Genomic DNA, 115,343 nt, shown 5'->3' on the forward strand with positions numbered 1-115,343 from the left:
CAATGATCTGCGGTTGAAGAATATATTGGCTGTCGGTAATTTCACTGAGCCAGCTTGGGAGTCGATAACCGCGAATATCCACTAGGTCTTGTTCAATATCGAGTCGCTCGTTAGCATGGATGTGACTAAAGCCAGTTGAAGAGTAATCTTCTATAGTGTTCCCTAACGCCTCTGAAATGACCTCTTCAAAGCCTGAAAGTTGTCCATATCTAAGCTGAGAACGATCTTTTATTTGTGTTTGAGGTATTAAAATAGCGGCCTTTAATTGGCCATTAGGACACTGTTGTGTTGGATCATCATTTAGATCGAGGCGTAGGGATACATATATTTTATTTCCCTGAATTTGTTCACTTACGAGTTGGATGTTTATGGCTTGGGCGTTGCGATTTATCGCAAAGTTATTTTGTGTGAGGTTACCATTAGAGGTTTGTTGCTCGCTGGATATTTGAATACCTGTGCTTAATGTCGCATAGCTAACAGCTTGATTAATTGCTTCTTCCCTTGCTTGAGCTGTATTACCATTGATAATAGTTGCTTCTCCGCTGGCTTCTATCCATTCGGCTCTGGTGGGCAAAGAAAGTAGAAAAAGGCTCAAAATGATGAGCGAAGCTGAACCTGGTATGTGCATCAATTCAATCCTTATCGCTAAGCTAATGGCGATATTACCAATCGAGCCAGTTTTCTGACTCTTAATCTAATACGACAATAAAGCAAATTTCGTGCCTGAGTATGAGAACTTTTGATAAAGTTTCCATTGTTACAGTCGATATACTGTGTAATAGAAGAATATTGTCGGACTGAGGTTAATATTGGTCCGAAGATTGCTGTTTTTGTTACTCATTAAAAATTTGAAGCTTAGAAAGTGAGTCACTTGACTGCCAATGCACCCATAGATGAGGTAAATCCAATGCTAAAGCGTGTGATTATTCCCTTAACATTGATAATGTTAGGTGGATGTGTAGCTAAACCGGTTACGCCGCCCAAACCGAGTTTAGTGGATGGCAATGGGTTGCCGCCAACGGCAGTGATTAACCATTTAGCACAGCGAATAGTGACTGAGCTCGTTAAGCAAAATGATGCTTTGCGTTCTGATCAACCTATCGTAGTTGCAACACCAGTATTAGTGGGCGATTTGAATGGCACTAATGCGTTAGCGCAACAGTTACAGCAAGGGTTAATGACGTCGCTCCATAGCTTTCAGTTTAATGTGGTGGATTTAAACTTAGCTGATGGCTTGAGAGTCACATCTGACGGGGATTTTATTTTGACGAGAGATTGGCAAAAATTGTCGAAAGATCTTCCTGTTGAACATCTTGTCGTTTCGACTATGAGCGTAGTAACCAATGGTATGGCGATCAATACTCGGATTGTGAACATTAGTAACAATCGCGTGGTATCGGCATCTCAAACTTTTGTGACTCAAAAAGAGTTGGCAAACTACATGCAGCCTTCGGAGCAAATTGTGTCACAAAATGGCATCTTATATCGTCAGGCGAGTCCGGGCATGAATGAAGTACGTGTCTTAGGAGATGGAAAATGAAACACTACCTTTTATTACTTATCACGGGGCTAATGCTAACTGGCTGCGCTGCTAAAGATAGATATGTGCAATGGGAAGATGTGCCGCCGCCGAGTTTTCCTAAGTTAACGGCTATAGGATATGCGCCCTTAGCGACTCAACCGGCTAAAGAGCAATCACAAAGAGTGTTGATGGCTATGCAGGCATCAAAAATTGTAGCTTATCGTGAATTAGCGGAACAAGTTTATGGGCAGAAAATAACGGCAAACAGCAGTGTTAGTGATTGGATGTTGACGGACGATAATGTCAAAGCGTCAGTTTCTGGCGTGATCCGCGGCGCACGAGTCGTTAAGAGTTATCCAGCAGGCGAGCATTATGTGACTGAGTTAGAACTTGATTTTTCACAGGTTTGGGCGCTTTATCAACAACAGAACCGTCCACAACGAGTGAAGGAAGTGACGTATTTCTAGCGTTTTTGAGAGTATGTTCAACAGCATGTATTGAGCCGCGTATTTACGCGGCTTTTCTTTTTGTACAAGACATTAATATCTCATCAGAGCTTAGAAAATAGAATGCTAAGTGGGAGTGATGTGCTTGTTAGGCCTTTAAATCATTGCCTAAACTTGAGATAGTCGAGGTCTTGCCTTTATCGTTATAGGTGAGGCTGGAGGCGTTTCTGCTGGCTTGTAAAGCTTGAGCAAAGCGATTTAAACTCGCTAAATTCATCTCAATTAAACTGGCATTTTGTTCGTTTAATTCTTTGCATTCAGTCAATGCGTCTTTGATCTCGGCCATTTTATGCACGAGTTCGACTTGCTGAGTGAGTAGCGATTTATCACTGTGTTTTGCCAGAATATCATCATTAGTCTTTAGTTCTTTCAGACATTGCGATTTTTCGTTAGCAAGGGAAAGCAGTAAATCGGCGTTTTGGTCAACCAAAGCGCCTTTTTCCTTGAGTATGATTTGCTTAAGAACAGCCAAATGGGCGTGTTGTAGATCTACCAGTTTAGCTATTTCAGTCATAGTTACTCTTTATTTAAGTCATTAAGTTCGGCTTCAAAACTTGCAATATTGGCAGCCAACTTTTCAGGGTCAATTTTATAGCGACCTTCGGCAATAGCTTGTTTGATTTCGGCTACTTTCTTTTGATCAACTTCAGGAAGGCTAGCCATTTTAGTCTGAGCTCCTTGAAGTTGTTGTGCCTGGGCCGTAATGACCACTGAGTCGCTTCTTTGTGGTGTTGTCGATTTTGTAGCAACTTGAGCAGATTGATCGCTGCTCGTTTTCGTTGCGCCTGAACGAACTTGCGCAGTCGTTGCAGTGTTGAGTTTGCTAATATCAATTGCCATTTTAGGCTCCAGCGTCGTGTGTACGGGATTTCTTAACTGGGGTATCGGCAGCTTACAAAAAAGCTTTAGATTATTTTACATTCTTACTTCAACTTCGCCAATGCCTGTGACTATAGCATCTAGTTCTTTGTTTGAACTGCTATTTTTGACTCTGATCCGATCACCTTTATTGCCATCTTGTAGGGCTTCGCCCACTGTTTTGAGCTCGAATGAGCCAGAACGAACGTAGATAGATACCGAATCATTTTTACAAACGAAGCATAAGTTGTTGCTTAATATGGGATTATCTTTTGCTACTCGTCGTTTTACTCGCACGCCAGCCAATTTACTCGGGTCATCGAATTCGGCACCTCTCAAGCTATTTTGTTCAATGTAACGGACTTCTACTTGACTAGGAGAGATGAGTTCGCCTGGTGCTAAGATTTCGGTTGAGACAACAACGGGGAATAAGATATCCACCCGAACCGAGATATAGATTTGCCAAGGGTAAGCTAAGTCTTGTGTATCGCAGCTGACTTTTAAGGTGTTATTACGGCTAATTTCCCTATCGCTAGCCAGTTCTACTTTCATTGGAGATGAACATTGTGACGGCAGCATTCTTGCGTCAACCATCTGTGGCGAAATATTTACTTTGGCATTTTCTGGAACGGATATTTTTTCTGAAATAAGCGCTTTAGCTAATTCTGAGATTGCCGATACGGTGGGGACAATAGGCTCTGCACTCGCTAAAGCGGGCATGAAGAGGGGGAAAAGACTAAAAAAACAGACTAAATTTACTTTCATAATGAAGAGACTAGCTTGTAACGCCAGAATGCACCTATACTTTTATTAAGTTCGAAGCTGACCACTGTAATAATAATTTGCATCACTGTCAGAAGATTGACTCAGTTTCGACTATGTTTATCGATAGATAAGACGTAAGCAATTAATATGCCTATACTCAACTGAGTTATAGGGCCGAACATAAACAGAACAACAAGGCAGAGTTATGTCGAGTATTCTTGATTCAGTCAACAAACGAACCCAGCTCGTTGGACAAAACCGTTTAGAATTGCTGCTTTTTAAATTAAACGGTCGTCAACGGTTTGGGATTAACGTGTTTAAGGTGAAAGAAGTACTGCAGTGTCCACCACTGACCACTTTGCCTAAACTTAATCCTTATGTGAAGGGTGTTGCTCATATTCGTGGAACAACCATTTCAGTGATTGATTTGAGTGCGGCAACAGGGGGAAAACCTTTAGCGAGCACTGAAAACTGTTTCATCATTATTTCTGAATATAACCGTAGTGTTCAAGGCTTCTTGGTCAGTTCTGTTGAGCGGATCATCAACATGAATTGGGAAGCGATTATGCCTCCGCCGCAAGGTGCTGGCCGTTATTCCTATCTGACAGCGGTGACTGAAATTGAAGGTGAATTAGTTGAAATTCTCGATGTGGAAAAAATCTTAGATGAGATTTCACCGGTTAAAACGGCTATCAGTGAAGAAGCCAATGAAAAACTGACCCTCGACAGAACTCAGCATTATCATATTATGGTTATTGATGATTCTGCCGTGGCGCGTAAACAAATTATTCGTTCACTCGAGTCATTGAATTTACAAATTGATACCGCAAAAGATGGTCGCGAAGCATTAGACAAGCTTAAAGAGATCGCCAAAGAGATGGATAATGTGGCCGATGAGATCCCCCTCATCATCTCTGATATTGAGATGCCTGAAATGGATGGCTACACCCTGACCGCTGAAATCCGAGATGATCCTAAGCTTAAGCATATTAAAGTGGTACTGCATACTTCGTTAAGTGGTGTATTCAATCAGGCAATGGTTCAAAAAGTGGGGGCTAATGACTTTATCGCTAAGTTTAATCCCGACGAACTGGCTGCTGCTGTGAATAAGCATTTAAGTTTGTAATTGCTGTAGGTTAGTACCTAGATACGCTTTACGCTATAATCTCGACTTTATAACATGATGGTTTCGCACTGATTTTGGTGCTTGCTATAGGATTTAGGATGTGAATGTGCCAAATAAATCACTCGCTGAGGCTGAATATAATCAATTTAGGTTGTTCTTAGAGCAACACAGCGGCATCGTACTGGGTGAAAATAAGCAATATCTTGTGCGCAGTCGTCTTGCTCCTTTGATGGGCAAATATAACCTGCCATCCTTATCTGATGTGGTTAAGCATTCGATGAAGCCTACTGAGCGTGCGCTCAGAGCTGAAGTGATCGATGCTATGACGACCAATGAAACCCTTTGGTTCCGTGATCGTTATCCATTTGAGTTGTTGAATAATGTCCTACTACCTGAATACAGTCGTCTGGGGCGTCCGCTCAAAATTTGGTCTGCGGCTTGCTCGTCTGGCCAAGAACCATACTCATTGGCTATGACTATTCTTGAGTATCAACAGAAGAAGCCTGGTGCCTTGGCTGGTAGTGCTTCGATTCAAGCAACGGATCTATCTCCTTCGATGTTGGAACGCTGCAAAAATGCCGAGTACGATAGTTTGGCATTAGCGCGTGGTTTATCTGAAGAACGTAAGCGTCAGTTTTTTGATGCATTACCTTCAGGTAATATGAAGTTAAAGGATAATGTGAAGCGGTTGGTGAACTTTAGAGCGCATAATTTGCTTGAGAGTTATAGTCTGCTTGGCAAGTTCGACATTATCTTTTGCCGCAATGTGCTGATTTATTTTGCACCAGAGGCAAAGGCAAAAATTTTGCGGCAATTCGCTGCCGCTCTCAATCCCAAAGGGATTTTATTTCTCGGTGCATCAGAATCTATCGCTGGTTTAACGGACGAGTTTGATATGGTTCGTTGTAACCCTGGCATTTATTACCAGAAAAAGACTTAACTCAGCCGCTCTAAAGAAAATTACCGACAATTGTCGGTAATTTTTTACCCATCACTTGCTCATCCTTATTGTTATTCTCAAAATTTTCCTGATGTTGGCACATGAATTGCTTTATTTTCGTGAGAACACGAGGAGGCAATTTTATGGCGATCAATTTTGATAATGCACTGGGTGTGCATCAATACACTCTCGGTATTAGAGCGCAGCGGGCTGAAGTCATTTCAAGCAATATCGCTAACGCAGATACGCCACATTACAAAGCCCGCGATGTTGATTTTTCTGCGGCAATGCAGGCCGCTCGAGGCCAACAGCAGCGAAATAGTCTTGAAATGCAAGAGCCAGATAAGCATTTTGGGCTTGCGGAGTTGACTGGGCAATTTGTTAAGTTCCGTGTGCCAAATCAACCCGATACCGGTGATGGTAATACTGTTGATATCCAACAGGAACAATCGGCATTCATGCAAAATGCACTTGAATATCAAATGTCGCTAGGTTTTTTAGACAGTAAGTTTAGTGGCATGAAGAAAGCGTTGAGAGGGGATTAATCATGAGTTTATTTAGCATATTTGATGTTGCTGGCTCGGGAATGTCTGCTCAATCGGTCAGGCTAAATACCACCGCGAGCAACATAGCCAACGCGGATTCCGTTTCAAGTAGTGTAGATAAGACCTATCGTTCCCGTCATCCCATTTTTGAAGCCGAAATGGCTAAAGCCCAAAGTCAGCAACAAGCTTCTCAAGGCGTTGCGGTAAAAGGCATTGTAGAAAGTGATAAACCACTACTGAAAGAATATTCGCCCGATCATCCAATGGCGGATGCGGACGGCTTTATTTATAAACCGAATGTTAATGTCATGGAAGAAATGGCAGATATGATTTCTGCTTCGCGCTCATATCAAATGAATGTTCAAGTCGCTGAAGCAGCTAAGTCTATGCTGCAACAAACACTTGGGATGGGTAAATAACATGTGTTACTTAGGAGGTAAGCTGTGAGCCTCATTAATCAAATTAACCAAGCGTCGGCGCAGACGGCTCAAAATAAGAGTCAGCCAAATGCCGTTACGACGAATTCATCAACCAGCTCAACGGGTAATCCGTTTCTTGATGGCATACGTTTGCCAAAAGAGTCAATAGTACCGGAAGCAAAAAGCCAGCAGTTAACTCAAGATGACTTTTTCTCGTTATTAAGCCAACAGTTATCGATGCAAGATCCCTTTAAGCCCGTCGACAACGACCAAATGATTGCGCAGATGGCATCATTCTCGACGGTTGATGGTATTAGTAAGTTGAATAAAGAAATCGTTAATTTAAACGGTGTTATGACATCAAGCCAAGCATTACAGGCATCAGGACTTGTTGGTCGCAAGGTGTTGATCCCAACTGATACAGGTAACATTTCAGCTGAAAGCCCAACAATAAAAGGTGTGATTAGCACGCCAGCTAAAATTCCTGAAGTTACTGTACGTGTTGAGGATGAGAAAGGCCAAGTTGTGACCACCTTTAAAGTTGATGGCAGTAAGGGGGGCAATGTCGATGTTAACTGGGATGGCCTCGATAAAGATGGAAACCCTGTAACCGCAGGTAACTATACGATCAAGGCGAGTGGTTTAGTGGATGGAAAATCCCAAGAATTGCCAGTCTCGACCTATGCTCATGTGACCAGCGTTTCTCTCGGTACGGCCAGTACTGGCGCGATTCTTAACTTGAGAGGCGGTATGGGCATCAAGTTAACCGATGTGTTAGCTGTGTCTGAAACCTAAGTTTGCATAAAAGAATTTTTGCAGCATCCGAATTGGGCGCAAGTCGCTCATAAATGAATTGAGTCAAGTGTAGAGGTGAATTATGTCGTTTAACATTGCATTGAGTGGCATTTCTGCTGCGCAGAAAGATTTAAACACTACGGCGAATAACATTGCTAATGCGAACACCATTGGCTTTAAAGAATCCCGTGCTGAATTTGCGGATGTTTACGCTAATTCTATTTTTTCAAATGCTAAAACTGCTGTCGGTGGTGGTGTTGCTACGAGTCAAGTGGCACAGCAATTCCATCAAGGTAGTTTACAGTTGACGAATAACTCCCTTGATATGGCGATTAAAGGTGGTGGCTTTTTCGTTACTGCCTCTGAACTGGGTACATTAGACCACTCGTTTACCCGTGCAGGAGCATTTAAGGTCGATAAAAATAATTACATGGTTGATTCTGCTGGTAATTATTTGCAAACTTTCCCAGTGGATAAAGATGGGAACTCAACATCAGTGAGTTTAACGACGGCTAAGCCGGTACAAATACCAGACACTGCGGGTAGCCCTGTAAAGACTGAGAATGTTACTTTACAAATGAACTTAAATGCTAAGGAAAGTGCACTCGACCCTGCGGCATTCGATCCTCTAGATGCAAAAACCTACAATAACGTTACATCAATGACAATTTATGACTCACTCGGTGAGCCACATATTATGACCACTTATTTTGTTAAGCCCAAAGATGGTTCGTACAATGGTGAGAACAATTGGGTGGCTTACTATGCTGTTGATGGAAAACAAGTCGATCTAGCCGGTCCTGCTGGTACTTATCAAACAGATACCACCGGCGATGGTACACCTGATGCAACGGGCACGGCTCAAACTGCTGGTGGTTGGAAAGGCTCTGTACTCAAGTTCAATTCTGTTGGTGTCTACACTGGTAGTGATCCTGCTATAGTCAAGACTGAGGCTTTGGGCGTCAGTGGTGCGGGTGTTTTAGGGCCTGGTGCCGATGGTACTCAAGAGTTGACTGTGAAGTTTAATGCCCCAACGCAATATGCTGCTCCTTTTGGTGCAACTGAGTTGACGCAAGATGGTACGACTGTAGGTCGCTTAACTAACGTTGAAATCGGCGAAGATGGTTTAGTGACCGCGAGTTATTCTAATGGTTCAACCGTGCCTTTAGCACGGGTTGCTTTAGTTCGTTTTGCTAACGAACAAGGTTTAACGCAAGTGGGTAATACGTCGTGGAAAGCCAGTTTAGCTTCAGGTCCAGCGTTAGCGGGTGAGGCAAATAGTGGAACTTTTGGTAGCATCAGTTCATCGGCGTTAGAGCAATCGAACATCGATTTAACGACTGAACTGGTCGATTTAATTTCGGCGCAGCGTAACTTCCAAGCGAACTCTCGTACGCTTGAAGTGAATAACACGCTGCAACAAACCGTATTACAAATCCGCTAATCATTACTTTATTTAACTAAGTGTTGCCGCCAGTGGCAACACTTAGCCTTTATCCTGCCGTCAAATCACTTCATTTTCATATTTTTCAATTCTATCAGTAAATTAAACGTTATTTTTTGTTGGCATGATGCTTGCTTGGATATTGTCATGTAGAAAATTTGACGGAGCAGTCTGTGGACAAATTCCTTTATGTCGCCATGAGTGGCGCTAAGCAAAATATGAATGAGCTGGCACTCCGTGCGAACAACTTAGCCAATGCTAATACCGATGGTTTTAAATCAGATATGGCGCAGGCCAGATCGATGCAAGCCTTCGGTGAAGGGTTGCCTTCAAGGGTGTTTGCGATGACAGAATCTCCGTCAGCTAATTTTCGCTCTGGTCCGATAAAAACCACTGGACGGGATCTCGATGTTGCCATTAAAGGCGATGGCTGGTTTGCCGTTCAGGCGAAAGATGGCAGTGAAGCTTATACCCGTTCAGGTAGTCTCAGTTTCGATGCGACGGGCATGTTGTATAACGACAGAGGCAATCCCGTGATGGGGGACGCTGGCCCGATAGTGCTGCCATTACCTATTGATAAAGTGTCAATTTCACAGGATGGCATAGTGTCTGTTCGCCCTCAGGGGGCGACTGCTGAAGTGATAGAAGAAGTGGCTAGATTGAAGTTAGTTAATCCCGGCAATACGCAGATGATGCGTGGTGAAGATGGATTATTTCGACAAATGTCAGGCGAACCAGCACCAGCTGACCCTTTCGTCGCAGTTGAAAGTGGTGCCGTAGAGGGCAGTAACGTTAACCCTGTTGATGAAATGGTGTCTTTGATTGATCTTCAGCGCCAGTTTGAATTGCAAGTCAAGATGATGAAAACCGCGGAAGAGAATGATCGCGCTTCATCTTCATTAATGCGTATTAGTTAGGAGATAGATTATGCATCCGGCGTTATGGATTAGTAAAACTGGCTTAGACGCACAGCAAACTGATATTTCAGTGATTTCAAACAACGTAGCGAACGCTAGCACTGTGGGCTACAAAAAAAGCCGCGCAGTATTTGAAGATTTACTCTATCAAACAGTTAACCAAGCAGGTGGTGTTAGTGCATCTAACACTAAGCTACCCAACGGATTAAACATAGGTGCGGGTACGAAAGTCGTCGCCACTCAAAAAATGTTTACTCAGGGTAACATGCTGACGACGGATAACTCGCTGGATCTTATGATTGAAGGTCCTGGATTTTTTGAAATCCAGCTCCCTGATGGAACCACTGCTTATACTCGAAATGGTCAGTTTACCCTAGACGATACGGGTCAGATTGTGACGCCAGGTTCTGGCTATTTGCTACAACCCGCGATCACTATTCCTGATAATGCGACCAGTATTACCGTTTCAGCAGAGGGTGAAGTTTCAGTAAAAACGCCGGGTACCGCTGAGAACCAAGTCGTGGGTCAGTTGACTATGACGGATTTTATTAATCCATCGGGTCTAGATCCTATGGGACAAAACTTATATACGGAAACCGGTGCGAGCGGCACACCAATTCAAGGTACCGCTTCGTTAGATGGTATGGGTGCTATTCGTCAAGGCGCCTTAGAAACCTCTAACGTGAACGTGACCGAGGAACTGGTGAACCTTATCGAAAGTCAGCGCATTTACGAGATGAACTCAAAAGTGATTTCAGCGGTAGATCAGATGCTGTCTTATGTGACTCAGAATTTATAGAGGCAAACATCATGGCTAGATATCTTGTGTTGGCCGTCGCGTTATTGCTTGCAGCTTGTAGCTCGACGCAAAAGAAACCCCTTGCGGATGATCCCTTTTACGCGCCGGTATACCCAGAGGCACCGCCGACAAAAATTGCCGCAACTGGCTCTATTTATCAAGACAGCCAAGCATCTAGCTTGTATTCGGATATACGCGCCCACAAAGTCGGTGACATTATCACTATCGTATTGAAGGAATCGACTCAAGCTAAGAAGAGTGCAGGCAATCAGATCAAAAAAGGTTCAGACATGAGCTTAGATCCCATCTTTGCAGGTGGTAGTAATGTGTCCATTGGCGGAGTGCCAATTGATTTGCGTTACAAAGATAGCATGAACACTAAGCGTGAATCGGATGCGGATCAGAGCAATAGTCTAGATGGCAGCATCTCGGCAAACGTGATGCAAGTGCTAAACAACGGCAGCTTAGTGATCCGTGGCGAAAAATGGATTTCAATTAATAATGGTGATGAGTTTATTCGTGTCACTGGTCTCGTTCGCTCGCAGGACATTAAACCCGATAACACTGTCGATTCAACGCGAATGGCTAATGCCCGTATCCAATACAGTGGCACAGGCACTTTCGCAGATGCTCAAAAAGTGGGCTGGTTAAGCCAGTTCTTTATGAGCGACTGGTGGCCCTTCTAAGGAGTCGTATCATGAAATATAAACTGGTGTTAGCCGTTGCCATGCTAGTGTTTTCTCTACCTAGTCAGGCTGAACGAATTAAAGATATTGCCAATGTGCAAGGTGTGCGTAGTAACCAGTTGATTGGTTATGGCTTAGTGGTCGGTTTGCCGGGAACGGGGGAAAAAACCAGTTATACCGAGCAGACCTTTATGACTATGCTCAAAAACTTTGGGATTAATCTTCCTGACAACGTCAAACCAAAAATTAAAAACGTTGCAGTGGTAGCCGTACACGCGGATATGCCCGCCTTTATCAAACCTGGTCAAGATCTTGACGTGACGGTATCTAGCTTAGGTGAAGCCAAAAGCTTACGCGGTGGCACCTTATTACAGACCTTTTTGAAAGGGGTAGACGGTAATGTGTATGCGATTGCCCAAGGTAGTTTAGTGGTGAGTGGTTTTAGTGCCGATGGTTTAGATGGTTCAAAGGTGATTCAAAATACGCCAACTGTTGGTCGTATACCGAATGGCGCGATTGTTGAGCGTAGTGTAGCAACCCCATTTTCAACTGGCGATTATTTGACGTTTAACCTACGTCGTTCGGATTTCTCTACTGCGCAGCGCATGGCTGATGCGATCAATGATCTATTAGGTCCAGATATGGCGCGTCCTTTAGATGCGACGTCTGTTCAGGTAACGGCTCCACGTGATGTATCACAACGGGTCTCCTTTTTAGCAACGCTTGAAAACCTTGATGTTGTTCCCGCAGAGGAATCTGCCAAAGTGATCGTTAATTCACGTACTGGAACCATAGTGGTTGGGCAAAACGTACGCTTACTCCCTGCGGCGATTACCCATGGCGGCATGACTGTCACGATTGCGGAGGCGACACAGGTTTCGCAGCCTAACGCGTTGGCAAATGGTCAAACAACCGTCACGAGTAATAGTACGATCACAGCGACAGAAAGTGACCGCCGTATGTTTATGTTTAATCCAGGCACTACGCTGGATGAGCTGGTTAGAGCGGTTAACTTAGTCGGTGCAGCCCCTTCAGATGTGTTAGCAATACTTGAAGCATTAAAAGTGGCAGGAGCTTTGCATGGTGAACTTATCATCATCTAATTTCTGTCGGGAAAATCATGGAAAAGCTTTCAAGTTCATCACATTTTCTTGACCTGGGCGGGCTAGATTCACTCCGCGCCCAGGCTCAGAAAGATGAGAAGGGCGCCTTGAAAAAGGTTGCCCAACAATTTGAAGGTATTTTCGTGCAAATGCTGATGAAAAGTATGCGCGATGCCAATGCGGTTTTTCAGTCTGATAGTCCACTCAATAGCCAATACACTCAGTTTTACGAGCAGATGCGCGATCAGCAGCTATCGGTCGATTTATCTGACAAAGGTGTATTGGGCCTTGCCGATATGATGGTGCAGCAACTCTCTCCCGAAACAAGTCATTTCACGCCTGCATCGGTATTGCGTGACGATGGTGGCATGAAAATGCTCCACGACGATAAAGCGCTTAATGTGCCTATGCAGAGTTCAGCCGCTCCTGTGGTTGAACCCACAGTTGTAAATCATGGTGTGCCGGCTGCTATCGCTCGGCCTGTATTTGAACCGGATAGAGCTGAAGATGCCAATTCATCAATGGACATTGATGCGCCTAATCGTTCACTGGCTATCGATACGCCTAAGCCGAGCTGGAGTGAACAATCACTTTCAGTGGTAGAACCTGTGATTAGCGGCCAAGTTTTGCCGACGGCAGCATTTAGGGAAACCCAAAAGATTGTCAGGTTTGGTAGTCGAGAAGAATTTTTAGCGACCTTATATCCACATGCTGAAAAAGCCGCAAAAACATTAGGTACCCAACCAGAAGTATTATTGGCGCAATCAGCACTGGAAACTGGCTGGGGACAAAAAATCGTCCGCGGCAATAACGGTGCGCCGAGTCATAATCTATTCAACATTAAAGCTGATCGTCGTTGGTTAGGCGATAAGGCTAACGTCAGTACCCTAGAATTTGAGCACGGTGTTGCTGTTCAGCAAAAAGCTGACTTCCGAGTTTATAGTGATTTCGAGCATAGCTTTAACGATTTTGTGTCCTTCATTGCCGAAGGTGAACGTTATCAAGATGCGAAAAAAGTGGCCGCTTCCCCTACCCAATTCATCCGAGCTTTGCAGGATGCGGGTTATGCCACTGATCCTCGATACGCTGAAAAAGTGATTAAAGTGATGCAGTCGATCAGTGAAGAACTGAAATCAATTCTGCCAGGAGAAGACAAATGATGAATCTTACAACCCTGTTTGTTCATAGGAGTGTCAACTAATGGCCGTTGATCTACTGAATATAGCGCGAACTGGGGTGCTTGCCTCCCAGTCGCAACTGGGTGTTACCAGTAATAACATAGCTAACGCCAATACCGCTGGTTACCACAGACAAGTGGCAACCCAGTCGACTCTTGAATCGCAGCGTTTTGGTAGTAGTTTTTATGGCACAGGAACTTACGTTAATGACGTTAAGCGTATCTACAATGACTATGCCGCAAGAGAGTTACGCATTGGCCAAACAACGTTAAGTGCCGCCGAAGCCAGCTACGGTAAATTGAGTGAGCTAGATCAGCTGTTTTCACAGGTAGGTAAAGTTGTGCCACAAAGCTTGAATGACCTGTTTTCGGGGCTGAATAGTGTGGCTGATTTGCCTGCAGATTTGGGTATTCGGAGTTCGACCCTAACAAACGCACAGCAAGTTGCCAGCAGTCTTAATCAGATGCAGTCGTATTTGAATGGCCAGCTTAATCAGACCAATGACCAGATCACTGGTATGACTAAGCGTATCAATGAGATCAGTACAGAACTGGCAAATTTAAACCTAGAGTTAATGAAGTCGCCGAATCAGGATGCGCAGTTGCTTGATAAGCAAGATGCACTTGTTCAAGAGTTAAGCCAGTACGCTCAAGTGAATGTTATTCCATTAGAAAATGGTGCTAAGAGCGTAATGCTCGGTGGCTCAGTGATGTTGGTTTCTGGTGAAATTGCTATGACGATGGGAATCCAAGCGGGTGATCCATTTCCGAATGAGCTCCAATTGACTTCAAGTATTGGTTCGCAAAGTGTCACTGTTGATCCGAGTAAACTTGGCGGTCAGTTAGGGGCCATTTTTGATTATCGTGATCAAACGTTAATTCCCGCGGGTCATGAGCTCGATCAATTAGCCTTGGGCGTGGCTGATAACTTCAATAAAATGCAAGCACAAGGTATTGACCTCAATGGGCAAGTTGGTGCCAATATCTTCAAAGATATCAACGATCCTATGATGTCTTTGGGCCGTGCAGCAGGTTTTTCTGGTAATACAGGTAATGCAACGTTAGGCGTCACCATAGATGACACCAGTTTATTAACTGGTGGTGCCTACGAACTGTCATTTACCGCGCCTGCAACTTATGAGCTGAGAGATTCGAAAACGGGGGCAATTACGCCACTGACGTTAACTGGCTCGACTTTATCGGGTGGATCTGGATTTTCAATTGATATAAAAGCGGGCGCTATGGCGTCTGGCGATCGTTTTGCCATTCGCCCGACAGCAGGTGCTTCAAATGGCATTGAAGTGGTCATGAAAGACCCTAAAGGCATTGCCACCGCATCACCAAAGATTACTGCAGATGCCGCTAACTCGGGCAATACCCAAGTGAAGTTGACTCAAATTAGCAATCGTAATGCCGCAAATTTCCCTGTAACGGGCAGTGAGTTGACGATAAAGCTCGATACCACAGTTGTGCCTCCAACCTATGAAGCATTCGACGCCGCGGGAACATCCCTTGGGGCTGCAGCCCCTTATACGCCTCCGAGTATTAGCGCTTTTGGTTTTACCTTTGAAGTTGACAGCAAAGCGGCTGCAGGCAATGACAGATTTACCTTCGATTTATCCTTCGCAGAGGGGGATAACTCTAATGCTGTCGCTATGGCTAAGTTGAGCGAAAGTAAGGTGATGAATGGGGAAAAGTCGACCCTAGCTGATGTGTTCGAGAACACTAAGCTCGAGGTAGGCAGTAAAACGAAAGCGGCTGAAGTGCGTGTTGGTTCGGCAGAGGCCGTGTATCAACAAGCTTATGCGCGAGTTGAGAGTGAGTCGGGCGTGAACTTAGATGAAGAAGCGGCAAATTTAATGCGTTTTCAGCAAGCCTATCAAGCCTCTGCGCGGATCATGACGACTGCACAGCAGATTTTTGACACCTTATTATCCTCAGTGCGTTAGGAGATTTAACTATGCGATTATCATCCGCGCAGATTTTTAATCAAAGCATTACCAGTGTGCTGCAAAAGCAAACGGCGACCAGCAAAATTCTTGACCAATTGAGCAGTGGTAAGAAAGTCAATACTGCTGGTGATGATCCTGTGGCGTCACAGGGTATTGATAATCTGAATCAGAAAAATGCGCTAGTCGATCAGTTTATGAAAAATATTGACTATGCGACAAATCGTCTTGCTGTGGCAGAAAGTAAACTCGGTAGTGCTGAAGATTTAACTGGCTCTATGCGTGAGCAAGTTATGCGAGCGATAAACGGCACACTATCAGGAACTGAGCGGCAAATGATTGCCGAAGAGATGAAAGGCAGCTTAGAAGAATTGCTCTCTATTGCCAATAGTAAGGATGAATCTGGCAATTATATGTTCTCTGGTTTCAGTACCGATAAAGAACCTTTTGCTTTTGATAACTCGACGCCGCCTAAAATAGTGTATAGCGGCGACTCTGGCGTCAAAAATAGTTTAGTACAAACGGGTGTTGCCATGGGGACAAACATCCCTGGCGATAGCGCGTTTATGAAAGCACCCAATGGACTTGGTGATTATAGCGTCAATTATTTGGCCAGCCAGCAGGGGGAGTTTAGCGTTAAAACAGCAAAAATTGCTGATGCTGCAACTTATGTTGCTGATACATATACATTTAACTTCACTGATAATGGCGCCGGCGGTACTAACTTGCAAGTGCTCGATTCTGCAAGTAATCCCGTCGCAAACGTAGTTAACTTCGATGCCACTAATCCCGTTAGTTTTAATGGTATAGAAGTTAAAATTGATGGAAAACCCAGCGCTGGCGATACTTTCACCATGGAGCCGCAGGCCGAAGTCAGTATTTTCGATACGATCAGCAGTGCGATTGCATTAATTGAAGACCCTAATTCTGCCAACACTCCCCAAGGTCGAGCTCAGTTGGCACAGATATTGAATAACATCGATAGTGGCGTCAATCAAATTAGTTCTGCCAGAAGTGTGGCGGGGAATAATCTGAAAGTTGTCGAAAGTTACAAAGAGACTCATACCGAGGAGAAAGTGGTGAACTCATCAGCGCTATCACTCTTGGAAGATCTCGATTATGCATCAGCGATTACGGAATTTGAAAAGCAACAGCTTGCATTGAACGCAGTCTCTAGCGTGTTTAGTAAGGTGGGTTCTGTTTCCCTGTTCGACTTTATTTAACAGAAAGCAAGTACCTATCCATCTGTAAGATAAATTGTTAAAAATTTAGCCAAGCTCCAAGCCTTGGCGGTATAACTAGGAAGAGGAACTCAACATGGCTATTACAGTAAATACCAACGTGACTTCAATGAAGGCACAAAAGAATTTAAATACTTCCAGTAGCGGTTTAGCGACCTCAATGGAACGTTTATCCAGTGGTCTACGCATTAACAGTGCGAAAGATGACGCCGCTGGTCTAGCCATTTCTAACCGCTTGAACAGCCAAGTGCGCGGTTTAGATGTGGGTATGCGTAACGCAAATGATGCGATTTCAATTGCTCAAATTGCCGAAGGTGCGATGCAAGAGCAAACCAATATGTTGCAGCGTATGCGTGATTTGACTGTTCAAGCAGAAAACGGTGCGAATAGCACTGATGACTTAACTGCATTGCAAAAAGAGATGGATCAATTAGCAGAGGAAATTACTGCTATAGGTGATAGTACGGCGTTTGGTAACACCAAATTAATGACTGGTGGCTTTTCTGCGGGTAAAACCTTCCAAGTAGGGCACCAAGAAGCTGAGGATGTCACTATTTCGGTAGGGACAACCAATGCTGCAAGTTTATCTGTCAATTCGCTATCCGTAGCGACTTCTGCTGGTCGTTCAACTGCACTCGCGAATATTGATGCTGCCATTAAAACAATTGACAATCAACGAGCCAATTTAGGTGCGAAGCAAAACCGTTTGGCCTATAACATTAGTAACAGTGCTAATACTCAAGCCAACGTTGCTGATGCTAAGAGTCGTATCGTGGATGTCGATTTTGCGAAGGAAACTTCAGTTATGACTAAGAACCAAGTGTTACAACAAACGGGTTCTGCAATGCTTGCACAGGCTAACCAGTTACCTCAAGTTGCATTATCTCTTCTTGGTTAATGTTATTTGCGTGATGTTATATGAAGCACTTTTGCCTACTTGTTCTAGAATTATCTAGAAAAGTAGGCAAAGTTTTATAGGAGTTGATATTTATGTTTATGATAATTAGAGTTATTTTTTAAAATCAAGATATTTTAAAAAATAACTCTAAAGTTAAAAAAGATGCTGCCGTTAAATATACTGTAACCACTAAGACCCGCCTGGCTTAAGTAGACAGGCAAGTTCACAAGCCAGGTATAAAGAGGAAACGATCATGGCCATTACAGTAAACACAAACGTCACTTCATTAAAAGCTCAAAAGAATTTAAATACTTCCGCAGGCGGTTTGGCCACATCTATGGAACGTTTATCCAGTGGTCTGCGTATTAACAGTGCCAAAGATGACGCTGCTGGTTTAGCGATATCTAACCGACTAAACAGCCAAGTGCGTGGCCTTGATGTTGGCATGCGCAATGCTAACGATGCCATTTCAATCGCCCAGATTTCTGAAGGTGCGATGCAAGAACAGACTAACATGCTTCAACGTATGCGTGATTTGACAGTACAAGCAGAGAATGGTTCTAACAGTACTGATGATTTGACAGCATTGCAAAGCGAAATTGATGAACTGGCATTAGAAATTACAGCAATCGGTGATACAACTGCATTTGGTAGCACAAAATTACTGAATGGTGATTTCTCCGCAGGTAAGACCTTCCAAGTCGGACACCAAGAAGGCGAAGACATTACGATTTCAGTAAAAGCAACGAATGCTGGTGCGTTATCTGTTAATAGTTTGTCGGTTGCAAGTTCAGCTGGCCGTTCAACTGCACTCGCTGCGATTGATGCTGCCATTAAAACGATTGATAGTCAGCGTGCTAACTTAGGTGCTAAACAAAACCGTCTAGCATACAACATCAGTAACAGTGCTAATACTCAAGCAAACGTTGCTGATGCGAAGAGCCGAATTGTTGATGTGGATTTTGCGAAAGAAACATCACAAATGACCAAGAACCAAGTGTTGCAACAAACGGGTTCTGCAATGTTGGCCCAAGCCAACCAGTTACCTCAAGTGGCCTTGTCACTGCTGTAGTTTAAAGCAGAATAGTGAGAAAGTGATAAGGGAGGTTCGGTGACGGATCTCCCTTTGCCACTTTAAAGGTTAATGTAGTTTTATAGGGTAATTTTAATGTAACCATTTAAAGTTATTACTAAATTTGCTGAGGTATGGCTATGGATATCAATATAGCAAGTTCACCTTCTATGCTTCACAGTAAGGTTGATTTAGCTCAAACGCCGCTAAAAGCATCTGCTCCAGATGCTGAATTAAAGCGAAATACGGCTATTGAACAAGCTGTGGAACAAGATGTAACGAAAAATGAACAGAATCCAAGTAAGCTGGCTCAAGTTGCCACAGAGTTGTCTGATATGATGTCTATGATGCGTAAAGGTTTAGCATTTAAGGTTGATGAGAACTCTGGACAAGCTGTTGTGACTGTACTTGACCGAGATACTGGTGATGTGATTAGACAAATGCCGAGTGAAGAAGCATTAGCCTTGGCAGAAAAACTATCAGAAGTCACAGGGCTTTTGATGAAAACAGAAGCATAAATATTTGTAAGTACGTTTGATTGAGAGGTCTATATGGCATTAACAGCAACAGGCATGGGATCTGGCCTTAAAATTAGTGAAATTGTGCAAGTTTTAGTTGATGCCGAAAAAACACCGAAAGAAGCGATGTTTAATAAAACGGAAGACAGCATCAAAGCAAAAGTTTCTGCTATGGGAACCTTAAAAAGTGCGTTGTCTACGTTTCAAGATGCCTTAAAAAAACTTCAAACTGGCGATGCCCTCAATCTGCGTAAGGTTTCTGTTAGTAATCAAACTTATTTGTCAGCAACAACAGACAAAACCGCACAAGCGGGTAGCTATGGTATTAAAGTTGAGCAACTTGCGGTAAATCATAAAATTGCTGGAAAAAACGTTGCAGATCCTGGATTACCTGTAGGTGAAGGGAGCCTTGATTTTGGTATCAATGGTAAGAATTTCTCCATTGATGTTTCGGCTACCGATTCACTTGCTGCGATTGCTAAAAAAGTTAATGAATCCCCAGATAACGCGGGCGTAACTGCAACCGTTATTACCAGTGATGCAGGCAGTCGATTGGTTTTTAGTTCAGATAAGTCAGGTGAAGACAATCAAATTAGTATTACAGCTAATGACACGACTGGAACTGGACTCAATGATATGTTCGGTGCTGGTAATATCTCCACGCTTCAAGATGCTAAAAATGCAGTTGTTTATATCGATAATCAGAAAGTTACCTCGCAAACTAATGAAGTTAAAAATGCTATTGCAGGGGTGACGTTAAACTTAACTGATGCTGATGTTTCTAAGACGACTACGTTAAAAATTGAACAAGATGATGATGCAGTAAAGACAAATGTGAAAGCTTTTGTCGATGCCTACAATAGTTTAGCGACTGCAGTTGATAAAATGTCGTCTTATGATAAAGAGAAAAAAACAGCAGCTGCATTACAGGGCGACTCTATGATCCGTTCTATAGAATCGCAACTCCGAAGTATATCGAGTGAACGAGTGCCAACTGATAGCGGCAGTTCGATAGCATTATATGATATTGGTATAAAAACAGATAGATATGGTAAGTTGTCTGTCGATGATACTAAACTTAATAAAGTCATCTCTGAAGATATGGCCAGTGTTGAGGCATTATTCTCGACACCAGATAAAGGGCTTGCTAATCGCTTTAATGATCTTGCAGATAGTTATGTCAAGTCTCGAGGATTAATTGCGTCACGTCAAACCGGATATACTAATCAACAAAGCCAGCTTACAGATAGAAGAGAAGCTTTCACGCTTAAAATGGATCAACTAACAGCCCGTTTAACGAAGCAATTTAATGCGATGGATCTTGTCGTTGGAAAACTAAATCAGCAGAGCAGTGGTCTTGTTGATCGTTTGAATTCGCTTCCTGGAGCTGTTAAAAAACGATAGTGAAATTATAAATGAGTAAGGGGAGTATAAGTGAAACAACTCGATGAGCTTAATGTCCTTTTGAGTGAAAATTTAAATAAACTGACTCAGCTTCCTGCTGAAGAGCCTCAATCTGACGAGTTGGTGTCGAACTTGCAAGTACTGGTTGGAGAGCGTCAAATTTTACTCAATGTATTAGTGGCTGATGCTAATATGACAGATGTTGATTATCTTCAACATCAGCTTGAACTTACTCAAGAGTACACAAGTAAAGCAAGTGTTGTTATGGCAGATAGGCAAGCATTATTACATGCAGGTAATAAGAATAAGCGCCAGATTAGTGTTTATGAGACTATAGATTTAAACAGGTAGGTGTTTATGAGAGGATCACTGCAATCGTATCGTAAGGTGTCTTTAGAGAGTGAAATTACTGTTGCGTCACCACATCGTATTATTCAGCTTATGTTTGCGGGGGCACTGCAACGTTTAGCACAAAGTCGTCTTGCGATTGAACAAAATGACTTGTCTAATAAAGGTATGTACATTGGCAAAGCTATTGGGATTATTACTGGTTTAAACAATAGCCTAGATATGGATGCTGGTGGCCAGATAGCCAGAAATTTGAGTGATTTATATGACTTTATGTTGCGTAGAATTTCTGAAGCTAACGTAAATAATGATGTGAAAGCGATTGATGATGTATGTGATATTTTACGTACTATCAAAGAAGGTTGGGATGCAATTCCTGCAGATAAACATAATATTTCTGCGCATTCTGAAGCGGGTTAATATCTTATTTCGTTATTAAAAATAGACGCACTGGTTGCGTCTTTTTTTTGGCTTAAAGTCAAAGTATTGACGTTTTAGACTAGAATCATGATGTAAATGAACTAAAATCAATTCAGTTTGGCATAAACCTCATCTGAGGCTTGCTTCTCGTCTGCTGATAATACAATATTCATCACAAGTAGTGATGGTGGCACAGATTGTTACATTGAATTTGTTAAGCTTTTACAGCAACTAATCATAAATAATTAATGCGAATTAATACATATTAGAGCTTTACGGCCTACTGAATGATGCAAACAGATCAACGAATTTTACTTATCGGCCCTCCATCAGAGCGATTAAATCGCCTGTGTTGCATTTTGGATTTTTTAGGTGAGCAATTTGTACAAATTGACACCGAAAAATTAAGTGCTAGCCTCCAAGATACCCGTTTTCGAGCTTTAGTTATCCTAACTGATGTTATGGATGCTGATGGGCTTAAAAACATCGCAGGTCAACATCCATGGCAACCTATGCTGTTGCTTGGCAATGTTGACGATCTGCAAGTGTCTAATATTCTTGGACATATAGAAGAACCTTTAACGTATCCTCAGCTCACTGAATTATTACACTTTTGCCAAGTATTCGGTCAAGTTAAACGGCCTCAAGTCCCTACTAGTGCGAATCAAACAAAGTTATTCCGAAGCTTAGTGGGACGCAGTGATGGTATTGCGAATGTGAGGCACTTGATAAATCAAGTAGCAACATCTGAGGCAACCGTGCTTGTTCTGGGTCAATCAGGTACAGGTAAAGAAGTGGTCGCCCGTAATATCCATTATTTGTCTGAGCGCCGTGACGGTCCATTTATCCCTGTTAACTGTGGTGCTATACCGCCTGAGTTATTAGAGAGTGAGCTATTTGGTCATGAAAAGGGGTCATTTACGGGGGCAATCTGTTCTCGTAAAGGCCGTTTTGAATTAGCTGAAGGTGGTACACTATTTCTCGATGAAATAGGAGACATGCCACTACAAATGCAAGTTAAATTACTCCGTGTGCTGCAAGAGCGGGTATTTGAGCGCGTTGGTGGTACTAAGACTATTAATGCTGATGTACGCGTAGTTGCTGCGACACATAGAGATTTAGAAACCATGATCAGCGTTAATGAGTTCCGTGAGGATCTTTATTACCGCCTAAACGTATTCCCGATTGAAATGCCCGCGTTGTGTGATCGCAAGGACGATGTGCCTTTGCTATTACAAGAGTTAGTTAGCCGAGTCTATAACGAAGGCCGTGGTAAGGTGCGTTTTACGCAGCGTGCGATAGAGTCGCTGAAAGAACATGCTTGGTCGGGCAACGTGCGCGAGCTGTCTAATTTAGTCGAACGCCTCACCATTTTATATCCGGGTGGATTGGTCGATGTTAACGATTTACCTGTCAAATATCGCCATATCGATGTGCCCGAATATTGTGTAGAGATGAGTGAAGAGCAACAGGAACGTGATGCTTTAGCTTCTATCTTTAGCGATGAAGAGCCGGTTGAAATCCCTGAAACGCGTTTCCCTAGTGAGCTGCCGCCTGAAGGTGTGAACCTTAAGGATTTGTTAGCAGAACTAGAAATAGACATGATACGTCAGGCGCTAGAGCTACAAGATAATGTCGTAGCTCGCGCTGCTGAAATGCTTGGAATACGCCGTACAACGCTTGTAGAAAAAATGCGTAAGTACGGAATGACAAAAGATTAGTTTTCTATTTTATTGTTATATAAGTTGTTTTAACCTCTAAAGTTCAATTTCCAATTTGGCATAGATACTGCAGTCACCCCGTCATAAGCAATTTTTTGACGGAGTGACTATGTCAGCCAACCCACTAGCGCAAATTGAGTCATTCAAGCACACTAGCAAACAATGGAACCAACTGCGTGAGGCCGCGAATATGTCCAATCGAATGGAGCATATTTTACAGGCTATGCCATCTGGCGTGGTGATTATCAATGGCGACGGTATAGTCACGGATGCCAATCCGGTAGCAGTTGAATTACTTGAGCGCTCCTTATGTGGCGTTCGCTGGATTGATGTGATCCACAGTGCCTTTGCGCCGCAGGACGATGATGGCCACGAAGTGTCGCTGCGTAATGGCCGTCGCGTTAAATTAGCGATTACGCCATTGACGCCAGAGCCTGGTCAATTAATTGTGTTAACTGATCTGACTGAAACTCGGTTATTACAGAAAAATATCTCCCATTTACAACGTTTATCTGCACTGGGCAAGATGGTAGCAACTTTGGCTCATCAGGTGCGCACGCCTTTATCTGCCGCTTTGTTATACGCTTCAAATCTTGCTAGTCCGAAGTTATCCGATGCCGCTAAAGCGAAATTCCAGCAAAAACTTGTTGATAGACTCAATGAACTCGAGCGGCAGGTTAACGACATGCTATTGATGGCGAAAGGCCGTCAGGATGAACTTGGAGATCTAATCTCGTTGGCTGAGGTTATCGACAATGTTTTGGCAAATTGTGAGCCAATAGCGGCAAAGCAAGGCTGTGACTTGTTATTTGATGATGCGTCAAGCAGCTCGATGTTAGCTAATTCCAATGCATTAAGCTCGGCGATTAATAATTTAGTCATGAACAGCATAGAAGCCGGAGCAACTGAAATTCGTATCCAAGCGAAGGAAGAGGGCGAACGGTTATTATTGGACGTCATCGATAATGGTAAAGGCTTAGACGCCACTATGCAGCAGAAGGTATTTGAACCTTTCTTTACGACTAAGTCGCAGGGAACTGGGCTTGGGTTAGCCGTTGTGCAATCTGTGGTGCGCAATCATGGAGGACAACTGCAACTCAGTTGTTTACCGAATAAAGGCTGTACTGTGTCTTTAGTATTCCCACGGGCTAAATCCGCAGTGATATTACCTTTGGAGATTACCCATGTTTGAAGCAAAGTTATTGCTCGTTGAGGATGATGCTTCATTACGTGAAGCCTTGTTGGATACTTTAATGCTGGCTCAGTATGAGTGTGTTGATGTTGCCTCCGGTGAAGACGCTATTTTAGCCTTGAAACAACATCAGTTTGATTTAGTTATTAGCGATGTGCAGATGCAAGGTATTGGTGGTTTAGGTTTATTGAACTACCTGCAGCAGCATCATCCTAAGTTGCCAGTGCTGTTGATGACGGCCTACGCGACTATTGGTAGCGCGGTGAACGCTATAAAATTAGGCGCTGTTGATTATTTAGCCAAACCTTTTGCACCAGAAGTGTTACTCAATCAAGTCTCACGCTATTTGCCATTAAAACAAAATGTGGATCAGCCCGTCGTCGCTGATGAAAAAAGTTTAGCCTTATTAGCACTGGCTCAACGGGTTGCCGCTTCTGATGCCTCCGTCATGATCTTAGGTCCTAGCGGTTCGGGTAAAGAGGTTTTGGCCCGTTATATTCATCAACACAGTAGCCGTGCTAATCAAGCCTTTGTGGCCATTAACTGTGCCGCTATTCCTGAGAACATGCTCGAAGCCACCCTTTTTGGTTATGAAAAGGGTGCATTTACGGGGGCTTATCAAGCGTGTCCGGGGAAATTTGAGCAGGCTCAAGGTGGCACTTTGCTGCTCGATGAAATCTCTGAGATGGATTTAGGCTTACAAGCTAAGTTGTTGCGGGTTTTGCAAGAGCGTGAAGTTGAGCGTTTAGGTGGCCGTAAAACCATTAAATTGGATGTGCGCGTGCTTGCCACATCTAATCGTGATTTAAAGACAGTGGTCGCAGCTGGCGGATTTAGGGAAGATCTCTACTATCGAATTAACGTATTTCCTTTAGCTTGGCCTGCGTTAAGTCAACGTCCTGCAGATATTTTACCTCTTGCGCGTCATTTACTGGCTAAACATGCTAAGGCATTGAATGTTGCCGATGTGCCTGAGTTGGATGAGAATGCGCGTCGACGTTTATTGAGTCATCGCTGGCCAGGGAACGTACGTGAACTCGACAATGTGATCCAGCGTGCTTTGATATTAAGAGCCGGTCAATTGATCACTGCCAATGACATTATTATCGATGCGCAGGATGTGATTTTAAGCGGTGAAGATCTAGACCCATTTTCTTCTGAGCCAGACGGTTTAGGTGAAGAGCTCAAAGCTCAAGAACATGTGATTATTTTAGAGACCCTTAATCAATGCCAAGGAAGTCGTAAGTTAGTCGCCGAAAAGCTAGGAATTAGCGCACGAACCCTAAGATACAAGATGGCAAGGATGCGTGATATGGGGATCCAACTGCCAAATTAGTCTATAAATTCAAGTTATCATCTCGCAGCCTCCACAGTGAGTGTGAGGCTGTATTTATTAAAATACACAACCGTAAAAGTGGCTCATTTCATCCAAAATCCTTAGATGTTGACATCTTCTTATCCCGTCAATTTATTATCAATCACGACCATTTGAAAACTTGGCCGTTATTTTGCATTGTCCCGTTATCGGTATTTTGATCGTCAAGAATTCGACGACTGGGAGCTCAGCATGCAAATAGGCGCAAATTCATTCCTGCAGGAAATGCAGAAACTCCAAGGCGAAATAACGCCGTCGTTTGGCGTTCAGCCAAATATCATGCAGCAAGTGAATAACACCAGTGGTGCAGACTTCGGTCAGTTGCTATCGCAAGCCGTCGGCAATGTCAGCGGCTTACAGTCTGCATCGTCAAACCTCGCGACACGTTTAGAGATGGGTGATACTACCGTTTCTTTATCGGACACTGTGATTGCCCGTGAGAAAGCGAGTGTCGCTTTCGAGGCGACAGTGCAAGTGCGTAATAAGCTTGTCGAAGCATACAAAGAAATAATGAGCATGCCTGTCTAGGCCAGTGAATAACCCAATTAGCAGGTACGAATCGTGAGTACAGAAATGATTGTCGGATCCAATTCCGGTTTAGCTGACCAAGGTGTCCAGCAAGAACATAAGTCAGGAATGATGGGAAATCTTGGCGGTGTCGATATGATGCGCCAAGTAACTATGATTTTAGCCTTAGCGATTTGTTTAGCCTTGGCGGTCTTTGTCATGCTGTGGGCGCAGGAGCCAGAGTATCGTCCATTGGGTAAAATGGAAACTCAGGAAATGGTTCAAGTGCTAGATGTACTTGATAAAAATAAAGTTAAGTACCAAATCGACGTGGACGTTATTAAAGTTCCTGAAGATAAATATCAAGAAGTCAAAATGATGTTGAGCCGTGCTGGTATCGACAGTCCTGCAGCCAACCAAGATTTTTTGAATAAAGACAGTGGCTTTGGTGTCAGCCAACGCATGGAACAGGCTCGTCTTAAGCATAGTCAAGAAGAAAACCTCGCCCGTGCGATTGAGCAACTACAAAGTGTCAGCCGTGCCAAAGTCATTCTTGCGTTACCTAAAGAAAACGTCTTCGCCCGCAATGCCTCTAAACCGAGTGCAACTGTGGTGATCAATACCCGTCGCGGTGGCTTAGGCCAAGGTGAAGTCGATGCTATCGTCGATATTGTTGCTTCTGCAGTACAAGGTTTAGAACCATCAAGGGTGACGGTAACTGACTCTAACGGCCGTTTATTGAACTCTGGCAGTCAAGATGGCGCGTCTGCGACGGCTCGCCGTGAACTTGAATTAGTACAGCAAAAAGAAGCTGAATATCGCACTAAGATTGAATCGATTCTGGTGCCAATTTTAGGTCCTGATAATTTTACCTCTCAAGTCGACGTCAGTATGGATTTTACTGCTGTTGAGCAAACATCAAAGCGTTTTAACCCTGATTTACCGGCACTGCGCAGTGAAATGACAGTTGAAAATAACACCACTGGCGGCTCTTCTGGTGGGATCCCTGGCGCGTTATCCAATCAACCGCCAATGGAGTCTAATATTCCAGAAGATGCAACAAAAGCGGCAGAGTCAGCAACGGCTGCAGCAGGTAATTCGCACCGCGAAGCGACCCGTAACTTTGAATTAGATACCACCATTAGCCATACCCGCCAGCAAGTTGGTGCAGTGCGCCGCATTAGTGTGTCAGTCGCGGTGGACTTTAAACCTGGTGCCGCTGGAGAAAATGGTCAAGTAGCCCGTGTTGCCCGTACCGAACAAGAACTGACCAATATCCGTCGTTTGCTTGAAGGCGCGGTTGGTTTTAGCTCACAACGGGGTGATGTGCTGGAAGTGGTAACTGTTCCCTTTATGGATCAATTGGTTGAAGATTTACCCGCACCTGAACTTTGGGAGCAACCTTGGTTTTGGCGTGCGATTAAGCTTGGGATTGGTGCGCTAGTGATTTTGGTGCTGATTCTAGCTGTGGTACGTCCTATGCTGAAACGCTTGATCTATCCTGACAGTGTGAATATGCCTGAGGATGGCAGATTAGGTAATGAATTAGCCGAAATTGAGGACCAATATGCGGCTGATACGCTAGGGATGCTCAATACTCAAGAGGCGGAATACAGTTATGCTGACGATGGCTCAATTCATATCCCTAATCTTCACAAAGATGATGATATGATTAAAGCTATCCGTGCGCTCGTGGCGAATGAGCCTGAGCTCTCTACTCAAGTCGTGAAAAACTGGTTACAAGACAATGGCTGAGAATAAAACGAAAGAAGTGGCTCCTGCGGCCGCACCTGCCTTTAATATCAAAGATATTAGTGGCGTTGAAAAGACCGCTATTTTACTCCTCAGTTTGAGTGAGGCTGATGCTGCATCCATTTTAAAACACTTAGAGCCGAAGCAAGTGCAAAAAGTGGGTATGGCCATGGCGGCAATGGATGAGTTTGGTCAGGAAAAAGTTATCGGGGTACATAAGCTGTTTCTTGATGATATTCAAAAGTATTCTTCAATTGGTTTCAACAGCGAAGAGTTCGTCCGTAAAGCCTTAACCGCCGCGCTGGGTGAAGATAAAGCGGGTAATCTGATTGAACAGATTATCATGGGCAGTGGCGCTAAAGGTTTGGACTCGTTGAAGTGGATGGATGCGCGCCAAGTGGCGACCATTATTCAAAACGAACATCCACAGATCCAAACCATTGTTTTGTCTTATCTAGAACCCGATCAAGCGGCGGAAATTTTTGGTCAATTCCCTGAGAATACCCGCTTAGACTTGATGATGCGTATTGCAAATCTTGAAGAAGTGCAGCCTGCAGCACTGCAAGAGTTGAACGACATCATGGAGAAACAGTTTGCTGGTCAAGGTGGCGCCCAGGCCGCAAAAATGGGTGGCTTAAAAGCGGCCGCCAACATAATGAACTACTTAGATACGGGTATCGAAAGTCAGTTGATGGAAACCATGCGCGAGTCTGATGAAGAAATGGCGCAGCAAATCCAAGATTTGATGTTTGTATTTGAAAACTTAATCGATGTCGATGACCGCGGTATTCAAGCCCTGTTGCGTGAAGTGCAGCAAGATGTACTGATGAAGGCGCTCAAAGGCACAGATGAGCAGCTGAAAGAAAAAATCTTGGGTAACATGTCAAAACGTGCCGCTGAATTGTTGCGTGATGACCTTGAAGCCATGGGCCCAATCCGTATCAGTGAAGTGGAAGTCGCCCAAAAAGAAATCCTGTCTATTGCTCGTCGCTTAAGTGACAGCGGCGAAATCATGTTAGGCGGCGGTGGTGGCGATGAGTTCCTCTAATCCGAGCGACAATAAATTGTTGAATAAGGTCTTGAGCGAAGGAGATGTCGAATTTAGTCACTGGGCGCTGCCAGATGTGACTGAAGCCGATGATGACTCTATCTCAAATCTGTTCGGCCATTCAAATCATCAAGCCGCTAAGTCGACTACAGTGGAAAGTGTTTCTCCACCGACTATGGCTGAGATTGAAGACATTCGCGCCCAAGCCGAAGAAGAAGGCTTTAGCGAAGGTAAGCAGCAAGGGTATGAGCAAGGGCTAGAAAAAGGGCGTTTAGAAGGGTTAGAGCAGGGCCATACTGAAGGGTTCTCCCAAGGGCATGAGCAAGGATTAGAAACCGGTTTAGCCCAAGCAAAAATATTGCTCTCGCGTTTTGAAACCTTATTAGCCCAATTTGAAAAACCATTGCAATTGCTCGATGGCGATATTGAACTCTCGCTACTAAACCTGAGTATGACATTAGCGAAATCTGTCATTGGCCACGAATTAAAAACTCATCCAGAACAAGTGCTTTCGGCATTGCGCTTAGGTATAGAATCGCTGCCGATAAAAGAACAAACGGTCACAATCCGCTTGCATCCTGACGATGTTATTTTAGTCGAACAACTTTATTCCAGCGCTCAATTGACCCGCAGTAAGTGGGAACTTGAAGTTGACCCTTCCTTAAGTCCAGGTGACTGTATTCTCAGTAGTCATCGTTCTTTAGTGGATTTGACCCTCGCATCGCGTATCGATGCTGTATTTGAGTCCTTACGGAACCAACATGCTCACTTAAGTGACAAGCAGCGTCAACTGCAAGAGGCGATAGAGGTTGAAGATACCGCAAAACACATTGCTGCTTCTGAGGCTGTGGGATCAGAGCTTGATGATCAGGTTGTCGATACGGTTTCTCAACATGCTGAGGATATACAATTTGCCTCAAACACAGGTGAGCAATTAGAGGCAGAATCAGATGCAAAATCGCCAACATCAACTGCTGAATAGGCTTAATCATCATCAGGGTAAGGTGCCGCCATTTCGCGCTGTGGCCAGTGGTCAACTGGTGCGTGTTGTCGGCTTAACCTTAGAAGCAAGCGGTTGCCGTGCGCCTGTGGGCAGTTTATGTTCGATCGAAACCATGGCGGGCGAGTTAATCGCCGAAGTTGTAGGCTTTGATGGCGAACTCCTTTATTTAATGCCTATCGAAGAATTACGTGGGGTATTACCCGGTGCGCGGGTTGTGCCTTTAGGGGAACAAACTGGACTCAATGTTGGTTTATCCCTGCTAGGACGCGTACTCGATGGTAACGGTGTGCCTTTAGATGGTTTAGGCGCTTTGCAGACCGACCAACAAGCGCCAAGACATAGCGCTGCCATTAATCCCTTATCCCGCCGTGCTATTACTGAACCGCTGGACGTTGGCGTTCGCGCTATCAACGCTATGCTGACCGTGGGCAAAGGCCAACGTATGGGCTTGTTTGCGGGCTCAGGTGTCGGTAAGAGTGTGCTCTTAGGTATGATGACTCGCGGTACTACCGCCGACATTATTGTGGTTGGGCTAGTGGGTGAGCGTGGCCGGGAAGTGAAAGAGTTTATTGAGGAAATTCTTGGTGAGAAGGGTCGAGCGCGTTCAGTCGTTGTTGCTGCGCCTGCGGATACATCGCCTCTGATGCGCCTTCGCGCCTGTGAAACCTCGACTCGTATTGCCGAATATTTCCGCGATTTAGGCTATAACGTTTTATTGCTTATGGACAGTTTAACGCGCTATGCCCAAGCACAGCGGGAAATTGCTTTGGCTGTGGGTGAACCGCCTGCGACTAAAGGTTATCCGCCTTCTGTGTTTGCAAAATTGCCACGTTTAGTTGAGCGCGCCGGAAACGGTGGCCCAGGGCAAGGTTCAATTACGGCATTTTATACTGTGTTGACGGAAGGGGACGATCAACAGGATCCCATTGCCGATGCTTCGCGGGCGATCCTCGATGGCCACATTGTCTTGTCACGTTCGCTTGCGGATTCGGGGCACTATCCTGCGATTGATATTGAAGCTTCTATTAGCCGAGTCGCGCCTATGGTGATCTCCAATGAACATTTGGAGGCGATGCGCCGCGTGAAACAAACCTATTCTTTGTATCAGCAAAATCGAGATTTGATTTCTATTGGGGCCTATGCCCAAGGAAGCGATCCTCGCATTGATAATGCGATACGACTGCAGCCAGCAATGAATGCTTTTTTACGACAAACCATGCGTGATGCATTTAGCTTTGCCGATAGCCAAGTCATGCTTGGGCAACTTGCTGCACAGTGCAAATAATGGCGTCATCGAATTAATCGAGGTCTAGTATGGCTAACGCCGATCCCTTGTTGTTAGTGTTAAAGCTTGCCAATGATGCCGAAGAACAAGCGGCGTTATTGTTAAAATCTGCGCAATTAGAGTGTCAAAAACGGTTGAATCAACTCAGTGCTCTGAATAACTATCGCTTAGAATACATGAAGCAAATGCAATCCCAGCAAGGTCAAGCCATCAGTGCTAGTCACTATCACCAGTTTCACCGTTTTATTCGTCAGATCGATGACGCAATTATCCAGCAAAATCGCGTCGTAGCCGACGGTGAAAAGCAAAAAGAATATCGACAACAACATTGGTTGGAAAAGCAAAAAAAACGTAAGGCAGTAGAATTACTCTTAGCCAGTAAAGAGAAGAAGCGTCAAGTGGCTGAACAAAAAAGGGAGCAAAAAATGACCGATGAATTTGCTTCCCAGCAATTTTATCGCCGTCATCAACGTTAGTGAAATGATAGGCATCTTTACTGCTCGCTAGCCGGATAGGCTCTTTAGTTTTTTTGTATTGATGGCATAAGCATCAATTCGGCACCTCTCAGTGTTAATTCTTTTCGATATGCTGTCGTAAAATCTGATGTTTTGGCATCTTATTTGCTTTGATTTAGTCCATGACCCTGCAACCGCAGTGTTTAATTGACGTTTCTACCTAGCCATTTCTTTTTTTGCTGGGTGATGTTTGGGAGCACTTATGCAACAAATGACCAATATCCTGTTAAGTAAAACAGGTAACTCTGCGGCCAATTCCGCTAAGACATCTTCCCAAGAGTCTAATAATGAAGACTTTTCATCTACACTTGCGTCAGTCACCGCTAGCTCATTTTCTATTTCTGCGTCTAAAAAAACCATTGCTAACACTGATGATACTGTGCAGGTTACCTCTGCTGATAAAGTAAAAGATGACGATATATCAACTGATGACGCCGACGTAAATCTCATTTTTGCCCAAATTAGCATGGCAAATGATATGAAGAAAACGGCATCAGATGGAGATAGTTTGCCGCTAGCATTTTTAAATGCTGAAGAAGATATAACTGGTGAAGAAAATATTGATACTTCATCAGCTTTATTAACCGGCTCAGCATTGGCATCTACTGTTTCTGCTGAGATTGAACTGGCATCAGATATAGATGCCGATGAAGCGGGTTTTTCTGCTGAATTACAAAAGTTAGTTTCTACTAGCCCAGATATGGCAGCAATTTCAATCGCAGATGATGTGAAACCATCTTCTTTGACTGATAAGTCACTCGTACATATTCTTCCCATAGACCCAAATATACTTGAAGCGTCAGCGGATAGTGATGCTGTGATTGATCCAAATTTGACCGATGACGCTTCAGAATTACCTTTAGAAGACACTGAGCTTGTCTCTGCCACTGAAGTCGTGGTGAGTATAGATGAGTCTTTAGTTGAGAATGAGGTCACATTTAATGCTGTGATTAATCAAGCGGGCTTAGCGAACAGTGCAACGATAAAGTCGGCAACCAACACTGCGGCAAAAGCAACGACTAGCAGCTCGACAGTGAATAGTCCCAATACGGGTAATATCGCGACCTCGGGAAATACTTTCGACCTGAATACCTTAGGCTCTTCAATTTCATCTGAACCATTAGAGACAACATCTGTAACAGAAAGTGATCTTGATGGGAGTCCCAATTCCGATTTGGCTGCTAACCTATTACTGAAAGATGCTAAATTGACGGTTGCAATGGATATTCCCAGAGACGAAAGTTTTATGGATGATAGTAATACTTTCTCAGAACTTAAGTCGACATCATCCATACAGACACTCTCGATGTCACAATTAAATCGCCAAGAAACCATGCAAGTTCAGCTGTCATTGCGTCAAGGCGTAGAGCAGCAAAACCAAATGCAGGAGATGATCCAACGATTTTCACCTGTGATGAAGCAGCAATTGATTACTATGGTGAGTCAAGGCATCCAACATGCGGAAATCCGGCTCGATCCCCCTGAGCTTGGGCATATGTTGGTAAAGATCCAAGTACATGGGGACCAAACCCAAGTACAGTTCCATGTTACTCAGCCGCAAACGCGCGATCTGGTTGAACAAGCTATGCCAAGATTACGTGAGTTATTGCAAGAGCAAGGGATGCAGTTGGCTGACAGCCATGTTTCTCAAGGCGATCAAGGTGAGCGTCGTGAAGGTAGTTTCGGTGATGGCGGCAGTTCAAATGCGGCTGATATGGATGAAATCTCGGCAGAAGAGTTACATTTAGGTTTAAATCAAGCGATTAGTGTAACTTCAGGTATAGATTATTACGCTTAAGCAGGTAACCTATAGCAATGACTGACATAATTACGTTTCAAATAAAACTGTAATGAGTTTCCGCCTAAATTAAAGAGAATAGTGATGGCTAAGGAAGAATCGTTAGAACTTGAAAGTACTGAAGAGCCTAAGAGTAAGAAGAAACTATTTATTTTTGCTGGTGTAGGCGTTTTAGTCGCGCTGTTAATCGGTGGCGGCGTCTGGTTCTTTATGGGAAGCAGTACCGAAGAGGTTCCCGCCGTAGCAGCAGATAGTGCTGTTCAGGCTGAAGTCCCAGCATCAGGAGCAGTGGCTACCGCATCATACGTGCCTATGCCGCGTCCTTTCTTATTCAACTTACCTGGGCCTGATAGGGCTCGTTTAGTTGAGATTAAAGTGCAGCTTATGGTGCGTGGTACCGATGATGATGTGCTAACACAAAAACATATTCCGCTGATTGAAGATGCGCTTTTAACGACCTTTAGTGGTGCAGATGTGCAAAAGCTCAGCACGCAAGCGGGGAAAGATGAGTTACGGCAGTTAGCACTTTTGAGTGTGCAAAATACTCTACAGTCAGTAACTGGGCGTAAGGTTGTCGAGAAAGTACTATTTACCGGTTTTGTAATGCAATAATCCTTTAACTTCAGCACCAAAAGAGGCGAAGGCAATATAGTGAGTGATTTATTAAGCCAAGACGAAATTGATGCGCTATTGCACGGGGTTGATGACGTCGATGATGACGAAATTGACGCTGTTGGAGAAGATGCCCGTTCCTACGATTTCTCTTCCCAAGATCGAATAGTTCGTGGGCGTATGCCGACGCTGGAAATCGTGAATGAGCGTTTTGCGCGCCATTTGCGCATTAGTATGTTTAATATGATGCGCCGAGCGGCCGAAGTGTCGATCAACGGTGTACAGATGCTCAAGTTTGGTGAGTACGTACATACGCTTTTTGTTCCAACTAGCTTGAATATGGTGCGTTTTAGCCCGCTCAAAGGCACTGCATTGATCACCATGGAAGCGCGACTGGTATTTATCCTAGTGGATAACTTCTTTGGTGGCGATGGGCGTTTCCATGCCAAGATTGAAGGGCGAGAATTTACGCCGACAGAAAGACGAATCGTACAGTTACTGCTTAAGATTATATTTGAAGATTATAAAGATGCTTGGGCGCCCGTAATGGATGTTGAGTTTGATTATTTGGACTCTGAAGTCAATCCCGCCATGGCGAACATTGTTAGTCCTACCGAAGTTGTGGTGATTAATTCATTCCATATTGAAGTCGATGGAGGCGGTGGTGATTTTCATATCACTATGCCTTACTCCATGATTGAACCTATCCGAGAGTTACTCGATGCGGGTGTGCAAAGTGACAAGCAAGATACTGATATGCGTTGGTCACAGGCATTGCACGATGAAATCATGGATGTGAAGGTCGGGTTCGATGCCAATATTGTTGAACATGAATTAACGCTCAAAGAGGTCATGAATTTTAAAGCGGGCGATATTATTCCGATTGAGTTACCCGAGTTTATCATGATGAAAATCGAGGATTTACCGACATATCGTTGTAAAATGGGCCGTTCTAGAGATAACCTAGCGCTTAAAATATGTGAGAAAATCCCTCGGCCAGAGACAGTTAAATCTGAGCTGCAATTGGTGACGCGTAAGGGTAAATCTCGTGATATATCAGAATTATAAGGTGAAGTAAGATGAGCACAGACGATACGGATGATTGGGCTGCAGCAATGGCAGAACAAGCGTTAGAAGAAGCCAACGCAATTGAACTCGATGAGCTGGTTGATGATTCAAGACCTATTTCTAAGGCTGAAGCGGCTAAGTTAGATACAATTTTAGATATTCCTGTCACCATTTCGATGGAAGTGGGCCGTAGCTATATTAGTATTCGAAACTTATTACAACTTAACCAAGGTTCTGTGGTTGAGTTAGATAGAGTTGCAGGTGAACCGTTAGATGTGATGGTCAATGGCACGCTTATCGCTCACGGTGAAGTGGTGGTGGTAAACGATAAATTCGGTATTCGCTTAACGGATGTGATCAGTCAAACTGAGCGAATTAAAAAGCTTAAATAATACGAGATGTAAAAGTCGTTGGAACTTTAAATGAGCACATCGGTAATACAGAGTTTAGTGGTAGCGGTTCAAGCGAGCGCCGATAGCCTCGGTGGGGAAGGCGCAGCGAATATTGCTTCAATAGCGCCTGCTGCTACAAAAATGGCAGAACCTTCTCAAGTTGCAACCTTAGCAAGTATGTTAGGCGGCTTGATTCTGGTTTTATTATTAATTTTCGCGTTAGCTTATTTACTGAGAAGGTTTAATTTAGTCCCCACGACCAATGGCGTGCTAAAGACTATTGCTGTGACTTCCCTCGGTCAAAAAGAGCGTTTAGTCTTGGTTCAGGTGGGAGAACAACAATATTTACTTGGGGTTAGCTCGCAGCAGGTGAGTTTGATTGATAAGTTAGCTGAACCTATCCATCTAGAAGCTGATTCGTTTGCGAGTCGATTACGTCAGGCGAAATTAAAACAATGACAACACGTATCCTCGCGTTAGTTGGGTTAGTTATGCTGTTATTGATGACGTCAGCATGGGCCGCAGATGGTGTCTTACCTGCTGTAACAGTAACAACGGCGCCAGACGGCTCAACGGAATATTCGGTCACAATGCAGATTTTACTGCTGATGACATCGCTGAGTTTTTTACCTGCGATGCTCATCATGTTGACCTCTTTCACGCGGATTATCATTGTCCTGTCGATATTACGCCAAGCCATTGGATTACAACAGACTCCATCTAATCAAGTCTTAATTGGCATGAGTTTGTTCATGACTTTTTTTATCATGGCACCGGTATTCGATCGGATTTATGATGAAGGGGTGAAGCCTTATATCGATGAGCAATTAACCTTGCAGCAAGCGTTTGATAAAGGGAAAGAGCCGCTGAGAGGCTTTATGTTGAGCCAAGTAAGAACGACGGATTTAAAGACCTTTATTGAGATTTCTGGCTATAAGGATATTAAGTCTCCCGAAGAAGCACCTATGAGTGTGTTAGTGCCCGCTTTCATTACCAGTGAGTTAAAAACCGCATTTCAGATTGGCTTTATGCTATTTGTGCCTTTTTTAGTACTCGATTTAGTGGTGGCGAGTATCTTGATGGCTATGGGTATGATGATGTTATCTCCCATGATAGTGTCGCTGCCGTTTAAGATCATGTTGTTTGTGCTCGTAGATGGTTGGAGCTTAGTCCTCGGGACATTAGCGAATAGTTTCGGATAGCCAAGGGAGAGTAAACACATGAGTCCTGAGGCGCTAATTGATATTTTTCGTGAAGCTCTCGCTGTTATCGTTATGATGGTGTCTGCTATTGTGTTGCCTGGGCTGGGAATTGGGTTAATCGTTGCTGTGTTTCAAGCGGCGACTTCTATTAACGAGCAGACCTTAAGTTTCCTTCCGCGTTTGTTAGTGACACTTTTTGGCCTAATGTTTATGGGACATTGGTTAGTTGAAACCCTGATGGACTTTTTCATCGAGATGGTGAATCGCATTCCTCAAGTGATAGGCTAACGCGATGGAGCTGCTGCTCGATACCTTAATGCAAACCATTGCCGCTTATATTTGGCCATTGTTTCGCGTCGCGAGCATGTTGATGGTCATGGTAGTATTTGGGGCGGCAACGACACCAACACGAGTTCGCTTATTATTGGCGATGGCAATTACCTTTGCGATAGCACCCGTTCTTCCTCCAACTCAAAATGTGGATTTATTTTCGTTAAGCGCAGTATTCATCACGGCGCAGCAAATTATTATCGGTGTTGCCATGGGGTTTGTGACTCAAATGGTGATGCAAGTCTTTGTGCTCACTGGACAGATCATTGGTATGCAGACCAGTTTAGGCTTTGCCTCTATGGTTGACCCTGGTTCTGGCCAACAAACACCCGTTATTGGTAACTTTTTTCTTTTATTGGCGACATTGATTTTCTTAGCAGTGGACGGCCATCTTTTGATGATCCGTATGCTAGTGGCAAGCTTTGAAACTTTGCCGATTTCTAATCAAGGCTTAACACTGACAAGTTATCGATCGCTGGCTGATTGGGGGTCGTATATGTTTGGTGCGGCACTCACTATGTCGATATCTGCGATTATCGCCTTGTTATTAGTCAACTTGTCCTTCGGGGTTATGACCCGCGCCGCGCCACAATTGAATATTTTCTCTATTGGTTTTCCGATCACTATGATTGGTGGACTGTTTATTCTGTGGTTAACCCTAACACCGGTAATGGCACACTTCGATGAAGTATGGTCGACGGCTCAAGTGCTGCTTTGCGATATGTTAGCGCTCCAATGTAACGCTGATGGCTTGATATGATGGGATTAGGAGAAGCCCATGGCTGAAGAGTCAAGTGATGAACGTACAGAGGAACCCACGGGGAGGCGTCTAGAACAGGCGCGAACAAAAGGACAGATTGCACGTTCGAAAGAACTTGGAACTGCAGCGGTATTAATTTCGGCAGCATGTGGGTTTTATATGCTAGGCCCAAGTTTGGCCATTAGCCTAACTCGGGTGTTTGAAATTGTATTTACCATGGATAGGGCGCAAATTTTTGATACGAATGAAATGTTCAAAGTGTGGGGCGTTGTTGCGAGTGAAATAGCCTGGCCCATGGCTAAAATTATGCTACTGATTGTGGTTGTTGCGTTTATCGGTAACGTCTCTCTTGGAGGGATCAATTTTTCGACCCAAGCTATGATGCCAAAAGCCAGTAAAATGAGTCCCCTTGCTGGTTTTAAACGTATGTTTGGCGTACAGGCTCTGGTTGAACTCACCAAAGGTATTGCAAAATTTTCGGTAGTAGCGTTTTCTGCTTATTTTTTATTAAGCTTCTATTTCAATGACATTATGTTGCTGTCTAGCGACCATCTTCCAGGTAATGTTTACCATGCATTAGATTTGTTGGTTTGGATGTTTATCTTGTTATGTTCCTCGATTTTATTTATTGTCGTCATCGATGTGCCGTTCCAAATTTGGAATCACAACAAGCAACTTAAGATGACCAAACAAGAAGTAAAAGATGAATATAAAGACACTGAGGGTAAACCTGAGGTGAAAGGGCATATACGGCAGATGCAACGTGAACTAGCACAAAGGCGTATGATGGCTGAAGTGCCAAATGCCGATGTGATTGTCGTTAACCCTGAGCATTTTGCCGTTGCGATTAAATACGATGTGCAGCGCTCTGCGGCTCCCTTTGTGATAGCGAAAGGTGTTGATGATGTGGCCTTTAAAATACGTGAGATTGCCCGCGCGCACAATATTGCGATTGTCTCGGCCCCACCACTTGCAAGGGCGATTTACCATACGACTAAGTTAGACCAGCAGATCCCTGAAGGTTTGTTTACTGCTGTCGCACAGATTTTGGCTTATGTATTCCAGCTGCGCCAATATCAAAAAGGACGCGGTCGTAAACCTATTCCTGTCCCACTTAATCAACCTATACCAGATGAATTGAAATATTGAACCACTAGTCTCAGATGGTAGTCATTGGTAAAGCTGATGATGTCGAGTTCATTTGTTTTTATGGCTAATTTTATGTATATCAATCAGTCACAGTACATATCTTTCCTTCATTAATGGCTTTAATCTTGTTGGCGCGTTTTTTGCTTTATGCTATTACACGTCAAAGTTTAGGTTATAGCGAATGGATGTTAAAGCGACTCTTGGTCAAGTAAAACAAATTAGGCTCAGCACTTTTAAAGGCATTGGCACGCCGGTGGTTGTGCTTGCTGCATTGGCCATGATTGTTTTACCTATCCCTCCATTTCTATTAGACATACTCTTTTCATTCAACATTGCGTTAGCTCTCATCGTATTGCTGGTGGCTATTTATACCGATAGACCCTTAGATTTTGCTGCCTTCCCAACTGTGTTACTGGTGGCGACATTATTACGTCTTGCGCTCAACGTTGCCTCTACTCGTGTGGTTTTACTTGAGGGTCATAATGGCGGTGATGCCGCGGGTAAGGTGATTGAAGCCTTCGGTTCTGTGGTGATCGGTGGTAACTATGCCGTTGGTCTAGTGGTATTTATCATTTTGATTATCATCAACTTTGCGGTAGTTACTAAAGGTGCTGGTCGTATCGCAGAAGTCAGTGCCCGCTTTACCTTGGATGCTATGCCTGGTAAGCAAATGGCAATCGATGCTGACTTAAATGCTGGAACCTTAAATCAAGACCAAGCGAGAATACGCCGTGCCGAAGTGACCCGTGAAGCCGATTTCTATGGTGCGATGGACGGTGCGTCCAAATTCGTTAAAGGGGATGCGATTGCCGGTATCATGATCTTAGTGATCAACATCGTAGGTGGTTTCATCATAGGGATTGTGCAGCATGGCTTAAGTTTCTCTGAAGCGGTTGAAATTTATACCTTACTGACTATCGGTGATGGTTTAGTGGCGCAGATCCCTGGTCTATTATTGTCAATCGCCGCAGCCTTGATGGTGACTCGTCAAAACGAGTCAGGTGATATGGGCCAAATGATGATGAGTCAGATGTTTGACAGTCATAAGTCATTGGGTATCGCCGCCGGAGTCCTGTTTGTAATGGGTATTGTTCCTGGTATGCCGCACATGGCGTTTTTAAGCTTTGCCTTTATGACTGCTGGTGCAGCTTATTTTGTTTATAAACGAAATGAAAACAAACGTCTTAAAGCGCTAGAACAAGTGAAATCGGGTCCAATAGAAAGACAAGATAAAGAGCCTAAAGAGCTAGGTTGGGACGATGTACATCATGTTGATACTATTGGTCTTGAGGTTGGATATCGTTTGATCCCTCTGGTAGACAAGGGCCAAGGTGGCGAGTTACTAAGCCGCATTAAAGGCGTGCGTAAAAAGTTGTCTCAGGAACTAGGCTTCTTAGTGCCCGCGGTGCATATTCGCGATAACTTAGATTTATCGCCTAATGCGTATCGCATTTCATTAATGGGCGTCGTCGTCGGAGAGGCAGATATTCGTCATGATTGCGAATTGGCGATCAACCCTGGTCAAGTCTATGGCAAACTCGATGGTATCGAAACGCGCGATCCCGCTTTTGGCCTAGAAGCTGTATGGATCGCTCCTGAGTTACGTGAGCACGCACAAACATTAGGTTATACCGTCGTCGATGCCGCCACTGTTGTTGCAACTCATATTAGTCAATTACTCACAAATAATGCCGCTAAGTTGTTAGGCTACGAAGAAGTGCAACAACTGATGGATATGCTTGCGAAACACTCACCTAAGCTGGTTGATGGCTTTATTCCAGATATAATGCCACTAGGACATGTCGTAAAAGTGATGCAGAACCTATTAAATGAAGGGGTTTCAGTTAGAGACTTGCGTACTATAGTGCAAACTTTGTTAGAATATGGCACTAAGAGCAATGACACTGAAGTCTTGACTGCCGCTGTACGTATCGCTTTGAAACGTATGATAGTTCAGGAGATCTCAGGCCCAGAGCTCGAAATCCCCGTCATTACTTTGGCGCCAGAGTTGGAACAGATGTTGCATCAGTCAATGCAAGCAACTGGTGGTGATGGTCCTAATATTGAACCCGGTCTTGCAGAACGCATGCAGCAGTCCCTTGCCGATGCGGCTCAGAAGCAAGAAATGGTCGGACAACCCGCCATATTGTTGACGTCAGGTATGTTACGCGCGACGCTGTCACGCTTTGTTAAACATACTATTCCTAATCTCAGAGTCATTTCATATCAAGAAATACCTGATGAGAAGCAAATACGTATCGTATCTGCAGTCGGCCAGTAGAGGACGCATAAGTGAAGATTAAACGATTTTTTGCCAAAGACATGCGCGCCGCACTGGCCCAAGTGAAAGAAACACTCGGCTCAGATGCCGTCATTATGTCAAATAAAAAAGTGAACGGTGGCATCGAAATTGTCGCTGCCGTTGACTATGACGAACCTAAAGCAAAAACTGCAGCCACTGCGCCAGCACCGACCTTTATGGACGTGAGCGACGATCTCGTGTCCCTCGGTGCTAAGCAGCCAGTTCGTGTAGAAACTCGCGCTAAGCCAGCCGCTCCTGCAGACTCATTACAAGCCTTACTTGAGAAGCAGCAAAGCCGTTTGAATCAACAAATGTCACATCAGCAAGTTGATGCCGAGTTACCTGCATGGGCTAAGGGCTTACAAGCCCCTACTGCTGTGAAACCAGAACGTCGTGAAGCGCCTTCCTCGTTTGATAAAAAGCCACAAACATCACTAAAACAAAGTGCTGATATTGAAGCTATGCGTGATGAATTAGCATCACTGCGTAATTTACTGACACATCAAGTATCCTCCTTGATGACGGAACATAAAAAACGCATCGATCCCGTCGGTGCTATGCTCGAAGCCAAATTACTTGAGGCTGAATTCTCCCCTGCGGTTGCAAATAAATTAGCCGCGCTGAGTCAGCATTATACGCCGGCTGAATTAGTCAGAGCATTACCACAAAGTCTCGCTAATATGCTTGACAATCAGGGTGATGACATTGTGAAACAGGGCGGGGTGGTTGCATTAGTTGGTCCTACTGGCGTTGGTAAAACAACGTCATTAGCTAAACTTGCTGCCCGTTTTGCGGCACATCATGGTGCTGAACATGTTGCTTTAATTACCACAGATCATTATCGCATCGGAGCCTATGAGCAATTAGCAACTTATGGCAAAATAATGGGCTGCCCAGTAAAGCAAGCTCATGATCTAAATGAATTAGAGCAAATTCTCTATCAGTTTAGGAATCGCAAGCTAGTATTGATAGATACGGCTGGCATGGGACAGCGAGATATGCGCCTTTACCAGCAACTTGATAATTTAACTGCAAATAGCAGGATACCTATCCGCAGTTATCTGGTACTGTCTGCGACAGGGCAGCGCCGTGTGCTGCAAGATGCAGTCAATCATTTTAAACGCATTCCCCTATCTGGTGTCGTTCTCACAAAACTCGATGAATCTGTGTCGTTAGCAGGGGCATTAAGTGTGTTGATCCAAAACGGATTACCATTAAGTTATATTACTGATGGACAAAGAGTTCCTGAAGATATGAAAGTTGCGGATACCCTAGATTTAGCCCAGCAGGCACTCGCAGCGTTAGATAGTACAGAACAACAATCATTACAAGACACAGCGTGGTCAGATAATATGGCCTGTGCATTTGAGTAGATTTATGACCCTGGATCAAGCAAGTGGTTTACGTATGATGAATCAACCCTATAACGAAAAAGTGAAAGTAATCGCGGTCACTGGTGGTAAAGGAGGCGTGGGTAAAACCAGCGTTTCTATTAATACTGCTGTGGCATTAGCCGAAAAAGGCAAGCGTGTCTTGGTACTTGACGCTGACCTTGGCTTAGCAAACGTCGACGTCATGCTGGGTATTCGTGCCGAGCGTAACCTCTCTCATGTTCTCTCTGGTGATGCAGAGCTTGACGATATTATCGTGCGTGGTCCTAAGGGGATAGGCATAGTACCTGCCACCTCAGGAACACAGGGGATGGTGGAATTAAGCCCTGCGCAACATGCTGGATTAATCCGTGCATTTAGTGAGATGCGGACTCAGTTTGATATTCTAGTCGTAGATACTGCGGCTGGGATCTCAGATATGGTGCTCAGTTTCTCACGTGCTTCGCAGGATGTGTTAGTCGTTGTTTGTGATGAACCCACTTCGATTACCGATGCCTACGCCCTGATTAAAATTCTCAGCCGTGAGCATGGTGTGTTCCGTTTTAAAATAGTTGCCAATATGGTGCGTAGTTTACGCGAAGGTATGGAATTATTTGCTAAACTCAGTAAAGTGACCGACAGATTTTTAGATGTTGCACTTGAATTAGTCGCCACTATTCCATTTGACGAAAACTTACGTAAATCTGTTCGTAAACAAAAATTGGTGGTTGAAGCTTATCCTAAATCACCAGCGGCAATTGCTTATCAAGGATTGGCAAATAAAATTTTGAGCTGGCCTGTGCCGCAGCAACCTGGTGGGCATTTGGAGTTTTTCGTTGAGCGTTTAGTACAACGACCAGATTTTCAAGAGGAAAAAACGAGTGAATAAAGCCGCTGCGTATACTTGTTTAGACAATAAATCGTCGATCGTTGAACAGTATGCTCCGTTGGTTAAAAGAATTGCGCATCATTTACTCGCCAGACTACCTGCATCTGTGCAGTTAGATGATTTACTCCAAGCTGGGATGATGGGGTTACTAGAAGCATCATCCAAGTTTGATGGTGGCAAGGGTGCGAAATTTGAAACCTTCGCCGGCATACGCATACGTGGAGCCATGTTAGATGAAATTCGTCGTGGCGACTGGGTCCCTCGTTCCGTTCATCGTAACAATCGTAAGGTTGCACACGCTATTGATGAGTTAGAGCAAGAACTGGGCCGTGATGCACGCGACACAGAAATTGCAGAAAAACTTGATATGACGCTCGATGAGTACCATCATATTCTTAACGATGTTTCTGTCGGAAAAATCATAGGGATAGAAGATTTAGGCGTATCTCAGGATATACTTACAGTGAGTGATCGGTCCGATGATGATTCATTTGAAGCATTAGCTGAGAACCAATTTCATTCTGCTCTGGTTGAGGCAATTAAATTATTGCCTGAAAGAGATGCATTAGTGTTATCCCTGTACTACGATGAAGCATTGAATTTAAAAGAGATTGGCGCCATTCTTGAAGTCAGTGAATCGCGGGTTAGCCAGATATTAAGTCAGGCAATGTTGCGATTGAAAGCTAAACTCAAGCACTGGACATAAGTATAATTATTAATCGAGCACAGAATGTCAGCTCACCGGAGGAAACCTTGGACAAGAATATGAAGATTCTCATTGTTGACGATTTTTCGACAATGAGGCGTATCATCAAGAACTTGTTGCGAGACTTGGGGTTTAATAACACCCAAGAAGCAGACGATGGCTCAACAGCCCTGCCGATGTTGCAAAAGGGGGATTTTGATTTTGTTGTTACAGATTGGAATATGCCTGGTATGCAAGGAATCGATCTGTTAAAAGCAATTCGCGCTGATGATTCGCTAAAGCATTTACCTGTATTAATGGTGACTGCTGAAGCAAAACGTGAACAGATTATTGCTGCCGCTCAAGCGGGAGTGAATGGTTATGTGGTTAAGCCTTTTACCGCTGCAACGCTGAAAGAGAAGTTAGATAAAATATTCGAACGACTCGCTTGAGCAAGGATGAGCTATGAAGTCACAAACATCAGGGCTCATCACGCTCGAGCAAGCTCAGCATTTAGTTGAATTATTAAGTGCAGGTGAGCAAAGTCAGGCAGATGATTTATTTCGGGAGCTTGCTGCTCCACTGCAACGAGAATTATTCGAAGAAGTAGGTAAATTAACTCGGCAACTTCATAGTGCGCTGATGGATTTTCAAGTTGATAATCGTCTTGCTGAATTAGCCAATACAGAGATCCCCGATGCCAAGCAACGTTTAAATTACGTTATTGACATGACCGAACAAGCTGCAAATAAAACCATGGATGCGGTTGAAGAATGTTTACCTTTGGCTAATGCCGTGACCGTAAATATTCAAAATGTCATGCCATCTTGGGACAGATTAATGCGACGCGAGATAGCGCTGACTGAATTTAAGGGCCTTTGTCACGATGTACAAGACCTTATGTCTCGTAGTGCAAATGACTCGACTCGATTACGTGAATTGCTTAATCAAATTTTGATGGCGCAAGATTTTCAAGACTTAACAGGACAAATAATACGTCGTGTTATTGATCTAGTAATGGAAGTAGAAAGTAATCTGGTTTCTATGCTGACGGTATTTGGTGAGCAACCTATGATTGAAAGTCAGATTGCTCAGAAAAATAATATTGAAGCAGAAGGCCCGATAATGAATGCCGAGCTTCGTCAAGATGTGGTAACGGGTCAAGACGAAGTGGATGATCTTCTATCGAGTCTGGGTTTCTAACTGGGAGTCAATTTGATGGCCTTTGATGTAGATGAAGAGATACTCCAGGACTTTTTAATCGAAGCCGGTGAAATTTTAGAGCTTCTGCAAGAGCAACTCGTTGCGCTTGAAAATAATCCTGATGATACTAACTTGCTGAACGCCATTTTCCGAGGTTTTCATACCGTTAAAGGTGGTGCTGGCTTTCTTAGCTTAACTCCCATGGTTGATGTTTGTCATGAGGCTGAGAATACCTTCGATTTATTGCGGACAGGCAAGCGTAGCGTTAACGCAGAGTTGATGGATATTATTTTGCAGGCTGTTGATGCAATTAATACCATGTTTGCGCAAACCCAGCAGGGCGAGCAACAAGATCCCGCCGATTCAGGTTTGTTAGCGAGACTTAAAATGCTCAGTTCAGGTGCGCCTTTGCCATCTGAAGTCGCTTCTGCCAAGGTTGCAGAGCCAGAACCTGTTGTTGAAGTCATTATTGATACTCCTACCCTTCAAGAAATTCCTGCTGACATAAGTGATAACTCATCTTCCATTGAAAATACGTCTTCAAGTATCGATGATATCAATGATGCTGAATTTGAAGCTTTATTGGATGCGCTTCATGGTTCAGGAAAGGGACCTGCGGTCGCTGCTACCACATTTGTATCTGAGCCTGTTGCTGTCAAGCCTGCTGCACCAATTAAAACACCTTCAACATCAGGTGATGACATCACTGATGATGAGTTCGAGGCGTTACTGGATGAACTTCATGGCTCAGGTAAATTTAAAGCTGAGGCTGAAGTGCCTGTTAAACCTAAGGTTGTGGCAACACCTGCGCCTCAACCGATTGTAGATGCTGATGAAATTACCGATGATGAGTTTGAGCGATTACTCGATGAACTCCATGGGAAAGGCGGAGCACCTGCGAAAGCTGAAGTAAAAGCGCCTACGCCCCCTGTTTCGACTGTAGCACCTACTGCTGCACCACATGCTCCTGCGCCAGTTAAAGCCGCAGTACCAGCTCCAGTCGTTGCTGCAAAACCTAAGGTGGAAATTGCGGTTGTCGATAAAGCACCTGCTAAGGCTAGCTCTGCGAATGTGCCTCAGGGTGAAACAACAGTACGTGTAGATACCGCACGACTCGACCAGATCATGAATATGGTGGGTGAGTTAGTGTTAGTGCGTAATCGATTGGTGAGCTTAGGCATCAGCCGTGATGATGAGGAGATGTCGAAAGCTCTTGCGAACTTAGATCTCGTTACTGCCGATTTGCAAGGCGCTGTCATGAAAACCCGTATGCAACCGATCAAGAAAGTGTTTGGTCGTTTCCCTCGGGTGGTACGTGATCTTGCTCGTACACTAAACAAAGAAATTGATTTGATCATGGTCGGTGAAGAAACTGACTTAGATAAAAACCTTGTTGAAGCGCTTGCCGATCCACTCGTCCACTTAGTGCGTAACTCTGTGGACCATGGTATCGAGATGCCAAACGAGCGTGAAGCCAGTGGTAAGCCAAGAACGGGAACGATTACCTTATCTGCAAGTCAGGAAGGCGACCATATACTGCTGAAAATCGAAGACGATGGCGCAGGAATGGATCCTGAGAAACTTAAAAAAATCGCGATAACACGTGGTGTACTCGATGAAGATTCTGCTTCGCGGATGACAGACAGCGAAGCCTATAATTTGATTTTTGCACCAGGTTTTTCAACTAAAGTTGAGATTTCAGATATTTCAGGCCGTGGTGTTGGGATGGACGTGGTAAAAACTCGTATCACCCAGCTTAATGGCACTGTACATATTGATTCTATGAAAGGTAAGGGAACGATACTTGAGATTAAAGTACCGTTAACATTAGCGATTATGCCTACCTTAATGGTCGATGTCGCTAAACAAGTGTTTGCATTACCTCTATCTAGCGTGAATGAGATTTTCCATCTCGATCTCACAAAAACCAATATTGTTGATGGGCAACTGACTGTCATAGTGCGTAATAAGGCAGTACCTTTGTTCTATTTGGAACACTGGCTACATAGAAACAAAACGACCTTTAAACATGGCGATAAAAAGCATGGTCATGTGGTTATCGTGCAATTAGGCATGATGCAAATTGGTTTTGTAGTGGATGCCTTAATAGGACAAGAAGAGGTCGTTATTAAACCTCTTGGCGCTATGTTACATGGCACACCTGGGATGGCTGGTGCGACAATTACATCGGATGGTGGTATTGCACTGATCTTAGATGTTCCTGGATTGCTAAAGCATTATGCGAAAAGTAAGAATTAGTTTCCAAGCTAAGGAATGGAATGGCCATTAAAGTATTAGTCGTTGATGACTCAAGTTTTTTCAGACGACGTGTTAGTGAAATAGTCAATCAAGATCCTGAACTGGAAGTTATCGCGACGGCCTCAAATGGGGCCGAAGCGGTGAAGTTGGCTGCTGAGCTTAATCCCCAAGTTATCACAATGGATATTGAGATGCCTGTCATGGATGGTATTACTGCTGTTCGTGAAATCATGGCTAAGTGTCCGACTCCGATCTTGATGTTTTCTTCTTTAACCCATGATGGCGCTAAAGCAACGTTAGACGCTTTAGATGCTGGTGCATTAGATTTTCTACCTAAACGTTTTGAAGATATTGCGACCAACAAAGATGATGCCATTTTATTGTTGCAACAAAGAGTTAAGGCATTGGGACGACGCAGAATGTTTCGTCCTATTGCACGTCCGGTGGTCTCGCCAACAACTAGCGCGCGTCCAAGTCCAACAGGTAGCGTTTTAGGTACAACGAGTATACCGACTCATACGCCTGTCGCAGCTCCTGTTAGAACGTCAACGGCAACGACGATTCGTGCAAGTGGTAAACAGTATAAATTATTGCTGATCGGTACATCTACTGGTGGTCCGGTTGCGCTGCAAAAAATACTCACGCAGTTTCCGGCAAACTATCCGCATCCTATTTTATTAATCCAGCATATGCCTGCTGCCTTTACCCCTGCATTTGCGAGTCGTTTAAATGGCTTATGTAAGATTGAAGTAAAAGAGGCCGCTAATGGCGATCTTCTTAAACCGGGTTGTGCATATTTAGCGCCGGGTGGTATGCAAATGATGGTTGAACGTACTGGAGCAAGTGGCCGATTAAAAGTTATCGCAGGCAGTGCTGATATGAATTATAAGCCCTGTGTGGATATCACCTTTGCTTCTGCTTCTAAAGCCTTTAGTGGTGATGTGCTTGCTGTTGTATTAACTGGCATGGGGGCGGATGGCAGAGAAGGCGCGCGGATGTTGAAAGCTGTAGGCGCAACCATTTGGGCGCAAGATGAAGCCAGTTGTGTGGTTTATGGTATGCCACAAGCCGTTGCGAGTGCAGGGATTGCCACCCAGTCGATAGCCTTAGACAACATGGCCGAATGTATTTTAAAAGAGTCTGTTCGTGTCTAAAAATCAATATCCGATGAGCACAAATAGTGTGCTCATCATCTTGTTGATGGGCATAGCCATTTTGGTTCTTGGTGCCTTAAGCCTTGATTACAAGCGTAAGAATAGTTTGCTGCAGGCGGATGTAAAACGTTTGGAATCGACTCAGGTGCTGTTAATGGTACCTGACGAACAGGCTGAAGCCATTGCAACTTGGTTAGCGTCTCATCCCGATCAGACTAAAGCAATGTTGCAATTAGCGGCTCCTGGTGAGCAGAAGGCTGTAGCGATTGGTCCTGAGCCGGTACAAAATAGCATTCCGCCTTTGCTGGGCAAACCAGATACTGAAATAGATACGGCGAAGGAAAAAACTAATCTGGAATCCTCTATTCCTAAACAGCTTCAAGCGCCAGAAAAAGAGGTTAAAGCTGTTTCTCAGACAATTGCCCCCCAAAATGCAGAGATGCTGCCCGTGGTGATATCTGAGAATGCCGATGGTGTCAAAGTGATTAGTTTGCCCAATGGCGGCATTCGAGTCACGACCAGAAAAGAGCAGTAATTTTTAGAATTTGTGAACTCACAATTTTCTAGTTCATTAGCATATTAACCAGTATAGGTAGGGGTCACTTCTTGAAAGTCTGGACCATAGCGAATCAAAAAGGTGGCGTAGGTAAAACCACGACGGTAGCGAGTTTAGCGGGAACATTAGCTAAGCGTGGTAAGCGTGTTCTTATGATAGATACCGATCCACATGCTTCGTTAGGTTATTACTTAGGTATTGATTCTGAAGAGGTTCCAGGCTCGTTGTTTGATGTTTTTCTTGCCCATAAAAACCTTTCTAAGGAACTCGTTTTATCCCATGTAGTGCCAACCTTAGTCGATGGTTTGGATTTATTACCTGCAACTATGGCATTGGCTACCTTGGACAGAGCCTTAGGTCATCAAGAAGGAATGGGATTAGTACTACGTAATTTATTAGCACTGGTTGCTGATGATTATGATGTTGCTATCGTTGATTGCCCACCCGTACTGGGGGTATTAATGGTCAATGCGCTTGCGGCAAGTCAGCATATCATTATTCCTGTGCAGACGGAGTTTCTTGCCATTAAAGGGCTAGAGCGGATGATTAAAACAATGGAGTTAATGGGGCGATCTAAGAAGACGCGCTACAGTTACACTGTTGTGCCAACCATGTACGATAAACGTACCAAAGCATCACCTGCGGCTTTGCAAGTTCTTGGTGCCGAATACAGTGATACTTTGTGGAAAGACGTTATTCCAGTAGACACTAAGTTTAGAGATGCCAGTTTGGCACATTTACCAGCATCGCATTATGCGAGTGGTTGCCGCGGCGTTAAAGCCTATGAAAGATTATTAGATTTCTTATTAGTTGGGGAGTTTGGCCATGTCAAAATCGGTTGATGAAACTGTTTTTGATTTTTTCGCATTATTGCTGCAGGAAGACGACAGTCCAAACCAGATTGTTTCCCCTCAAAGCATTGTAAAAGCAGACTCAAATCAAAATGTTGCCGTTAATCAAACGGAGGCAGCATTGCTCGATGCGGCAATTTTGGCTGAAAATGGTCGCACTGCCGCACCGCAGAATGTAGAGAAGGCCATAACGCCTATTGCGCAGTTGCAACCAAAAGCGGCGCCAAGACAACATGAGTTTGTTGCTCCGGTAAGCCAGGTTGTAGCTCAAGTGAATAAGCAAGCGTTAGAGAAATTATTAGCGCCAGTACTAAAGACTGCAAGGTTAGAACCGATACCACCTTCAGTAGAGATAGCGCCACCTATTGATGTTCAACCTGTTGTGGTGGAAGTACCAAAAGCTCAGCCTGTTGTTAATGAAACCGTTGCTGATGAAATCGTTGAGCCAGTGGTTGTGCCAGAAACACAAGTCGGCATTACGCCTCCTAGTGTGACAAAAGATTTGCAAGAAGTGCTCGATGATGAGTTTCAGGTACTATTCTTTAAAGTAGCAGGGCTGACATTGGCCGTGCCTTTGGTGAGTTTAGGCGGAATAGTAAAAGTTGAGCGGATAAACCACATCTTTGGTCGACCCGCATGGTTTCTTGGTGTACAGACGCATAGGGAGGAGCAATTGAACATTGTTGATACTTGTGCGTGGGTTATGCCAGAAAAATACACAGATAAACTGGCGCAATCAGTAAATTATCAATATCTTGTATTATTAGAAGGCAGTAACTGGGGATTGACTTGTGAGTCCTTGGTCAATGCGGTAAAAATTAATAAGTCGCAAGTCAACTGGCGTAGTCAAGCGGGTAAGCGCCCTTGGTTAGCGGGTGTAGTGAAAGAACAGATGTGTGGCATTTTGCACGTACAAGCCTTAGTTGAAATGCTTAATGCGGGTTTAGGTTGTCAGGACTCAATTGGTTGAGGTAAACATGAAAGATACAAGAAATGTAGCAGCAGTCGCTGCAAGTAAAGATGATGCAGTATTACAATGGGTTACCTTTAAGTTGGACCATGAAACTTACGGTATCAACGTAATGCAAGTGCAGGAAGTGCTGCGTTATACTGAAATTGCTCCTGTACCAGGTGCTCCCTATTATGTACTAGGGATCATTAACTTACGTGGTAATGTCGTCACTGTAATTGATACCCGCTCACGTTTTGGATTGCAGTCTGCTGAAGTTGATGATTCAACTCGAATCGTTATCATCGAAGCTGAAAAGCAGGTCATTGGTATTTTAGTTGATAGTGTTGCAGAAGTAGTTTATTTGCGCCGCTCTGAAATTGACAATGCGCCAAATGTTGGAACGGAAGAGAGTGCTAAGTTTATTCAAGGCGTGAGCAACCGCGACAATGAATTACTTATCTTAGTTGATCTCGACAAATTATTGTCCGACGAAGAATGGGCCGAGTTGACTCAGATCTAATCAATGAGTGTGATAAGGCTGAATGATTAGAATTCATTCAGCCATTTTGTTTATTTGCGAATAAATCGATGATGTTGAGTATTTACGATTTATGGGTAGACGAAGTCTTTTTATCATAGCTTGAACAATGGCCAATTATATTGGTGACGTTAAGTGAGCACTTTGGAATAGATAACTCAATTGTAAGCCAGCTCCTAATCTATGGCTTTGAGTGAGTATAAGGATTTTTGATGGGCGATGAATTTTTGATCGCAGCGTTAGTCTATGTCATCGCATGCTTAGGGTTAGTACTCTTTTTACAAAAGCAATTGAGTAAATTAAGAAGCAAAGTTGATGCATTGACTGTGTTAGTTAAAGAGGGCGATCGGCAGCGAGAGTCTTTTAAACGTGAATTGCAAGAATTACGCAGTGGCACAATCGGTGTAGGCCGTCGTGTTATTGAATTAGAAAAACGCATACTGCAACAGTCTGAACGGATTGAAGAGACGACTCAACAGGATCCACAGGCAAAACTTTATACTCGAGCCATGAAGATGGTCGCGCTTGGTGCTGGCGTCGACGAATTGATTAAGGAATGCGAATTACCTAAAGCTGAAGCCGAGCTGTTGATCCGTCTGCATCGTAAGTAATCGCTAGCCAATTGAACACTAAAAGCTAATTTTTCTGAATTAGCTTTTTTATTTTATGCTTTCTCGACAATTTTTTTATGCATATTATTCCATTGCTCAGGAAATTTACCGTCGAGCATATACACAAATGCAATCAGTTCGGCGATAAGCAGGTAAAGCTCCTTGGGAATTTCCTCTCCTAACTCTAGCAATTGCAAAAAATGGCTCAGATGGGGATCTTGATGGATATAAACGCCGTTAGCCTTAGCTAAGGCAATAATTTCTTCTGCGATAAGCCCTTCACCAGTCGCGACTATTTTAGGAGCGTTACGGCCATCGTAGCTCAGTGCGACAGCTTGTTTAGGTTCACTCTCTTCGCTCATATCGTTATTCCCAATGTTTTGTATAATAAACTCAATATTAGTGTTGGAACATTGTCACTCATTAAGCTTTTGTCTTTACGAGGAAATGATCACCAGGTAATAAGGTTGCTGGTACTTGCGCTATTTGAGTTGATAATTCACCAGGCGTAAAACCCAGTTGTGATAGTTTTTGGCTTAAGGGCGTTAAAAAGTTATTAACCTTATTAAGTAGTATCTGACTATTGCCTTTGAACTGGATATCTAATTGTTGATTGTGGTTTTGGGCTGAAATCAGCAGAGGTCCTTGTGCTAGATTAAACTTCAGTTGTAAACGCCATCCCATTTTTTTATCTGGGTCATCAGGATCGGCTTCTTGCTCAAATTTCCCTTCCAGTTGCTCCTGTCGTTGGTTAATGCCATAGGGAAGGGCAAAGAACCACACCAAATTGCCAGCGCTCTCATTACTTGCCTGTTGGTATAAATGCAGGTTAGAGGCTAATAGCCCCATGCTATCAAGGCCTCCTGCTTTGCTCAGTTGCCCAAGAAGTTTAGTGGAGAAGCCCACTTTAGCTTGTAACTGTTCAAGGTAGTCGGCAAGCTTTTTGCTCACGGAATTCGAATTGTTATTGGCTTTAAAGCCAAGTAGCAGCTGAAAAAGTGAGGTAATTGCACTCCCATTCATGAGCATTGAGGCTTGATTTGATTGAGGCGTAGCAAGATTTAGACTCGCTAGACCGAGAATATTGGCTTTGAGCTCATCGATATCATTTAATTGGCTCAGTGGTGGTAGCCCTAAATGCGGTAGGAGTTTCAATAACTCAGATGCTAAATTCGAGTTGCTATTAGAACGAGATAGCTCAATAGGAAGTGCCCCCGCTTTATTGAACGCTTTTTGTAAGACATCAGCTACTTTTATCGAAGTATCAGTCTTAGCATCATTGCCTTGTTGTTCACTCTTTTGGCTACTGGACCCTAAAATATTATTAAGTTTGTTTATGTCTGTAGGACTCACACTTAGGATTTCTTGTGACGTTTTTGAGCCTTGAGGTAACCCGTTTTTGCTATTTACGTTTTTACCCATTTGTGATGCCGGTGATTGACCCACAAGCCGATTTTCAAGGGCTGAGTGTTGAGTGCTGATCTGACCTAAGTCTTTAGTTGTTGGCGTTATGACTTGCGCGTTAGAGATATTCTGTGAGCCAGTCGCAGTAAGCGCTGATGGAATATCTACTTTACTTTGAAGCTGCATTATATCGACTTTGGCCGTGACCATTTGTTTTGTGGGCTCAGGCAGAAAGTTGATATTTTCGAGTTTTTTTAGAAAGGAGGCAATGATCTGTGCTGGTTCAATTTTCGCGATCACAAGATCAGAAGATGGTTTATTTGTGGGAACCTGAGTTTCATTTACTGGCGCCCCAATTATGATTTCGAGTTTGCTCTGTATTGGGGTGAGTAATAAAATAGGGCGCCCTTGTTGAAAGGCTATTTTAGCGATGAATTCACCTTGATTCAGCTGGGGTCCAGGATCTTGTGCTACAACGGTACCATTAGCAAATTGAAGCTCCTTGTTAACTATAGTGACGTTGGGTAATGGATAGCCCTGTGTGCGAGCCGCGAGTGCAGAAAGCTGCGTCTGAGATATGCCATTTTGTTGCGCCAGATTGATCACTGCCTCAGGGATTTTCAGTACGAGAGGTGTAGCTAACGCAAGTAGTTGGCTAGTGGAGTTTTGCACTATCGTAGTTGGAGTTGAGCTGTTTTGCGCATTGGGCGCGACTAAAAAGCTATTAGCAGTCAACAATATTTGCCGCTGTTGAGCATTAACTAGCTTTAAATTATATTCTGTACCGTTTAGAATAATACTATCTCCCTCAGGTGATGTTTGCACCTGAGCTGGAATGGGGCGTGGAGTAGTATTGAGGGCATCAGTGTGGGCCATCGCAGTATGTAACTGCGAATTTTGACTGCTGACAAGTGGAATCGACTCCATTTAATGACCTTATATAGTTTATCCTGCGATACATTCGTTTAGTAAAATTAACAATTGACCAATTTTTTTTGCCAAGTATGCTTATGCGCCTTGTGACAAAGGAACTGTCATACTGGATAGTATGCCACTAAGACGAATTATCTTTATATCGTCATTTTTGTATTGTCACTTTAGCGAAAATTTGATGTCTAAACTGTACATTTATATTAAGAGAGCGATATGAAGTTAAAATGGATGGGATTATCTTTGGGGTTAATGCTGTTGCCTAAAGTGCAATCGGCTGAAGTATCCCTACCAGATACCATTCAGCAGGAAACACCTGCTAAGGTACAAATTACTTATGATGATCCCCGCGATCCGTTCGAAGGCTTTAACCGAGCTATGTGGGACTTCAACTATCTCTACCTAGATAGATATTTATATCGTCCTGTAGCCCATGGTTATAACGATTATATTCCTACGCCTGCTAAAACAGGTATCAATAACTTTGTGCAGAATTTAGAGGAACCTAGCAGCTTAGTAAATAATGTGCTGCAGGGTAAGTGGGGCTGGGCAGCTAATGCCGGTGGACGCTTTACAATCAATTCTACTGTCGGCTTATTAGGTGTCATTGATGTCGCTGACATGATGGGTATGAGCCGCAAGCAAGATGAGTTTAATGAAGTGCTGGGTTATTATGGGGTGCCTAATGGACCTTACTTCATGGCGCCATTTGCGGGTCCTTATGTTGTGCGAGAACTCGCGTCTGATTGGGTTGATGGTCTATACTTCCCATTGTCTGAGTTAACAATGTGGCAATCCATTGTTAAATGGGGACTTAAAAACCTTCATTCTAGAGCATCAGCAATCGATCAAGAGCGACTTGTTGATAATGCACTCGATCCCTATGCCTTTGTCAAAGATGCATATTTACAGCACATGGACTATAAAGTCTATGATGGTAATGTCCCTCAAAAGCAAGATGATGATGAGTTGCTCGATCAGTATATGCAGGAGCTTGAGTAACCCTATTGGCCGTACTTGACAGCATTTGTCTTTAGTCATCAAATGCTAGCCTTGTTAAATTTTGTTATTGGCATATTCACTTGAGTAATGGCTATGCGATGAACTTTATTCGGGAACCTTTATGGCGTTAAATGGTGTTGCGGTTCTTTTAGTTGAAGATGACCCCGTGTTTAGGCAGATTGTTGCAAGCTTTCTCGATAGCAGAGGTGCGCAAGTCACACAAGCCTGTGATGGTGAACAAGGATTGTCAGTTTTTAAATCGCAGCGCTTCGATATTGTTCTTGCAGACTTGAGTATGCCTAAGCTCGGTGGACTCGATATGCTTAAGGAAATGACAAGGTTAGCACCTTTAGTGCCTTCTATCGTGATCTCGGGTAATAATGTCATGGCTGACGTCGTTGAAGCCTTACGCATTGGCGCAAGTGATTATCTCGTTAAGCCAGTATCTGATTTATTTATTATTGAACAAGCCATTAAACAAAGCCTTCATAGTTCCTACATTGATGATACTCAAGCCTCAGATTTTGACGCGCTATCCCACCAAGAATTAAGTGATAATCTAGCATTGCTTGAGCAAAGTGTTGCTGCAGCAAAACAAGTTCAGCAACAACTCTTTCCCGCTTCAAATATTAGTTATCCGGCAGCCAAGGTTGACTATAGCCTTTATAAAAATAGCGATATAAGCAGTTATTTCATTGATTCAACTATGGTTGGTAGCGATCACCTGATCATGTACATGGCCCATTTGTACCCAGAGGATAATCGAGCCGCGTTTGCTTGCGTTCTGCTTAGAAGTTTTGTTAATCAGAAGCTTAAAGATTTTAGGAATGGCCAGAGTCAGAGCATTATTGAACCCTTTAACATGATGAGCTATTTGAACGAGCGTTTAGTGAAATCTGGTCTCGATATCAAAGCCGATATGATTTACGTTGCTATTGAGCTAACTAAGTACCGTGCTGCTATTGCACAGGCGGGTAAGGGGCTGCGTTGTTATCTGCGTAATGACGAGGGATTAAGCCCGTTAGCACTGTCTGAGAGTCTTCAGCTTGGCGTGTTAGACTGGGGTAAACCGAGCATTCAGTTCCGCAGTATTTTACCGCAAGAACAGTTGTGTATTGCGACAAGTGAGCCTGAGCATAAACAAGCTTTACTTGATAACAAGTTTAAGGGCTTAGTCTATGATGCAACGCTACCTGCTGGTGGTTTTCTACAGTTAAGCCTTTAGTTTTTAGACGCTTTGACGAAATTGAGTATATAGCTGACTTAACAAAAACGCCTTACTCTTGCGAGTAAGGCGTTTTTGTTTTAACAATTAAAAACAGTCGAACAGGATTATTAACGTTTTATCGCTTCATGTTCAGCCGTCACTGCAATTTCGCTTTCTAAGGCTTCAGCTTCAGTGTGATGCTTGGTTTCTGCGCCATGCATCCAATCGACTAATTTGTCAGCCATAAAATACAGGATCACGCCAGACAGAGCCGCTGTAATCGCGATACCAGCAAAAATTGACATAGCATTAGCAAGTTGTTCCTCTTTGCCACCACCGTGACCAATCAAAGAGCCTACGACCCCAGCAACCTTGTTCGCCATCGCAATAAACAGGAACCAAGCGCCCATCATCAAAGAGGCAATACGCAGTGGAGCAAGCTTAGTCACCATAGACAAGCCAATAGGTGACAAACATAATTCACCCATAGTATGGAAGAAATAAGCACCCACTAACCACCACATGCTTGATTTAGCTGTAGGATCGCTACCCATCTCAACCACAGCGCCAATCATGAACAAGAAGCCAATCGCCAATAAGAACAAACCTAAGGCAAATTTCACTGGCGAGTTAGGTTCATTTTTACCTAAACGGATCCAGATAGAAGCAATTACAGGGGCAAATAACACAATAAAAATAGCGTTTAGCGATTGGAAATAAGTCGTGGGCACTTCCCAAGTACCTATGTAACGGTCTGTAAACTCATTGGTAAATAAGTTCATTAACCCGCCCGCTTGTTCAAAGCCCGCCCAGAAAATAATCGTGAACAAACCCAGCACCATAATTACTTTGAGACGATCACGCTCAATTTTAGTAAGTGGTTCTTTACGGGTATTGCCTAGCTTAGCCTGGCGTTCACGTTCAAGCTTGGCCGCAGGCACGGTGCCAATATTACCTAACAGTTTTTGAGCAAATAAAAATTGAATCACCAGCGACAGCAGCATACCAATACCAGCACAGAAGAAACCTGCCTGCCAGTTATTAACAAAAACCTCTTGGCCATTAACCATTTCAGTGTGGCCAAAGCTAGTATAAGCCCAAGCAACAATAAAGCCGGATAATGCCGCACCTAAATTGATTCCCATATAGAAAATAGTAAATGCACCATCGCGACGGTGATCACCTTCCTCGTAGAGATCGCCCACCATAGTGGAAATGTTCGGCTTAAACAAACCATTACCCAGAATGAGGGTACCTAAACCGATATAGAAAATGGTCGTTTCAATACCAGGAAACCAAGCATGAGGCGCAGCTAGCGTAAATTGGCCTGCCGCCATTAACGCGCCACCAAAATAAATGGCTTTGCGCTGTCCCAGAAAATTATCAGCTAACCAACCACCAATCAGCGGCGTTAAATACACTAACGCAGTAAAAGTACCATATAAGGATAAAGCGTCAGCTTGGCTAAATCCTAAGCCGCCACCGCCTTGTTTACCCACCTGATCAACTAAATAAAGCACCAAAATGGCACGCATTGCATAATAACTAAATCGTTCCCAAAGTTCTGTTGTAAACAGCAGGAACAATCCCTTGGGATGCCCAAGCATCGTTCCTTGTGGTTTTGCTACGCTCATGAAGTCTTCCACCTTAAGCTCGTGATTGCCTGTGGGCCCCTGAAACAGGATGATGTCACCACAGAAAAATGGTTGTTGCTCGTCCCAATATCGCCTGCAGATTTAATCAACCATTAATTCCCGCTATAGCATTCATTAATTGTTGAATAACCGCTAGTTACGTATGGGTTATTGTTACGTTCTTATAATAAAAGTAATGTGTTTAGCAGTAAAATGAGTATTTTCGCTAAAATCCCACCTTATATACCCCTTAAAAGCAACCAAAGTCAATTTTGGTAAGCTAAGTGGTGACATTATCAGCAGTATAGTGTTGTGATTTTAATTATGAATTAGTCAATGTGAGCGTCATTGTATGCATACCGAGCGAGAGACAGGAATAGTCGAAAAATTACTTCCACCGACTTGAGCATCTTTGCTATGATTGCGACCCGTGAATGGACGTCACTTATTTATAGGGTAGTGAGATTAGCTTATGAAGGCATGGTACCTTTTGTATTGTAAACCTCGTAGTGAAGCGAGAGCACAACAGAACTTAGCACTTCAAAATTTAGAGACGTATTTGCCTATGGTCTCTGAAGAGAAATCTCAGCGCGGGCGCAAACAAGTCTGTCGTGTACCACTCTTTCCTAATTATTTATTCATCAATTTTGACCCAAGTCAGACAAGTGTCAGGCAGGTCCATTCTACTCGTGGTGTGAATCGAATCGTTAATTGTCAAGAGAAAATGACGCCCATTGACGACAGAATTATCCATGCCATTCGCATGAAAGAACTAACGCCTTCCCAAACAGTATTAGCCGAAGAATTAGAGCTAAAAACGGGGGAGAAAATTCGTTTTACAGATGGCCCCTTTGTTGATCTTGAAGGCATTTTTCAAGAAAAATGCCCAAACAAACGTTGCCATGTACTATTTAACATTATGGGGCAGATAAAGACAGTGACTGTTCCACAGCAAAGTGTAGAACGAATTTGTGTTTAAGTGCATAAGTACAAAACCTGTTGTAAGAGTAATGCTCAGTATTTTGTAAGATATTAGCTATCCTTGAAGTTGATAAAGTATTTACCAAAGCGACAAGGTGTTTAATATTTACTTAAAAATCAATTTGTTGATTTTGTTTAGGGTTTGTAGTTACATTTTTAAAATGCAACCTGTTAAGGTGTGATCTTAAAAATGGCCGTTTGAACATTAAATGTTCTATCGGTAGTGAATCTTTGAAGTAAGATTCTGTAATCATAAAGTTAGAATATAAGCTCTTATCTTAAGTGTTTGCATCCTATGGTTAAGGTATTTTACTAACGTAACTAGATTTAGTTACGTCCTGTAACTGAACGAGTGTAGAGCTTAACTATTCTTGTAACACTGTTTTATGTTAATGAAAAATATGAATTTTCGCATCGCGAAGGGCAATATAGAAGCCGCAATCTATGGGCGGTAGCGTGCCTGAAAGACATCGAATGAATAGTTTCATTCGTTAAGCGGACGCCGAAGGCCTCGGGCCGCCACGCGGATCGGTAGCGTGTCTGAAAGCAAAGAAAGGACGGCCTTCGGCCTGCTAGAACGCCACTGCGTGGCTCTAGGTCGCTTCGCTCTAGAACGCTCGCAGGCTTGCTTTAGAATCTAGAAGGAGCGCAGCGATGCTCTGCTTTTTCTAGCAGGGCGTAGCCCGCTCTAGCCGCATAGCGTCCTAGACTCTAGAAGGAGCGAGCGACGCTCTGTTTTTTCTAGCAACTCTGCTTTTTATCATTTTAAATCCAATCGGAGATATCTGGTGTTACAACAAATCAAACAATTCATCATAGTAGGCCTTGGCGCCACAATATTGATGGGCGCTCAGGTTCATGCCGTTACGCCATCTCCACAAATGATTGAGCAGTTCAAGCAATTACCGAAATCTGAACAGGCAAGGCTTGCTAAGCAATACGGTATTGATCCTAATATGCTTTCAGGTTCTCAGGCCCAAACTCAGGTTATAAATCCTGAAGTCGTAGGGGAAAGAGACACCAATCCTCGTGTGTCTGATGCCGATAAAAAAGCGGCTAAAGCTGAGTTAGATTTTTCTGAAGATCCCAGCAAAATAAAATTGCGTCGTTTCGGTTATGAGATGTTTGCTGGTGAACCAAGCACATTTGCACCTGTGTCAGATGTACCGGTTCCGGGAGAGTACCTCGTCGGTCCAGGCGATAACATTAAAGTTCAGCTTTATGGTAAAGAAAATAAAGAGTATGACCTCGTCATTAACCGTGAGGGGGTTATTCAGTTCCCTGAGCTGGGTCCAATACCTGTCATGGGGCTTAGTTTCTCTGAGCTCAGAGACTCTTTATCCCAGCGTATTGGTGAGCAAATGATCGGTATTGAGTCCAACATCACTATGGGTGAGTTGCGCTCGATACGCATTTTTGTGGCCGGTGATGCCTATAAACCTGGTTCGTATACGGTTTCAAGTTTATCAACTATCACTCAGGCTCTGTTTGTCGCTGGTGGTGTTAACGAGATCGGTTCATTACGTAATGTACAGCTGAAACGTAATGGCAAACTAGTTGGTACTTTAGATCTTTATGACCTGTTAATGCGAGGTGATGCGTCGGGGGATTTAAGACTCCATTCTGGTGATGTGGTGTTTATTCCTTCTATCGGCGGCCTTGTAAGCGTAACCGGCGAAGTAAGACGCCCAGCCATTTACGAGCTAAAACACGATGAGAGCATGGCTGACGTTATCGCAATGGCCGCAGGGTTAAATACAGGAGCATATCCTAAAAGCAGTTCAATAGAGCGTTATAATAGTAAATCTTTGAAAACCATAGTGAACGTAGACTTAACCTCTGAGCAAGGTCGAAATACACCGGCCAAAGCAGGTGATATTGTTCGCGTAAAAAGTGCGTCGGAGCAGTACGAGAGTGCCATCACCATAGCTGGTGCTGTTGTTCGTCCGGGTAAATATCAATGGTTTGCCGGTCAAAAAGTAAGTGACGTATTACCTTCTCTATGGGGAGACTTAGCGGCTTCTGCTGATCTTGATTATGCAATTGTGATCCGTGAAGTGAATCAATACGGTGATATTGAAGTGCATCAATTCTCACCAGGGAAAGCAATTAGTGCTAAAGAAAGTGGCCAAGACCTTAGCTTAAATGCGCGTGATAAAATCATTCTGTTTAATTTTTCAGATGATATACAGAATCGCTATGAGTTAAATAAATTAGTAAAAGAGCGTGTTGAAAAAGTCACTTCTTTAAATACAAGTAATCTTTTAGGTTCAGATTTATTTAAAGCGGGCTTTGTGCAACTCGATAAAACTAAGTTATCGCAACGTACCGATCTTGCAGGTGTAGTACTAACAGATAAGAAAGAGTCTGAAGAGGCTGAGGTTGTTAAAGGTGTTGTCAATAAAATGTTGGCTAATTTATTTGACGATACAGAACTACTTAAACTCAGTAATCAGATGGGCCGTCAAGAGTTACTCTACCCAGTAATGGTTAAATTAAATAGCCAAGGGCGAGCAGGCTCGGGTATTCAAATTGTTGCTATTGATGGGCAGGTAAGAGAGCCTGGAGTATATCCGCTGACCGTGGGTGCTCGGGTGAATGATTTAGTGATCGCTGCAGGTGGTTTAAAAGAAGGTGCTTATACCGCTAGAGCTGAATTAACCACTACCTCAACCGATATCAATGGCTCGAGAATTAAGCATAATAATCTTGATTTGACACAAGCTTTGCAAGGAATCGAAAGTGCCAATATCCGTTTAACTGGGCGTGACATGCTAACAGTGATGACGACTCCGGATTGGCAAGAATCTAAAGTTGTTGAAATCAGAGGCGAAGTAAAATTCCCTGGGCGCTACAATATCCGACGCGGTGAAACACTAAACGATTTAATCGCTCGTGTGGGTGGATTTACTGAATATGCTTATTTGCCATCAGCTGTATTTGTGCGCGAGTCTGTTCGTAAGCAAGAGCAAATTGAGATTAAAAAGTTAGCCGATCAATTGCGTCGAGATATAGCCACACGAGGTGTATCGCAGGATGGCACTATGGTCAATTATGCAGATGCGCAATTGATGTTGGCCGATTTAGAAAATATAAAAGCGGTAGGACGTCTTGTTGTCGATTTAGCGGCAATTTCATTAGGGATTGAACAGGCAAATATACAGCTTGAAGATGCCGATATTCTCTATGTTCCATCGACTAAGCAAACCATTGCAGTGATGGGAGAGGTTCAGCACCCAGCAACTCACAGATTTAAAGATGGCTTAACTTTAGACCAATATTTAGCTATGTCTGGTGGTGCGCGTAAACGTGCTGATGAAGACCGCACTTACGTTATCCAAGCAAATGGCTCAGTGCTAATGCCTGGCCGTTCGAGTTGGTTTACTAGCGAAGATCAATTACAACCGGGTGATACCATTATTGTGCCATTAGACACGGAATATAAAGATAACCTAAGTCTCTGGACACAGATCACGGGTATTATCTATAACACCGCCGTTGCAGTATCAGTTATCGCAGGGCTGTAGAAGGAAGAATCTAGGACGGCCTTCGGCCTCTAGGGCGCAGCAAAAAACGCTGCTGCTAGGACGCTCGCAAGCTCGCTCTAGAATCTAGAAGGAGCGCAGCAACGCTCTATTTTTAGCTTTTGCTTGTATAGTAGGCCGAAGGCCGTTCTAGCCGCAAAGCGTCCTAGATTCTAGTTTCTGTTCTCAAGGAAGATTATGCGATTCGAACAACTGGATGTTTGGAAAAGAGCCTCGTGATTATCTTGTCAAATATATCAAGTGACAGAATCAGTAAGTAATTGGGGTTTTAAAGATCAAATAACTCGTTCAGGGTTATCTGTCCCTTCAAATATTGCGGACAAAAGTGCAGGAGCAACTTTTGAACGATGTGATTTATTTCATCGGCCTCGAAGAGGTGAGGTACATGGATTTACCGAATAAGGTGAAGAGCGTGAAACACTAAAAGAGCAAATTCGCTTTTTGTACTACGCCAAAGGCTCTCTAGGTGAGTTAGTCACTCAACTCTATATAGGTATTGAAGTTGGATATTTGGCAAGGGAACCTGCATTACTTATGGTCCAAGAGGCAAAAGAATTAGCCAAATCTTAGGTGCAATTATCAAACAAAAGCAAAGTAAGAGTAAAAGCTAAGAAGGACGCCACTGCGTGTCTCTAGGACGGCCTTCAGCCTCTAGAACGTTGCTTCGCAACTACTAGGATGCTCGCAGGCTCGCTCTAGAATCTAGAAGCGTAGCGCTCTGTCAAGGCGCAGCCCGCTCTGCTTTTAACTTTTGCCTTTATAGCAGCGCAGTGCTCTCGCCGCGCAGCGTACTAGAATCTAGAATCTGAAGAACCAATGAACACACAAATTACTCAAAATCCCAACACATATAAAACAGACGCGCAATTCCCTCAAACCACAAGCGATGACGAAATTGATCTTCGTGAATTATTCTCTGTCATTTGGCAAGGTAAATGGTTGATTATTGCTATTACAGCTGTATTCGCGATTGGTGCGGTTATTTTTGCTATAAAACAACCCAATATCTATAAATCCGAAGCTTTATTAGCCCCTGCATCTGAAGAGCAAGGCGGTGGTTTAAGTGGATTAGCCTCACAGTTTGGTGGGCTAGCAAGCCTTGCTGGTGTGAATCTTGGTAGTAAAGGTGGTACTGATAAAACTGAATTAGCCATTGAGGTATTGAAATCTCGTCAATTTACTAGTGATTTTATTCAAAGACACAATATCCTCGCCAATTTAATGGCAGCCGAAAAATGGGATAGGGACGCTGATAAGTTAATTTATAATCCTGAACTTTACAATGAACAAACCAATACTTGGGTACGTGAAGTTAAAGCACCTTTTAAACCAGAGCCTTCAATGCAGGAGGCTTATAAAGTCTTTAGCAAAATGATTGCCGTTAATAAAGCCAAAGAAACTGGCATGGTTACTATTTCAGTTGAGCATTTATCACCAGCTGTTGCGCAGCAGTGGGTTGCATGGTTAATCCAAGATATTAACAAAGTGATGAAAGACCGCGATGTTGCTGAGGCGAATCGTAGCAGTGAGTTTTTAAATAAACAAATTGCTTTAACTAATGTGGCAGATATTCGAACCATTTTATATAAGTTAGTAGAAGAACAAGCTAAAACCATCATGTTTGCCGAAGTGCGTGATGAGTATGTCTTTAAAACTATCGATCCTGCATTAATTCCTGAAGAAAAGGCCAAACCGAAACGCGCATTAATTTGTGTATTAGGTACATTGCTTGGCGGTATGTTAGGCGTGATGTTTGTATTAGTTAGATATTTTATTAGAAGAGAAGATTGAAACATCATTTTTAAAATGAGCCTATTAGGACAGTTTTAATAAAAATAGTAAAACCCAGGCTTTACACCGGATAGTGAGGAGTCGACTGTCTCAAAATAGAAAAAGTGTCTCAGAAAGGTTTAAATGGCTGAGGTGCGGAAGTGAATAATTTCGACAATATTTATTTAGGAATTGAAGTTTATGAGCAACATATTGCCATTAATTGGGCGTGATAAAGAATTATTCTCCTCAGATATCTGCGTTCACAATGAAGAATTAGAGCGTATTGTATCAGAATCAAGATTCCTTGTTTTAGGTGGTGCAGGCTCAATTGGACAAGCGGTCACTAAAGAGATTTTTAAGCGTAATCCAAAGAAATTGCATGTTGTCGATATCAGCGAAAACAATATGGTTGAATTGGTGCGTGATATTCGCAGCTCATTTGGTTATATCAATGGTGACTTTCAAACTTTTGCATTAGATATAGGGTCAACTGAATTCGATGCGTTTATTAAGGCTGATGGTCATTATGATTACGTTCTAAACCTTTCGGCTCTAAAGCATGTTCGCAGTGAGAAAGATCCGTACACTTTGATGCGAATGATTGATGTAAATGTATTTAATACAGATAAAACTATTCAACAATCAATTGTTGCTGGTGTAAAAAAATACTTCTGTGTATCAACAGATAAAGCGGCTAATCCTGTCAATATGATGGGTGCATCTAAGCGTATAATGGAAATGTTCCTGATGCGTCGCAGTGAGAAAATTGCTATTTCTACAGCTCGTTTTGCTAATGTGGCTTTTTCTGATGGTTCTTTGTTGCATGGCTTTAATCAACGCATTCAAAAGCGCCAACCTATAGTGGCTCCAAATGACATCAAACGTTATTTTGTGACGCCACAAGAATCGGGGGAGCTTTGCCTGATGTCTTGTATCTTTGGCGAAAATCGGGATATTTTCTTCCCGAAACTAAGCGAAGCTTTGCATTTAATTACTTTTGCAGACATAGCCGTGAAATATCTGAAACAACTTGGCTATGAACCTCATTTGTGTGGCAACGAAGATGAAGCCCGTGAGTTGGCTAAAACTATGCCAGCGCAAGGAAAATGGCCATGTCTCTTTACTTCCAGTGACACGACGGGTGAAAAAGACTTCGAAGAATTTTTTACCGACAAAGAAACTTTGGATATGGCGCGTTTTGAAAATCTGGGTGTAATTAAAAACGAGCCACTGTATCAGCAGGAACTGCTTGCGTTGTTTGAACAGCAAATAGCTTCTTATAAACAGGATAAAGCCTGGACTAAAGAGCAGATTGTTGAGCTCTTTCATCAGATGCTCCCTGACTTTGGTCACAAAGAAACCGGTAAGTATCTAGATAGCAAAATGTAAGGTGTCATATGAGCGCTGAAGTTATTAGTTTTATTCGGGATATTTACCGTACTAACGAATTTATTCCGTTACATGCGCCAACTTTTGCTGGTAATGAGCTGAAGTACGTTACAGAAACGATTCAAAGTACTTTTGTCTCCAGTGTTGGTAAATTTGTCGATGATTTTGAGCGCAAGATGGAAGCATTCACTGGCACGGCGAAGGCTGTTGCTACAGTAAATGGCACAGCAGCTTTGCATGCCGCGCTTTATATGGCAGGGGTGAAGGCCAGTGATTACGTGATCACTCAGGCACTGACTTTTGTTGCAACCTGTAATGCCTTGCATCATATGGGCGCACAACCAATTTTTGTTGATGTGTCCAAGGTCAGTTTATCTTTGTGCCCTGTTGCATTAGATAACTATTTGACAGAAAACGCCTTTAGTAATGAATCCGGCTGCTTCCACAAAACAGATCATCGCCGTATCAGTGCTGTAGTACCTATGCACACTTTTGGTCATCCTGCAGAGCTGGATGAATTGGTTGCAGTATGCAGCAAATGGAACATTGTACTGGTAGAGGATGCTGCAGAAAGTCTGGGGTCTTATTACAAAGGTAAGCATACAGGCACTATTGGCGAGTTGGGTGCACTTAGTTTTAATGGTAATAAAATTATCACTACAGGCGGTGGTGGTATGGTGTTATGTCGTGACTCAGCTATGGGCGCACGCACCAAGCACGTCACTACTACTGCTAAAGTGCCTCATCCTTACGAATTTTTTCATGATGAACCTGGTTTTAACTACAGATTGCCAAATTTAAATGCGGCATTAGGCTGCGCTCAAATGGAAGTCTTGCCTGAGTTTTTAAAACAAAAACGTCAGTTAGCAGAGCGTTATAAAACCTTTTTTGCTGATACCGAATTTAGTTTTGTTGTTGAACCTGACTATGCTCAGTCAAACTATTGGCTTAACGCTGTCATTTGTCCTGATACAGAGTCCCGTGATCAGTTGCTAAAAGTGACTAATGAGTCCGGTGTGATGACTCGTCCAATCTGGAAATTGATGCATCGTTTACCTATGTTCCAAAACGCACACAGAGACGAGCTGGCGGTTTCTGAGTTGATTGAAGAACATTTGATTAATCTGCCTAGCTCACCAACACAGCTGGTTTTATAACATGACAAAAAAAGTGACTGTCTTTACCGGAACTCGTGCTGAGTACGGGCTTTTGTATTGGTTACTGAAAGACATTCAGTCTGATGAAGAGTTATCTTTACAATTGTTGGTCTCAGGTATGCATTTATCGCCTGAGTTTGGTGAGACTTACCGGCAGATAGAAAAAGATGGCTTTAAAATTGACGAAAAAATAGAAATTTTATTGTCATCAGATTCAGCTGTTGGCTCGGCCAAAAGTATGGGTCTTGGAGTTTTAGGTTTTGCCGATGCGCTTTCCCGGTTATCCCCGGATGTACTGGTTATTTTAGGCGATAGATTTGAAGCTCTTGCTGCAGCTCAGACTGCAATGATTTTGCGCATTCCTGTGGTTCATCTGCATGGTGGTGAAATTACCGAAGGCGCTTACGACGACGCTATTCGTCATGCAATTACCAAGCTAAGTTATTTGCATGCTACTTCCACCGAAGAGTACAGGCAAAGAGTGATCCAACTGGGCGAAGCGCCTGAACGTGTTTTTAACGTCGGAGCCATAGGCCTGGACCATTTGAACCGTGGCACTTTTATGTCAGTAGAAGAATTGGCTGCTTCACTCCAGTTTTCATTGCAGAAGCCTTATGTAGTTGTCACCTATCACCCAGTGACTTTAGCCGATGAGGAACCAACAGCATCCTTTAACGCGCTTTTAGAGGCTTTAGATAAGTACCCTGATGTGCAGGTGATTTTAACTTATCCTAATGCTGACGATGGTGGCCGCAAAATTATCCCATTGCTCGAAGCTTATGCAGCTAAACAACCTCTGCGCGTGCTGGCGATCCCTTCTTTAGGTCAGGTGCGCTACCTGAGCGCCATTAAACATGCCGCAGCTGTAGTTGGTAATTCCTCTAGCGGTATTATTGAAGTGCCATCCCTGGATGTACCTACTGTGAATATTGGGATGAGGCAAAAAGGGCGTCTGGCAGCAACAAGCGTACTGCATTGTGATGCAACTACTTTAGATATTCATGCTGCGCTTGAAGTTGCGTTTGGTCGCAGTTACAAAGCGCCTGATGCACAAGTTCATAACCCTTATGGTCAGGGCAATGCCAGTCAACAAGTGATTTCAATGCTTAAAAATCTGAAATTTACTTCAGTTAAATCTTTTTATGATGTGAAGGTAAGTGATTAATATGACACTCATTATTGCAGAAGCAGGTGTAAATCATAACGGCGACGAGAAGCTTGCCTTTCAGTTAGTCGATAAAGCATACGAAGCTGGCGCTGACATCGTTAAATTCCAAACCTTTAAAGCAAAAAATCTAGTGACTGCACAGGCTCTGCAAGCAGATTATCAGGTGACGAATACGGGGAAACAGGAATCACAACTTGCTATGTTGAGTCGTCTGGAGCTTAGCTATGAGGCGCACCATCAACTGGTAGCTTATTGTGCTAAGTTGGGCATTGAGTTTTTATCGACGGCCTTTGACAGCGAAAGCCTTGAATTTTTGGCGAACGACTTAAAACTAACTCGGCTGAAAATTCCTTCAGGTGAAATCACTAATGCGCCATTAGTGTTGCAACATGCCCGAACAGGCTGTGATTTGATTGTATCAACAGGTATGGCGACTCTGGCTGATATAGAAGCTGTTTTAGGTGTTATTGCTTTTGGTTATACAGCTCCTATTGATGCAGTGCCTTCAGTTGATTCATTTCAGGCCGCTTATTTTTCTGACGCAGGGAAAAAAGCACTGAAAGATAAAGTCACAGTCTTGCATTGCACAACCGAATATCCGGCCCCTCTTGCTGATATTAATCTTCGGGCCATGGACACGCTGGCTTCTTCCTTCGGCCTACCTGTCGGTTATTCAGATCATAGCGAAGGTATTGTTGTACCAATAGCCGCCGTAGCCCGCGGTGCGGTGCTGATTGAAAAGCATTTTACGTTGGATAAAGACATGGAAGGTCCTGATCACAAGGCGTCACTGGATCCCAAAGAGTTGAAAGCCATGGTCCAAGCTGTTCGTGCTGTAGAGTTGACCTTAGGGGACGGCATTAAAGGGCCACGACCTTCTGAAATTAAAAACAAAGCCGCAGCACGAAAGAGTGTTGTTGCCGCCCGTGATATAGCTGCTGGTCATATTATTACGGCTGATGATCTGGCGGTGAAGCGGCCTGGTAATGGTGAAAGTCCATACAGATTCTGGGAAATCCAGTCTAAACCAGCATCCAGAAGCTATAAGGCTGGAGACCTAGTCCTTGAGTAAGCCCGTTTTAGTTCTCGGAGCTGGTGGCCATGCTGCTGCTGTTATAGATATATTACGACAGATCAATTGCACAGTGCTTGGACTTGTTGCACAAGAACAACCAAAGGCAAACCCAATATTTGGAGGGCTTACCTTGTATTTATCCGACGACGATGTGTTGTCTTTTGATAAAGACTCGATCCTTCTAGTCAATGCTATTGGTTCATTACCTGGTCAGGAAGTTCGTTTTAAAGTACACCAGCAATTTAAGCAATTGGGCTATAGCTTTATGACTATTGTTTCACCTAAAGCTATAGTTTCAGACTACGCCATTTTGTCAGAAGGCGTGCAGGTGATGCCGGGAACTATAGTCAACGTGAATGCCTATATAGGTGAGGGGACTATTCTCAACACTGGTTCCATCATTGAGCATGACTGTGTTATTGGTAAACATAACCATATAGCGCCAGGAGCTGTGTTAAGCGGTGCTGTGAATACAGGCGATTATGTGCATATAGCAACAGGTGCGAAAGTTATTCAAGGTATTCAGATTGGTGAGCGCGCATTGGTTGGTGCTGGCGCTACGGTCACTAAAAATTTAGAGAGCAACAAAACGCTTTATGTTGCCAAACCATTTTTGCGGTAAAGGATTTATAAATGAGCTACGACTGGAAAAACATTCTGATTAAGCCAGATCAGCCTATACGAGATGCACTACAGCTAATAGACAGTGAGTCGTTGCGAATTGCCCTTGTTGTTGATGACGAACTGCGTTTATTGGGTGTTGTAACTGATGGCGATGTGCGTCGTGGTTTATTAAAGAACTTAAGTATTACCAGCCCAGTCAGCATGGTGATGAATACCAAGCCATTAACTGCAAAGTTGGGCACAGCCCGTAAAGAATTAGTTAAGTTTATGGAAAAAGAGCAACTATTGGCGATTCCTCTGATGGAAGAGGACAAAGTTGCTGGCCTTGAGACACTGCAGCGTGTGGGCCAATACTCCAAATATCAAAATCCGGTATTTTTAATGGCTGGTGGTTTTGGTACTAGGTTAAGGCCGTTAACAGACAATTGTCCTAAGCCTTTATTAAAAGTCGGTGATAAGCCGATATTGGAAATTGTGCTCAATAGTTTTATTAAGGCTGGTTTTGTAAACTTTTATATTTCAACACATTACCTTCCAGAAATGATCCGTGAACATTTTGGTGATGGCTCTAAGTGGAATGTGAAAATTAGTTATGTGCATGAAGAATTACCTTTAGGCACGGGCGGTGCACTCGGTTTGTTGCCTGCCGATATACCTGATCTTCCTCTTATTCTGATCAATGGTGATGTATTAACTAATGTCGATTTTGAGCGGGTACTGGAGTTTCATAATAAGCATCAGGCCGCTGCTACTATGTGCGTTCGCGATTATGAGTATCAAGTGCCTTTTGGTGTCATAAATGGTGAAGGTAATAAAATAATTAGCATGGTTGAAAAACCAGTGCAGCGTTTTTTTGTTAATGCAGGTATTTATGTGGTTAGCCCACAAATTCGACGTTCTGTACAACAAAACTCTCGGATAGACATGCCCACCTTGCTGGAGCAATTTATTGCGCAGCAGCATAATGTGCTTATGTTTCCAATTCATGAGTACTGGCTTGATATAGGCAGGATAGAGGATTACAACAGAGCACAAACAGACATTATGAATCTGGAGTTCTAAGATGAGTTGTTACGCTGTTGTTGGTATGGGTAGTATTGCCAAACGCCATCTTGCTAATTTAAGGTATTTACACCCAGACGCTAAAATTTATTCGGTATCAGCAAGCGGTCGTAATACTGAATTGTCAGTTCATGCAGATGCTGTAATTAGCCTGGATCAACTGCTGGAAGAAAAGCCTGCTTACGCGATTATTGCGTCACCCGCGCCTTATCATGTCACTACTGCTAAGGTATTGCTGCAAAACGGTATAGCTGTTCTTATTGAAAAGCCCTTGGCCGATACAGTCGAAAGCTGCGAAGAATTGATATCTAGCATAGACGACAGTCAATCCTGCGTTGTTTCTGTTGGTTATTGTCTAAGATTTTTACCTTCAGCACAGGTAGTCAAAAACTATTTGAGTGCGGGTAAGCTTGGTGCTATTTATAACGTCGAATCTAATGTAGGGCAGTTTTTACCTAGCTGGCGTACAGATAAAAATTATAAAGACTCTGTCTCAGCTAGAAAAGAGTTAGGTGGTGGAGCTTTATTGGAGCTTAGCCATGAATTGGATTACCTTTTTTGGTTGTTCGGTGATTTGGAATTACAACACAGCTGGCTACGCACAACGGATGAACTTGGATTAGATGTTGAAGATATTGCAGATTTAGTTCTTACTACAACTTCTGGTACTTACATTTCCGTTCATCTTGATTTTGTTCAGAAGTCTACGCAACGAAACTGTGAATTCATTGGTGAAAAAGGCCGTTTGGTTTGGGACTTAATGATGAACACTGTTACTGTGTATCATGCTACTGGCAGTAATATGCTGTACGCAGAGCCACAATATAATAAAAACGGCATGTATATTGATATGTTACAGGCCTTTGAAAATATCAAAATGCAAGGTATGTCACATCTGGCAACAATAGAGTCTTCTTTGAAGGTAATCGAATTGATTGAGTATGCAAAACAATCTAATAAATGGAGACGAATAGCGTGAAAACTGTTGCATTCATCTTTGCTAGGGGCGGCTCGAAAGGACTACCTCAAAAAAATATAAAATCTCTCGATGGAAAGCCTCTGATTCAATATTCCATTGAAACAGCCTTTGCTACTGCGGGTATTGAAAAAGTCTTTGTTTCTACTGACGATGTAGCTATTGCTTCAGTTGCGCGCGCTGCTGGTGCTGAAATAATAGAACGTCCTGCTGAGTTGGCAACGGACAGCAGTCCAGAGTGGTTATCTTGGCGCCATGCAATTGATTATGTTCGTTCTGGTTACGGTGATTTTGATGTATTTGTTAGTCTACCAGCTACCAGCCCGCTTCGTGATGAAACTGATGTCAGTGCTGCAATAAGACAACTTTTAGATACCGATGCTGATATATGTATTTCCGTTACGCCAGCCAATCGTAGTCCGTATTTCAATATGGTGAAACAGAACGAAGATGGAAGTGTCGAGTTGGTTAACAGACCTGCTACTGGTGTGTATCGTAGGCAAGATTCTCCTGAAGTTTTTGATATCACTACAGTAGTTTACGCAGCGAAACCTGAATTTGTTCTTGAAAAAAATGCGCTATTTGAAGGCAAAGTGACCAGTGTCTTAATTCCAAAAGTAAGGGCTGTGGATATTGATGACATTTATGACTTCATGCTGGCTGAAGCAATTGTAATGGAAAGCAAAAAAAATGTTGGCTAATAAAAATATTTTAGTTGTTGGGGCTTCTGGTCTACTCGGGGCAAAAGTTGTTAGGTCTTTGTTGCTGCATGGCAGCAAAGTTTTGGCTGTTGATTTGGATGTTGAAAAACTAAAGAGCCGTTTAACAGAGATTAATGTTGATGTTGAAAATCCTGCCTTGAGTTTTTCATCTCTTGATGTGACAAGTGAAACTGCGGTCAAAGCTTTGCTTGAGTCATTAACTACAATCACTGGTGCAGTGAATTGTACTTATCCAAGAAATAAAAAATATGGTGCCCACTTTTTTGATGTAAATCTTTCGGATTTTAACGAAAATCTTTCATTACACCTTGGCTCGTCATTTTTATTTATGCAACAATGCGCAGCTTATTTTAAGAGAGTGCAAAGCGACTTTTCATTAGTAAATATTTCTTCAATTTATGGGGTTGTAGCACCTAAGTTTGATGTGTATGAAAATACCAAGATGACTATGCCTGTAGAATATGCGGCAATAAAGTCCGCTCTTTTACACTTATCTAAATATGTGGTTGCTTATGTTGCAGACAGCCGTTTTAGGGTAAATAGCGTAAGCCCTGGTGGTATTTTTGACCATCAGCCTAATAACTTTTTAGAGGCATACAAACGCCAGACTTTAGGTAAAGGAATGTTAGATGTAGACGATGTAATAGGCTCTATCGTCTATCTGTTATCTGATTATGCTCGTTATGTCAATGGACAAAACATAGTCGTCGATGACGGTTTCGTATTATAAATATTGTGGAGATTAAAATGGCGAAGAAGATTTTCTGGTGTAAAACTTGCTTAAATATGTCGACACGTCCGCGGATTGAATTCAACCACGAAGGGCGTTGTAATGCCTGTGTTTGGTCGGACGAGAAGAAAAGCATTGATTGGGCTCCTCGTCAGGAAGAGCTTAAGGTGTTGGTTGATAAATATAGATCGTCCAATGGTACTGGCTTTGACTGTGTTGTTCCGGTTAGTGGTGGTAAAGACGGTTCTTATGTTGCTTATACGCTGAAGCATAAATACGGAATGAATCCATTAGCTATTACTGTCCGTCCGGCTTTAAGCCTTGAGTTAGGTGATGAGAACCTTACTAACTTCATTAATTCTGGTTTTAACCATATTCATATTTCGCCAAATGCGAAAGTTATGCAAAAATTAAACAAACTTGGTTTTATTGAGAAAGGTTTCCCTTACTATGGCTGGTTAATAGCAATCAAAACCGCTGTTATTCAGACCGCAATGAACTTTAATATACCTCTCATTTTTTATGGAGAAGATGGTGAGGTTGAGTATGGTGGTTCAACAGAGAGTAAACATAATCCTTTATATAACATTGAATATATGAAGCGAGTCTACTTTGAAGGCGGTTATGATAAGGTTTTTGACATTATACTCGGTGATAAGGATGTAAGCGATGGTGACCTTGCATTCTGGCGTTTCCCTACTGATGAGCAAGTGAAAACGCATGATCTGGCTTTTACCCATTGGTCTTATTATGAGGCGTGGGATTCCTATAGAAATTATGTTGTTGCAAAAGAACATTGTGGCTTGAAAGAAAAAGAAGAAGGCACTGCTGGTACTTTCACTAATTTTTCTCAGAATGATCAAGCATTATATTCATTACATGCATATTTAATGTATTTAAAGTTCGGTTTTGGACGTGCAACGCAAGATGCTGGGATAGAGATTCGCCGTGGAGCAATGACTAGAGAGCAAGCGTTAAACCTTGTCCTTGCGTACGATAATCAATATCCATTTGAATTTATTGATCTCTATTTGGAATATTACGAGATGAGTAAAGATGAATTTGATGCTGTACTCGATAAATATGCAAACAAAGATTTGTTCGAAAAAGTTGATGGCATTTGGCATCCAAAATTCACAGTAGGTGAAGAATTCGAAGTATGAAATTAGTTATTGTTGATTATGGTATGGGGAATCTGAAGTCGGTAACGAGTGCTCTTCGTTACCTCGGCTACGATGACATTTCGTTATCTAATGATTTCTCGGTGTTACAAAGTGCAGATAAACTGATATTGCCTGGCGTAGGGAACTACGCCAGAGCAATGAGTAAAATCAATGAGCTTGATTTGACATCTTGTATCAGAAGACTGGTATTGGATGATAAGAAGCCAATACTTGGTATTTGTCTTGGTATGCAACTAATGGGACATTCAAGCACTGAGAGCGGCTTTAACTCAGGGCTTGGTTTGATCGATGGCGTAGTTGAGTCTTTTGTTTCAACAGAGCTAAAGATCCCTCATGTTGGATATAACCAGGTGAGGCCATGTAAAGGAAGCCGGCTATACTCTGGTATACACCCTGAGCCTGATTATTATTTTACGCACAGTTTCAGAATGTGTTCAAAGGCGGATATAGGTAAAACTATCTGCGATTATGGCGAAGAATTTGTTGCAAGTTTTGAAATTGATAACATTGCTGGTGTGCAATTTCACCCCGAACTTAGCCAGACGAACGGTCTTCAATTATTAAAAAACTTTATAGAGCGATTTTGATGTTACGAAACAGACTCATTTTTGGACTTATCTATAATAGTGGCAGCTTTATGCAAAGTCGAAATTTTCGCCTGCAGCGTGTTGGTGACATTAATTGGCTTGAAAAGAATTATAAATTTCAAAAAATATCATTCTCATTAGATGAGCTGGTTGTGGTTGATGCCACTAAAGGGCAAAAAGACATCGAGAAGTTCTCTGCTGTTGTTAGCTGCTTAGTCGAAGATGTGTTTATACCTGTCGCTGCAGGTGGAGGCATCAGAAAGATAGAAGATGCTGAGCTTTTATTCAGAAGTGGTGCAGACAAAGTTATCCTCAATTCCTCACTTTATAATGACCCAGCATTGGCAACAGAAATCATAAACAGATTTGGCTCTCAAAGCCTTGTAGCATCAGTAGACTATAAAGTTATTGATGGGTTACCTGTGGTTCATATTCATGACGGCACTACGGCTATCCCGATGAGCCTTGAGGATTACTTGCTGCATCTTGAACAGTTGGGCGTTGGTGAAATCATTTTTAATTCGATAGATAAAGATGGTACTGGTTTTGGTTATGATCTCGAAAATATCGAAAAGTACGCAAATTCAGTGAATATGCCTTTTATCATCATGGGTGGAGCGGGCAATGAACGTCACTTAAGTTCAGGTTTATCTGTTGATGGGGTATCAGCCGTAGCGACCGCAAATTTATTTAATTTTATTGGTAATGGATTGCCAAATGCCCGTAGTTATATGTTAGAGCACGGTGCCAACCTGGCTCGCTGGGAATAGCCATTATGTTTTTAAAAGAGATCTACAAAAAAATTGTATTCTGCAACACAGCTGACCGTATTGGTCCTGATATGCCGTTCAGCCACTGGAAGCTTCATTTTAAGTCTTCTATGCTGAAGTTATGTAGAAATAAATTTAAATATTTTGGTGAAGGTGCAGATTTTCGAGCTGGAGCATATGCGGTACATTGTTCAAATATTTCAATAGGTAAAAATGTCGTGGTTCGTCCCTCGACAATGATGTTTGCTGACCAATATGCCCACATCATTCTTGAAGATAATGTTATGATGGGCGCAGGTGTTCACTTTTATGTAAACAATCACAAATTTAATCGCCGTGATATTCCTCTTATTGAGCAAGGGTATTATCCATCAGAAGATATAGTGGTTAAAGAAGGTGCTTGGATTGGAGCTAATAGCATAATTTTGCCTGGAGTAACAATTGGAAAGAATTCAGTCATAGGTGCGGGGAGTATAGTTACTAAGTCTGTAGACGATTTTGCTATTGCGGTTGGGAATCCTGCTAGAATAATTAAGTATTTATAATGGTAATTGATAGTTTAAAAAAGAGATATATTCTCAAGTTATTAGCAAATATTATTTTTGGTATTGTAAATGCTCTATTGGTTGCGATAATACCGAAGGCATTAGGGCCGGTTGCTTATGGGCAATTTAATTTTCTTCAGCAACTCTATAATCAATTCATATCTTTTATTGATGCAAATTCATCTACAGCATTTTTTACAAAGTTATCTGCTAATAACAGTAGATATGATTTAATTATCTTTTATTTCTTGGTTTCTTCCTTAATATTTCTAATTACTTTGCTGACATCTTTATTTATCGATTTTGGAGGTGCTGCCAATTACGTTTTTCCTGATGTAGAAAGGAAGTATATATATTTAGGAATGTTATTTTGCTTATTAACATGGTTAAATCAGGTATTTATTAAAATATCTGATGCGTATGCTATTACTGTGCCTGTTGAAATAGTTAAAATAATTCATAAAATTTCGATGTTATTTATCGTTTTTATAATAATAAGTGAATTTTATTTAGACTTAGAAAGATATTTTTATTTTAATATTTTATCTTTATTAGTATTGCTAATGTTATTGCTTGTAATTTTTAAGAGGAAGCATGTTTTTGATTCGGAAATAAATTTTAAAAATATAAACTTTAGAGCTATTTTTGAAGAGTTTTATGTATTTTGTTCGCCACTCTTTATTTTTAATCTGATAGCAATAGCAATTGGTATATTTGATATTTGGCTTTTGCAAAAAGTAAGTGGCTCAGTAGAAGTTGGTTTTTATGGGCTTTCTTATTCAATTTCGGCAATGTGTTTTTTATTCACTAGTGCTATGACACCAATAATAATGCGGGAGTTTTCACAATCTATCGAGCAGAATGATATCGATAATGTAAGAAAACTGTTTAGCCGCTATGTTCCAATGTTGTACGCTATTTCAGCATACTTCAGTGTTTTTGTTGCATTCCATGCAGAAGACTTATTATTGATATTTACTGATGCTCGATATGAAGGTGCCTATATGGCACTAGTAATTATGGCTTTCTACCCATTACATCAAACATATGGACAAATAAATACGGCACTCATTTTTTCCGCAGGCAAAATTACATTTTATAAAAATATTGGATTGTTATTCTCCTTTTTTGGTCTCATATTGAGTTGTCTATTTATTTATTTACTCAAAATGGGTGCTGAAGGTATGGCGTGGAAAATGTTTGTTGTTCAAATCATCAGCGTGAATGTGCAATTATTATTTAATGCTAAGTACCTAAATGTCAGAGTAGCTAGTTTTATTATTCATCAGATTGTTTGTGTGTTTGTATTTTCTATAATCGCTTACGTTACAAAAGTTTTATTATTTGACAATGTAATTATTGATTTTTTAATTTCAGGTTTTATATATACTATAATTGTTTTCTGTTGTGCATTTTACTTTCCTAATGCAATAGGGATATTTAAAAAGAAAATAGAATCAAGTATTGGTTAGAAGAAAGCAGGGTAAATTATGAAACTTTGGTTTATGAGTGTTAACAGGGTCACAGATGTTGACTTTATTCGATATGGCTTGCAAGAGTTAGCTTCTAAAGGTGTTGAAATTAATGTTGTTGACTTATCTGCCCTTATGTGGGGAACTGAAGATTACAGAACTCATAATACACTAACTTTTAACATGATTTTTTGTAACTCGTTGTATGAATACAAGGATGTGATTAATTCTATCGGTAAGAATGAAGTTGTTTTATGTGGAGGAGTGTTGTCTTCATATCTTCATTTAATTCTTGCTCGTAAGTGTAAGTATATAGGTGTTCAAACTTTAGGCGCTATTCCACATTCTGCACCAATAAAGAATAGTAAGTTTCTTAATCTCTTAAGTAGATTTAATACTGATAAATTGGCAAGTAAGATATATAGAAAAGTTTTTAACAGGTTTGTCTTTAAATTTTATCCATTTTATTTTGTTCAAAGAGCAGGCTCTTTATCATCTGGATTATACTCTGGTATAGTCTCAAAGACTATTATTTTAGAATCGCAATGTTACGATATATATCAAAAATTGTATCAAAAAAAAATAGAAAAAACGTTGTCTAAATATCGTTCTGATCTTGATGGGGAGTATTTTTTATGGATAGATCAGGCTATTCCCTTCCATACTGATACTTTGAAATGTAATGGTGATATAAGTCGATATGCGAAAGATTATTTTGACAGAATTCAAAAGCTTCTAAGATTTTTTGAGGTTAGGTATAAAGTTAAAGTAATTGTAGCATTACATCCAAGGATTGTAATTGATCATCGTTACACTGATATGTGGATAGGTTGGAATACAAGTACTACAAACACAATTGATTTAATTGAGAAAGCTAAATTTTGTATAACGCATAATAGTACTGCAATTCATGCTGCAGTATATTTCAATAAACCATTAATGGTTATTAAGGATAAATTACTAATAGATAATGGATATGATATTGGTATTACAGATTCTTTTTTTTATGAGTTAGATTGCAACTTAATTGAAAGTGATTGCGTAATTAGTGAGTTGCCAGAATTAAAGTTTGAGATAAATGAAGAGAAGTATAGTAATTATATCAATAGATATGTTTCTAATACTCCTGCACAGTATCCAATCAATGCTGATGTCCTCTATGATTTTATTTATACATTGTCTAGTAGTAAGGGTTTAAATTGAAAATTCTGCTTTTTTGCGAAAATTACCGAAAAGGTGGGCTTGATACATTTCTGGTTAATCTAATAAATCATTGGCCTGATAATGAAGTGTCTCTAATGATAAATAGCTCTCACGAAGGTTTGGCTTATTTAAGATCCAAGGTTGTGAGTGGGAGTTTAATTGTTACAAATTTATTTTCTAGACATAGCTTTTTCAAAAATACTAATGTGCATCCGTTAAAAAAAATCTTTGTCTTAATAGGGAAACTCTTTTTTCTGCTAATTTCATACCCAATACAACTTTTTCAGTTAATCAGGTTGTTTTCAAAATATAAAAATTTTGATGAACTAATGATAGTTAATGGTGGATATCCTGGTGGTCAAAGTTGTAATGTTGCATCTATAGCTTGGTTTTTAGTTAATGGTAAAAAGTCATGGTATAACTTCCATAATAATGCTCAAAAATATAGGAGATTATTTAAACCATTTCAATTTATATCCGATGTATTAGTGTCATGGACAACCATTGAGTTTATTTCTGTTTCAAACGATTGTGCAAACTCAATGCATTGTAGAACAGGCATTAATGATAGAAAATTAGGATTTATTTATAACGGTATTTCAGAACCATCTATAACGGTCGGTGCGGCCTCATTAAATATGATTAGAACCCAAATACTGAACTCGCCTAAAAAGCGAGTTGTTATGCTCGGTACTTATGAGGAGCGTAAAGGTCATGAGTTTGCTTTTGCTGTTATGAAGCAACTCCCTCAATATGATTTTTTAGTTTGTGGGAAGGGAAGTGAAGCTGAAATACAAAGAATAAATAGGATGGCTTGTGGTTGTGATAATATTTTTCTATTAGGCCATCGAACAGATAATCATCATATTATCGCAACTGCCGATTTATTATTAGTCCCATCTATGTATAATGAATCATTTGGTTTAACCATTATCGAGGCAATGGCTTTAAATGTGCCTGTTATTGCAACAAGAATTGGCGGTATGCAAGAGGTCATAACCGAACGTTGGGATGGATTACTTGTCGATTATGGTGATATAAGCCAGTTAAAAGCATCTGTAATTGAATTAATTGAAAATGTCGAATTTAGAAGAGAAATAGCATCAAATGCGATTAATAGCTTTAAAACTAAGTATAGTGCCGATAAAATGGCATTGGCTTATAAAAATAAATTAGATACTAAGAGGGTTAGATGAAAGTTTTATTATTAGCTGGTGGTTTTGGAACAAGATTAAGTGAAGAAACTGATATCCGTCCAAAACCTATGGTAGAAATTGGTGGGAAACCAATTCTTTGGCATATTATGAAGATGTACTCTCAATATGGTTACAACGAATTTGTAATATTGTTGGGATATAAAGGTTATTACATTAAAGAATATTTTGCTAATTATTTTCTTCATCAAAGTGATGTGACAATTAATCTCTCAACAAATGAGATGAAAATCCATAAAAATACTTCTGAGCCTTGGACTGTCACTCTGTTAGATACAGGATTGCATACCATGACAGGGGGGCGGATAAAACGTGCGCAAGAGATTGTTGGAAATGAGCGTTTTATGTTGACTTATGGCGATGGTGTATCTGATGTTGATATTGCTTCGTTAGTCAAGTTCCATGAAAACCATGGTAAATCAATTACAATGACATCGGTTCAGCCAGAAGGACGCTTTGGTTCTTTGGTGATTAATAGGGATAAAGTAACAAATTTCCTTGAAAAACCGAAAGGCGATGGTTCTTGGATTAATGGCGGCTTTTTTGTTTGTGAACCATCAATATTCGATTATATAAATGATGGTGATGAGACTGTTTTTGAACAAAATCCACTTCAGAATTTAGCCTTAAATGGTGAGTTGATGACTTATAAGCATCATGGGTTTTGGAAATGTATGGATTCCTTAAACGACAAACAAAAGTTAAATGCAATGTTTGATAGTAATAACGCAAAATGGAAAAGTTGGTAATAATATGTTTGCAAATGTTTATGCTGGGAAAAAAGTTTTAATTACAGGCCATACTGGGTTTAAGGGAACTTGGTTGACGACTTGGTTGCTTAATTTAGGCGCTGATGTGTGTGGTATATCTATTGATATACCAACAACTCCATCAATTTTTAATGAGTTAGAACTATCAAATAAAATTGAGCATCATATTGCAGATGTAAGAAATCTAAGTGAAATTTCTAATATCATTAATGAATTCAAACCTGATTTTTTATTCCATTTAGCAGCGCAGCCGATTGTTTCATTATCTTATAGTGACCCTCTTAATACGATTTCAACCAATGTAATTGGTACTGCAAATGTTTTAGAGGTATTGCGGCATTTAGAGCACAGATGTTATGCTGTGATTATAACAAGTGACAAGTGTTATGAGAATGTAGAGTGGGTTTGGGGATATAAAGAAACGGATCCTGTTGGTGGTCGTGATATATATAGTGGCTCAAAAGGAGCCGCGGAAGTAATATTCCATGCTTATCAGCAATCTTTCTTCCCTAATCCAAATGGATACGTCAGATTGGCCACTGGTAGAGCTGGAAATGTTATAGGTGGTGGAGACTGGGCAACTGATCGAATAGTTGCTGACTGCATGCGAGCTTGGAGTAACAATGAAAGAGTTGAAATTCGTTGTCCTGATGCAACTCGTCCATGGCAGCATGTTTTAGAACCATTAAGCGGTTATTTGGCACTTGGTCAAGGTCTTGTGATTAATGAAGATAACCATGGTGAGCAATATAATTTCGGCCCCCGTGCAGAACAAAATCATACAGTAAAAGATTTGTTATCCGACCTAAGTGTTTATTGGAATTTTAATCAAACAGCTGATGCATATATTGTTACTGATAACATTCCATTTCATGAAGCTGGCTTATTAAAATTAAATTGTGATAAAGCTTTGTTTAATTTGAAGTGGGAAGCTAATTTAAATTATAAGCAGTGTATTAAGTTCGTTAGCGAATGGTATTATGAGTTCTATAAAGGTGAGTTAGATATGATGAAATTTACAACTCATCAAATTAATGAATATCAAAATATAGCAAAAGAAAAGGATTTGATTTGGTGCAAATGATGATTGACGGTATAGTTTTGACACCTTTAAAACGAATCAAGCATGATAAGGGGGATATATTTCATGCCCTTAAATGTTCTGAGCCAAGCTTTATTTCTTTCGGAGAAGCATATTTTTCATCCGTGAATTATGCATGTGTAAAGGGATGGAAAATACATACTAAAATGCTACTTAATCTAGTTGTTCCTGTAGGAGCGATTAAGTTTGTTGCTTATGACGATAGACCTAACTCTCCGACGTTTAAAAATTTTTTTGAAGTTGTACTTTCAAGTGATAATTACAGCCGACTAACTATTCCTGCTGGTGTTTGGCTTGCATTTCGAGGTGAAAGTCAGGGGGCGAATTTATTACTAAACATTGCAAGTATTGAGCATGATCCTGATGAAAGTATCAATTGTGATTTAAATGAGATTGATTATAACTGGATTTTAGCATGAAGATCTTGATTACCGGAGGGCTAGGTAACTTAGGTTTATGGCTTACATTATATTTGTTAGAACAGCGACATGATGTTGCAGTAATCGGGCGTAATGAGCGATTTGTTATTACACATGAGAACTATCGCTTCCTGAAAGGTGACATTACGGATGTGTATTCGCTTAATTCCATCGTCGATTGTTATTATGATGTTTGTATCCATGCGGCTAGTTTTAATGAATGTCAAAGTCCTAGTTATAATAAAGATGCCTTGCTAATTAATTCATTCGGTACTGAATTGTTGTGTCAAAGTCTAGCTAGATTTGGTATTGGTAAACTAATTTATCTCAGTACATTTCATGTATATGGAGCTACGGAAGGCGTAGTTACAGAGCAAACTCATATTGCACCTACCAATGACTACGCTTTAACGCATTATTTTGCAGAAAAATATATTGAAAAGAATGCAAGGCTCTTGGGATTTGAATATCTTATTTTTCGTTTAACTAATAGTTATGGGTGTCCAAAGGATATTAATACTGATAAGTGGTATTTAGTGCTCAATGACTTGTGTCTTCAAGCATTCAATAAAAATGCAGTTACTCTTAATGGTAACGGAAAAGCCTTAAGAGATTTTATATGGATGGGTGATGTTACTTGCATTGTTGAGAAATTCCTATATCTCAAAACAACAGGAATTCTCAATTTGGCATCTAGCAAAACATTTGCAATCATTGATGTCGCTACGTATGTACAGTCAGCTTATTTTGATTATTTTGGAAAAGAGTTAGTTGTCAATGTGAATGAACATGATGATTACAAGCCAATTTATTTGACTGTGTCTAATCAATGTTTAGTTAATATTTTACCTTATACGTTTGATAATCACTTCAAGACAGAAGCTATTAATATTTTTAAAATGTTGAGTGAAAAAAGATGAATGATTTTCCGCTCGTTAGTATAGTAATCCCGATGTACAATGCAGAGCAATATATAGTAGAAACATTAAATTCAATTAAGCATCAAACATATAAAAATTACGAGATTATTATAGTCGACAATGCCTCTACAGATAGTTCAGTTTTGGTTGTTGAGAAAATGAAATCTCATTTCGATAAGTTTAAAATTATTCATTCAAGCTTAAATTCTGGCGGACCCGCCAGACCAAGGAATATAGGTATTGAACATGCTGAAGGTGAACTCATAGCCTTTCTTGATTCCGATGATTTATGGATGTCTGAAAAGCTATCAATTCAAGTATCTTATATGATAGCTAATGAGATAGATTTTTCTAGCACTGATAGAATTACTTTTACTGATACACTTGTAAGACCATTATCTGAAGGTCGTTTTTACCGGTTTAAAAAATATTTTTTTAAAAAATATTTTTCTATTAACATGCTGATTTTCTCGAATTGTATCTTTACATCATCCGTAATTGTTAAGCGAGATTATTTATTGTCTGGTTTTGATGAGGATGCTGCATTAAATACAGTGGAAGACTTTTTTCTATGGATATCTATTATTGATAGCGGTGCAAGATACAGTTTTTTAAGCGATAAACTACTAGGTTATCGCAGTATCAACACTTCTTTATCTGCAAAAAATTCTATTCACAAAAATAAAGCGAAGAATTCATATGCAGTTTTAAGATATATTTTGAATAACAATGCCTTTCACCTGTATCCATTTTTTAAAATGAGACAAGTTTTGCGTTTTATAGGTTTTTAATATGAGAGTTTTGTTTTTGTTTAATTCACTATCCGTGAGTGGCGTCTCTAAGGCAAACCTCATTTTAGCAAATGAGTTTTCACGCAGAGGTTATGATGTTGAAGTTCTAACATATTTGAATGCAGATGTTAGCGCTCTTCAAGCTGATAATATTAACTTTCATTGTTTTGGTTATAAGAAGTATGGTTTTCCTGAACTTTTAATCTCTTTTTTCAAATTGTTTTTTTATTTTAAAATAAATAAAAGATTTGACTTAGTAATCTCTAGTTCGGATTTAATTTCATTACCAGTTGCTTTGGTAAAGTTTTTCTATGAATATAAATTAATAATAAATAGTCATACTAACATTATCGAACATTTAAAAGGGAAAAATATTTTTGTAAAAGGACTATATTCTTTTTCTGCTTTTGTTATAAAAAATATGGCTAAGGTTACAAATGTTTCGTATGATGCAGCAGTGGCTTCAAAAAAGTTTTACAAAATAGATGATGTAACAGTTTTACCGAACCCTATTTCTCCTTGGATATTGAACAAAAATATTAAATATGTGCATCCTTGGTTTGATAATTACAAAGTTATTGTCGCTTGTGGTCGATTAACTAAAAGTAAAAATTATGATTTGATGCTTCGTTCGTTCAAATTGTTAACTGCAAAAAGAAACGACGTAAAATTATTGATAATAGGGGATGGAGAAGAGCGGGCTTATTTGGAACGATTAGCACTTCAATTGCAGGTTCTCGATTCTGTTCATTTTACTGGCAATGTCAAAGAGCCTAGAGTTTACATGCAGCATGCAACTTTTTTTTATCACACTTCACTATATGAAGGTGCTCCCATGGTTTTAATAGAGGCACTGTCGACAGATATACCTATTGTGACTACTAGATTCAAATCTGGTGCTGAAGAAATACTTGAAAATGGTAAGTATGGAATTTTAATTGATTCCTTTGATTTAGGTGATTGTATTTCAGCATTGAATGACGGATTGAATCTTTCTCCTCATGAAAAAGGTTATTATTCTAACAAGGCTAAAGATTTTATTCCTTCAGTCATTGCAGATAAGTATATTGAAACTTATCTGCAATGTTAGTGGTGATTTATGATAAAGTTATTTATAAGTTTATCCTATAAGGTTTTATTGCGTTATAGATGGATGTTTCTAATTGCTACAATAGTTTCATTATCTTCATCATTATTTTATGTAGACTCTATTGAGAAAAGGTTCGTTTCATTTTCTAAAATTGGCAATGTTGAGTTGAATCTGTTATTTAACAGTTCTGATTTAAATTATTTTATAGAAAAGAATAGTCTTAACTTTGAAGAAGTCGTTGCAATTGTTAAATCAAGAGATTTCTTTAATTATTTAAAATCTAATTCTCAATTTTATTCATATCTGCCAAATGAAATGCAATATTTAAACAATGCTGATGCTTTTGAATTGTTTAAAATGCTATATTTTGATTTTTATTGGGATGAAAGTATTAATTTATTTGTTTTGAAATCTGTCTCATATTCAGTTGATTCTGCGGATTCCTTTAACTCCTTTTTATACAAAGAAATTAATAAATATGTAAAAGACTTTTTCTGCATGTCAGACTCAGTTAATAGTGATAGAGTAATTAATTTTTCGCAAAGTAAATTATTGAGCAGCTATGTAAGGCCGTGGTTTTTTTATAGTGCAATTTGTAAATCAGATTTCAACTTGTTAAAGATGGAAGTAGAGCCCACAGTCAATTTTGATTTTACCAAGCCTAATAAATTTAGAATTGTTGTATTCTTTTGGTTTTTATCGTTGTTTGTTTTGTACACTGTTCTAATTACTAAAGAGATTAACAGACTTGAGTAGCATATTAGATATTACACTATTATTCTTAGCTTCATCGTTTTTTCTTTTTCTATCAAAATCAAACTCTAAAAGCAAATCTATTTTGTTTTTTCATGCGATAATTTCTTGTATTATTGTTTCTAATCGTACTATTGGCGCTGATACTAAAATTTATACCAGTATTTTTGAGTATACTGGTTTTAGATCATATCTATCTATTTTTAGTGAGAAAGAAAATGATTTTGAGTTAATATGGAATTTCATTATATATTCTTTGAAATTATTGGGGTTGAATGTTCAGTCATTTTTCTTTGTTGCTTTGATTGTTGCATTGTTAAATCTTCTTTATTCTTTTAAGTTAATTTTTAAAAAGTCTGATGGCATAAATTTATTTTTATTTTTATTTTGGTTTGTAATGTATTTTCAAGTTGTAAATACAGTTAGAGCTACTACTGCAGCTTCTTTTATGCCTATAATAGTTTACATGTTAGTTAAACAGAGATTCTTAGGAGCAATTTCTTATTCTTTCATCTCAATATGTTTTCACAGATCTAGTATTGTATTGTTGTTGTTTTTTACTTTTTTTATGCCTATGACCAGAAGTTTTTTTCTAAGGTCGTTGCCAATATTTATATCTATTCTTTTATTCGCCATTATTTTTATATCAAGTAATGAAAATATTCATAGTTTTGATTTGTTTAAGGTTTTAATTGATAAGTTATCTATTTATTTTTATGGTGATTTTGGAGATGAGTTTGATGGGAAACCAATTGGTTTAGCCATTTCTTTAATTTTTATAAGTATTCATTATATAGTATTTGCGGTTTGTGTATCATGTTTATCAATACTTAATACTACTAATGATGTAGTAAAGAAGTTTAGTTTTTTAACTTTATTTTTTTCTTTTGTATCTTTTGTAATATTGTCGCTTGGTATGATAAACGTTTCATATCGAATTTTATCCATTGTCAGTTTCTTGCTTGTTTTTATGTTGTTCGATTTGTTTGAAAGCCAAACTGTTTCTGCTAAAGTTAAGCTTTATCTGATACTAATTATGGTTTGGGGTTTTTTCATTCATTTCTCTTTTTATTCTGAGATTGGCTTTGCTTTCTAATTCTCTGATTTTTTTAGCAACTGATGTTGTATTATAAATCTAGAGGCTGTTTAGTTGTGCTTTCTACTTCCATAATAAGGTAAATGATGGCTGTAAGAAATTTTAGTGTATTAATGTCACTTTATAATGCTGAAAATCCTGATTTTTTAGAGCAATGTTTTATGAGTGTAAACACTCAAGTGCTTAAGCCGACGGAGTTGGTACTGGTTCTCGACGGCCCAATCAATCCTGATTTACATCAAGTGATTTCACGTTGGGTAAAAGCTTTAAATATTGTGATTGTGCCTCTGGAATATAATGTTGGCTTATCCAAAGCTTTAAATCATGGACTAAATTTCTGTAAGTATGAATTAGTTGCTCGAATGGATACTGATGATATGTGTTATCCTGAACGTTTCATTAAGCAGATTGAGTTTATGGCCGATAATGACGATGTCGATATATTGGGTGGTTATTGTGAAGATATTACAGTTTACGGTGATAGCATAAGAATCCGCAAGGTCCCTACCCAGCATGACTTAATTTTAAAAAGTATTTGGACTTGCCCTTTTATTCATCCATCTGTTATTTTTAGGAAGAGTAAAATACTAAGTATTGGTAGTTATAGTGAAAATGCTCCACATAGACAAGATGATTATGAACTTTGGATTCGTGCTGCTTTTGCGGGTTTTAGATTTTCAAATCTTCCTTTGGTGTTAATTAAATACAGAGTGCCTGTTGATGCTTATAAAAAGAATACTGTAGCGGTAGGTTATAATCGTATTAGAATTGGTTTAAGGGCAGTTATTGCTTTTGATCCGAAGTTTACTTCTTTTTTAGGGCTTTTTTATCCGTTATTTAGAGCTTTATTACCTTATCGGTGTCAAGCATCCTTAGCAAAGTTTGTTAATCATTTCGATCCGAGGAGTCATTAATTTTGATTTTGATTACTGGTGGTAGTGGCTTTATTGGGTCATATTTAATTTCCTCATTAATGAATCGGTCTTTATTGGTCTGTGGAAGATTAAAACCTCCATCGATTAAAGCGGAAAAATTCATATCTTTTGATCTTTCAAAAGATTTACTAAAGGTTGAAACGCTTACTAATGTTCAAACAGTAATCCACTGTGCTGCATATGTTCATGTGATGAATGATTCATCTTCTGATCCTTTGTTCAAGTTTAGACAGATTAATACTCAAGCGACAGTTAACTTAGCTAAGCAAGCAGCAACTGCTGGAGTCAAACGTTTTATTTTTTTAAGTTCGATTAAAGTAAATGGTGAGTCAACTGAATCTGGTATTCCGTTTACATCTAATTATTCTGCGAAGCCTGTCGACTCTTATGGGTTAAGTAAATATGAGGCAGAGTTAGAGCTTATGAAAATCTCTCAATATTCTGGCATGGAAATTGTTATAATTCGTCCTCCTCTCGTTTATGGTGTTGGAGTTAAAGCAAATTTTGCTTCATTGATGAACTTAGTATCTAAAGGTGTACCGCTGCCATTTGGATGTATTACTCAAAATAAACGAAGTTTAGTGTCTGTTACCAATCTTGTTGATTTAATTATCACCTGTATTGACCACCCTAAAGCGGCTAATCAAGTATTCCTTGTTTCAGATGATCATGATGTTTCGACCTCAGAAATGGTTCGTGAAATGGCAAAGGCACTGGACAAGCCTACATGGCAACTCCCTATACCTATTTGGTGTTACCAGTTAGTGGGTAAACTATTTGAGAAGTCAGATGTAGTGGATAGATTAACCGGTTCATTGCAGGTCGATATTTCTCATACGAAAGAAACCTTAGGTTGGAAGCCACCTCAGACTCTACAAGAAGGGTTCAAACAAACAGCGCAAGCTTTTCTTCAAGCAAAAACTAAATAATGGTAGAACATGATTCGTTTAATTGATTTTCTTGCAGCATTCTTTGGTTTGTTATTCCTATGGCCAATATTATTACTCGTTACCATCATTGGTTTGTTTGATACAGGCTCACCGATCTTTATCCAAACTCGGGTAGGTAGACATAAAAAGCCATTTAGTCTGGTTAAGTTTCGTACTATGAGCAAAGACACTGTCTCAGTTGCGAGCCATCTTGCGAGCAATGCTTCGATCACTAAGTTTGGTGGTTTTTTACGTAAGACCAAAATTGATGAATTGCCACAACTAATTAACGTGTTAAAGGGGGATATGAGTTTAGTCGGACCACGGCCCAATTTATTTAACCAAGAAGAGCTAATTGCAGAACGCGATGCTTTGGGAGTTTATAATGTTTTGCCTGGCGTAACAGGATTAGCCCAAGTTCAAAATATTGATATGTCTACGCCTAAACTATTGGCTCAAACTGATAAGCAGATGATCGATTCATTAACCATCAAAGATTACTTTAAATACATTATTATGACGGCTACGGGGAGTGGTAGTGGTGATGCGGTTAAACCAAAGTAATTGATTATCCGTTTTATGTTTAGTGATTCGATTGGTCGTGTTTTTCTACGCTATAAATATTATTGATATTGTTTTCATGGAGCTATTAGTTTGTCTAGATTATCCCTATATTATTTTGCATACTGTTAAAACGGTCGCTCATATTTTAGACAAAATCCTTAGTTAGAGATTTTTTAACAGGGCTGTGATATTGTTGGCCTTTGTTGTTTGAGCCTCTTGCGTATGGAGGCGGTGCTGTTAATTATGGAATTTATGAAGTTTTTGAGTAAATTGGAGCGGAAAATGGAATTTTTGCAATGTTTATTTTCTTTGAAACGGTCACATAAACGTTTAGTGAGTGTGGCGATTGATTCGGTATTTCTCTTAGTCGCATTTTGGGCAGCCTTGTTGGTGCGGTTAGATGCCGTGAGTGTATTAACTAATAGCACATACTGGTTGCTCATTGTTTTGGTTGTGCCTGTGAGTATCATGGTGTTTGCTAAGCTCGGCTTATATCGTGCTGTGCTTAGATACATGGGGTTACAAGCACTTACCGCTATTATTGTTGGTGTGCTTGCCTCTACAGTTTCGTTAGTGTTAATTGCGTATTACAGCGAGGCGAATCTACCCCGTACTGTACCAATTATTTACGCTGCTTTTGCCTTGGTATTTGTCGGTGGAACTCGCGCTATGGTGCGCTCGTTAGTGGGGGCTGGTCTAAAGCGCGTTGGTGAACCTGTGATTATTTATGGTGCTGGTGTTAGTGGTCGCCAACTGGTAACTTCACTTGTTCAAAGCCATGAGTATTATCCCTTTGCATTTGTTGATGACGATGCGACCTTGCATGGCACTGTAATTCAGGGAGTGCATGTTCATTCGCCTTCAATTATTAGAAAGCTCATCACACAAAAAGCTGCTACAAAGGTGTTGTTGGCTATGCCAAGTGCCTCTCGCTCTCGTCGCCAAGAGATTTTAGTCAAGCTTGAACCTTTGGCTGTACAAGTATTAACTTTACCTGCAATGGCTGATCTGGTGAGCGGTAATAAACTTTATAGTGATATTAAAGAAGTCGAAATCGATGATTTGCTTGGACGTGATGCAGTTACTCCCCGTTGTGACTTAATGGTTGCCAATATCCGCAATAAGGTAGTGATGGTCACGGGAGCTGGCGGCTCGATTGGTTCTGAGTTATGTCGACAGATATTAAAACAGTCACCTAAAAAATTAGTGCTATTTGAGTTATCTGAGTTTGCCTTGTATACGATTGAGCGCGAACTTTCAGCGACAGCTTTTGAGTTAGGACTAGATGTTAAAATTTTACCAATCATGGGCTCGGTACAACGGGAAAATCGTGTTCATGCTGTAATGCAATCGTTTAAAGTCCAAACTGTGTATCACGCTGCTGCATATAAGCATGTGCCATTGGTGGAGCATAATGTCGTTGAAGGTGTGCGTAATAACATCTTCGGTACTTTATATACTGCTCGCGCAGCGATTGCAGCTAAGGTTGAAACTTTTGTATTGATTTCGACGGATAAAGCTGTACGACCAACTAATATCATGGGCACGACTAAACGTATGGCCGAGTTGGCACTTCAAGCGTTATCTAAAGAGCCGCATCAAACGCGTTTTTGCATGGTTCGTTTTGGTAATGTATTAGGATCTTCTGGATCTGTAGTACCGTTATTTCGCAAGCAAATTGCCAACGGCGGGCCTGTTACTGTTACTCACCGCGAAATTACCCGTTTCTTTATGACTATTCCGGAAGCTTCACAGTTAGTTATCCAAGCGGGGGCTATGGGCAAAGGCGGTGATGTATTTGTACTGGACATGGGGAAATCAGTCAAAATTGTCGATTTAGCGGCAAAAATGATTCGTCTCAGCGGTTTTGAAGTGAAGGATGAACTCAATCCTGATGGTGATATTGCCATTGAGTTTAGTGGATTACGTCCTGGTGAAAAATTATACGAAGAATTACTGATTGGTGATGATGTTACTGGCACTGAGCATGAACGTATTATGACTGCCAATGAAACCTATCTTTCTTGGAAAGAGCTAGAAGTTATTCTTAATCGCTTAGATAAAGCTTGTCATGAGTTTAACCATGAAGCTATACGAGAAATCTTACTGTCTGCACCAACAGGTTTTAACCCAACAGACGGGATATGCGATTTAGTGTGGCAGCAAAAGAAAAAATTAAGCGCTGCTAATGGCCAAAATAAAGTTGTTCCGCTAGTTTCTTAGTTTTCTTTTGGTCTTTGAAAAGCCAAATCAAATTTGATTTGGCTTTTTTGTTTTATAAGCATGGTGTTAAGGAAGTTGTATGCCAATAAGTTTTTTTGTATCCGACTGTGTTCGTGGCAAGGCGAGTAATTTCTCATTACTTTTATTCATCCTTGCCCAGGTCGCTCACAAAAAAGGTGAAATGACTGTTTGGTACCTTAATGTCAAATCTTGGCTTAGAGCTTGCTCTTAAGTAGATGGATATCCCTTTTGTTCGCGCTAAAGTGGGCAACCGCTATGTGGTTGAACAGCTTAAAGCGACAGGCTGGCAATTAGGCTGTGAAGGTTTTGGACATATATTGAGCTTGCAATATGCTTCAACAGGAGACTGCATTGTTTTGTCCTTACAGGTACTTAAAGCTATATTAGAGTCCCAGAAGAGTTTGCCTGAGATAAAAGCTGGCATAACTAAACTTCCTCAAGTGTTAATTAACCTGAGATCGGTTTAACAAGCCATAACTGCAATAGCATTAAACTCTGCGTTAGTGAGGTTCAGTTGTGGCTTATTGTCTTTCAATTGATAGGCGATGAGTCCGGCAATCATATTTAGCATAAAACCATGCACGCTGCGGTGTCTAGAGTGTTCTATTTGAGAGATATTTTTTAACTGGTCGTTGATGGTTTCTATGATGAAACGTCTCGACAGCATCGCTCTATCCCACAACAACATTGCCTTCGCTTTCATATTCTTACGTACGTTCGTCACCAACTTCACGCCTTTATCCAGCAATTCACTGGACAGCGCTTTACTGATATACCCTTTATCTGCATAGAGTTTATTCATGTCACTGTGCACCATCTCATTCACCGGTTTTGTGTCATGTACATTCGCAGGCGTCACTTTGGCCGCCACGATTCCGCCTTGATGATTCACAATCAAATGCAGCTTAAAGCCATAGAACCACCCCATGGTGCCTTTACCTCTGCACGCCAGTCCCGCCAAGGTTTTATGGCGATGAATACGTAGGTTATGACATACTTTGATGCTGGTTGAATCAACAACTTCGATGCCAGTGGGGTCACTCTTGAGGCTGGCAAAGTAGCTGCAAAGCGGCACTAAAGTAGTGGGCATCACCTCAAGAAAGCGGGTATAGCTGTGTAAATTAGGAAAAGCAGATTTGTAGAAATGAGCCAGATAGCCGATGTAGAAGTTCTTGAAATCACGGTGGTGGGACATCTGAAAAAGTATGATGATGGTCATCACTTCGCTCATCGTCATACGGCCAGGGCGTTGACGCTTGCGTGTACCATCGGTTAACAGCGTTTTTTCCCATTCTGGAATGAAAACAGCGCAAAAATCATCGACATCGCAAAATACTTCCACTAATTTATGCATAGGCCCTCCGGTGTGATGGGGTTTCTCTTGGTCGAAAGATCCGATCACTTGGAGGGCTATTAGTTCAACATTTCTTATCCCGAGTTCAGGTTAATTAATGTACGTTTAGCCACGGCTAATGCTGATAGCATTTTAGCGGCAAGTAGCGTTCAGCAAGCCGTGATTAAGGTTAGGTGACCAAGGGCGTGTGTTGTTGCGCAAATCTGGTACAGAGCCGCTTATTCGCGTAATGGTCGAATCTACCGATAAGATTATGACGCAGACTCAAGCAGAATATATAGCGGATGCAGTCCGAACAGCTTAGAGCTGGAGTCTGTAAAGACTAATGGCGCTAAGTGTCCATTCAGATCTTAATATGCTGAATTTTCAAGCCAGAAAGTTGTATACTTTCTGGCTTTTTGTTTTCTAACCTTTAACTTTGTTGGGTGAGTGATATGCGAATACTGATTACGGGAGGAGCTGGCTTTATCGGTTCTGCCTTGGTCCGTATGCTGATAGGGCAAACGACGTGCGTCGTGATCAATTTTGATAAGTTGACCTATGCCAGTGATCTTGAGTCCTTAGCCTCTATTGCCAATAGTGAGCGCTATCATTTTATTCAGGCTGATATTTGCGATAGAGTGAAATTAGATGCCGTATTTCAGGATTATCGGCCAGATGTGGTGATGCATTTAGCGGCCGAAAGCCATGTTGATCGCTCAATTGATGGGCCTGCTGAATTTATCCAAACCAATATAGTGGGTACTTATACATTGCTTGAGGCGTGCCGCTGCTATTTCCAAAGTTTGAATGCGGATAAGCAAAAAGTTTTTAGATTTCATCATATTTCCACCGACGAGGTTTACGGTTCATTAGGGGCTACAGGATTCTTTTCTGAGACTACGGCCTATAATCCTAGCTCTCCTTACTCAGCCAGCAAGGCATCGGCGGATCATCTTGTTCGGGCATGGCATCGCACCTACGGTTTACCGATAGTTATCACTAACTGCTCCAATAATTATGGGCCTTTTCAATACCCTGAAAAATTGATCCCTTTGATGGTCAATAATGCATTGGCCGGAAAACCGTTACCTGTCTATGGTAATGGTCAGCAAGTACGTGATTGGTTATATGTAGATGATCATGTGCGTGCCTTGTTTCTTGTTATAACACAGGGCAGAGTCGGGGAGACCTATAATATTGGAGGGGCTAATGAGCGTAGCAATCTAGCAGTTGTGTACCAAATTTGCGATTTACTCGAAGAGTTAGTACCCACTCATCCGCAAGCTTTTGTTATTAATGGTATTGGTTTTCGAGGTTTGATAGAACATGTTACAGACAGGCCTGGGCATGATGTGCGTTATGCCATTGATGCGAGCAAGATCCAGCGAGAACTTGGTTGGCAACCATTAGAGTCCTTCGATTCTGGGCTCAGAAAAACTGTCGAGTGGATAGTGGCTCGGTATTTTAACGCGCAAATTGAGTAATATTGGAGATTAACCTGTAAATACTGTTATAGGGGACTGGCAGTAATAGATACTTTAAGTAGTCGACTTGGTCTTGTTGTTTTTAACGTTATACCATCGCCTTGTTGGAAAACGAGAATATCATAGGGCATGATCTTGATAAGCTTTCCATTGTGCTCCCATGTCATGGTATCTAAGCAGCAGAGTATTTGGATGATAGGGATGTAAGTTTCAGTTTTTTGCAGTTCATTTGGGGAGTTGTTTAAGGTTGCAATCTGTTCTTCGATAAATGTGTCATCAAAGCTAAGTTTTTGCGTATGCGCTTTAAATGCGCCGCGTTTGGTCATGACATTGAAATCAATAACATCACTGCCTAATAATTGACTTGTTATTGAGGTTTCACCAGCAAAGTAGAATGGGCTATCAGCTGGCGTGAGTCGCTTATATTCAGTTGTATTTGTATTTCCTGATATCTTTTCTCCAGCTCCAAGGCCATTTATCTGTTTTGTCCCTTCATGACTATTGATGCTGAGTTCAACACCATCGCCTTCCAGAATGACCAGTTGCCTGTCTATGCCAATAAATGAGGAAAAGGGTCCGTTGCTGCTAATACTTGCAATGCTGATTCGATAGTCAAATCCAGTAAGTTCGGCATTGATGGGGAAAATGAGTAGCTGTTTTGTGCTTCCACCACCATTTTTCCATGGTGTTGATGGGCAATCTTGATAGCGGATCAGTTGCATGCTGTTATTCAAAATAACCTCTTTATTGTTTAAGAAGGTTTGTTTCGCCTTTCTTAGCTTCACAACTTCTAAAGCATGGCTTTGCGATTGCAGAACATTTCAGCGTGACTTATGGATAACGGTACGGAGGCTTTGCTCTTACGGTAAGTGCAGCATTCCGTTATCCATAATCTAATACCGCAGCTGAGTGCTAGCTGCCAGCTCTGCTTTTATAGACCTTTCTTTTTCAACACATAATTTGCAGCAAGTTCGCCGGTGATCCGTTTGCCTTCAGTGTCTAACATGATCAACTGATTTTCACCGACCAAATATTGTGTACCATCTTCTAGGGTGATTTTCTGGCCCAGTTCGTCCCATGTCACTTTACCCATCAGTTTTAAAATCTTTCCATCTTTACCTAAATAAACTGTTTCTTGAACAAAGCTATTATCAGCTTGCAAAGTGATTAGGGTTTGCATTCCTTCACAACTGGCGCAAGGCAATACGCCTTCATAACTACCAGCCCAATCGAGCGAGTTTTGGCTGGTATCACCTACTGGGACGGATTTTGGCGCTTCTGTTTGAGCTTGGGCTGTATTGACTGCCGTTTCTTCTTTTGGGGCTTCTGAGCAAGCCGTGGTGAATAAAGCCAGCAGTGCGATGTAACATAGTGATTTTTTCATAGTAGCTCCAATAGAAATTTTGGGAATTATGCATTAAGTGCACTCATCATACCCGCCAAGACTAGGTTAGGCTAACTTTTGCTATTTATATTTTTATAACAATAACTTAAGTTGTTTTTGTGTGGGTTTTAAGTGGCCAGTATGTTAGTTGTTAGTCCTAAGCGGTAATCACCGGGATGATAATTTATCCTTTGAAACTAGTCACTTTTAAGATTGAATCTATACTAAAACGTAACTATTCATCGTAAACGGTGGTTTTGTGGCGTTATTTAAGAAAAGTGCTGATGTTATCGAAGATACATCCCATAAGCTTAAACAAGGCATTTGGAAGGTGGCCATTATTGATGATGAACCTGGGATCCATGATGTCACTCGATTTGCGTTAAAAAATCTGACCTTAGATAATCGAGTCTTGCAGTTCTACTCCTGTTACAGCGCTGCTGAAGGTTTAACATTATTTCAAACTGAATCAGATATTGCCTTGGCCTTTATTGATGTCGTCATGGAAACCGATCATGCAGGCTTAGAGCTAGTACAAAAAATTCGCACTGAATTAAATAACCACAGTACCCGCATCATTTTACGTACGGGCCAGCCAGGGCAAGCACCTGAAGAGCAAGTTATTCGGGATTTTGACATTAATGATTATAAAGCTAAAACAGAGCTCACCGCGGCTCGGCTTAAGTCTTGTGTGTACACCTCATTGCGCTCCTATCGCGATATAAAAATTATCGAGCAAAGCCAAAAGGGGATGGAGAAAGTGATTGCTGCTTCCACCTCTGTACTTAAGAGCCATACATTGCATAACTTTGGTAGTGCTGTGCTCGAACAGACCTTGCAGCTGCTCAATCTTGAAAGCTCGGCTCTTTATCTCACGAGTTATCATCAAGACCTTTACCTCGATACTCAAATGAATCTGCTGGCCGCCACGGGAGATATGATCAGTTACTTTGAAGGTGGCAGCGTTGAGACTCTGCCAGGGGATGTGCGGGAACATATTATTGAAGCGATAGCGCTAAAAACCTCGCTGATCCGTGACAATATTTATGTTGGATTTTATGAGCTTAGTGGTCATGTCACCAGTATTCTCTATTTACAACACAACACTAAGTTAACGGATTTTCAAGTCAGCATTCTTGAGCTATTTGCGGCAAATGTGAGCTTAACCTTTGAGAACTTGTCGGGCCGCGAAAATGTGCAACAGACACAAAGGGAGCTAATTTTAATCATTGGAGATGCCATTGAGCAGCGCAGTAAGGAGACGGGAGCCCATGTGCGCCGAGTAGCGCGCATGACAGAAATGCTCGCGATTGCCATTGGTATGAAGGCAGACTTTATCGAAACCATTCGTTATGCGGCGCCTCTTCATGATGTAGGCAAAATCGGTATCCCTGAGAGTATTTTGCATAAGCCCGGTAAACTCGATGCCGAGGAATGGGCGATTATGCAAACCCACGCAGAGAAGGGTTATAACCTGTTGGTTGGCTCAAATCGTATCATTGCCAAAATGGGCGCTAGAATTGCTTATACTCACCATGAACGTTGGGATGGGCAAGGTTATCCCCGTGGGCTATCGCAGGAAGACATTCCTATTGAAGGCCGCCTGATGGCGATTGTTGATGTGATTGATGCTTTGCTTTCCAAGCGAAGTTACAAAGAGGCTTGGTCTGTTGAGGCGGTGCGCGAGTACATCTTAGCGCAATCGGGTAAACAGTTTGATCCTGTGTTATGTGAAGCCAGCCTTGATTTGTTAGATGTGTTTGCCTCCCTACATATTCATATTCCGGATGAGCCACTATGACCCGAATGCTTGATCGAATTTTATTTGATGTCAGTAAGTCTCAGGTTATTGATGAGGGTGATCTCATTCAAGCATCACAACTTATCGTGAGCTCAATTTGTAAGGGATTACTGATCTCTCGGGCGGGCATTTGGTTGTTGAGTCCGGATAATCAGAGCATCGCTTGTTATTATTCACTCGACAATCAGCAGCCACAAGAAGCGTTAGTGCTCACTCGCGCACAGTTTCCCCATTACTTTAGCCTGCTCGACAATGAGCGCACAATTGTCGCCAATAAGGCGCAAACGGATCCCGCCACTAAAGAATTTGTCGAAACCTATCTGAAACCGAATCAGATCAGCTCTTTGTTGGATAGTCCTATTCGTCACCACGGCAAAATGGTGGGGATTATTTGTTCTGAACATCAGGGCGAGGCGAGGGAATGGACTCGGGATGAGAAGGCCTTTGCCTCGGCACTGGCCGACCTTTTTGGTCGAGCCATGAGTGCTAAAGAGATCATTGAATATCAACAACAGCTCAAGCTCATTAATACCGATCTTGAGCATAAAGTTGAGCTGCGCACCGCAGAGCTTGAAACGGCATTATCGACTTTAAAATCAACCCAAAAGCACTTAATTGAAAATGAAAAAATGGCGGCCTTAGGCAGCTTAGTCGCCGGTGTTGCCCATGAAGTGAACACCCCCCTTGGCATAGCTGTCACATCCGTGACCCATTGTTTGGATGAGTTATCACTATTGAAAGGACTCTTTGAGAAAAACGAGCTCGATGAGGATAAATTTGTCAGCTTTATCAATACAATGCAGGATGGTTTATGCTTAATTGAACGTAATCTTTCCCGTGCAGCAGAACTGGTGCATAACTTTAAGCGTACTGCTGCAGATCAATCGATACTGGAACGCGAGCGCTTTAATCTGAATAATTATATTTTTCAAATATTTAGTTCATTAAAACCCTTGATGCGTAAGAAAAATATCACTTTAAAAGTCGAACTTGACGATAATATTTTTATTGATTCTTACCCCGGTGCGATTGCACAAATTTTCACTAACTTAGTCGCTAACAGTTTTCGCCATGCTTTTCCCGATGATTTTGTCGGTGATAAGCAAATTGTGATAGTAGTTGAAAAAATGGCTTCGCAGATCAAGATGATTTATGAAGATAATGGTGTAGGCATGTCCGATGAAGTGAAAGCCAAAGCATTCGAGCCCTTTTTTACCACCGCAAGGCAGAGTGGTGGAACAGGTTTGGGGATGTCGATTATTTATAATCTGATCACACAAAAACTGAATGGTAATGTGTCACTCTTCTCTGCGCCTAATCAGGGGTTACGAATTGAGATGCTGATCCCTGAAAGTAGTAAGGGTTGAGATAGGTTAGCGTCTTCTTATATGTTTATTAAGTAAAAGACGAATTGAAATCTTACTGAGCCAAGATGGTATTTAGCTTTTGCGGTTTAATATTCTGTTGTTTTTCCTGCATTAACAGCCAACAGTCCTATTATCTGTTCTTCCTGCTCGCGACATTTTGTATGCTACAATCTTGGCACTTTAACATGGCTTATCAATCCTAAATATTTCAATGAGAAAAGGCATTTTACTGGCGGGCGGTACTGGCTCGCGTCTTTATCCTATGACGCAGGTTGTCTGTAAGCAATTACTGCCCATTTATGATAAACCAATGATTTATTACCCACTTGTCACCCTGATGCAGGCTGATATACGGCATATCTTGATCATTTGTACTCCCCACGATTTACCACTATTCCATGCATTACTCGGTGATGGCAGTCATTGGGGGCTTAAGCTGCAATATGCCGAACAAGCCTCTCCGAAGGGATTGGCTGAAGCACTCATTATCGCCGAGCCATTTTTAGCGGGTGATGCCTGTGCGCTTATTCTAGGGGATAACCTATTCTATGGTCAGCACTTAACGGTAAATTTGCAACATGCTTGGCAAGGCCAATCTGGGGCGACCGTTTTTGGTTACCATGTGGCGAACCCTAACGCTTATGGTGTTGTTGAGTTCGATGACACGGGTAAAGTGCTTTCTATCGAAGAGAAACCTCTGCAGCCTCGTTCACGTTACGCTATGCCTGGCTTGTACTTTTTTGACGGCAGAGCTGCAACATTTGCAAAAACGGTTTTACCTTCGGCAAGGGGCGAGTTAGAGATTGTCGATGTTATCACTCGTTACTTAGCTTTGGGAGAGTTACGGGTCGATATTCTAGGGCGTGGGACAGCTTGGTTAGATACTGGTACGCCTGATGCCATGGCCGAGGCGACACAATTTGTTGCTGCCATTGAGAAACGACAAGGGCTAAAAATCAATTGTCCTGAAGAGACTGCATTTCGCTGCGGTTGGATCAATGTGCAGCAGTTAGCGCAATTAGCTCAGCCTTTACTCAAGAGTGGTTATGGAGAGTATTTGCTCGGTTTACTCGATAAGCAGGTATTTGATGAAATGTAATGAAACTGAATTAGCCGAAGTATTGGTGTTTGAACCCCAAGTATTTGGTGATGAGCGTGGTTTTTTTAAGGAAACGTTCAGGCAATCCTATTTTGATGCTTGTTTTACTGCAAGAGGACTTGAGCCTCCCGTATTTGTGCAGGAAAACCAGAGTCGTTCGCAATACAATGTACTACGTGGATTGCATTTTCAACAGCGTAAGCCGCAAGGTAAATTGGTGCGGGTCTGTGCAGGGAGCATCTTTGATGTTGCTGTTGATATACGGGCCGACTCGGCCACCTATGGAAAATGGGTTGGGCGAGTGTTATCGGCAGAGAATCATCTGCAAATGTGGATCCCACCGGGCTTTGCGCACGGTTTTTATGTTCTTAGTGATTATGCTGATGTTATTTATCAATGTACTCAATATTATGATCCTGAAGATGAAAGCGTTTTAGCTTGGAACAGTGCTGAGTTTGCCATTGATTGGCCATTAATCGCCGCACCGATTTTATCCGCTAGAGATAGCATCGCCAGCACACCCTCATAAAGCTAATCACTACTTGTATTAAATAAATGGCCAATAGAGTCGTGAGCTAATTTGGCAGTGCAGATTTTACTATTGTAAGTTAGTCCTAATGGCAGAAAACAAAACGGGCAAGAATTATCTTGCCCGTTTTGAGGTTTAGCTGCGTACTAACTATTTAATGGGGTCTACACTGGGTCTGGTATACCAAGGTGACCGCGCATCAGTCATATCAAATAAGTTGTATTTACGACCAAGCATTTGGCCACCGTCACGGGTCAACGGCATCCAAGAGAGGAAGCCACGGCTTTGAGTCGGTCTAATTGTCATTAAATCGAATGGGATCGAAATATAGAATCCCTTGGTAAAGCTACCTTCACCGTATTCTTCTGCCGACAAGTTAGTCTTAGTCGCAAATGCACCGACGATAACGCCACTATCAAACTGTTTTGAGAAATCGACAGTTATGCCTTTGTCCTCGGTAAGATATTGGCCTGCACTGACTTTTAGCAAGGTATTCGGGAACCACTTTGGCTGGTAATAAGCGGTCGCATGTCCTGTCACTACGCCTGTCTGCACTCGATAGGCGCGATTGGTCAGTGGGTCAAACTGATTTTCATCCTCGAAGAAACCAAACATGCTGTCAGGATCTCTTTGTTTCGCATAGTTAACATCAAAACCGAATGCCCATTCACTGTTTAGCGGTCGATAAAGGAATTCGGTACCTACTCCGCCATACATCATCTCTAAATAACCACCATAGGCTTGATAGGAGATGTTATCGCTCAGATTATCCATCCAAGTTAGCTGTAAGTTAGTCGCTCTGACCGTTGAGTCATGGACATATTGACGAATAAGCGTTCTTACGCGTTTTAAGTCGGTACCATCAGGTGGAACATCGTACAAAAATTTATCGTAGTTATCATAGAGATTCAAATAAAGTGATCCCGAAAGTTCCAAGCGATCATTAAATCGATACGCTGCACTGCCAGTAACACCTATGTTGAACATATAGAAACCTTCTGAACCACCGAAGGATTGCACCATAGTGGGGGCAATATCAAAACTTAATTTATCCAACCAATCCTCATGGGATTGGGTTACTAATGTTCCTTGAGGCGACCTTGGTAAACTGATTTCTGTGCTATCCGCCATATCTGCATTGATATAACCATAGGTAGCTACTTGAGCGAATTTATCAGCGTCGATATGTGTCTCTGTTATCGGCTGCTTATAACGGGTTTCAATAAGACGATATTCAGTAATTATCTGCTTGTTCGTGTTATTTGCCAGTATCGTCGCCGCTCTATGGTGGGCTTCTTTACGGTCCATATACTTTACTTGATCTGCAACCACGGTCACGATGTGATTATCAAGATAGATTTTTGGATTGTCGTAACCAGCGATAGTACTAAGCTCAGTCGCTACTCTGTCCCAATCAGTTTGGCTGGGCATTTCAGCGTGGATAGTCGTGTTTGTAACCGGTTCTGACTTTGATGACTCAGTTGTTACTAATGGCTGAGTTGTTACCGTTGAAATAGCCGTATCGGTAGAGGATTGTGCTGTTTCTTCTGTACCGTCATGCGTTACTCTTTTACCCGACATAGGTACTGCTGCTATAGGTTTATATTTCTCTGCAGGAGTATCACGTTTAATTTGTCGTAAGTCATTGAAGTTAGTTTGCAGGCTAACACCTAACGTCCAAGTATTACCACGCTCATAGCTTAGGTGGAAATCACTCCAGCTTGTTGCTCGGTAGAGTAAGCCATAGTTAAATTTACTGTCTTGTGACATATCGACGCCACCACCAGTGACGGGGAAATCTGCTAGATAATCATTTCCATCATATTCTACTTTTACTCGTAAAGGTTCCCACGGCGTTTGATATTCAATACCGCCATATAATGCCGCACAGCCTTTAAACCAACGTTGGTAGTCGACAGTTCCACCTTTTCCTCCAAAAGATGTGTCTCGATCACAATTATCATTAAGATCTTTTTTATCCGAAGTCAGGTTACCGCTATTTCCTATATAGCCCCAGCCTATCCCTAAGGTAAAGTCGACTGGACCAACACGTTTAGTGGCCGCAATAAACTCGCCATCAAATAAGCCTGTACCGCCAAAATCTCTTATACCAATAGAAGTTTCTGGTAACCAGTAACTTTCTTCCACTAGACGGACTTTAAAATCGATACCTTTATCAGTGTACTTGGTGTTACCGCTGAAACTCGGATCGTTACTGTAGAGTAGATCTTGTACTTGGGTATAACGAACCGTAGTTTCAAACCAAGGGAATAATTGCACTGAAGCTGAAAAATGCTGGTATTCAGAGTTATAAGTTGTTGCAAAATTAAACTCACCCTCAGGAGCCATACGTCCTGTAGGCATTTGCATTAATCCTACACCACCAAAGTCCGATTGTGAGGCTAAGAGTGGAGGATAGCTAAATTCATCGGCTTGGATATGGAATAAAGGGAAAAGAGCCAGAGCAATTGCTGAAAGTTTACTTAACGTAAGATTAGAATGGGTAGCGTTATTCATTACAGAGCCCGATTCCTTAATAATTCAATAATATTGGCGTTCAATGTGCTGTAGTCTTCTACTAAGTCTGAAAATTCAACATAAAGGACAGCTCCTGGAGCAATATCTTGCGCTTGAGCATTCCAATAGGCTATTGGTTGTTTTAGTGCTTTACCATCTGGTTGAACTATCCATACGAAGCTATTATCAGCGTTTTCTAATGGAATTGCTTTCGCTAAATAGTCTTTACTATTTTTATTGACTTGCCATTCAAAACTTCCCGCTTTAGCTACCGCACCCATGACAAGTACAGTCGTAGGTCTCTGAGGTAAGATAAGTTCGAAACGGCCATCAATTAGAGGGTTGTATGAGTCATTTATCCTGATTAAATCAAGATGTAATGGCTGCATTACGCGCTGTCCAAGCTTGATTTGTCGTAAAAACTGCGCAAGTTTTGCAAGCTTTGCTGTATAGATACTGTCATCTGCAGCTTGACCCATTTGTGCTAGTTGGGACAGGGTTTCTTTGCGTTTAGCTTCTAAAGCGGCAGTGTTTTGGATATCGAGTAGTGCTGCACCCAACCAATAAATAGGGGTTATCTCTTTATGATTGTTTTTATTATGTATTTGAAGTTGTTGTAAGCCGTCCAGTACTACTTTATCAAGACGAATCGATGTTGGATAAAGTAATTCAACTTGTGCATCTTGGTTTGACGACGTTGTAACTAACAATTGAGTTTCAGCCTGAGCTACTGTCGCTAAAACAGAACTGAGCAGTAGCGCTAAGGGCATTAAATAGGATCTCATTGGGACTCCACTAAGACGCAAATGGCTTGAGTAATGTAATTTCGATAAAAGGCTGATTAGGGGCAATTTTTTGACGACTCTTAATCACATGACCTGTTTCTGGTGTTAGCCAAAATTCATTTTGATACTGAATATTGAGATTATCTACCGAAACTGATTCAAGGTAATGTAGCGCTTGGGTTGGAGTATCGTTGATGAGAATGTTTTCTTTAGCAATAAAACTAAAATGTGAATTTACGCGGTAGCCAAAGTGATATCCGGGTTGCCAATCAATCGTTCGAGTCCATGTTTTGGGAGTGCTATCTAAATGTAAGCCTAAGAGTATAGGATCTGGCTCATTGCTTTCTACTGCAATTAAATCACCTGTTAATAGGTTGCTCGTCCTAACCAATCGTCCATTTATTGTTACTAACATGGCTTTATCTGCAGAGAGCCATTTTAACTCTGTTATTGCAGGAGTCGGTGGCAGCGTTAAGGTGAACTTAGGCTCTGCAAGTGCAAGTACAATGAACGCTTGAGGTATACCATCGATTCGAGCATAGATACTGGCATAGGGGATATTATTAACTTGCTGTTCCGACAATTGAGTATCTTTGTCACCGATAAAGGCTAACTTCAAAGTATCGTTAAGTGCGCTGATTCTTTGGCTACAAGCGGTTGTGTTTACTAACACAATCGAGATTGTCAGTAGTGACAGTAATTTTTTATGTATACGCATCCGAGTTGCTTATTCTCAATTAGGATTAAATAGCGAATTTAAAGAGGTATCAGACAGATTTCAAGTTATGAAATTAACTTTGTAAACACTCAAAAAAAACAACCGCCCATAAGGCGGCTGTTTAGAAGCATACTAACAATAGCTTAGTTACCAGTGCCTGTAGTTGTACCTGTGCCAGTACCTGTGTTGGTAATTGGGTTACCATCAGAACTGTTAGAGATAACAACTGCGCCAGCAATTGCAGCAGCAGCAGCTACGCTACCAGCAACGATAACACCAGTACTAGTGCTTGCAGCAGTACCAGTACCGGCAGCTTCGCCTTCAACTGCATTTGCAGCCATAGAGCTGAATGCTGTCATTGCAACGATAAGTGCTAGTGAAGTTTTTTTCATCGTGATTCCCTTTTTGAAAAAATGTGCATGATTTTTTGATAATCTAGTACAGCATAGTAAGCGATGCAAACAAAATTATCAATGTTAAATCCATCTTCTTGCTCATGCGAAAGTTTGAATTTCGGCACTAATATTCAAGCTATATCTATCCATTTGGCATGATTTTTAGTGAAGAAACTGATTAAGTCGTTAGCTTATTTTAAACAAAAGAAATCTTTAAGTTCATCGATTTTTTCCATGGCATCTTTATAGCCTAAGTCGATTAAAGCGCTGGTATACGTTTTTTCGAAGAGTAGGTAGGACACAATACTTGAGTCTGACTGCCTGTCTATGCCGATGAAGCCGAGTAAGGTTTTGACGGCCCATGGCATGTCATCATAGAAGCGGGCAGCAATTTTGCTGAGATCTTCGCTAGGTTTGATGACTAGGGCCTTAATCGGATGCAAGGCGAGTTTGTTACGGCTTGACTCAGGGATCAGGCTTAAAGTGTTATTGATCCTTTCAAGTCTCTCAAGGTCGCTGTTTAAGGTATCTGAAAAGATAGTATCGAGTAGATGACCCGCTATGGTTGCTGTTTTTGGGTGATATTCTAGTTCCATAGGAAAGTGCTTGTGCGGGCTCTCTAAGTTAATGACTAAGAGTTTTTCGGCGCCTAAATGAATAGGGCTTGAGAGCGGTGCTAGCTGATGGACTGAACCATCACCATAATAGGCTTGGTTGAGTTTAATGGATGGAAATACCATAGGGATTGCAGAACTAGCGAGTAGGTGCTCGGTATTGAGCATGATACGTTCGCCACTGCGACGGGCACGGGTCCAGTTTTCGATTTCTTTCGCGGCTTGGAAAAAGGTCACTGAGCGAGAGTTATTATAACAAGAGGCATCAACACTTAGCGCTGTCAGTGAGCCATTACGGATATTACGGTCGATACGTTTAAAGTCGATAAGCTCATTGAGTAAGCCTCTGAGCGGATCATTATCGAGCAGACTGCCTGCATCGGTATTGACCTTATCATCTTGCATGCCTTTGAGGGCCATTTTCGTTAGATGGCTGAGCACGCCTGTGATCGAAGCTCGGTAGACTTTTCGAGTTTCAAAGTGACGCCAAACCCATTCGAGTTTTCTGACGCCAAGGTGAAAGCAAGAGGCATGGGTCGCGATAGCGGTGCCATTGATGGCACCCGCAGAGGTTCCGCAAATAATTTTAAAAGGAATACCATGATTGCGTGGATAAAGCTGGACCAGTGCTTTTAACACGCCGACTTGGTAGGCCGCCCTAGCGCCGCCACCGCCTAAGACTAATGCAGTTGATGTAGGCAATCTTCAGACTCAATTTATTGTTTTAATAGTTTTATTAAAGCAACGCCCCCCTATAAAAAGCAAGTCGGTAGACTCAATTAGTTGTAAATTTCGATTTATCGTTTATTCGATTGCTGGAACATTTCGCTTTAGACAATTAATCCGCAGTAACCTTGGTCGTTTTACTGAGGCCAAAGCAATGCTCCGATGTTGGAAACTCACCCGTTCTCACTTCTTGGGCATATTGGGCGCAGGCCTTAGTGATCAATGGTCCTAAGTCGATATAGCGTTTAGCAAATTTAGGCGTGTAGTCAGAAAATAAGCCTAAGATATCCTCAGTCACGAGCACTTGACCATCGCAGGCGGGTGAGGCGCCAATGCCTATGACTGGGATTGAGACTTCTGCCGTCACTGTGCGCGCCGCGAGCTCGGATGTGCCTTCAATCAGTATGCTAAAAGCGCCTGCTTGCTCAAAGTCTTTCGCTAAACTAACGAGGGCTTCGATGGCGGCAGCATCCCTTGCTTGGGTTTTAAATCCACCCAATTGATTCACGTGTTGCGGCATTAATCCTATGTGTGGCATTACAGGGATCCCTCGCTGGGTTAAAAAACGAGTGGTGTCGAGCATCTCTGCGCCACCCTCAAGTTTTACCGCCTGCGCGCCTGTGCGTATTAATACTTGGCTGGCATGTCTGAAGGCTTGCTGAGGCGATTCTTGATAACTCCCAAAGGGCATATCGATAATAACGCAGGCATGTGCTGCGCCGCGAGTGACAGCAAGACCATGATTAATCATCATTTCTAAGGTAACCCCGAGTGTAGAGTCTTGCCCATAAACCACCATGCCGACGGAGTCGCCGACGATAATCATATCCACATGGGGATCGATAATTTCTGCCATCGGCTTTTCATAGGCGGTGAGAGCAACTATGGGGGTTTTACCTTTCATTTTTTGTAATGTAACGGGCGTTACGCGGTTTTTATCCATGTGGATACTCATGTCATCTCCAATTTATTCAGTCTGATATGACATGTTAGCGTTTGCTGCTTTGGCTTAGGCTCGATAGATTGACTTAATGTCTAGATATAAAGACACTTCTTTGCATAAAGGTACTTCTAAACAAAGAGGCTCGATAATATGAAAAGAAGCTTCGATATAAAAATCACTTTGGGCGATAACACCTTGAATCAAGTCACTGACACGCATTTATCCCAGCAGCATATTACTCAGCACACGCAGGTCGCGCCTTCACGTTTAGCCGCCGCAGGGCTAAGTGCCTCCATCATGTTGCTTAAGCGAACACTCAAGCCGTTTGAACATGTGCAGCGCCATAGCCATTCTTGGGGACAGGTCATTTATGCCAGTCAAGGTGTGCTGAGTGTGATCACGCCTGCTGGGCGTTACATTGTGCCGCCTGAGCAAGCGGTGTGGGTGCCTCCCTTTGTCGATCATGAGGTTATCGCGCTAGGTCAGGTGCAATTGAGTAGTCTGTATTTGGATGAAACCCGGATAGGCGGGTTTCCACCCGACAGTACTTGTTTGAGTGTGAAGCCTGTTTTGCAGTTATTACTGCAAGAGGCTAATACCTTAGTGAAGAGTGAGGCTGGGCTAATTGATCCCGATTTTAAGGATCGCGTCATGCGGCTCTTGATGGTGATCCGTGACTTTATGGTACTCGCCCCTAAGGTCGCCTTGGATTTACCTTATCCTAGGGATAAAAAATTACTGCGCATTACCGAGGCTTTGCTTGCCGATCCAAGTGAGCAACGTACTTTGGTTGATTGGCAGCGGGAGGTCGGTGCCTCTGCCCGCACGTTAGCGAGATTATTTAAACAGCAAACAGGGCTGAGTTATAGCCAATGGTTGCAAAGGCTTAGATTGCAGGTGGCGATTCAAATGCTCAGCCGAGGTGAATCTGTGCTCACTACAGCGTTATCCTTAGGTTATGCCTCGGGTTCAGCCTTTGGTTATATGTTTAGGCAGTTGATGGGTGTCGCTCCGAGTCAGTACCTGTTAGCGCAAAATACCTTGCCCAAAATACAGCGGTAAACAGCCGCATATAAAAAGTCATGTTGCGAGCCAATGTGAACGATGAAGGTCAATAAAAAGTCCAATAAAAAACGCACTTAAGCTGGGCTCAAGTGCGTTTCGTTTTTAATCTTCAGCTTGTCTACATTTCGCGTTGAGACTTAGCTTTTGACTGCGTTTTTCAGGAAGTCGAGCAGTTGATCGAATGGAATATCTTGTTTTTCACCTGTGCGGCGGTTTTTGTATTCAAATACGCCAGCATCGATATTGCGATCGCCAATCACCACAGTGTGTGGGATACCAATCAGTTCCATATCGGCGAACATCACGCCTGGACGCTCTTTACGATCATCCAATAACACTTCGATACCCGCTTCGTTTAAGTCTTTGTATAACTGCTCGGCGATATCGGTTACGCGGTGCGACTTGTGCATGTTCATAGGCAGAATGCCTACGCTAAATGGCGCAATCGCTTCTGGCCAAATGATGCCACGGTCATCGAAGTTTTGTTCGATGGCTGCTGCCACAATACGGCTCACGCCGACACCGTAACAACCCATCAGTAGCACCTGTGACTTGCCATTTTCGTCAAGTACAGTCGCGTTCATCGATTTAGAATAGTTAGTGCCCAGTTGGAAAATATGGCCAACTTCGATACCGCGTGCCATAGCATAAGTGCCTGAACCATCAGGTGTTGGCTCGCCTTCGACTACGTTACGGATGTCGGCAACTTGCGCTGTCGGCAGATCGCGTTCCCAGTTGATACCAAAATAGTGTTGGTCATCAACGTTAGCACCGGCGGCAAAATCGCTCATTACGCTAACGCTGTGATCGATAACGATAGGGATTTTAAGACCGATAGGGCCAAGTGAACCTGGACCTGCGCCGATGGCGTCACGGATCAGCGCTTCTGGCGCCATTTCCAATGGTGATGCGACTAAATCTAACTTGTCGGCTTTGACTTCGTTGAGTTCATGGTCACCACGAACAATCAGTGCCACTAAAGGCGTCGCTTCTGTCGCGCCCATTACGATCAAGGTTTTGACTGTTTTAGTGATATCCAAACCAAACTGCTCAACTAATTCTGCAATGGTCTTCGCATTTGGGGTATCGACTAAACGCAATGCTTCAGTGGCTGCGCCGCGGGGTTCAGTTGGCATAGGTGATTCGGCTTTCTCAATGTTAGCGGCATAATCGCTGCCCGTTGAGTAAGCAATTAAATCTTCACCGCTTTGTGCTAGAACATGGAACTCGTGTGACATGCTGCCACCGATTGAACCCGTATCAGCTAAAACTGGGCGGAAAGCTAAGCCCATGCGCGATAGAATGTTGCTATAGGCTGTGTACATAGCCTCATAGGTTTCATTCATGGTATCGACGTCAAGGTGGAAAGAGTAGGCATCTTTCATCAAGAATTCGCGTGAGCGCATCATGCCAAAACGTGGGCGAACTTCGTCACGGAATTTGGTTTGAATTTGGTAAAGATTCAGCGGTAATTGCTTGTATGAGCTGACTTCTTTACGAATGAGATCGGTGATCACTTCTTCGTGGGTTGGCCCCAGTACGAAGTCGCGATTGTGACGATCTTTAAAGCGCAGCAGCTCGGGACCAAACTTTTCCCAACGACCCGTTTCTACCCACAAGTCCGCCGGTTGTACCATAGGCATTAGAATTTCAATTGCACCGGCTTTGTTCATTTCTTCACGAACAATGGCTTCGACTTTACGCAGTACACGTAAGCCCGTGGGGAGGTAGCTATAAAGGCCCGACGCATTACGACGGATCATACCCGCACGTAACATTAATTGATGACTAATGACTTCTGCGTTGGCAGGAGTTTCTTTCTGTGTTGATAGCAGGTACTTGCTGACGCGCATTACCGATGTCCAAATTTGAGTTGAATGGTCGCCATTTTATCACCTGCTTTGGTGATGTCACCTAGGGATTTAGGTTAAATTCAACTAGCTGGGAGATAAATAGCATTTTTTGATGCTGGATAACGGATAACGGATAACGGATAACGGATAACGGATAACGGATAACGGATAACGCAAGGAAGAGCGCTGCGCTGTTAGAGCGTGACTTCGTCACTGCTAGTATCAAGATAATCCTTACTGCTTACTTATCCCGTCTATCACCAATCACTTTGGCGGGGTTGCCTGCCACTATCGCCCAGTCGGGCACATCTTTCGTTACTATGCTGCCCATACCCACCACAGCGTGATCACCAATGGTCACACCATCGACTATGCCTGCCTGAGCGCCAATCCACACATCTTTGCCAATAACAATGCCTTTGGAGTTGGCAGCTTGTTGATATATGGGGGTATCTGGTGCCATGCCATGGTTAAAGGCGTAAAGGGTGACATTATTGGCGATGCGGGTTTGATTGCCTATCTGAATCCCGACCCTGCCGCCATCGAAGGAGCAACCATGATTAATCGCCACTTCGTCCCCTAGCGTGATAGGCCCATGCAAAAAACACTCGGCGGCGATCATGCAGCGATTACCTATGCGGATATCACGATTGGGTTCGGCAAATAACTGAGCTTCGGGGGCGATAAAACAGTGCTCGCCGATAGTTACCGTTTCGAGGGCACAAAGTTTTGCTTGAATATCGTCTTGCCAAGGTTTGGCCCAGATTAAATGTTTCTCTTTTAAAGAAAAATACAGCCACGGCATCCAAGAGAGCCGCTTTTTATGCTGGCTTTGATAATCAGGTTTTGATGTAGGCGTTGGCGCAGACATTTAGCCACATTTCCCCGGTTTGAGTTCTAGTACCAAGATGTATTCTTGGTCATTGTCATCGACTGCCATGTGCCAGAATACATCTAAATCATAGAGGGCGACTTGATATAACTTAGGATCGTCCTTGGCTTTTTTGTAGGCGGGGCGCGGATCTTGCCCCAGCACACCGCGGATAAGCAGAGCTAAATCTGTGTAGGTTTCCTGCAGGGCGTAACGCTCAATCTGTGTCTTGGCATGGTCAGAATACACCACTGAAATCAGTTTAGGCGCGTCTTGGGCAATGCCGCCTACAGCATCGGTAATCGAATCTGAGAAAGGAATGTATGGCTTAATATCAATTATCGGTGTGCCATCGAGCAGATCCATACCGGAAATTTCGAGGCACACTTTGCCCTTGCGCTGCACTACGCCGTGCAGTTTCACTACAGACTGACCTATACCATTGGGGCGAAAAGTGGAGCGAGTGGCGAACACGCCGAGTTTTTCATTGCCGCCTAAACGCGGCGGGCGCACTGTGGTTTTCCAACCTTGGGCAAGATTCTCATGGAAGCAAAATAGCAACCAGAGATGGGAATACTGCTCTATGCCACGCACCGCATCGATATGATTTACATGGGGCTCGAGTTCGACATAACCACGCGCTTCAACAAGTCCGGGTTGTCTTGGAATGCCAAATTTTTGTTTATAGGGCGTGCGGCATGTTGCCACTGCGATAATTTGGTTGGTAAATGTCATGCAAAAAATTACCTAAAGGGTAAGTATAACAACCGCCTAAGCTCATTATTCTAAGCTAATCATTAAGGCCCATCTTTGTGTGCTAATAATGCAGCGTTGGTCATGAAGCGTTAGCCATTAAGCGGTTGATAGGGGCAATCTTAGAACACCATAGGATCACGCCGCGAGCAGTATGCTTAATATGCGTGAGGCTTACTCTGTTGTAGCCGTTTTTACTGCTTGACCAACGCATAGTGCGCGGCTGATACAACCTTGGGCAGCTTCTTCAAATATGACACATTGCTTGATGATAATGCCGTTAGCCCCTTTATCTGCGGCATTGCGACGGGCTTCGGTTCTGGCATCGGCAAGTGATGCGGGCGCACCGTTAGCATCGGCCTGACAGGACTCACCTTCGACCAATCCTTTTAACTCATAATGACCTTTAGGCAAGGTATCACCTTCATAAAGGATGACATCGGATGCCTTGAAATAGTCATTAATTGCCTCACTGTCCAAATTACTGTTAAAACTGTAGTCGCTTGCACAGGCACTGAGCAGGAGCACTAATGCACTTGAGAGGATAATTTTCATGGTTTGACCTGAGGTTGAGGAGAAAACTGCGCAGCCTTGGTAGGCTGCGCTGATGCGATATTATTATCTGAGTAAATTCTACCGCTTAAGGTACTTTTGATAAAGCTGCTGATGGCGATTATTCAGATCTATCTGCCGCCCTTCAATCCAGATAGCCTCAATTTTATTGGTCATAGGGTCGAGAATGTCGCCCTTGGACAGCACGACACTGCCTTGGTATCCCACCGCTATCGCACCTAAATCTTCCACACCTAACAGTTTTGCGGCATCTAAGGTGATGGACTTAAGTGCTTGTTCAGGCGTTAAACCATAGGCGGCGCTGTAGCCTGCGGCGTAGGGGAGGTTACGGCTATTCCAGTCCGATGAGAACCCAAGGGCGAAGGGAATACCTGCATTGGCGAGTAAAGATGGGATCTTAAAGGGTAAATCAACTGGCTCATCTTTACGTTTAGGCAGACTCAAGGTATGAGGGTAAATGACTCCAGCCTTAACTTCCCTTAGGCTTGAGTCCAAACGCCATGCATCGTATCCGCCGACCATTACCAGTTTGAATTGGTATTTTTTCGTCAAGGCGATCACTTGCTCAATTTGGCCAACACTGTCGGCATGGGCAAACAGTGTCGCTTTGCCTTGGTATAGCGGCAACATGGCCTGCCAGCGCAGGTTGTTGGTCGCAGACTGGGGATTTTCATCCTGGTTTTTGTCTTTACTGTTGGCCTTATCACTTAAGAAATAGCGATAGCCATCTTCAAAGGCGATATTGAGCTTGTCGATCGCCAGCTGATTTTTCTCGATGGCCTTGGCTTTCTCTTTTTCATCTTCTGGCATGCGCTTGATTTGCGGCCAATAGACATGGAACTGTCCAGCACTTGGCGTCAGCGCATCTTCAATCGTCCATGCATCGAGATCCACCAGTACCGATTGTCCAGCTAACCCATCACCGCTTGGGACGATTTGTGCGTGGGTAATGCCGTTGTAACGTATGGTCGGGATGAGCTCCGAATCCGGATTGTAAGCTGTGGCTGTGCTGATCTGCGGATTGATATAACCCACCTCGGCGTTATCAACTGTTGGGCGGCTCATTTCAATTTCGACTAAGCCTAAGCTGGTGTCTAGGGCGATTAAGCCCGGATACAAGTGTTTACCGCTGGCATCGATGATTTGAGTGTCGCTGGTTTCTGCGGTTGCATTGTTGATTTGGCTGGTCAGTTGAGGCCCAACGGCCGTGATCTTGCCATTTTCAATTAAGACGTCTGTGTTACTGAGCACGCCTTGAGTGACTGTGTGCACAGTGGCGTTTTTAATCAGTACGCTGCGGCTTTGTTTAGGCGTAGGCACAATATCGCTTGCCATAGCTGGGGCCTGCGTGGTGCAAATTGCGCCGAGTAGCGCCACAAACAAAACGGTTTTAGATAAATGTTGCATTATTTGGCTCCCTCATGAGCGTGGCCCCATGCCTGATAGTGGGTGTCGCAGTGCCACTGTGGCTCGTTGAGTGGCGTGACTTTTTCACCCGCTTTAGTTTGGCCATCACTGCTGAGAATTTTTTGGATAAGTGCGGCTCGCTCGTTCACCACCGCTTGCTGGGCAACTTGGTCTTGGTCGCGGTCAAAATAGCGTTTTCCTTCAACCCATACCTGCGTCACTTTGGCGTAAATAGACAGAGGCTCTGCGTTCCAGAGTACGATATCGGCCATTTTGCCTGGGGTGAGTGAACCCACAAATTCATCGACTCTTAATTGTTTAGCCGGATTGATAGTGACCATGTTCCAAGCGTCTTCCTTCGACATATTGCAATACATCATAGACTTAGCCGCTTCTTGGTTGAGTCTGCGCTGCATTTCATAATCGTCTGAGTTAATGCTGGTGGTCACCCCCTTGTTTTGCATCAGACAAGCGTTTTGCGGAATCGCATCATACACCTCAAACTTATAGGCCCACCAATCGGCAAAGGTCGATGCGCCAGCACCATGGGCAGCCAGTTCACTCGCCACTTTGTAACCTTCGAGCACATGGGTAAAGGTTTGTACTTTAAAGTGATAAGCCTCGG

Annotated in this window: 114 protein-coding genes and 3 pseudogenes (2 of these 117 only partly in view); 94 read left to right on the forward strand and 23 right to left on the reverse strand. The window is 42.1% G+C overall.

The genetic code is table 11. The features are described from left to right. Positions 1-628, reverse strand: the 5' portion of a protein-coding gene (locus KO537_RS04730; protein ID WP_219233957.1) for a flagellar assembly protein FlgT. 539 nt of this gene lie to the left of the window's left edge; only the first 628 of its 1,167 coding nucleotides appear in the window; its start codon is at positions 626-628; the stop codon falls past the left edge of the window. Positions 629-907: 279 nt separating this feature from the next. Between KO537_RS04730 and KO537_RS04735 the strand changes: the two genes are divergently transcribed. Both KO537_RS04735 and KO537_RS04740 read left to right on the forward strand, forming a co-directional pair. Continuing rightward, entirely contained in the window at positions 908-1,540 is a 633-nt protein-coding gene (locus KO537_RS04735; protein WP_028761216.1) for a FlgO family outer membrane protein, read from the forward strand. Next, positions 1,537-1,989 (forward strand): LPP20 family lipoprotein, encoded by a 453-nt coding sequence (locus KO537_RS04740; protein WP_198572634.1) that lies wholly within the window; start codon positions 1,537-1,539, stop codon positions 1,987-1,989. Before KO537_RS04735 ends, KO537_RS04740 begins: the two co-directional genes overlap by 4 nt. A gap of 127 nt (positions 1,990-2,116) precedes the next feature. On the opposite strand, the gene KO537_RS04745 is transcribed toward KO537_RS04740, so the two are convergent. From KO537_RS04745 to flgA, 3 genes are all read right to left on the reverse strand, one after another. Then, the gene (locus KO537_RS04745; protein ID WP_131523073.1) at positions 2,117-2,542 is read right to left on the reverse strand and encodes a flagellar protein FlgN; all 426 of its coding nucleotides are present in this window, start codon (positions 2,540-2,542) and stop codon (positions 2,117-2,119) included. Between the two features lie 2 nt (positions 2,543-2,544). After that, positions 2,545-2,868, reverse strand: coding sequence for a flagellar biosynthesis anti-sigma factor FlgM (flgM, locus tag KO537_RS04750; protein WP_107948432.1), 324 nt, complete (start codon positions 2,866-2,868; stop codon positions 2,545-2,547). 75 nt (positions 2,869-2,943) lie between these two features. Next, on the reverse strand, positions 2,944-3,651 hold the full coding sequence (gene flgA / locus KO537_RS04755) for a flagellar basal body P-ring formation chaperone FlgA (RefSeq protein WP_219233958.1): 708 nt from the start codon (positions 3,649-3,651) through the stop codon (positions 2,944-2,946). A gap of 205 nt (positions 3,652-3,856) precedes the next feature. Here flgA and KO537_RS04760 point away from each other — a divergent pair, with 205 nt between their 5' ends. The 50 genes from KO537_RS04760 to KO537_RS05005 all read left to right on the forward strand — a co-directional run bounded on the left by KO537_RS04760 (position 3,857) and on the right by KO537_RS05005 (position 52,531). Next, the gene (locus KO537_RS04760; RefSeq protein WP_028761211.1) at positions 3,857-4,777 is read left to right on the forward strand and encodes a chemotaxis protein CheV; all 921 of its coding nucleotides are present in this window, start codon (positions 3,857-3,859) and stop codon (positions 4,775-4,777) included. Positions 4,778-4,877: 100 nt separating this feature from the next. Beyond that, a complete protein-coding gene (locus tag KO537_RS04765; RefSeq protein ID WP_168824478.1) occupies positions 4,878-5,717 on the forward strand; it encodes a protein-glutamate O-methyltransferase CheR in 840 nt (279 codons plus the stop codon). 143 nt (positions 5,718-5,860) lie between these two features. Beyond that, on the forward strand, positions 5,861-6,262 hold the full coding sequence (gene flgB / locus KO537_RS04770) for a flagellar basal body rod protein FlgB (protein ID WP_028761209.1): 402 nt from the start codon (positions 5,861-5,863) through the stop codon (positions 6,260-6,262). Positions 6,263-6,264: 2 nt separating this feature from the next. Then, positions 6,265-6,681 carry a flagellar basal body rod protein FlgC gene (flgC, locus tag KO537_RS04775; RefSeq protein WP_006085646.1) on the forward strand — a complete coding sequence of 139 codons (417 nt, stop codon included), beginning with the start codon at positions 6,265-6,267 and terminating at the stop codon, positions 6,679-6,681. Between the two features lie 24 nt (positions 6,682-6,705). Then, a complete protein-coding gene (gene flgD / locus KO537_RS04780) occupies positions 6,706-7,476 on the forward strand; it encodes a flagellar hook assembly protein FlgD (protein ID WP_028761208.1) in 771 nt (256 codons plus the stop codon). Between the two features lie 82 nt (positions 7,477-7,558). Beyond that, positions 7,559-8,920: a flagellar hook protein FlgE gene (gene flgE / locus KO537_RS04785; protein WP_028761207.1), complete on the forward strand. Its 1,362-nt coding sequence runs from the start codon at positions 7,559-7,561 to the stop codon at positions 8,918-8,920. A gap of 173 nt (positions 8,921-9,093) precedes the next feature. Continuing rightward, complete coding sequence (flgF, locus tag KO537_RS04790) at positions 9,094-9,837, forward strand: flagellar basal-body rod protein FlgF (protein WP_173243780.1); 744 nt, start codon at positions 9,094-9,096, stop codon at positions 9,835-9,837. Between the two features lie 10 nt (positions 9,838-9,847). Beyond that, entirely contained in the window at positions 9,848-10,636 is a 789-nt protein-coding gene (gene flgG, locus KO537_RS04795) for a flagellar basal-body rod protein FlgG (RefSeq protein ID WP_028761205.1), read from the forward strand. Positions 10,637-10,647: 11 nt separating this feature from the next. Continuing rightward, positions 10,648-11,322: a flagellar basal body L-ring protein FlgH gene (gene flgH / locus KO537_RS04800; protein WP_028761204.1), complete on the forward strand. Its 675-nt coding sequence runs from the start codon at positions 10,648-10,650 to the stop codon at positions 11,320-11,322. Positions 11,323-11,333: 11 nt separating this feature from the next. Beyond that, positions 11,334-12,425, forward strand: coding sequence for a flagellar basal body P-ring protein FlgI (locus KO537_RS04805; RefSeq protein ID WP_028761203.1), 1,092 nt, complete (start codon positions 11,334-11,336; stop codon positions 12,423-12,425). A gap of 17 nt (positions 12,426-12,442) precedes the next feature. Then, entirely contained in the window at positions 12,443-13,585 is a 1,143-nt protein-coding gene (flgJ, locus tag KO537_RS04810) for a flagellar assembly peptidoglycan hydrolase FlgJ (protein ID WP_028761202.1), read from the forward strand. 40 nt (positions 13,586-13,625) lie between these two features. Then, positions 13,626-15,551 carry a flagellar hook-associated protein FlgK gene (gene flgK / locus KO537_RS04815; RefSeq protein WP_219233959.1) on the forward strand — a complete coding sequence of 642 codons (1,926 nt, stop codon included), beginning with the start codon at positions 13,626-13,628 and terminating at the stop codon, positions 15,549-15,551. 11 nt (positions 15,552-15,562) lie between these two features. Further along, positions 15,563-16,774 carry a flagellar hook-associated protein FlgL gene (gene flgL, locus KO537_RS04820; protein ID WP_105251932.1) on the forward strand — a complete coding sequence of 404 codons (1,212 nt, stop codon included), beginning with the start codon at positions 15,563-15,565 and terminating at the stop codon, positions 16,772-16,774. Between the two features lie 94 nt (positions 16,775-16,868). Further along, complete coding sequence (locus tag KO537_RS04825; protein WP_028761199.1) at positions 16,869-17,690, forward strand: flagellin; 822 nt, start codon at positions 16,869-16,871, stop codon at positions 17,688-17,690. A gap of 253 nt (positions 17,691-17,943) precedes the next feature. Next, positions 17,944-18,762 carry a flagellin gene (locus tag KO537_RS04830; RefSeq protein WP_028761198.1) on the forward strand — a complete coding sequence of 273 codons (819 nt, stop codon included), beginning with the start codon at positions 17,944-17,946 and terminating at the stop codon, positions 18,760-18,762. 140 nt (positions 18,763-18,902) lie between these two features. Then, a complete protein-coding gene (locus KO537_RS04835; protein WP_028761197.1) occupies positions 18,903-19,280 on the forward strand; it encodes a flagellar protein FlaG in 378 nt (125 codons plus the stop codon). Between the two features lie 33 nt (positions 19,281-19,313). Beyond that, positions 19,314-20,684, forward strand: a complete 1,371-nt coding sequence (gene fliD / locus KO537_RS04840) for a flagellar filament capping protein FliD (RefSeq protein ID WP_173243786.1) — start codon at positions 19,314-19,316, stop codon at positions 20,682-20,684. Between the two features lie 30 nt (positions 20,685-20,714). After that, the gene (locus KO537_RS04845) at positions 20,715-21,035 is read left to right on the forward strand and encodes a hypothetical protein (protein ID WP_028761196.1); all 321 of its coding nucleotides are present in this window, start codon (positions 20,715-20,717) and stop codon (positions 21,033-21,035) included. 6 nt (positions 21,036-21,041) lie between these two features. Beyond that, positions 21,042-21,452 (forward strand): flagellar export chaperone FliS, encoded by a 411-nt coding sequence (gene fliS, locus KO537_RS04850; protein WP_028761195.1) that lies wholly within the window; start codon positions 21,042-21,044, stop codon positions 21,450-21,452. 287 nt (positions 21,453-21,739) lie between these two features. Next, positions 21,740-23,173: a sigma-54 dependent transcriptional regulator gene (locus tag KO537_RS04855; protein WP_105251936.1), complete on the forward strand. Its 1,434-nt coding sequence runs from the start codon at positions 21,740-21,742 to the stop codon at positions 23,171-23,173. 109 nt (positions 23,174-23,282) lie between these two features. Continuing rightward, positions 23,283-24,365, forward strand: coding sequence for a PAS domain-containing sensor histidine kinase (locus KO537_RS04860; protein ID WP_105251937.1), 1,083 nt, complete (start codon positions 23,283-23,285; stop codon positions 24,363-24,365). Beyond that, positions 24,358-25,701, forward strand: a complete 1,344-nt coding sequence (locus tag KO537_RS04865) for a sigma-54 dependent transcriptional regulator (protein ID WP_219233960.1) — start codon at positions 24,358-24,360, stop codon at positions 25,699-25,701. Before KO537_RS04860 ends, KO537_RS04865 begins: the two co-directional genes overlap by 8 nt. Positions 25,702-25,932: 231 nt before the next feature. Further along, the gene (fliE, locus tag KO537_RS04870; protein WP_028761191.1) at positions 25,933-26,268 is read left to right on the forward strand and encodes a flagellar hook-basal body complex protein FliE; all 336 of its coding nucleotides are present in this window, start codon (positions 25,933-25,935) and stop codon (positions 26,266-26,268) included. Between the two features lie 45 nt (positions 26,269-26,313). After that, positions 26,314-28,002 carry a flagellar basal-body MS-ring/collar protein FliF gene (fliF, locus tag KO537_RS04875; RefSeq protein ID WP_028761190.1) on the forward strand — a complete coding sequence of 563 codons (1,689 nt, stop codon included), beginning with the start codon at positions 26,314-26,316 and terminating at the stop codon, positions 28,000-28,002. Next, entirely contained in the window at positions 27,995-29,047 is a 1,053-nt protein-coding gene (fliG, locus tag KO537_RS04880) for a flagellar motor switch protein FliG (RefSeq protein ID WP_219233961.1), read from the forward strand. The genes fliF and fliG overlap by 8 nt, the downstream gene beginning before the upstream one ends. After that, positions 29,034-30,029, forward strand: coding sequence for a flagellar assembly protein FliH (fliH, locus tag KO537_RS04885; RefSeq protein ID WP_219233962.1), 996 nt, complete (start codon positions 29,034-29,036; stop codon positions 30,027-30,029). The genes fliG and fliH overlap by 14 nt, the downstream gene beginning before the upstream one ends. Continuing rightward, on the forward strand, positions 29,998-31,335 hold the full coding sequence (fliI, locus tag KO537_RS04890; protein ID WP_028761187.1) for a flagellar protein export ATPase FliI: 1,338 nt from the start codon (positions 29,998-30,000) through the stop codon (positions 31,333-31,335). Before fliH ends, fliI begins: the two co-directional genes overlap by 32 nt. Before the next feature lie 29 nt (positions 31,336-31,364). Further along, complete coding sequence (gene fliJ, locus KO537_RS04895) at positions 31,365-31,811, forward strand: flagellar export protein FliJ (protein ID WP_168824461.1); 447 nt, start codon at positions 31,365-31,367, stop codon at positions 31,809-31,811. 241 nt (positions 31,812-32,052) lie between these two features. After that, the gene (locus tag KO537_RS04900; protein ID WP_219233963.1) at positions 32,053-33,648 is read left to right on the forward strand and encodes a flagellar hook-length control protein FliK; all 1,596 of its coding nucleotides are present in this window, start codon (positions 32,053-32,055) and stop codon (positions 33,646-33,648) included. A gap of 84 nt (positions 33,649-33,732) precedes the next feature. Continuing rightward, a complete protein-coding gene (gene fliL / locus KO537_RS04905) occupies positions 33,733-34,260 on the forward strand; it encodes a flagellar basal body-associated protein FliL (protein ID WP_219233964.1) in 528 nt (175 codons plus the stop codon). A 39-nt stretch (positions 34,261-34,299) separates the two neighbouring features. Further along, complete coding sequence (gene fliM, locus KO537_RS04910; RefSeq protein WP_105251943.1) at positions 34,300-35,328, forward strand: flagellar motor switch protein FliM; 1,029 nt, start codon at positions 34,300-34,302, stop codon at positions 35,326-35,328. An 11-nt stretch (positions 35,329-35,339) separates the two neighbouring features. Further along, positions 35,340-35,720 (forward strand): flagellar motor switch protein FliN, encoded by a 381-nt coding sequence (fliN, locus tag KO537_RS04915; RefSeq protein ID WP_028761182.1) that lies wholly within the window; start codon positions 35,340-35,342, stop codon positions 35,718-35,720. A 30-nt stretch (positions 35,721-35,750) separates the two neighbouring features. Then, complete coding sequence (gene fliO / locus KO537_RS04920; RefSeq protein ID WP_105251944.1) at positions 35,751-36,179, forward strand: flagellar biosynthetic protein FliO; 429 nt, start codon at positions 35,751-35,753, stop codon at positions 36,177-36,179. Beyond that, the gene (gene fliP / locus KO537_RS04925) at positions 36,176-36,922 is read left to right on the forward strand and encodes a flagellar type III secretion system pore protein FliP (RefSeq protein ID WP_219233965.1); all 747 of its coding nucleotides are present in this window, start codon (positions 36,176-36,178) and stop codon (positions 36,920-36,922) included. Before fliO ends, fliP begins: the two co-directional genes overlap by 4 nt. Before the next feature lie 18 nt (positions 36,923-36,940). After that, positions 36,941-37,210 carry a flagellar biosynthesis protein FliQ gene (fliQ, locus tag KO537_RS04930; protein WP_012587225.1) on the forward strand — a complete coding sequence of 90 codons (270 nt, stop codon included), beginning with the start codon at positions 36,941-36,943 and terminating at the stop codon, positions 37,208-37,210. A 4-nt stretch (positions 37,211-37,214) separates the two neighbouring features. Next, entirely contained in the window at positions 37,215-38,012 is a 798-nt protein-coding gene (gene fliR / locus KO537_RS04935; RefSeq protein WP_028761179.1) for a flagellar biosynthetic protein FliR, read from the forward strand. 18 nt (positions 38,013-38,030) lie between these two features. Further along, positions 38,031-39,161, forward strand: coding sequence for a flagellar biosynthesis protein FlhB (flhB, locus tag KO537_RS04940; RefSeq protein WP_028761178.1), 1,131 nt, complete (start codon positions 38,031-38,033; stop codon positions 39,159-39,161). Positions 39,162-39,342: 181 nt separating this feature from the next. Continuing rightward, a complete protein-coding gene (gene flhA, locus KO537_RS04945) occupies positions 39,343-41,442 on the forward strand; it encodes a flagellar biosynthesis protein FlhA (RefSeq protein ID WP_028761177.1) in 2,100 nt (699 codons plus the stop codon). An 11-nt stretch (positions 41,443-41,453) separates the two neighbouring features. Then, entirely contained in the window at positions 41,454-42,836 is a 1,383-nt protein-coding gene (gene flhF, locus KO537_RS04950) for a flagellar biosynthesis protein FlhF (RefSeq protein ID WP_028761176.1), read from the forward strand. 4 nt (positions 42,837-42,840) lie between these two features. Next, positions 42,841-43,722 carry a MinD/ParA family protein gene (locus KO537_RS04955; protein WP_006082389.1) on the forward strand — a complete coding sequence of 294 codons (882 nt, stop codon included), beginning with the start codon at positions 42,841-42,843 and terminating at the stop codon, positions 43,720-43,722. Beyond that, a complete protein-coding gene (locus KO537_RS04960) occupies positions 43,715-44,428 on the forward strand; it encodes an RNA polymerase sigma factor FliA (protein WP_028761175.1) in 714 nt (237 codons plus the stop codon). Before KO537_RS04955 ends, KO537_RS04960 begins: the two co-directional genes overlap by 8 nt. A gap of 47 nt (positions 44,429-44,475) precedes the next feature. Further along, on the forward strand, positions 44,476-44,859 hold the full coding sequence (cheY, locus tag KO537_RS04965; protein WP_007649667.1) for a chemotaxis response regulator CheY: 384 nt from the start codon (positions 44,476-44,478) through the stop codon (positions 44,857-44,859). A 13-nt stretch (positions 44,860-44,872) separates the two neighbouring features. Further along, positions 44,873-45,610: a protein phosphatase CheZ gene (locus KO537_RS04970; RefSeq protein ID WP_028761174.1), complete on the forward strand. Its 738-nt coding sequence runs from the start codon at positions 44,873-44,875 to the stop codon at positions 45,608-45,610. A 15-nt stretch (positions 45,611-45,625) separates the two neighbouring features. Then, on the forward strand, positions 45,626-47,869 hold the full coding sequence (locus KO537_RS04975) for a chemotaxis protein CheA (protein WP_219233966.1): 2,244 nt from the start codon (positions 45,626-45,628) through the stop codon (positions 47,867-47,869). Positions 47,870-47,889: 20 nt separating this feature from the next. Beyond that, a complete protein-coding gene (locus KO537_RS04980) occupies positions 47,890-49,023 on the forward strand; it encodes a chemotaxis response regulator protein-glutamate methylesterase (RefSeq protein ID WP_219233967.1) in 1,134 nt (377 codons plus the stop codon). A gap of 13 nt (positions 49,024-49,036) precedes the next feature. Then, complete coding sequence (locus KO537_RS04985; RefSeq protein WP_105253086.1) at positions 49,037-49,558, forward strand: membrane anchored protein in chemotaxis locus; 522 nt, start codon at positions 49,037-49,039, stop codon at positions 49,556-49,558. Positions 49,559-49,629: 71 nt separating this feature from the next. Then, entirely contained in the window at positions 49,630-50,421 is a 792-nt protein-coding gene (locus tag KO537_RS04990) for a ParA family protein (RefSeq protein ID WP_028761170.1), read from the forward strand. After that, on the forward strand, positions 50,405-51,400 hold the full coding sequence (locus KO537_RS04995) for a chemotaxis protein CheW (protein WP_105251948.1): 996 nt from the start codon (positions 50,405-50,407) through the stop codon (positions 51,398-51,400). Before KO537_RS04990 ends, KO537_RS04995 begins: the two co-directional genes overlap by 17 nt. Positions 51,401-51,407: 7 nt before the next feature. Beyond that, positions 51,408-51,902 carry a chemotaxis protein CheW gene (locus KO537_RS05000; RefSeq protein WP_006082380.1) on the forward strand — a complete coding sequence of 165 codons (495 nt, stop codon included), beginning with the start codon at positions 51,408-51,410 and terminating at the stop codon, positions 51,900-51,902. 230 nt (positions 51,903-52,132) lie between these two features. Further along, positions 52,133-52,531, forward strand: coding sequence for a DUF2802 domain-containing protein (locus KO537_RS05005; RefSeq protein ID WP_173243810.1), 399 nt, complete (start codon positions 52,133-52,135; stop codon positions 52,529-52,531). A gap of 53 nt (positions 52,532-52,584) precedes the next feature. On the opposite strand, the gene KO537_RS05010 is transcribed toward KO537_RS05005, so the two are convergent. Next, positions 52,585-52,893 carry an EscU/YscU/HrcU family type III secretion system export apparatus switch protein gene (locus KO537_RS05010; protein ID WP_028761167.1) on the reverse strand — a complete coding sequence of 103 codons (309 nt, stop codon included), beginning with the start codon at positions 52,891-52,893 and terminating at the stop codon, positions 52,585-52,587. Positions 52,894-52,954: 61 nt separating this feature from the next. Further along, positions 52,955-54,862 carry a hypothetical protein gene (locus tag KO537_RS05015; protein ID WP_173497650.1) on the reverse strand — a complete coding sequence of 636 codons (1,908 nt, stop codon included), beginning with the start codon at positions 54,860-54,862 and terminating at the stop codon, positions 52,955-52,957. 219 nt (positions 54,863-55,081) lie between these two features. On the opposite strand from KO537_RS05015, the gene KO537_RS05020 reads away from it, so the two are divergent. Together KO537_RS05020 and KO537_RS05025 are read left to right on the forward strand one after the other, a co-directional pair. Continuing rightward, a complete protein-coding gene (locus tag KO537_RS05020) occupies positions 55,082-55,867 on the forward strand; it encodes a VacJ family lipoprotein (protein ID WP_219233968.1) in 786 nt (261 codons plus the stop codon). 121 nt (positions 55,868-55,988) lie between these two features. Next, positions 55,989-57,092: a response regulator gene (locus KO537_RS05025; RefSeq protein WP_173497652.1), complete on the forward strand. Its 1,104-nt coding sequence runs from the start codon at positions 55,989-55,991 to the stop codon at positions 57,090-57,092. Positions 57,093-57,202: 110 nt separating this feature from the next. On the opposite strand, the gene KO537_RS05030 is transcribed toward KO537_RS05025, so the two are convergent. Continuing rightward, positions 57,203-58,708: a peptide MFS transporter gene (locus KO537_RS05030; RefSeq protein ID WP_173497653.1), complete on the reverse strand. Its 1,506-nt coding sequence runs from the start codon at positions 58,706-58,708 to the stop codon at positions 57,203-57,205. Between the two features lie 472 nt (positions 58,709-59,180). Here KO537_RS05030 and rfaH point away from each other — a divergent pair, with 472 nt between their 5' ends. The 33 genes and pseudogenes from rfaH to glmM (KO537_RS05195) form a co-directional block, all read left to right on the forward strand. Beyond that, positions 59,181-59,687, forward strand: a complete 507-nt coding sequence (gene rfaH, locus KO537_RS05035; RefSeq protein WP_173497654.1) for a transcription/translation regulatory transformer protein RfaH — start codon at positions 59,181-59,183, stop codon at positions 59,685-59,687. Positions 59,688-60,477: 790 nt separating this feature from the next. Continuing rightward, positions 60,478-63,216, forward strand: a complete 2,739-nt coding sequence (locus KO537_RS05040) for an SLBB domain-containing protein (RefSeq protein WP_219233969.1) — start codon at positions 60,478-60,480, stop codon at positions 63,214-63,216. Between the two features lie 249 nt (positions 63,217-63,465). Then, positions 63,466-63,845, forward strand: a pseudogene (locus tag KO537_RS23120) (four helix bundle protein). Between the two features lie 205 nt (positions 63,846-64,050). Continuing rightward, positions 64,051-65,025 carry a Wzz/FepE/Etk N-terminal domain-containing protein gene (locus KO537_RS05050; protein WP_219233970.1) on the forward strand — a complete coding sequence of 325 codons (975 nt, stop codon included), beginning with the start codon at positions 64,051-64,053 and terminating at the stop codon, positions 65,023-65,025. 180 nt (positions 65,026-65,205) lie between these two features. Beyond that, the gene (locus KO537_RS05055) at positions 65,206-66,396 is read left to right on the forward strand and encodes a UDP-N-acetylglucosamine 4,6-dehydratase (protein ID WP_219233971.1); all 1,191 of its coding nucleotides are present in this window, start codon (positions 65,206-65,208) and stop codon (positions 66,394-66,396) included. Positions 66,397-66,404: 8 nt separating this feature from the next. Continuing rightward, complete coding sequence (locus KO537_RS05060; protein ID WP_219233972.1) at positions 66,405-67,553, forward strand: LegC family aminotransferase; 1,149 nt, start codon at positions 66,405-66,407, stop codon at positions 67,551-67,553. A gap of 1 nt (position 67,554) precedes the next feature. Further along, entirely contained in the window at positions 67,555-68,718 is a 1,164-nt protein-coding gene (gene neuC, locus KO537_RS05065) for a UDP-N-acetylglucosamine 2-epimerase (RefSeq protein WP_219233973.1), read from the forward strand. A gap of 1 nt (position 68,719) precedes the next feature. After that, the gene (gene neuB / locus KO537_RS05070) at positions 68,720-69,793 is read left to right on the forward strand and encodes an N-acetylneuraminate synthase (protein WP_251071021.1); all 1,074 of its coding nucleotides are present in this window, start codon (positions 68,720-68,722) and stop codon (positions 69,791-69,793) included. Next, on the forward strand, positions 69,786-70,418 hold the full coding sequence (locus KO537_RS05075; RefSeq protein WP_219233974.1) for an acetyltransferase: 633 nt from the start codon (positions 69,786-69,788) through the stop codon (positions 70,416-70,418). The genes neuB and KO537_RS05075 overlap by 8 nt, the downstream gene beginning before the upstream one ends. 11 nt (positions 70,419-70,429) lie before the next feature. Next, entirely contained in the window at positions 70,430-71,482 is a 1,053-nt protein-coding gene (locus KO537_RS05080; protein ID WP_219233975.1) for a nucleotidyltransferase family protein, read from the forward strand. 1 nt (position 71,483) lies between these two features. Next, positions 71,484-72,461, forward strand: a complete 978-nt coding sequence (locus tag KO537_RS05085; protein ID WP_219233976.1) for a Gfo/Idh/MocA family oxidoreductase — start codon at positions 71,484-71,486, stop codon at positions 72,459-72,461. Further along, the gene (locus KO537_RS05090; protein WP_219233977.1) at positions 72,458-73,159 is read left to right on the forward strand and encodes an acylneuraminate cytidylyltransferase family protein; all 702 of its coding nucleotides are present in this window, start codon (positions 72,458-72,460) and stop codon (positions 73,157-73,159) included. Before KO537_RS05085 ends, KO537_RS05090 begins: the two co-directional genes overlap by 4 nt. Continuing rightward, entirely contained in the window at positions 73,149-73,910 is a 762-nt protein-coding gene (locus KO537_RS05095) for an oxidoreductase (RefSeq protein WP_219233978.1), read from the forward strand. The genes KO537_RS05090 and KO537_RS05095 overlap by 11 nt, the downstream gene beginning before the upstream one ends. Positions 73,911-73,927: 17 nt before the next feature. Beyond that, entirely contained in the window at positions 73,928-75,073 is a 1,146-nt protein-coding gene (locus tag KO537_RS05100) for an N-acetyl sugar amidotransferase (RefSeq protein WP_219233979.1), read from the forward strand. Next, positions 75,070-75,681 (forward strand): imidazole glycerol phosphate synthase subunit HisH, encoded by a 612-nt coding sequence (hisH, locus tag KO537_RS05105; protein ID WP_219233980.1) that lies wholly within the window; start codon positions 75,070-75,072, stop codon positions 75,679-75,681. The genes KO537_RS05100 and hisH overlap by 4 nt, the downstream gene beginning before the upstream one ends. Positions 75,682-75,731: 50 nt before the next feature. Then, a complete protein-coding gene (locus tag KO537_RS05110) occupies positions 75,732-76,451 on the forward strand; it encodes a HisA/HisF-related TIM barrel protein (protein ID WP_251071023.1) in 720 nt (239 codons plus the stop codon). A gap of 5 nt (positions 76,452-76,456) precedes the next feature. Beyond that, a complete protein-coding gene (locus KO537_RS05115) occupies positions 76,457-76,996 on the forward strand; it encodes an acyltransferase (RefSeq protein ID WP_219233982.1) in 540 nt (179 codons plus the stop codon). Beyond that, on the forward strand, positions 76,996-78,468 hold the full coding sequence (locus tag KO537_RS05120; RefSeq protein WP_219233983.1) for a hypothetical protein: 1,473 nt from the start codon (positions 76,996-76,998) through the stop codon (positions 78,466-78,468). The genes KO537_RS05115 and KO537_RS05120 overlap by 1 nt, the downstream gene beginning before the upstream one ends. Positions 78,469-78,486: 18 nt before the next feature. Beyond that, complete coding sequence (locus KO537_RS05125) at positions 78,487-79,671, forward strand: hypothetical protein (protein ID WP_219233984.1); 1,185 nt, start codon at positions 78,487-78,489, stop codon at positions 79,669-79,671. Then, positions 79,668-80,867, forward strand: a complete 1,200-nt coding sequence (locus KO537_RS05130; protein WP_219233985.1) for a glycosyltransferase — start codon at positions 79,668-79,670, stop codon at positions 80,865-80,867. The genes KO537_RS05125 and KO537_RS05130 overlap by 4 nt, the downstream gene beginning before the upstream one ends. Then, positions 80,864-81,634 carry a glucose-1-phosphate cytidylyltransferase gene (rfbF, locus tag KO537_RS05135; RefSeq protein WP_219233986.1) on the forward strand — a complete coding sequence of 257 codons (771 nt, stop codon included), beginning with the start codon at positions 80,864-80,866 and terminating at the stop codon, positions 81,632-81,634. The genes KO537_RS05130 and rfbF overlap by 4 nt, the downstream gene beginning before the upstream one ends. 4 nt (positions 81,635-81,638) lie before the next feature. Further along, positions 81,639-82,739, forward strand: coding sequence for a CDP-glucose 4,6-dehydratase (gene rfbG / locus KO537_RS05140; RefSeq protein WP_219233987.1), 1,101 nt, complete (start codon positions 81,639-81,641; stop codon positions 82,737-82,739). Next, the gene (locus tag KO537_RS05145; RefSeq protein WP_251071028.1) at positions 82,736-83,176 is read left to right on the forward strand and encodes a dTDP-4-dehydrorhamnose 3,5-epimerase family protein; all 441 of its coding nucleotides are present in this window, start codon (positions 82,736-82,738) and stop codon (positions 83,174-83,176) included. The genes rfbG and KO537_RS05145 overlap by 4 nt, the downstream gene beginning before the upstream one ends. After that, on the forward strand, positions 83,173-84,096 hold the full coding sequence (locus KO537_RS05150) for an SDR family oxidoreductase (RefSeq protein WP_219233988.1): 924 nt from the start codon (positions 83,173-83,175) through the stop codon (positions 84,094-84,096). The genes KO537_RS05145 and KO537_RS05150 overlap by 4 nt, the downstream gene beginning before the upstream one ends. Continuing rightward, positions 84,093-84,887 carry a glycosyltransferase family 2 protein gene (locus KO537_RS05155; protein WP_219233989.1) on the forward strand — a complete coding sequence of 265 codons (795 nt, stop codon included), beginning with the start codon at positions 84,093-84,095 and terminating at the stop codon, positions 84,885-84,887. Before KO537_RS05150 ends, KO537_RS05155 begins: the two co-directional genes overlap by 4 nt. A 1-nt stretch (position 84,888) precedes the next feature. Then, complete coding sequence (locus KO537_RS05160) at positions 84,889-85,977, forward strand: glycosyltransferase (protein WP_219233990.1); 1,089 nt, start codon at positions 84,889-84,891, stop codon at positions 85,975-85,977. 9 nt (positions 85,978-85,986) lie between these two features. Next, positions 85,987-86,733 (forward strand): hypothetical protein, encoded by a 747-nt coding sequence (locus tag KO537_RS05165; protein ID WP_219233991.1) that lies wholly within the window; start codon positions 85,987-85,989, stop codon positions 86,731-86,733. Continuing rightward, positions 86,726-87,826, forward strand: coding sequence for an EpsG family protein (locus KO537_RS05170; RefSeq protein WP_219233992.1), 1,101 nt, complete (start codon positions 86,726-86,728; stop codon positions 87,824-87,826). The genes KO537_RS05165 and KO537_RS05170 overlap by 8 nt, the downstream gene beginning before the upstream one ends. Positions 87,827-87,912: 86 nt before the next feature. Continuing rightward, on the forward strand, positions 87,913-88,740 hold the full coding sequence (locus tag KO537_RS05175; RefSeq protein ID WP_219233993.1) for a glycosyltransferase: 828 nt from the start codon (positions 87,913-87,915) through the stop codon (positions 88,738-88,740). 2 nt (positions 88,741-88,742) lie between these two features. Then, positions 88,743-89,690 carry an SDR family oxidoreductase gene (locus KO537_RS05180; protein WP_219233994.1) on the forward strand — a complete coding sequence of 316 codons (948 nt, stop codon included), beginning with the start codon at positions 88,743-88,745 and terminating at the stop codon, positions 89,688-89,690. A 9-nt stretch (positions 89,691-89,699) separates the two neighbouring features. Continuing rightward, positions 89,700-90,254 carry a sugar transferase gene (locus tag KO537_RS05185; protein WP_219233995.1) on the forward strand — a complete coding sequence of 185 codons (555 nt, stop codon included), beginning with the start codon at positions 89,700-89,702 and terminating at the stop codon, positions 90,252-90,254. Positions 90,255-90,536: 282 nt separating this feature from the next. Continuing rightward, positions 90,537-92,477: a nucleoside-diphosphate sugar epimerase/dehydratase gene (locus KO537_RS05190; RefSeq protein WP_219233996.1), complete on the forward strand. Its 1,941-nt coding sequence runs from the start codon at positions 90,537-90,539 to the stop codon at positions 92,475-92,477. A gap of 139 nt (positions 92,478-92,616) precedes the next feature. Next, positions 92,617-92,988 (forward strand): annotated as a pseudogene (gene glmM / locus KO537_RS05195) (phosphoglucosamine mutase); the annotation flags it as partial. On the opposite strand, the gene KO537_RS05200 reads toward glmM (KO537_RS05195), so the two are convergent. Then, positions 92,962-93,852, reverse strand: coding sequence for an IS982 family transposase (locus KO537_RS05200; RefSeq protein ID WP_219233997.1), 891 nt, complete (start codon positions 93,850-93,852; stop codon positions 92,962-92,964). The pseudogene glmM (KO537_RS05195) and the gene KO537_RS05200 overlap by 27 nt on opposite strands. Before the next feature lie 9 nt (positions 93,853-93,861). On the opposite strand from KO537_RS05200, the pseudogene glmM (KO537_RS05205) reads away from it, so the two are divergent. Both glmM (KO537_RS05205) and rfbB read left to right on the forward strand, forming a co-directional pair. Further along, positions 93,862-94,156 (forward strand): annotated as a pseudogene (glmM, locus tag KO537_RS05205) (phosphoglucosamine mutase); the annotation flags it as partial. 130 nt (positions 94,157-94,286) lie between these two features. Next, positions 94,287-95,318 carry a dTDP-glucose 4,6-dehydratase gene (rfbB, locus tag KO537_RS05210; protein WP_219233998.1) on the forward strand — a complete coding sequence of 344 codons (1,032 nt, stop codon included), beginning with the start codon at positions 94,287-94,289 and terminating at the stop codon, positions 95,316-95,318. A 26-nt stretch (positions 95,319-95,344) separates the two neighbouring features. On the opposite strand, the gene KO537_RS05215 is transcribed toward rfbB, so the two are convergent. Beyond that, entirely contained in the window at positions 95,345-96,040 is a 696-nt protein-coding gene (locus KO537_RS05215; protein WP_219234029.1) for a HutD family protein, read from the reverse strand. A 209-nt stretch (positions 96,041-96,249) separates the two neighbouring features. Further along, positions 96,250-96,702, reverse strand: coding sequence for a copper resistance protein NlpE (locus KO537_RS05220; protein ID WP_219233999.1), 453 nt, complete (start codon positions 96,700-96,702; stop codon positions 96,250-96,252). 259 nt (positions 96,703-96,961) lie between these two features. On the opposite strand from KO537_RS05220, the gene KO537_RS05225 reads away from it, so the two are divergent. From KO537_RS05225 to rfbC, 4 genes are all read left to right on the forward strand, one after another. Continuing rightward, positions 96,962-98,503, forward strand: coding sequence for a DUF3369 domain-containing protein (locus tag KO537_RS05225; protein WP_219234000.1), 1,542 nt, complete (start codon positions 96,962-96,964; stop codon positions 98,501-98,503). Further along, positions 98,500-99,870, forward strand: coding sequence for a GAF domain-containing sensor histidine kinase (locus tag KO537_RS05230; RefSeq protein WP_219234001.1), 1,371 nt, complete (start codon positions 98,500-98,502; stop codon positions 99,868-99,870). The genes KO537_RS05225 and KO537_RS05230 overlap by 4 nt, the downstream gene beginning before the upstream one ends. Before the next feature lie 211 nt (positions 99,871-100,081). Beyond that, entirely contained in the window at positions 100,082-100,969 is an 888-nt protein-coding gene (rfbA, locus tag KO537_RS05235; RefSeq protein ID WP_219234002.1) for a glucose-1-phosphate thymidylyltransferase RfbA, read from the forward strand. Continuing rightward, positions 100,959-101,498 carry a dTDP-4-dehydrorhamnose 3,5-epimerase gene (rfbC, locus tag KO537_RS05240; RefSeq protein ID WP_219234003.1) on the forward strand — a complete coding sequence of 180 codons (540 nt, stop codon included), beginning with the start codon at positions 100,959-100,961 and terminating at the stop codon, positions 101,496-101,498. Before rfbA ends, rfbC begins: the two co-directional genes overlap by 11 nt. A gap of 150 nt (positions 101,499-101,648) precedes the next feature. Here rfbC and KO537_RS05245 read toward each other — a convergent pair whose 3' ends face one another. From KO537_RS05245 to panB, 6 genes are all read right to left on the reverse strand, one after another. Next, positions 101,649-104,015: a YjbH domain-containing protein gene (locus KO537_RS05245; protein ID WP_219234004.1), complete on the reverse strand. Its 2,367-nt coding sequence runs from the start codon at positions 104,013-104,015 to the stop codon at positions 101,649-101,651. Next, positions 104,015-104,800 carry a capsule biosynthesis GfcC family protein gene (locus KO537_RS05250; protein WP_173497675.1) on the reverse strand — a complete coding sequence of 262 codons (786 nt, stop codon included), beginning with the start codon at positions 104,798-104,800 and terminating at the stop codon, positions 104,015-104,017. The genes KO537_RS05245 and KO537_RS05250 overlap by 1 nt, the downstream gene beginning before the upstream one ends. A 10-nt stretch (positions 104,801-104,810) precedes the next feature. Continuing rightward, on the reverse strand, positions 104,811-105,518 hold the full coding sequence (locus tag KO537_RS05255) for a YjbF family lipoprotein (RefSeq protein ID WP_028761136.1): 708 nt from the start codon (positions 105,516-105,518) through the stop codon (positions 104,811-104,813). Positions 105,519-105,661: 143 nt separating this feature from the next. Then, on the reverse strand, positions 105,662-105,910 hold the full coding sequence (locus KO537_RS05260; RefSeq protein WP_028761135.1) for a hypothetical protein: 249 nt from the start codon (positions 105,908-105,910) through the stop codon (positions 105,662-105,664). A 194-nt stretch (positions 105,911-106,104) separates the two neighbouring features. Next, the gene (locus KO537_RS05265) at positions 106,105-107,229 is read right to left on the reverse strand and encodes a patatin-like phospholipase family protein (protein ID WP_028761134.1); all 1,125 of its coding nucleotides are present in this window, start codon (positions 107,227-107,229) and stop codon (positions 106,105-106,107) included. A gap of 136 nt (positions 107,230-107,365) precedes the next feature. Further along, positions 107,366-108,208 carry a 3-methyl-2-oxobutanoate hydroxymethyltransferase gene (panB, locus tag KO537_RS05270; protein WP_219234005.1) on the reverse strand — a complete coding sequence of 281 codons (843 nt, stop codon included), beginning with the start codon at positions 108,206-108,208 and terminating at the stop codon, positions 107,366-107,368. A gap of 168 nt (positions 108,209-108,376) precedes the next feature. On the opposite strand from panB, the gene KO537_RS05275 reads away from it, so the two are divergent. Then, a complete protein-coding gene (locus tag KO537_RS05275; RefSeq protein WP_219234030.1) occupies positions 108,377-109,258 on the forward strand; it encodes a helix-turn-helix transcriptional regulator in 882 nt (293 codons plus the stop codon). Between the two features lie 140 nt (positions 109,259-109,398). Here the strand turns inward: KO537_RS05275 and KO537_RS05280 are convergent, their stop codons facing one another. From KO537_RS05280 to KO537_RS05310, 7 genes are all read right to left on the reverse strand, one after another. Then, the gene (locus KO537_RS05280) at positions 109,399-111,114 is read right to left on the reverse strand and encodes a proline--tRNA ligase (RefSeq protein WP_219234006.1); all 1,716 of its coding nucleotides are present in this window, start codon (positions 111,112-111,114) and stop codon (positions 109,399-109,401) included. Positions 111,115-111,175: 61 nt separating this feature from the next. After that, positions 111,176-111,340 carry a hypothetical protein gene (locus tag KO537_RS05285; protein ID WP_219234007.1) on the reverse strand — a complete coding sequence of 55 codons (165 nt, stop codon included), beginning with the start codon at positions 111,338-111,340 and terminating at the stop codon, positions 111,176-111,178. Between the two features lie 15 nt (positions 111,341-111,355). Next, entirely contained in the window at positions 111,356-111,985 is a 630-nt protein-coding gene (locus KO537_RS05290) for an acyltransferase (RefSeq protein WP_105252033.1), read from the reverse strand. After that, on the reverse strand, positions 111,986-112,720 hold the full coding sequence (gene tsaA, locus KO537_RS05295) for a tRNA (N6-threonylcarbamoyladenosine(37)-N6)-methyltransferase TrmO (protein ID WP_219234008.1): 735 nt from the start codon (positions 112,718-112,720) through the stop codon (positions 111,986-111,988). It abuts the gene before it with no gap. 192 nt (positions 112,721-112,912) lie between these two features. Beyond that, positions 112,913-113,293 carry an Rcs stress response system protein RcsF gene (rcsF, locus tag KO537_RS05300; RefSeq protein WP_113940978.1) on the reverse strand — a complete coding sequence of 127 codons (381 nt, stop codon included), beginning with the start codon at positions 113,291-113,293 and terminating at the stop codon, positions 112,913-112,915. A 78-nt stretch (positions 113,294-113,371) separates the two neighbouring features. Further along, a complete protein-coding gene (locus KO537_RS05305; protein WP_219234009.1) occupies positions 113,372-114,718 on the reverse strand; it encodes an amidohydrolase family protein in 1,347 nt (448 codons plus the stop codon). Then, positions 114,718-115,343: the end of an amidohydrolase family protein gene (locus KO537_RS05310; protein WP_219234010.1), read on the reverse strand. It continues 2,464 nt past the right edge of the window; only the last 626 of its 3,090 coding nucleotides appear in the window; its start codon lies beyond the right edge, outside the window; the stop codon is at positions 114,718-114,720. The genes KO537_RS05305 and KO537_RS05310 overlap by 1 nt, the downstream gene beginning before the upstream one ends.

The organism is Shewanella sp. NKUCC01_JLK, from assembly GCF_019345615.1.
Taxonomy (GTDB): Bacteria; Pseudomonadota; Gammaproteobacteria; order Enterobacterales; family Shewanellaceae; genus Shewanella; species Shewanella oncorhynchi.

Coding starts and splice junctions, on each gene's coding strand:
- KO537_RS04735 (WP_028761216.1), top strand. CDS start 908: ATGCTAAAGCGTGTGATTATTCCCTTAACATTGATAATGTTAGGTGGA.
- KO537_RS04740 (WP_198572634.1), top strand. CDS start 1,537: ATGAAACACTACCTTTTATTACTTATCACGGGGCTAATGCTAACTGGC.
- KO537_RS04745 (WP_131523073.1), bottom strand. CDS start 2,542: ATGACTGAAATAGCTAAACTGGTAGATCTACAACACGCCCATTTGGCT.
- flgM (WP_107948432.1), bottom strand. CDS start 2,868: ATGGCAATTGATATTAGCAAACTCAACACTGCAACGACTGCGCAAGTT.
- flgA (WP_219233958.1), bottom strand. CDS start 3,651: ATGAAAGTAAATTTAGTCTGTTTTTTTAGTCTTTTCCCCCTCTTCATG.
- KO537_RS04760 (WP_028761211.1), top strand. CDS start 3,857: ATGTCGAGTATTCTTGATTCAGTCAACAAACGAACCCAGCTCGTTGGA.
- flgB (WP_028761209.1), top strand. CDS start 5,861: ATGGCGATCAATTTTGATAATGCACTGGGTGTGCATCAATACACTCTC.
- flgC (WP_006085646.1), top strand. CDS start 6,265: ATGAGTTTATTTAGCATATTTGATGTTGCTGGCTCGGGAATGTCTGCT.
- flgE (WP_028761207.1), top strand. CDS start 7,559: ATGTCGTTTAACATTGCATTGAGTGGCATTTCTGCTGCGCAGAAAGAT.
- flgG (WP_028761205.1), top strand. CDS start 9,848: ATGCATCCGGCGTTATGGATTAGTAAAACTGGCTTAGACGCACAGCAA.
- flgH (WP_028761204.1), top strand. CDS start 10,648: ATGGCTAGATATCTTGTGTTGGCCGTCGCGTTATTGCTTGCAGCTTGT.
- KO537_RS04805 (WP_028761203.1), top strand. CDS start 11,334: ATGAAATATAAACTGGTGTTAGCCGTTGCCATGCTAGTGTTTTCTCTA.
- flgJ (WP_028761202.1), top strand. CDS start 12,443: ATGGAAAAGCTTTCAAGTTCATCACATTTTCTTGACCTGGGCGGGCTA.
- flgK (WP_219233959.1), top strand. CDS start 13,626: ATGGCCGTTGATCTACTGAATATAGCGCGAACTGGGGTGCTTGCCTCC.
- flgL (WP_105251932.1), top strand. CDS start 15,563: ATGCGATTATCATCCGCGCAGATTTTTAATCAAAGCATTACCAGTGTG.
- KO537_RS04825 (WP_028761199.1), top strand. CDS start 16,869: ATGGCTATTACAGTAAATACCAACGTGACTTCAATGAAGGCACAAAAG.
- KO537_RS04830 (WP_028761198.1), top strand. CDS start 17,944: ATGGCCATTACAGTAAACACAAACGTCACTTCATTAAAAGCTCAAAAG.
- KO537_RS04835 (WP_028761197.1), top strand. CDS start 18,903: ATGGATATCAATATAGCAAGTTCACCTTCTATGCTTCACAGTAAGGTT.
- fliD (WP_173243786.1), top strand. CDS start 19,314: ATGGCATTAACAGCAACAGGCATGGGATCTGGCCTTAAAATTAGTGAA.
- fliS (WP_028761195.1), top strand. CDS start 21,042: ATGAGAGGATCACTGCAATCGTATCGTAAGGTGTCTTTAGAGAGTGAA.
- KO537_RS04855 (WP_105251936.1), top strand. CDS start 21,740: ATGATGCAAACAGATCAACGAATTTTACTTATCGGCCCTCCATCAGAG.
- KO537_RS04860 (WP_105251937.1), top strand. CDS start 23,283: ATGTCAGCCAACCCACTAGCGCAAATTGAGTCATTCAAGCACACTAGC.
- KO537_RS04865 (WP_219233960.1), top strand. CDS start 24,358: ATGTTTGAAGCAAAGTTATTGCTCGTTGAGGATGATGCTTCATTACGT.
- fliE (WP_028761191.1), top strand. CDS start 25,933: ATGCAAATAGGCGCAAATTCATTCCTGCAGGAAATGCAGAAACTCCAA.
- fliF (WP_028761190.1), top strand. CDS start 26,314: ATGATTGTCGGATCCAATTCCGGTTTAGCTGACCAAGGTGTCCAGCAA.
- fliG (WP_219233961.1), top strand. CDS start 27,995: ATGGCTGAGAATAAAACGAAAGAAGTGGCTCCTGCGGCCGCACCTGCC.
- fliH (WP_219233962.1), top strand. CDS start 29,034: ATGAGTTCCTCTAATCCGAGCGACAATAAATTGTTGAATAAGGTCTTG.
- fliI (WP_028761187.1), top strand. CDS start 29,998: ATGCAAAATCGCCAACATCAACTGCTGAATAGGCTTAATCATCATCAG.
- fliJ (WP_168824461.1), top strand. CDS start 31,365: ATGGCTAACGCCGATCCCTTGTTGTTAGTGTTAAAGCTTGCCAATGAT.
- KO537_RS04900 (WP_219233963.1), top strand. CDS start 32,053: ATGCAACAAATGACCAATATCCTGTTAAGTAAAACAGGTAACTCTGCG.
- fliL (WP_219233964.1), top strand. CDS start 33,733: ATGGCTAAGGAAGAATCGTTAGAACTTGAAAGTACTGAAGAGCCTAAG.
- fliN (WP_028761182.1), top strand. CDS start 35,340: ATGAGCACAGACGATACGGATGATTGGGCTGCAGCAATGGCAGAACAA.
- fliO (WP_105251944.1), top strand. CDS start 35,751: ATGAGCACATCGGTAATACAGAGTTTAGTGGTAGCGGTTCAAGCGAGC.
- fliP (WP_219233965.1), top strand. CDS start 36,176: ATGACAACACGTATCCTCGCGTTAGTTGGGTTAGTTATGCTGTTATTG.
- fliQ (WP_012587225.1), top strand. CDS start 36,941: ATGAGTCCTGAGGCGCTAATTGATATTTTTCGTGAAGCTCTCGCTGTT.
- fliR (WP_028761179.1), top strand. CDS start 37,215: ATGGAGCTGCTGCTCGATACCTTAATGCAAACCATTGCCGCTTATATT.
- flhB (WP_028761178.1), top strand. CDS start 38,031: ATGGCTGAAGAGTCAAGTGATGAACGTACAGAGGAACCCACGGGGAGG.
- flhA (WP_028761177.1), top strand. CDS start 39,343: ATGGATGTTAAAGCGACTCTTGGTCAAGTAAAACAAATTAGGCTCAGC.
- KO537_RS04955 (WP_006082389.1), top strand. CDS start 42,841: ATGACCCTGGATCAAGCAAGTGGTTTACGTATGATGAATCAACCCTAT.
- KO537_RS04970 (WP_028761174.1), top strand. CDS start 44,873: ATGAAGTCACAAACATCAGGGCTCATCACGCTCGAGCAAGCTCAGCAT.
- KO537_RS04975 (WP_219233966.1), top strand. CDS start 45,626: ATGGCCTTTGATGTAGATGAAGAGATACTCCAGGACTTTTTAATCGAA.
- KO537_RS04980 (WP_219233967.1), top strand. CDS start 47,890: ATGGCCATTAAAGTATTAGTCGTTGATGACTCAAGTTTTTTCAGACGA.
- KO537_RS04985 (WP_105253086.1), top strand. CDS start 49,037: ATGAGCACAAATAGTGTGCTCATCATCTTGTTGATGGGCATAGCCATT.
- KO537_RS04995 (WP_105251948.1), top strand. CDS start 50,405: ATGTCAAAATCGGTTGATGAAACTGTTTTTGATTTTTTCGCATTATTG.
- KO537_RS05000 (WP_006082380.1), top strand. CDS start 51,408: ATGAAAGATACAAGAAATGTAGCAGCAGTCGCTGCAAGTAAAGATGAT.
- KO537_RS05005 (WP_173243810.1), top strand. CDS start 52,133: ATGGGCGATGAATTTTTGATCGCAGCGTTAGTCTATGTCATCGCATGC.
- KO537_RS05010 (WP_028761167.1), bottom strand. CDS start 52,893: ATGAGCGAAGAGAGTGAACCTAAACAAGCTGTCGCACTGAGCTACGAT.
- KO537_RS05015 (WP_173497650.1), bottom strand. CDS start 54,862: ATGGAGTCGATTCCACTTGTCAGCAGTCAAAATTCGCAGTTACATACT.
- KO537_RS05020 (WP_219233968.1), top strand. CDS start 55,082: ATGAAGTTAAAATGGATGGGATTATCTTTGGGGTTAATGCTGTTGCCT.
- KO537_RS05025 (WP_173497652.1), top strand. CDS start 55,989: ATGGCGTTAAATGGTGTTGCGGTTCTTTTAGTTGAAGATGACCCCGTG.
- KO537_RS05030 (WP_173497653.1), bottom strand. CDS start 58,708: ATGAGCGTAGCAAAACCACAAGGAACGATGCTTGGGCATCCCAAGGGA.
- rfaH (WP_173497654.1), top strand. CDS start 59,181: ATGAAGGCATGGTACCTTTTGTATTGTAAACCTCGTAGTGAAGCGAGA.
- KO537_RS05050 (WP_219233970.1), top strand. CDS start 64,051: ATGAACACACAAATTACTCAAAATCCCAACACATATAAAACAGACGCG.
- KO537_RS05055 (WP_219233971.1), top strand. CDS start 65,206: ATGAGCAACATATTGCCATTAATTGGGCGTGATAAAGAATTATTCTCC.
- KO537_RS05060 (WP_219233972.1), top strand. CDS start 66,405: ATGAGCGCTGAAGTTATTAGTTTTATTCGGGATATTTACCGTACTAAC.
- neuC (WP_219233973.1), top strand. CDS start 67,555: ATGACAAAAAAAGTGACTGTCTTTACCGGAACTCGTGCTGAGTACGGG.
- neuB (WP_251071021.1), top strand. CDS start 68,720: ATGACACTCATTATTGCAGAAGCAGGTGTAAATCATAACGGCGACGAG.
- KO537_RS05080 (WP_219233975.1), top strand. CDS start 70,430: ATGAGCTACGACTGGAAAAACATTCTGATTAAGCCAGATCAGCCTATA.
- KO537_RS05085 (WP_219233976.1), top strand. CDS start 71,484: ATGAGTTGTTACGCTGTTGTTGGTATGGGTAGTATTGCCAAACGCCAT.
- KO537_RS05095 (WP_219233978.1), top strand. CDS start 73,149: ATGTTGGCTAATAAAAATATTTTAGTTGTTGGGGCTTCTGGTCTACTC.
- KO537_RS05100 (WP_219233979.1), top strand. CDS start 73,928: ATGGCGAAGAAGATTTTCTGGTGTAAAACTTGCTTAAATATGTCGACA.
- hisH (WP_219233980.1), top strand. CDS start 75,070: ATGAAATTAGTTATTGTTGATTATGGTATGGGGAATCTGAAGTCGGTA.
- KO537_RS05110 (WP_251071023.1), top strand. CDS start 75,732: ATGCAAAGTCGAAATTTTCGCCTGCAGCGTGTTGGTGACATTAATTGG.
- KO537_RS05115 (WP_219233982.1), top strand. CDS start 76,457: ATGTTTTTAAAAGAGATCTACAAAAAAATTGTATTCTGCAACACAGCT.
- KO537_RS05120 (WP_219233983.1), top strand. CDS start 76,996: ATGGTAATTGATAGTTTAAAAAAGAGATATATTCTCAAGTTATTAGCA.
- KO537_RS05125 (WP_219233984.1), top strand. CDS start 78,487: ATGAAACTTTGGTTTATGAGTGTTAACAGGGTCACAGATGTTGACTTT.
- rfbF (WP_219233986.1), top strand. CDS start 80,864: ATGAAAGTTTTATTATTAGCTGGTGGTTTTGGAACAAGATTAAGTGAA.
- rfbG (WP_219233987.1), top strand. CDS start 81,639: ATGTTTGCAAATGTTTATGCTGGGAAAAAAGTTTTAATTACAGGCCAT.
- KO537_RS05145 (WP_251071028.1), top strand. CDS start 82,736: ATGATGATTGACGGTATAGTTTTGACACCTTTAAAACGAATCAAGCAT.
- KO537_RS05150 (WP_219233988.1), top strand. CDS start 83,173: ATGAAGATCTTGATTACCGGAGGGCTAGGTAACTTAGGTTTATGGCTT.
- KO537_RS05155 (WP_219233989.1), top strand. CDS start 84,093: ATGAATGATTTTCCGCTCGTTAGTATAGTAATCCCGATGTACAATGCA.
- KO537_RS05160 (WP_219233990.1), top strand. CDS start 84,889: ATGAGAGTTTTGTTTTTGTTTAATTCACTATCCGTGAGTGGCGTCTCT.
- KO537_RS05165 (WP_219233991.1), top strand. CDS start 85,987: ATGATAAAGTTATTTATAAGTTTATCCTATAAGGTTTTATTGCGTTAT.
- KO537_RS05175 (WP_219233993.1), top strand. CDS start 87,913: ATGGCTGTAAGAAATTTTAGTGTATTAATGTCACTTTATAATGCTGAA.
- KO537_RS05185 (WP_219233995.1), top strand. CDS start 89,700: ATGATTCGTTTAATTGATTTTCTTGCAGCATTCTTTGGTTTGTTATTC.
- KO537_RS05190 (WP_219233996.1), top strand. CDS start 90,537: ATGGAATTTTTGCAATGTTTATTTTCTTTGAAACGGTCACATAAACGT.
- KO537_RS05200 (WP_219233997.1), bottom strand. CDS start 93,852: ATGCATAAATTAGTGGAAGTATTTTGCGATGTCGATGATTTTTGCGCT.
- rfbB (WP_219233998.1), top strand. CDS start 94,287: ATGCGAATACTGATTACGGGAGGAGCTGGCTTTATCGGTTCTGCCTTG.
- KO537_RS05215 (WP_219234029.1), bottom strand. CDS start 96,040: ATGCAACTGATCCGCTATCAAGATTGCCCATCAACACCATGGAAAAAT.
- KO537_RS05220 (WP_219233999.1), bottom strand. CDS start 96,702: ATGAAAAAATCACTATGTTACATCGCACTGCTGGCTTTATTCACCACG.
- KO537_RS05230 (WP_219234001.1), top strand. CDS start 98,500: ATGACCCGAATGCTTGATCGAATTTTATTTGATGTCAGTAAGTCTCAG.
- rfbA (WP_219234002.1), top strand. CDS start 100,082: ATGAGAAAAGGCATTTTACTGGCGGGCGGTACTGGCTCGCGTCTTTAT.
- rfbC (WP_219234003.1), top strand. CDS start 100,959: ATGAAATGTAATGAAACTGAATTAGCCGAAGTATTGGTGTTTGAACCC.
- KO537_RS05245 (WP_219234004.1), bottom strand. CDS start 104,015: ATGAATAACGCTACCCATTCTAATCTTACGTTAAGTAAACTTTCAGCA.
- KO537_RS05250 (WP_173497675.1), bottom strand. CDS start 104,800: ATGAGATCCTATTTAATGCCCTTAGCGCTACTGCTCAGTTCTGTTTTA.
- KO537_RS05255 (WP_028761136.1), bottom strand. CDS start 105,518: ATGCGTATACATAAAAAATTACTGTCACTACTGACAATCTCGATTGTG.
- KO537_RS05260 (WP_028761135.1), bottom strand. CDS start 105,910: ATGAAAAAAACTTCACTAGCACTTATCGTTGCAATGACAGCATTCAGC.
- panB (WP_219234005.1), bottom strand. CDS start 108,208: ATGAGTATCCACATGGATAAAAACCGCGTAACGCCCGTTACATTACAA.
- KO537_RS05280 (WP_219234006.1), bottom strand. CDS start 111,114: ATGCGCGTCAGCAAGTACCTGCTATCAACACAGAAAGAAACTCCTGCC.
- KO537_RS05290 (WP_105252033.1), bottom strand. CDS start 111,985: ATGTCTGCGCCAACGCCTACATCAAAACCTGATTATCAAAGCCAGCAT.
- tsaA (WP_219234008.1), bottom strand. CDS start 112,720: ATGACATTTACCAACCAAATTATCGCAGTGGCAACATGCCGCACGCCC.
- rcsF (WP_113940978.1), bottom strand. CDS start 113,293: ATGAAAATTATCCTCTCAAGTGCATTAGTGCTCCTGCTCAGTGCCTGT.
- KO537_RS05305 (WP_219234009.1), bottom strand. CDS start 114,718: ATGCAACATTTATCTAAAACCGTTTTGTTTGTGGCGCTACTCGGCGCA.